At 71.1% G+C, this 115,343-nt stretch carries 98 protein-coding genes, 1 tRNA gene and 3 pseudogenes; 45 read left to right on the forward strand and 57 right to left on the reverse strand.

Translation table 11 applies throughout. The features are described from left to right. Positions 1-248, forward strand: a 248-nt coding sequence (locus FLX07_RS37100; protein WP_208762342.1) for a hypothetical protein, incomplete at its 5' end; no start/stop codon positions are given. Here the strand turns inward: FLX07_RS37100 and FLX07_RS38985 are convergent. From FLX07_RS38985 to FLX07_RS37890, 4 genes and pseudogenes are all read right to left on the reverse strand, one after another. Further along, a pseudogene (locus FLX07_RS38985) lies at positions 206-292 on the reverse strand (integrase core domain-containing protein); the annotation flags it as partial. The gene FLX07_RS37100 and the pseudogene FLX07_RS38985 sit on opposite strands and share 43 nt — an antisense overlap. 107 nt (positions 293-399) lie before the next feature. Continuing rightward, positions 400-606, reverse strand: coding sequence for a hypothetical protein (locus tag FLX07_RS22050; RefSeq protein ID WP_142572931.1), 207 nt, complete (start codon positions 604-606; stop codon positions 400-402). A 254-nt stretch (positions 607-860) separates the two neighbouring features. Next, positions 861-1,049, reverse strand: a complete 189-nt coding sequence (locus tag FLX07_RS22055; protein ID WP_142572933.1) for a hypothetical protein — start codon at positions 1,047-1,049, stop codon at positions 861-863. Beyond that, a pseudogene (locus tag FLX07_RS37890) lies at positions 1,050-1,283 on the reverse strand (DUF6247 family protein); the annotation flags it as partial. It lies immediately after the preceding gene. A gap of 1,005 nt (positions 1,284-2,288) precedes the next feature. Between FLX07_RS37890 and FLX07_RS22065 the strand changes: the two are divergent. Then, positions 2,289-5,564, forward strand: a complete 3,276-nt coding sequence (locus tag FLX07_RS22065) for a S8 family peptidase (RefSeq protein ID WP_142572935.1) — start codon at positions 2,289-2,291, stop codon at positions 5,562-5,564. A gap of 143 nt (positions 5,565-5,707) precedes the next feature. Here the strand turns inward: FLX07_RS22065 and FLX07_RS22070 are convergent, their stop codons facing one another. Next, on the reverse strand, positions 5,708-6,355 hold the full coding sequence (locus FLX07_RS22070; RefSeq protein WP_223853612.1) for a DUF4232 domain-containing protein: 648 nt from the start codon (positions 6,353-6,355) through the stop codon (positions 5,708-5,710). 487 nt (positions 6,356-6,842) lie between these two features. After that, positions 6,843-7,171, reverse strand: a pseudogene (locus tag FLX07_RS37895) (integrase core domain-containing protein); the annotation flags it as partial. A gap of 294 nt (positions 7,172-7,465) precedes the next feature. Here FLX07_RS37895 and FLX07_RS22085 point away from each other — a divergent pair. Then, complete coding sequence (locus FLX07_RS22085) at positions 7,466-8,050, forward strand: hypothetical protein (protein WP_142572941.1); 585 nt, start codon at positions 7,466-7,468, stop codon at positions 8,048-8,050. Between the two features lie 322 nt (positions 8,051-8,372). After that, complete coding sequence (locus tag FLX07_RS22095; RefSeq protein ID WP_142572943.1) at positions 8,373-9,053, forward strand: HAD family hydrolase; 681 nt, start codon at positions 8,373-8,375, stop codon at positions 9,051-9,053. 425 nt (positions 9,054-9,478) lie between these two features. Here FLX07_RS22095 and FLX07_RS22100 read toward each other — a convergent pair whose 3' ends face one another. Together FLX07_RS22100 and FLX07_RS22105 are read right to left on the reverse strand one after the other, a co-directional pair. Next, complete coding sequence (locus FLX07_RS22100; RefSeq protein ID WP_142572945.1) at positions 9,479-9,892, reverse strand: type II toxin-antitoxin system VapC family toxin; 414 nt, start codon at positions 9,890-9,892, stop codon at positions 9,479-9,481. Between the two features lies 1 nt (position 9,893). Continuing rightward, positions 9,894-10,097, reverse strand: coding sequence for a hypothetical protein (locus FLX07_RS22105; RefSeq protein WP_142572948.1), 204 nt, complete (start codon positions 10,095-10,097; stop codon positions 9,894-9,896). Positions 10,098-10,296: 199 nt separating this feature from the next. Here FLX07_RS22105 and FLX07_RS22110 point away from each other — a divergent pair, with 199 nt between their 5' ends. The 3 genes from FLX07_RS22110 to FLX07_RS22120 all read left to right on the forward strand — a co-directional run bounded on the left by FLX07_RS22110 (position 10,297) and on the right by FLX07_RS22120 (position 12,821). Next, positions 10,297-10,860 carry a hypothetical protein gene (locus tag FLX07_RS22110; RefSeq protein WP_142572950.1) on the forward strand — a complete coding sequence of 188 codons (564 nt, stop codon included), beginning with the start codon at positions 10,297-10,299 and terminating at the stop codon, positions 10,858-10,860. 227 nt (positions 10,861-11,087) lie between these two features. Continuing rightward, positions 11,088-11,528, forward strand: a complete 441-nt coding sequence (locus FLX07_RS22115) for a DUF6193 family natural product biosynthesis protein (RefSeq protein ID WP_208762323.1) — start codon at positions 11,088-11,090, stop codon at positions 11,526-11,528. 342 nt (positions 11,529-11,870) lie between these two features. Beyond that, positions 11,871-12,821, forward strand: a complete 951-nt coding sequence (locus tag FLX07_RS22120) for a TolB family protein (protein ID WP_142572952.1) — start codon at positions 11,871-11,873, stop codon at positions 12,819-12,821. 272 nt (positions 12,822-13,093) lie between these two features. Here FLX07_RS22120 and FLX07_RS22125 read toward each other — a convergent pair. From FLX07_RS22125 to FLX07_RS22155, 7 genes are all read right to left on the reverse strand, one after another. Then, a tRNA-Val gene (locus FLX07_RS22125) sits at positions 13,094-13,165 on the reverse strand. 15 nt (positions 13,166-13,180) lie between these two features. After that, positions 13,181-14,137: an ROK family protein gene (locus FLX07_RS22130; protein ID WP_142572955.1), complete on the reverse strand. Its 957-nt coding sequence runs from the start codon at positions 14,135-14,137 to the stop codon at positions 13,181-13,183. Beyond that, complete coding sequence (locus tag FLX07_RS22135) at positions 14,134-14,460, reverse strand: hypothetical protein (RefSeq protein ID WP_142572957.1); 327 nt, start codon at positions 14,458-14,460, stop codon at positions 14,134-14,136. Before FLX07_RS22135 ends, FLX07_RS22130 begins: the two co-directional genes overlap by 4 nt. Positions 14,461-14,531: 71 nt before the next feature. Further along, on the reverse strand, positions 14,532-14,987 hold the full coding sequence (locus FLX07_RS22140) for a peroxiredoxin (protein WP_142572959.1): 456 nt from the start codon (positions 14,985-14,987) through the stop codon (positions 14,532-14,534). Positions 14,988-15,060: 73 nt separating this feature from the next. Next, complete coding sequence (locus tag FLX07_RS22145; protein WP_084370137.1) at positions 15,061-15,489, reverse strand: DUF3052 domain-containing protein; 429 nt, start codon at positions 15,487-15,489, stop codon at positions 15,061-15,063. Positions 15,490-15,630: 141 nt separating this feature from the next. After that, positions 15,631-15,984, reverse strand: a complete 354-nt coding sequence (locus FLX07_RS22150) for a YjbQ family protein (protein ID WP_223853613.1) — start codon at positions 15,982-15,984, stop codon at positions 15,631-15,633. A 64-nt stretch (positions 15,985-16,048) separates the two neighbouring features. After that, positions 16,049-16,243 (reverse strand): DUF1918 domain-containing protein, encoded by a 195-nt coding sequence (locus FLX07_RS22155; protein ID WP_142572963.1) that lies wholly within the window; start codon positions 16,241-16,243, stop codon positions 16,049-16,051. Between the two features lie 563 nt (positions 16,244-16,806). Between FLX07_RS22155 and aceE (FLX07_RS22160) the strand changes: the two genes are divergently transcribed. Both aceE (FLX07_RS22160) and FLX07_RS22165 read left to right on the forward strand, forming a co-directional pair. Continuing rightward, positions 16,807-19,560, forward strand: a complete 2,754-nt coding sequence (aceE, locus tag FLX07_RS22160) for a pyruvate dehydrogenase (acetyl-transferring), homodimeric type (protein WP_142572965.1) — start codon at positions 16,807-16,809, stop codon at positions 19,558-19,560. 161 nt (positions 19,561-19,721) lie between these two features. Then, entirely contained in the window at positions 19,722-21,599 is a 1,878-nt protein-coding gene (locus tag FLX07_RS22165) for a S1 family peptidase (RefSeq protein WP_229689883.1), read from the forward strand. A 314-nt stretch (positions 21,600-21,913) separates the two neighbouring features. On the opposite strand, the gene FLX07_RS22170 is transcribed toward FLX07_RS22165, so the two are convergent. The 4 genes from FLX07_RS22170 to FLX07_RS22185 form a co-directional block, all read right to left on the reverse strand. Beyond that, complete coding sequence (locus FLX07_RS22170) at positions 21,914-22,336, reverse strand: VOC family protein (RefSeq protein WP_142572967.1); 423 nt, start codon at positions 22,334-22,336, stop codon at positions 21,914-21,916. Between the two features lie 257 nt (positions 22,337-22,593). Continuing rightward, entirely contained in the window at positions 22,594-23,307 is a 714-nt protein-coding gene (locus FLX07_RS22175) for a helix-turn-helix transcriptional regulator (RefSeq protein ID WP_142572969.1), read from the reverse strand. Positions 23,308-23,561: 254 nt separating this feature from the next. Beyond that, the gene (locus FLX07_RS22180) at positions 23,562-24,020 is read right to left on the reverse strand and encodes a helix-turn-helix transcriptional regulator (protein WP_142572971.1); all 459 of its coding nucleotides are present in this window, start codon (positions 24,018-24,020) and stop codon (positions 23,562-23,564) included. Positions 24,021-24,089: 69 nt separating this feature from the next. Further along, on the reverse strand, positions 24,090-25,106 hold the full coding sequence (locus FLX07_RS22185) for a PHP domain-containing protein (RefSeq protein WP_208762324.1): 1,017 nt from the start codon (positions 25,104-25,106) through the stop codon (positions 24,090-24,092). 133 nt (positions 25,107-25,239) lie between these two features. Here FLX07_RS22185 and FLX07_RS22190 point away from each other — a divergent pair, with 133 nt between their 5' ends. The 10 genes from FLX07_RS22190 (at position 25,240) to FLX07_RS22235 (ending at position 35,581) form a co-directional block, all read left to right on the forward strand. Then, complete coding sequence (locus FLX07_RS22190) at positions 25,240-25,719, forward strand: hypothetical protein (protein WP_223853602.1); 480 nt, start codon at positions 25,240-25,242, stop codon at positions 25,717-25,719. Between the two features lie 13 nt (positions 25,720-25,732). Further along, on the forward strand, positions 25,733-26,896 hold the full coding sequence (locus FLX07_RS22195; protein ID WP_142572975.1) for a glutathionylspermidine synthase family protein: 1,164 nt from the start codon (positions 25,733-25,735) through the stop codon (positions 26,894-26,896). A 15-nt stretch (positions 26,897-26,911) separates the two neighbouring features. Further along, entirely contained in the window at positions 26,912-27,355 is a 444-nt protein-coding gene (locus FLX07_RS22200; RefSeq protein WP_142572977.1) for a DUF350 domain-containing protein, read from the forward strand. A gap of 181 nt (positions 27,356-27,536) precedes the next feature. Continuing rightward, entirely contained in the window at positions 27,537-29,195 is a 1,659-nt protein-coding gene (locus FLX07_RS22205) for a DUF2079 domain-containing protein (RefSeq protein ID WP_167748355.1), read from the forward strand. Positions 29,196-29,352: 157 nt separating this feature from the next. After that, complete coding sequence (locus FLX07_RS22210) at positions 29,353-30,522, forward strand: PucR family transcriptional regulator (RefSeq protein ID WP_142573270.1); 1,170 nt, start codon at positions 29,353-29,355, stop codon at positions 30,520-30,522. A gap of 117 nt (positions 30,523-30,639) precedes the next feature. After that, a complete protein-coding gene (locus FLX07_RS22215) occupies positions 30,640-31,536 on the forward strand; it encodes an ACP S-malonyltransferase (RefSeq protein ID WP_142572981.1) in 897 nt (298 codons plus the stop codon). Further along, positions 31,533-32,489, forward strand: a complete 957-nt coding sequence (locus tag FLX07_RS22220) for a beta-ketoacyl-ACP synthase III (RefSeq protein WP_142572983.1) — start codon at positions 31,533-31,535, stop codon at positions 32,487-32,489. The genes FLX07_RS22215 and FLX07_RS22220 overlap by 4 nt, the downstream gene beginning before the upstream one ends. A 79-nt stretch (positions 32,490-32,568) precedes the next feature. After that, a complete protein-coding gene (locus FLX07_RS22225; protein WP_142572985.1) occupies positions 32,569-32,808 on the forward strand; it encodes an acyl carrier protein in 240 nt (79 codons plus the stop codon). 104 nt (positions 32,809-32,912) lie between these two features. After that, positions 32,913-34,145, forward strand: coding sequence for a beta-ketoacyl-ACP synthase II (gene fabF, locus FLX07_RS22230; RefSeq protein WP_142572986.1), 1,233 nt, complete (start codon positions 32,913-32,915; stop codon positions 34,143-34,145). 14 nt (positions 34,146-34,159) lie between these two features. Further along, entirely contained in the window at positions 34,160-35,581 is a 1,422-nt protein-coding gene (locus FLX07_RS22235) for an acyl-CoA carboxylase subunit beta (RefSeq protein ID WP_142572988.1), read from the forward strand. A 63-nt stretch (positions 35,582-35,644) separates the two neighbouring features. On the opposite strand, the gene FLX07_RS22240 is transcribed toward FLX07_RS22235, so the two are convergent. Continuing rightward, positions 35,645-36,142, reverse strand: coding sequence for a DUF3145 domain-containing protein (locus FLX07_RS22240; protein ID WP_189105043.1), 498 nt, complete (start codon positions 36,140-36,142; stop codon positions 35,645-35,647). A 191-nt stretch (positions 36,143-36,333) separates the two neighbouring features. Here FLX07_RS22240 and FLX07_RS22245 point away from each other — a divergent pair, with 191 nt between their 5' ends. The 4 genes from FLX07_RS22245 to FLX07_RS22260 are packed head-to-tail and all read left to right on the forward strand — an operon-like array spanning position 36,334 to position 41,212. Further along, the gene (locus tag FLX07_RS22245) at positions 36,334-37,353 is read left to right on the forward strand and encodes a S8 family peptidase (RefSeq protein ID WP_142572990.1); all 1,020 of its coding nucleotides are present in this window, start codon (positions 36,334-36,336) and stop codon (positions 37,351-37,353) included. A gap of 45 nt (positions 37,354-37,398) precedes the next feature. After that, positions 37,399-37,923, forward strand: a complete 525-nt coding sequence (locus tag FLX07_RS22250) for an RNA polymerase sigma factor (RefSeq protein ID WP_142572992.1) — start codon at positions 37,399-37,401, stop codon at positions 37,921-37,923. Further along, positions 37,920-38,378, forward strand: a complete 459-nt coding sequence (locus FLX07_RS22255; RefSeq protein ID WP_142572994.1) for a hypothetical protein — start codon at positions 37,920-37,922, stop codon at positions 38,376-38,378. The genes FLX07_RS22250 and FLX07_RS22255 overlap by 4 nt, the downstream gene beginning before the upstream one ends. Continuing rightward, positions 38,375-41,212, forward strand: a complete 2,838-nt coding sequence (locus FLX07_RS22260; protein WP_142572996.1) for a CHAT domain-containing protein — start codon at positions 38,375-38,377, stop codon at positions 41,210-41,212. Before FLX07_RS22255 ends, FLX07_RS22260 begins: the two co-directional genes overlap by 4 nt. Positions 41,213-41,355: 143 nt before the next feature. Here the strand turns inward: FLX07_RS22260 and FLX07_RS22265 are convergent, their stop codons facing one another. From FLX07_RS22265 to FLX07_RS22295, 7 genes are all read right to left on the reverse strand, one after another. Then, positions 41,356-42,168 (reverse strand): sulfurtransferase, encoded by an 813-nt coding sequence (locus FLX07_RS22265; RefSeq protein WP_142572998.1) that lies wholly within the window; start codon positions 42,166-42,168, stop codon positions 41,356-41,358. A gap of 73 nt (positions 42,169-42,241) precedes the next feature. After that, the gene (locus tag FLX07_RS22270) at positions 42,242-42,826 is read right to left on the reverse strand and encodes an isochorismatase family protein (protein ID WP_142573000.1); all 585 of its coding nucleotides are present in this window, start codon (positions 42,824-42,826) and stop codon (positions 42,242-42,244) included. Between the two features lie 36 nt (positions 42,827-42,862). Continuing rightward, complete coding sequence (locus FLX07_RS22275) at positions 42,863-44,272, reverse strand: MFS transporter (protein WP_208762325.1); 1,410 nt, start codon at positions 44,270-44,272, stop codon at positions 42,863-42,865. A 13-nt stretch (positions 44,273-44,285) separates the two neighbouring features. Beyond that, positions 44,286-44,726, reverse strand: a complete 441-nt coding sequence (locus FLX07_RS22280; protein WP_142573002.1) for a MarR family winged helix-turn-helix transcriptional regulator — start codon at positions 44,724-44,726, stop codon at positions 44,286-44,288. Between the two features lie 151 nt (positions 44,727-44,877). Continuing rightward, the gene (locus FLX07_RS22285) at positions 44,878-46,053 is read right to left on the reverse strand and encodes an alkaline phosphatase family protein (RefSeq protein ID WP_373292601.1); all 1,176 of its coding nucleotides are present in this window, start codon (positions 46,051-46,053) and stop codon (positions 44,878-44,880) included. Between the two features lie 29 nt (positions 46,054-46,082). Further along, positions 46,083-46,676, reverse strand: coding sequence for a DUF5998 family protein (locus FLX07_RS22290; RefSeq protein ID WP_142573004.1), 594 nt, complete (start codon positions 46,674-46,676; stop codon positions 46,083-46,085). A 119-nt stretch (positions 46,677-46,795) separates the two neighbouring features. After that, positions 46,796-49,462 carry a bifunctional acetate--CoA ligase family protein/GNAT family N-acetyltransferase gene (locus tag FLX07_RS22295; RefSeq protein ID WP_142573006.1) on the reverse strand — a complete coding sequence of 889 codons (2,667 nt, stop codon included), beginning with the start codon at positions 49,460-49,462 and terminating at the stop codon, positions 46,796-46,798. Between the two features lie 277 nt (positions 49,463-49,739). On the opposite strand from FLX07_RS22295, the gene FLX07_RS22300 reads away from it, so the two are divergent. Then, positions 49,740-50,633 carry a carbohydrate kinase family protein gene (locus FLX07_RS22300; RefSeq protein WP_142573008.1) on the forward strand — a complete coding sequence of 298 codons (894 nt, stop codon included), beginning with the start codon at positions 49,740-49,742 and terminating at the stop codon, positions 50,631-50,633. A gap of 280 nt (positions 50,634-50,913) precedes the next feature. Here FLX07_RS22300 and FLX07_RS22305 read toward each other — a convergent pair whose 3' ends face one another. The 3 genes from FLX07_RS22305 to FLX07_RS22315 form a co-directional block, all read right to left on the reverse strand. Next, positions 50,914-51,492 (reverse strand): hypothetical protein, encoded by a 579-nt coding sequence (locus tag FLX07_RS22305; protein ID WP_142573010.1) that lies wholly within the window; start codon positions 51,490-51,492, stop codon positions 50,914-50,916. Between the two features lie 240 nt (positions 51,493-51,732). Beyond that, positions 51,733-53,844, reverse strand: coding sequence for a RecQ family ATP-dependent DNA helicase (locus tag FLX07_RS22310; protein WP_142573011.1), 2,112 nt, complete (start codon positions 53,842-53,844; stop codon positions 51,733-51,735). Positions 53,845-53,907: 63 nt separating this feature from the next. Continuing rightward, positions 53,908-54,369, reverse strand: coding sequence for an ester cyclase (locus FLX07_RS22315; protein WP_167748356.1), 462 nt, complete (start codon positions 54,367-54,369; stop codon positions 53,908-53,910). A 179-nt stretch (positions 54,370-54,548) separates the two neighbouring features. On the opposite strand from FLX07_RS22315, the gene FLX07_RS22320 reads away from it, so the two are divergent. Next, entirely contained in the window at positions 54,549-55,124 is a 576-nt protein-coding gene (locus FLX07_RS22320; RefSeq protein ID WP_142573015.1) for a GNAT family N-acetyltransferase, read from the forward strand. A 238-nt stretch (positions 55,125-55,362) separates the two neighbouring features. Continuing rightward, complete coding sequence (locus FLX07_RS22325; RefSeq protein WP_142573017.1) at positions 55,363-57,891, forward strand: DNA gyrase/topoisomerase IV subunit A; 2,529 nt, start codon at positions 55,363-55,365, stop codon at positions 57,889-57,891. A 115-nt stretch (positions 57,892-58,006) separates the two neighbouring features. Here FLX07_RS22325 and FLX07_RS22330 read toward each other — a convergent pair whose 3' ends face one another. Continuing rightward, on the reverse strand, positions 58,007-58,255 hold the full coding sequence (locus tag FLX07_RS22330) for a helix-turn-helix domain-containing protein (RefSeq protein ID WP_223853603.1): 249 nt from the start codon (positions 58,253-58,255) through the stop codon (positions 58,007-58,009). A 24-nt stretch (positions 58,256-58,279) separates the two neighbouring features. On the opposite strand from FLX07_RS22330, the gene FLX07_RS22335 reads away from it, so the two are divergent. Then, on the forward strand, positions 58,280-58,468 hold the full coding sequence (locus FLX07_RS22335; protein WP_208762343.1) for a hypothetical protein: 189 nt from the start codon (positions 58,280-58,282) through the stop codon (positions 58,466-58,468). 4 nt (positions 58,469-58,472) lie between these two features. On the opposite strand, the gene FLX07_RS22340 is transcribed toward FLX07_RS22335, so the two are convergent. Beyond that, a complete protein-coding gene (locus FLX07_RS22340) occupies positions 58,473-58,844 on the reverse strand; it encodes a VOC family protein (RefSeq protein WP_142573019.1) in 372 nt (123 codons plus the stop codon). 136 nt (positions 58,845-58,980) lie between these two features. Between FLX07_RS22340 and FLX07_RS22345 the strand changes: the two genes are divergently transcribed. The 4 genes from FLX07_RS22345 to FLX07_RS22360 all read left to right on the forward strand — a co-directional run bounded on the left by FLX07_RS22345 (position 58,981) and on the right by FLX07_RS22360 (position 61,745). Beyond that, a complete protein-coding gene (locus tag FLX07_RS22345; RefSeq protein WP_142573021.1) occupies positions 58,981-59,481 on the forward strand; it encodes a beta-class carbonic anhydrase in 501 nt (166 codons plus the stop codon). Positions 59,482-59,658: 177 nt separating this feature from the next. After that, positions 59,659-60,669, forward strand: a complete 1,011-nt coding sequence (locus tag FLX07_RS22350) for an SPFH domain-containing protein (RefSeq protein WP_142573023.1) — start codon at positions 59,659-59,661, stop codon at positions 60,667-60,669. Positions 60,670-60,685: 16 nt separating this feature from the next. Then, positions 60,686-61,009, forward strand: coding sequence for a hypothetical protein (locus FLX07_RS22355; protein WP_142573025.1), 324 nt, complete (start codon positions 60,686-60,688; stop codon positions 61,007-61,009). A gap of 241 nt (positions 61,010-61,250) precedes the next feature. After that, positions 61,251-61,745, forward strand: a complete 495-nt coding sequence (locus FLX07_RS22360; RefSeq protein ID WP_142573026.1) for a beta-class carbonic anhydrase — start codon at positions 61,251-61,253, stop codon at positions 61,743-61,745. A 156-nt stretch (positions 61,746-61,901) separates the two neighbouring features. Here FLX07_RS22360 and FLX07_RS22365 read toward each other — a convergent pair whose 3' ends face one another. Then, entirely contained in the window at positions 61,902-63,974 is a 2,073-nt protein-coding gene (locus tag FLX07_RS22365; RefSeq protein ID WP_142573028.1) for a DNA gyrase/topoisomerase IV subunit B, read from the reverse strand. Between the two features lie 246 nt (positions 63,975-64,220). Between FLX07_RS22365 and FLX07_RS22370 the strand changes: the two genes are divergently transcribed. Further along, entirely contained in the window at positions 64,221-64,451 is a 231-nt protein-coding gene (locus tag FLX07_RS22370) for a DUF7455 domain-containing protein (protein WP_142573030.1), read from the forward strand. A gap of 195 nt (positions 64,452-64,646) precedes the next feature. Here FLX07_RS22370 and FLX07_RS22375 read toward each other — a convergent pair whose 3' ends face one another. Then, on the reverse strand, positions 64,647-65,378 hold the full coding sequence (locus FLX07_RS22375) for a GNAT family N-acetyltransferase (RefSeq protein ID WP_142573032.1): 732 nt from the start codon (positions 65,376-65,378) through the stop codon (positions 64,647-64,649). Between the two features lie 37 nt (positions 65,379-65,415). Next, positions 65,416-66,039 carry a GntR family transcriptional regulator gene (locus FLX07_RS22380; RefSeq protein ID WP_142573034.1) on the reverse strand — a complete coding sequence of 208 codons (624 nt, stop codon included), beginning with the start codon at positions 66,037-66,039 and terminating at the stop codon, positions 65,416-65,418. Between the two features lie 62 nt (positions 66,040-66,101). Between FLX07_RS22380 and aceE (FLX07_RS22385) the strand changes: the two genes are divergently transcribed. Both aceE (FLX07_RS22385) and FLX07_RS22390 read left to right on the forward strand, forming a co-directional pair. Further along, positions 66,102-68,558: a pyruvate dehydrogenase (acetyl-transferring), homodimeric type gene (gene aceE, locus FLX07_RS22385; RefSeq protein WP_142573036.1), complete on the forward strand. Its 2,457-nt coding sequence runs from the start codon at positions 66,102-66,104 to the stop codon at positions 68,556-68,558. 74 nt (positions 68,559-68,632) lie between these two features. Then, positions 68,633-69,382 (forward strand): YaaA family protein, encoded by a 750-nt coding sequence (locus tag FLX07_RS22390; protein ID WP_142573038.1) that lies wholly within the window; start codon positions 68,633-68,635, stop codon positions 69,380-69,382. Position 69,383: 1 nt separating this feature from the next. Here FLX07_RS22390 and FLX07_RS22395 read toward each other — a convergent pair whose 3' ends face one another. The 4 genes from FLX07_RS22395 to FLX07_RS22410 form a co-directional block, all read right to left on the reverse strand. Further along, a complete protein-coding gene (locus tag FLX07_RS22395) occupies positions 69,384-70,274 on the reverse strand; it encodes a hypothetical protein (RefSeq protein ID WP_223853604.1) in 891 nt (296 codons plus the stop codon). Between the two features lie 232 nt (positions 70,275-70,506). Continuing rightward, positions 70,507-72,192, reverse strand: coding sequence for an RNA polymerase sigma factor (locus FLX07_RS22400; protein WP_229689884.1), 1,686 nt, complete (start codon positions 72,190-72,192; stop codon positions 70,507-70,509). A gap of 218 nt (positions 72,193-72,410) precedes the next feature. Further along, positions 72,411-74,492 (reverse strand): SpoIIE family protein phosphatase, encoded by a 2,082-nt coding sequence (locus tag FLX07_RS22405; protein WP_142573043.1) that lies wholly within the window; start codon positions 74,490-74,492, stop codon positions 72,411-72,413. Between the two features lie 177 nt (positions 74,493-74,669). Next, positions 74,670-75,236: an HhH-GPD-type base excision DNA repair protein gene (locus tag FLX07_RS22410; protein ID WP_142573045.1), complete on the reverse strand. Its 567-nt coding sequence runs from the start codon at positions 75,234-75,236 to the stop codon at positions 74,670-74,672. A 173-nt stretch (positions 75,237-75,409) separates the two neighbouring features. On the opposite strand from FLX07_RS22410, the gene FLX07_RS22415 reads away from it, so the two are divergent. From FLX07_RS22415 to FLX07_RS22425, 3 genes are all read left to right on the forward strand, one after another. Beyond that, entirely contained in the window at positions 75,410-75,592 is a 183-nt protein-coding gene (locus FLX07_RS22415; RefSeq protein WP_373292602.1) for a hypothetical protein, read from the forward strand. Between the two features lie 214 nt (positions 75,593-75,806). Continuing rightward, on the forward strand, positions 75,807-77,309 hold the full coding sequence (locus FLX07_RS22420) for a hypothetical protein (protein ID WP_142573278.1): 1,503 nt from the start codon (positions 75,807-75,809) through the stop codon (positions 77,307-77,309). 61 nt (positions 77,310-77,370) lie between these two features. Then, on the forward strand, positions 77,371-78,141 hold the full coding sequence (locus tag FLX07_RS22425; protein ID WP_208762326.1) for a LamB/YcsF family protein: 771 nt from the start codon (positions 77,371-77,373) through the stop codon (positions 78,139-78,141). 110 nt (positions 78,142-78,251) lie between these two features. On the opposite strand, the gene FLX07_RS22430 is transcribed toward FLX07_RS22425, so the two are convergent. The 3 genes from FLX07_RS22430 to FLX07_RS22440 form a co-directional block, all read right to left on the reverse strand. Further along, complete coding sequence (locus tag FLX07_RS22430) at positions 78,252-79,955, reverse strand: ABC transporter family substrate-binding protein (protein WP_142573049.1); 1,704 nt, start codon at positions 79,953-79,955, stop codon at positions 78,252-78,254. Positions 79,956-80,053: 98 nt separating this feature from the next. Then, positions 80,054-82,402 (reverse strand): AAA family ATPase, encoded by a 2,349-nt coding sequence (locus FLX07_RS22435; RefSeq protein WP_142573051.1) that lies wholly within the window; start codon positions 82,400-82,402, stop codon positions 80,054-80,056. 123 nt (positions 82,403-82,525) lie between these two features. After that, the gene (locus FLX07_RS22440) at positions 82,526-84,430 is read right to left on the reverse strand and encodes a CHAT domain-containing protein (RefSeq protein ID WP_142573053.1); all 1,905 of its coding nucleotides are present in this window, start codon (positions 84,428-84,430) and stop codon (positions 82,526-82,528) included. A 249-nt stretch (positions 84,431-84,679) separates the two neighbouring features. Between FLX07_RS22440 and FLX07_RS22445 the strand changes: the two genes are divergently transcribed. Together FLX07_RS22445 and FLX07_RS22450 are read left to right on the forward strand one after the other, a co-directional pair. Then, the gene (locus tag FLX07_RS22445) at positions 84,680-86,266 is read left to right on the forward strand and encodes an MFS transporter (protein WP_142573054.1); all 1,587 of its coding nucleotides are present in this window, start codon (positions 84,680-84,682) and stop codon (positions 86,264-86,266) included. 74 nt (positions 86,267-86,340) lie between these two features. Then, complete coding sequence (locus FLX07_RS22450; protein WP_142573057.1) at positions 86,341-87,186, forward strand: DoxX family protein; 846 nt, start codon at positions 86,341-86,343, stop codon at positions 87,184-87,186. Positions 87,187-87,277: 91 nt separating this feature from the next. Here FLX07_RS22450 and FLX07_RS22455 read toward each other — a convergent pair whose 3' ends face one another. Beyond that, positions 87,278-88,660 (reverse strand): sensor histidine kinase, encoded by a 1,383-nt coding sequence (locus FLX07_RS22455; RefSeq protein ID WP_229689886.1) that lies wholly within the window; start codon positions 88,658-88,660, stop codon positions 87,278-87,280. Positions 88,661-88,851: 191 nt separating this feature from the next. On the opposite strand from FLX07_RS22455, the gene FLX07_RS22460 reads away from it, so the two are divergent. Further along, the gene (locus tag FLX07_RS22460) at positions 88,852-89,874 is read left to right on the forward strand and encodes an isopenicillin N synthase family dioxygenase (RefSeq protein ID WP_142573059.1); all 1,023 of its coding nucleotides are present in this window, start codon (positions 88,852-88,854) and stop codon (positions 89,872-89,874) included. Between the two features lie 34 nt (positions 89,875-89,908). After that, complete coding sequence (locus FLX07_RS22465) at positions 89,909-91,039, forward strand: low temperature requirement protein A (RefSeq protein ID WP_142573061.1); 1,131 nt, start codon at positions 89,909-89,911, stop codon at positions 91,037-91,039. A gap of 12 nt (positions 91,040-91,051) precedes the next feature. Here the strand turns inward: FLX07_RS22465 and FLX07_RS22470 are convergent, their stop codons facing one another. The 5 genes from FLX07_RS22470 to FLX07_RS22490 all read right to left on the reverse strand — a co-directional run bounded on the left by FLX07_RS22470 (position 91,052) and on the right by FLX07_RS22490 (position 98,897). Then, a complete protein-coding gene (locus FLX07_RS22470; protein WP_142573063.1) occupies positions 91,052-92,350 on the reverse strand; it encodes a GH1 family beta-glucosidase in 1,299 nt (432 codons plus the stop codon). Continuing rightward, the gene (locus FLX07_RS22475; protein ID WP_142573065.1) at positions 92,347-93,348 is read right to left on the reverse strand and encodes a LacI family DNA-binding transcriptional regulator; all 1,002 of its coding nucleotides are present in this window, start codon (positions 93,346-93,348) and stop codon (positions 92,347-92,349) included. The genes FLX07_RS22470 and FLX07_RS22475 overlap by 4 nt, the downstream gene beginning before the upstream one ends. Then, on the reverse strand, positions 93,345-96,281 hold the full coding sequence (locus FLX07_RS22480; protein ID WP_142573067.1) for a glycoside hydrolase family 3 protein: 2,937 nt from the start codon (positions 96,279-96,281) through the stop codon (positions 93,345-93,347). The genes FLX07_RS22475 and FLX07_RS22480 overlap by 4 nt, the downstream gene beginning before the upstream one ends. 315 nt (positions 96,282-96,596) lie before the next feature. After that, positions 96,597-97,523 (reverse strand): PD40 domain-containing protein, encoded by a 927-nt coding sequence (locus FLX07_RS22485; RefSeq protein ID WP_142573069.1) that lies wholly within the window; start codon positions 97,521-97,523, stop codon positions 96,597-96,599. Between the two features lie 162 nt (positions 97,524-97,685). Further along, on the reverse strand, positions 97,686-98,897 hold the full coding sequence (locus FLX07_RS22490; RefSeq protein ID WP_142573071.1) for an ROK family transcriptional regulator: 1,212 nt from the start codon (positions 98,895-98,897) through the stop codon (positions 97,686-97,688). 418 nt (positions 98,898-99,315) lie between these two features. Between FLX07_RS22490 and FLX07_RS22495 the strand changes: the two genes are divergently transcribed. Then, entirely contained in the window at positions 99,316-99,663 is a 348-nt protein-coding gene (locus tag FLX07_RS22495; protein ID WP_142573073.1) for a hypothetical protein, read from the forward strand. A 72-nt stretch (positions 99,664-99,735) separates the two neighbouring features. On the opposite strand, the gene FLX07_RS22500 is transcribed toward FLX07_RS22495, so the two are convergent. The 4 genes from FLX07_RS22500 to FLX07_RS37110 all read right to left on the reverse strand — a co-directional run bounded on the left by FLX07_RS22500 (position 99,736) and on the right by FLX07_RS37110 (position 105,259). Beyond that, positions 99,736-99,990 carry a hypothetical protein gene (locus FLX07_RS22500; RefSeq protein WP_142573075.1) on the reverse strand — a complete coding sequence of 85 codons (255 nt, stop codon included), beginning with the start codon at positions 99,988-99,990 and terminating at the stop codon, positions 99,736-99,738. A gap of 65 nt (positions 99,991-100,055) precedes the next feature. Next, a complete protein-coding gene (locus FLX07_RS22505; RefSeq protein WP_142573077.1) occupies positions 100,056-101,438 on the reverse strand; it encodes a hypothetical protein in 1,383 nt (460 codons plus the stop codon). 906 nt (positions 101,439-102,344) lie between these two features. Next, positions 102,345-103,736, reverse strand: coding sequence for a serine/threonine-protein kinase (locus tag FLX07_RS37105; protein ID WP_208762327.1), 1,392 nt, complete (start codon positions 103,734-103,736; stop codon positions 102,345-102,347). Between the two features lie 2 nt (positions 103,737-103,738). After that, positions 103,739-105,259 (reverse strand): serine/threonine-protein kinase, encoded by a 1,521-nt coding sequence (locus FLX07_RS37110; protein ID WP_208762328.1) that lies wholly within the window; start codon positions 105,257-105,259, stop codon positions 103,739-103,741. A 178-nt stretch (positions 105,260-105,437) separates the two neighbouring features. Between FLX07_RS37110 and FLX07_RS22520 the strand changes: the two genes are divergently transcribed. Beyond that, entirely contained in the window at positions 105,438-105,815 is a 378-nt protein-coding gene (locus FLX07_RS22520; protein ID WP_142573079.1) for a hypothetical protein, read from the forward strand. A 153-nt stretch (positions 105,816-105,968) separates the two neighbouring features. Here FLX07_RS22520 and FLX07_RS22525 read toward each other — a convergent pair whose 3' ends face one another. From FLX07_RS22525 to FLX07_RS22545, 5 genes are all read right to left on the reverse strand, one after another. Then, complete coding sequence (locus tag FLX07_RS22525; RefSeq protein WP_142573081.1) at positions 105,969-108,899, reverse strand: glycoside hydrolase family 3 protein; 2,931 nt, start codon at positions 108,897-108,899, stop codon at positions 105,969-105,971. 58 nt (positions 108,900-108,957) lie between these two features. Continuing rightward, positions 108,958-109,797 carry a carbohydrate ABC transporter permease gene (locus tag FLX07_RS22530; RefSeq protein ID WP_229689887.1) on the reverse strand — a complete coding sequence of 280 codons (840 nt, stop codon included), beginning with the start codon at positions 109,795-109,797 and terminating at the stop codon, positions 108,958-108,960. Next, positions 109,794-110,711, reverse strand: coding sequence for a carbohydrate ABC transporter permease (locus FLX07_RS22535; protein WP_189105044.1), 918 nt, complete (start codon positions 110,709-110,711; stop codon positions 109,794-109,796). Before FLX07_RS22535 ends, FLX07_RS22530 begins: the two co-directional genes overlap by 4 nt. Positions 110,712-110,944: 233 nt before the next feature. Further along, a complete protein-coding gene (locus tag FLX07_RS22540) occupies positions 110,945-112,261 on the reverse strand; it encodes an ABC transporter substrate-binding protein (RefSeq protein WP_142573085.1) in 1,317 nt (438 codons plus the stop codon). 23 nt (positions 112,262-112,284) lie between these two features. Continuing rightward, positions 112,285-114,549 carry a TIM-barrel domain-containing protein gene (locus FLX07_RS22545; protein ID WP_223853606.1) on the reverse strand — a complete coding sequence of 755 codons (2,265 nt, stop codon included), beginning with the start codon at positions 114,547-114,549 and terminating at the stop codon, positions 112,285-112,287. A 173-nt stretch (positions 114,550-114,722) separates the two neighbouring features. Here FLX07_RS22545 and FLX07_RS22550 point away from each other — a divergent pair, with 173 nt between their 5' ends. Both FLX07_RS22550 and FLX07_RS22555 read left to right on the forward strand, forming a co-directional pair. Then, positions 114,723-114,959: a hypothetical protein gene (locus tag FLX07_RS22550; protein WP_142573089.1), complete on the forward strand. Its 237-nt coding sequence runs from the start codon at positions 114,723-114,725 to the stop codon at positions 114,957-114,959. Between the two features lie 80 nt (positions 114,960-115,039). Next, the gene (locus FLX07_RS22555; RefSeq protein ID WP_142573091.1) at positions 115,040-115,324 is read left to right on the forward strand and encodes a hypothetical protein; all 285 of its coding nucleotides are present in this window, start codon (positions 115,040-115,042) and stop codon (positions 115,322-115,324) included. Positions 115,325-115,343: the final 19 nt, after the last annotated feature.

Consider the following 115,343-nt stretch of genomic DNA (forward strand, 5'->3'; position numbering starts at 1 on the left):
GAGGGCCTCCGGGCGATGTGAATCTTGGTCGACTCACACCACGCCAGAAGGCCCTCACCCTTTTCAAGGTCATCGACAGCGTGTCGCCGATCCTCCACCGCTGTCACCAACGTCCATGGTCAGAACAGCTAGGCCAGGCCGGCGGCCAAGCCTTCATCCGCAGCACTCTCCAGTCCGAGCCCAACATGAGATCAAGAAAATCCTCGAACGGCACCGCATCGTCCAGCAGCTCCCGGCGCAGCGTCTGATGGAACCGCTCGACCTTTCCGATGGTGGTCGGCGAACGTGGCTGTCCAACGCCGACCTGGCCAAACTCGCCCGCGAGCGGGGGGCGGGCGGCCGGGCTGGCGCCGTTGCCGACCGCCGAGCCGGGCACCACGGTGGAGGTGGACCGGACCGTCAGCCGAGCCGCACGGTCAGCCTCGCGGGGCCCATCGTGCTCGCCGCCGAGATCCTGGCGGCGAGCACGTCACCGTCCGGATCGAAGAGCACACGCTCATGTTCTTCGACCCCGACACCCGCGAACTGCTGCGCGTACCAGCACCGCACGGCGGAGGCGGGCAAGGGCATCGCCGACGCGATGAACCGCAAGATCAAAGGAGCCAAGATCCAAGGTTTATGGCACGTTGATGGCACGAAGCCCCGTTTTCCCTGAGGCAGACGGGACTCTTAAAGGGGCGGACCCGCACCGGCGCCCGCCCTGACCTGGGCGTACGGTGTTGCCCACCGCCGTCCGGGCACGTCCATCGCGATGGTCACCCAAGTCGCCCAGTGCTGCCATGCCTGAAAGCAGCCGGACGGTTAGATCCACTGCACACGAACGATGTACACCTCGCGCTGGGGCTCCAATACGAGATAGGTCACCAGCCCGCACTCCCAAACGGCATGACCCGCATGTTGCCGTCGGGCTTGCTTGGCGACTGCGGTCCACCGGCCCAGGGCTCAAGCTCGATCAGGTCCAGTAGGCCGGCCAGATACCGCAAGGCATCGTCTGGCAGGGCCGCGATCTGTTCTTGAGCGACAGGATCGGGCTCGACAATCGAGTACACCTACGGCTCGACCCCGCGCTCCGCCAGCAGCTGGCGCCACGTCTTGTCGCCCGGGGGAATCGGTTGGCCGGCGTCGGCCAGTTCCTGGACATGGGCAGCTCGCTCGTAGAGGTCTCTGCGGCCCTGCGGATCTTTGACGGAGTCGCATGCGATCAGCCACCAGGTGTGGATGAACTCGCTCAACCGACCGAGGTCCAAACTGGCGCGGACCTCAGCCAGGACGACGTCTAGACCTGCGTCGAACCCCTCTCAGTCCTGGGGCACGACCAACGCCCTACGGATGGCACGCAGATTCTTCTCCGGAAGAGGACCTTCGGGGGTGAACTCCTGCGGTTGCGCGCTCACGCCGTCAGTGTACGGACAGGCCCTCGATGCGGCCCAGGCAAACATAGGACTTGAGGGCCGCTATGGGAAGGACGGTCGCTGCACGGTTGCTGATACGACGCAAGGCGTCCTGGAGCCTGCCGGTGTCGGGGTCGGCCTCTCGGACCTCTGCCCGCACCTCCTCGGCATCCTGTGATCGAGCCTGGCTTCTCAGGACCTAGCGGCCCGCGCCCCGGGTCGACTTGCCACCGAATGACGTGGTCACCCTAGCCAGTCGTGACGCGGTGATCAACGGCGTCGCGGCAGCCGCTTGTCCACACACCTTCGGGCTCCTACGCCCTCGTGGATCTGCAATTCAGACGGCCCCGGCGGCATTTACCCGCCGGGGCCGTCATCGTCTGCGGGTACGGAAACCACCCGACTCCCGTTCGTATGGGGAAGATTCACGCACGCCCGTTCCCTGAGACGGCAACCGTCCCACTCTCGCTTCCGGGGAAGAGATTTCCCCAGGCCCGTCCACTGGGCAGGGACCCTCGGCACGCCCGTCCCGGAGGAGGGGCCCGTCCCCGTTGGAGGGGGCCGTCCGGTCGCCGCAACGGTGGGACGTCCCCGGCACCCGCCCCCCACGGCCATTCAGCCGCCTGGGACCTCCCAGCCGTGCGTGCCCGCCACCTCGTCGTCGCAGCGGTCGGCGCCGTACGCCTTTCCGTTATCCGATTTTGGTCGGGCCGAAACATCATTTGTCTCATATGACAGTAAAGTCCACATACTTCACCTCATAACACGACAGATGGCCTCTTCATAGCGAAAAGCCCAGAAGTGCTCCTCTGTGTGCAGACCCCCCAGACGGGCGGAGCTGTCGCCCGGGCATCCGGGGCGGCGTGCCGCCCGTCCCGTTCCCTCCACGGAGTTTCCATGCGACATCGCCGTACTGTTCACGGCGCGCTCGTCCTCATGTTCATGGCCGCGCTCGTCGGCGTGAGCCCGGGTATCGCCGCCGCCGACCCCGCACCGCCTTCAGCATCCGACCCGGCCCTGAGCCCGGCGGACCCGGCGGCACCCGACGCGGGCGACGCGCAGGCCAGGACGCTGACCCTCATCACCGGAGACAGGGTCACCTCGTTCAACGGCCGGATCACGGTCCAGCCCCGCGAAGGCGTGCAGTTCGTCCGCTACGGCGACGGCAAGCATCAGTACGTCATCCCGACCGACGCGGTCCCGCTGCTGAGCGCCGACCGGCTCGACCGCCGGCTGTTCGACGTGGCGGAGCTCTTCGCCGACGACTTCGACCGGATGCCCGAACTGCCGCTGATCGTGTCGGACTCTTCCAGCACGCGCGGCCTGACGGCCACCAGCAAGCTCCCCGCCATCGACGGCTTCTCCGCCAAGGTGAAGACCGGCGACCTCGCCGAGCGCTGGGCGACCCTGAAGAAGTCTCTCACCAGCGGAAAGATCTGGCTGGACGGGCAGCGCGACCTGTCACTCGACGTCAGCGTGCCCCGCACTGGCGCTCCCGTCGCCTGGGCCCAGGGCCTCGACGGCAAGGGCGTGAAGGTCGCGGTGCTGGACAGCGGCATCGACGACACCCACCCCGACCTCGCCGGCAAGGTCGTCGCCCGCAAGAACTTCGTCCAGGCCGAAGAGACGCCCGAAGAAGGCGACCACGACGTCATCGGCCATGGCACCCACGTCGCCTCGACGGTCGCCGGCACGGGCGCGGCCTCCGGCGGCAAGTACAAGGGCGTCGCGCCGGGTGCGACGCTGCTCGACGGCAAGGTCTGCTACAGCTACTTCGGGAACGGCGTCTGCTCCGACTCGGCGATCCTCGCCGGCATGCAGTGGGCGGTCCAGTCCGGCGCGCAGGTGGTCAACATGAGCCTCGGCGCGAAGGACACCCCCGGCATGGACCCGCTGGAGCAGGCGGTCAACGACCTCAGCGCCCAGTACGGCACGCTGTTCGTGGTCGCGGCCGGCAACGTGGGCGCCGAGCAGTCGGTCGACTCCCCGGCCTCCGCCGACGAAGCCCTCGCGGTCGGCGCCGTCACCAAGACCGGCGTGGTGGACAGCTACTCCAGCCGCGGCCCGCGCCTTGACGACTACGGCGTCAAGCCGGAGATCACCGCTCCCGGCACCGCCATCACCGCCGCCCGCAGCTCCTTCGCCGACGTCGGCAACCCCGGCGACCTGTACGTCACCTTCGACGGCACGTCGATGGCCACACCGCACGTCTCTGGCGCCGCGGCCATCCTCACCCAGGCGCACCCCGACTGGGCGGCCCAGCAGCGCAAGTCGGCGCTCATGGGCGGCGCCCGGCCGAACCCCGACTTCGGCGTGTTCGACCAGGGCGCCGGTGAGCTCGACATCGCCCAGGCGCTGAAGCAGCCCATCAGCGCCACGCCGTCCGCGGTCAACGTCGGCTTCCAGAAGTACCCGCAGAGCGACGACGTCCTCGTCCGCACGGTGACGTACCGCAACGCCTCCGACGCCCCGGTCACCCTGAAGCTGGCCATGGACGGCAGCGCGCCGGCCGGGCTGTTCGCGCTCAGTGCCGACTCGGTGACCGTGCCGGCGGGCGGCAGCGCCTCCGTCGACCTGCGCACCACGCTCGGCGCCGCCGGCAGCACGTACGGCGTCTTCTCCGGCCGGATCGTGGCCACCGCCGACGGGAGCAAGGTGCAGACGCCGTACAGCGTCTTCCGTGAGCAGCCGAGCGCGGACCTCACGGTGACCACGCTCGACCGCAGCGGCGCCAAGGCCGCACAGTCGATCACCATGGTCGCCGACTACGCCAGCTACCAGGCGTTCTACATGACCGAGCCGGAGTCGACCTTCCGCCTGCCGATGGGCAAGTACTTCGTCACCACATTGATCATTGGCGACGACGGCACGTCAACGGCGGTCACCGACGCCGCCCTGACCGTCGACAAGGACGAGAACGTCGTCCTGGACGGCCGTAAGGCGCGCCCACTCGACATCACCGTGCCGGATGAGAGCGCGGCCCCCGTATCGGTCTCGGTGGAGGCCGAGCAGCCCGGGACCTTCCGCAGCATGCTGGCCAGCATCTCGGGCGCGCCCGAGTCGATATACACCTCCGACCAGACGTCGGGTCCGGCACCCGAGCTGTCCACCGTGGTGAGCGCCCTGTTCGCCAAGCCGGACGGCAAGGGCGGCTTCACCGACAGCCCGTACATCTACCAGGCCGGCTGGCACCTCACCGGGACGGCCACCACCGGCTTCACCCGCCACATCACCAAGACGGACCTCGCGAAGGTGACGACGGAGTACGCGGCCAACGCGCCCGGCGCCAAGGGATGGCGGAACAACACCCCGGTCGTCCCTGGTGTGTCGTACCCGACCGGGTACGACCTGCCGCCGGTCTCCCCGCCCACAACGCGGACGGAGTATTTCGCGGGTGACGTCTCCTGGCAGTCGACCTTCACCGAGGGCTTCGAAACGGGTAACCCCTGGCCCCAGACGCTGACCCAGGTCACCAAGCAGGCGACCGCCTACAAGCCCGGCTCGTCCACCGAGCGTTGGAACGGCGCCGTGCTCAGCCAGCCGATGACGCCGGCGCTCGCCCCGTACCCGACCGTGGAACGGCGAAGCGACGAGCTGGTGCTCCGGCTCGGCGGCTACGCGGACGCCGCGGGTCACGTCGGCTCCGCGGAGGCGGACTACGGCGGCCAGCACCTGACCGTCCACCGGGACGGCAAGCTGGTCGACGAGCGTGACGACGCGCTGGTCGGCATCGACGTCGACCCCTCGCCCGGCCGGTACCGTGTCGACTACACCGTGTCGGCCCCGTCGCTGCGGCTGTCCACGCGGCGCGAGACCGTGCTGGAGTTCACCTCCGAGCACAACGACTCGAGCGTGACCCCGCCGCTCACCGGGATCGGCTTCGCCCCGAGCCTGGACCTCGGCAACACCGCCAAGGCCCATAGGGCCATGCAGATCCCGATCACGTTCACCCAGCAGGGCGACGCCGGCCCGGTGCGCACCGTCGCGGTCGAGGTGTCGTACGACGACGGAGCCACCTGGCGTGAGGCTTCTGTTTCCCAGCACCACGGCGCGTGGCGCACCAAGGTGAAGAACCCGCCCGGGCCCGGTTACGTGTCCCTGCGCGGGCACGCGGTCGACTCGTCCGGCAACACGGTCAGCATGACCGTGATCAGGGCGTACGAGGTCAAGTAGTCAGGCGGAAGGCCGTGTCCGACACCCCGGACACGGCCTTTCCGTGTCTCCATCTCCTTCCGCCCGGGCACGGGGGGAGCTAAGGCGCATCTGAAGCAAACCGTGGCGCGCATCAGCAGGGTTCAGCGGACCCGAGCGGCCGGTCACCAGGCGACGACGCCCTGATTGCTCGGCTGGATTGTGCCAACCTGGAGCGACTTGAGGGTGATGGCGGACTGCTCCGGGTTCGGGAAGCCCTCCAGGGTCGCCACCACGAGCGGACCGCCCTTCCCGAGTGCGACCTTGATGGTGTTGCCGGTCGGGCAGTCAGCATCCGCCTTATCGCAGATCGTCCACTTGATACCGGCGAACGCGCCCGTCCCCGGGGCCAGGTCGGCCGGCACCGACTCGCCCGGCTCGGCGACGTCCTTCGTCGGCACGGTCACCGCCTCGTCGGCCGCGTTCACCAGCGTGATCACCGGCCAGCCGCCCACATTGCAGGTACGGCTGGACGCGTTCGTCAGTTGGACGAGCGCCATCCGGCTGTCGCCCTCGCGTCGTTGCGGCTGTTCGGTGAGAGTCGCCTTGACGTCGGCGGCCGTACAGGCCGGTACGGCCGCCGATGCGCCGCCGCCAGCCGGGGCCGGCGAAGCGGCAGCCGGAGCGGATGATGCGGCAGCCGGGGCGTCGCTCACGCTCGGCGCGACGTCGGTCGGGGCCGACGTGACCGGCGGCGTGTCCGATGTGGAGCTTGCCGTCGTGGGGGTAGCCGGTGATGAGGTCCCGCAGGCCGAGACACCGGCCAGGGTCATCACCCCCGGTACGGCGAGCAGCAGAACCGCCCTGGCAGGGTTGACGGTCCAGCGGTTCGTACGACGTCGCGACACGATCTTCTTCCCCGACTCTGATTGATGACAACGGATGCCGCGCGCCCGGTCTCCATCGGACACACTTCGGCGAATATTCCGGACAAAGTATGACTCTGACACCGAAATGGTGCACTACGATCAGGGCGAGAATCTAGCGCACCAGTTCGGCGAGGGCCGCACCGGAGCCGCCGGTGCCGACAGCAGGCTGGACCTGGCGCTAGGCACAGCTTCGTCTCGCTGCTGTCGGACTCCGGCGTCCCGATCGAGGACATTTTTCGCCTTGTCGGCCACCGGAACACCGTGGTCACCGAGACCGTCTACCGCAAGCAGATCCGCCCGGTGCTCATGCAGGGCGCGGAGAAGATGGACAGCCGCCATGGACAGGATGCATTAACGCTCTGTCAAGTGCCGGGTTTGATGGGGGCTGTGATCACCCGCTCGTCGTCCGGAGGGGTGGGATGGTGTGTTGATGGTTGGTCTCGTGCTCGACCGGCGGGATGAGGCATAGCTCCCCGTGCAGCCTGCGGTGGTTGTACCAGTCGATGTACTCGGCGACAGCGATCTCGACATCGTCGATGCCTCGCCAGGGCCCTTGTTGCGGATCAGTTCGGCTTTAAACACCGAGTTGAACGCCTCGGCGAGGGCGTTGTCGTAGGAGTCCCCCTTGGACCCGACCGAGGCGACGGCGCCGGCTTCGGCCAGGCGCTGGGTGTAGCGCACAGCGACATATTGCACGCCGCGGTCGGAGTGATGAACCAGTAGCGTGCGGCCCCGCCGCATCACCCACCCACCGGATCATCCCGTCGCCGTCGTCCCACCCGCAGGGAAGCGGGCCAGGGGCCAGGGGTGAAGGTGGAGTCCCCTACTGGAGGAACGACCTTCGCCCCTGGCCCCTGGTCTGCTTGGCTCGTCCTGGGGCGATGGCGCCGGGAAGATCCGGCTTCCACCTCAACCACTTACGGACCTCCTGCCCACGCCGCGATCATCCTGGAGTCGGAGTGCCCCGCCGGAGGCATCATCAGTACCCCTGCCACGGCGTGGAACCATGTGACCGTGGATGGACAGCCCGCATGGTCTGAGTGGCTCGCGTCCCTCGACGGTGATGTGCGAGACAAGGCGATGGTTCTTCGTGACCGGTTCGAGGCCCTGGGGGCACTGGAGCCTGAGGAGTGGGCTCGTGCGGAAGTCAGGGATGGCATAGCGCACCTGGCGAGATTCAGGCTCTTGCGGGGTTTGTGGTCGGAGCACATTGATCCTCAGCGGGATGCGGTGGAGACCTGGATCGCGAACACCCGGAGAGAACTCGCACGCGATTCAGCCGGCCCCTTTTCAGACGCGGGGAAGGCACTGCTTCGCATGGTTGACGAGCTAGGTGTCACACCTGGAGAAGTCGGTGCTCTTGCCAGGCTCGTCGCCTACAAGACGATTTTCGGGGTCTTGTATGGGCTCGACGAGCCGAATCTCGCTGAAGATGACGTGCCCGAAATTCTTCAGGAGCAACTTCCAAGCTGGTTGTTGGTGGAAGTCGTCGGCAAGGATCTGAGGCTGACGGGGCGGGTACTGACTGGACTCCACGAGGACTTGCTGACCATGGATCCCAGCGGGCGGGACGGTCGCGCCGCTACGGACTCCGAATAGCGACGCCGCAGCCTACCTCGCGTGCTCGCAGCTCGTCGTAGTAGGCACGGGCACCGGGTGAAGCGCTCAACGCGGCGAACGCCTGAGCGCCCAGGGCGTCGATGAGCCGGTCGTTGTGCACGAATCGTGCCAGCACAACCTTCTTCTTGCCGGAGGCCCTGGTAATTGGGCTGGTGCCGACATAATTCCTCCGGGATTTGGCGTGGGCATGCACTGGGCCCGGCCCGGAGCCGTCTGTCCTCAGTGCTACCGTGCTCCCGCGATAGGACTCGAACCAGACCCTGCCCGCCGGGAACCACCGTGATCGGATTAGGCTCTCCAGATGATCACTCCGATTGAACTCGTGATTTTTGACTGCGACGGTGTTCTCGTCGACAGCGAACGCATAGCCGTGCGCCTCCACGTAGCCGTCGGCGCTGAGCTGGGCTGGCCGCTGACCGAAGCCGAGGTAATCGAAAGGTTTATCGGCCGGTCGCCCCTCGCCAACGGCGAACAAATCACCGCCCAAGTAGGGCCGAGGCTGGGCACGCTCTGGCAGGAGAGATTCAAGCAACTGCACCACACGGCCGTCGATGCCGAACTCGCCCCGGTCGACGGCATCCTCGAAGCCCTCGACACCCTCACACTTCCTAGCTGTGTCGCATCTGGCGGCAGCCATGACACGATGCGCCACACCCTGGGCCACACCGGGATCTACCCGTACTTCGAAGGCCGCATCTTCAGCGCAAGCGAGGTCCTCCACGGCAAACCGGCCCCCGACCTGTTCCTGCACGCCGCCAAGCAAATGGGCGTCCACCCCTCGGCCTGCGTCGTCGTCGAAGACAGCAAATACGGGGTCCAGGCAGCCCGCGCAGCGGGTATGCGCGCTCTTGGCTACGCCGGTGGACTCACACCCGCGGAATGGCTCGAAGGACCGAACACCACAGTCTTCGATGACATGCGCGAACTCCCGACGCTCCTCGCACAAATCTGCCCCGTAGAGACACCCGATCCCCGGGCATGACCACATCGCGTCACAGGCTCCGCGCGGCCGAGCAACCCAGTCCGTTCCATCCCGCCTGCCATCGACCCACCGCGAAGCGGCAGCGGGCCAGCGACAGAGGTGTAAGCCCGGCTTGACGTGTCCCTGAGCCTGTGCACCTAGGCGCGACTGCGATGGACCGCATCTTCCCGATGGCTGATGAGACATGGTCATTCAGCATGTCACTCACGCCCCGTTTCCATGATCGGAGACGGGACTCTTTCCGCTGGTGGGCGGTACTGGGTTCGAACCAGTAACCCCTCGCTTGTAAGTCAACCCAGGAAAGGGCGGGACCAGCACCACGATCCGCCTGACCTGGGCGTACGGTCCATCGTCGTCCACTGCCGTCCAGGCTCGTGCGCGGCGATTGACACCCAGATAGTCACTCAGAACGGTAGCGTCCGTGATCAGTCGGGCAGCAGCGTGAAGGCCTCGACGTGGCGTGGGCGCACGATTCGGAAGTGCCGCTGGTCGACTGTTGCGACCTCCCTCAGCCTCAGGCGCTCGGCAATCGCGATGACGGCGGCGTCCACCAGCCCCAGAGGAAGATCGACGTACCTCTCGACGAGTTCCGCCATGCGAGGAAGGTCCTCGTCCTCCAGCTCGGCTACATGGAAGCCGCTGCCGCCGAACGACTTCAGGAACGTGACCTCGGCGTGCGGGCCGACACGCGACTCCAGGAGATAGCCGACTTCTCCCATGACCGGGGACGGCACGAGCAGCGGTCCCTCCACCTCGCGAAGCAGCTTGAGACAGGCCTGGTGGTGCTTGTCCTTGGCATTGCCGACAGCCAGAAGCACGCCGGTGTCGCAGAGGAGCACGTCAGCGGCCCATCTCGGAGCGCAGGATCTCCTCATACCGTTCCGCGAGATCCGGTTCAGCCTCGAACGACGCGAAGAACGGAAGGTCACGCTTCGCCGGGGCAGGCTCGTCCAGACGGCCACGGATCAACTCCAGAGCCGGGCGTAGCTCCGACTCCGGCAACTGGTCCACGAGATAGTGCAGTTCCTCGCGCATGGCGCTCATGCCCCCAGTCTAGGTTGGGGGGCTGACGAGGACACGAGCATCGGCGATAACCGGCCTCGCTCCTCAGAGATCGGCGATGGCACCGCGGCGGAGGCCAACACGAGGGGGAGGAGAGCGGCGAATCGTCAGGTCCCGCTGGATGATGGGCCGCCAGGGAATCCAGATGGCTCAATCGCCGGTGTCGAGGGATGCTGTGCCGGTGTCGTCGTTGCTGACTGCGGTGGGATATGAGCGGACGACTGCCCTGTTGCGAGGCAGACGCATCCGAAGAGTCGTCTATTACCCACTGACAGGCGGGGAGGACGGCCACGATGTCGAGGACTGGGACTTCGGGCCCTGGCACCAGCCGACGATGGGCGTCGAGCTGTTCGCCGACGATGGCGCTTGCTTTTCGGCTGTGTGGGGAAGCAGCTTCGACCACTATGGGCTTGAGCTCTTCCCTGGGCCGATGGCCGATCACCTGCGGCGAGTCGGAGAGCCATGCGGGCCGGTCCCCGTGGAAGTGACCGACCATCCGCGCTGGTCGAGCCTGGTCGGCAGGGAACTGACTTGCGTTGACATTATCTGGTCCGAAGATCGTGAGCGCGGCATCCGAGTGCCGGACGCGATCCGGTTGTGCTCACGAGAGAGGGCAGTGTGGATCGCCGCGGGCCGACCGGCGGAATGGCCGCCAGAAGAGGTCTACTACCTCGGTACCGACGACGTAATGGTCATCTTCACCGCCCAGTTCGCGGCCACGGTGGGCATTCCTCCCATCCGCTAACCCCTTCGGCCCAGCGCAACCACACCGCGATCAAGCGACCCCGCTTCAGCGTAAACGCGGCCACGACAAGCGAACGCATCCGCAGTGTCCAGAAGCGCCGAGGCCGACCCACCTTCTTGCTTATAAGGAGCCAAGATCGCTCCCGGCGGTATGTCGACCTGGACACTGCTCCCCGCTGACCGTCTCCGAGCTACGCATGATGGCACGGCATCATGCATGATCTCATAGTGAACACCAGCCGATCGAGCACGGACATTGTGGAAGCCGCTTGGCAGAAAGTTCGGGCTGACGGACGTGTACGCCCCGAGCTGTTGAACGCAGCATACGCCGAGTCGCGCCTACGGCAGTTGTTCCCCTGGACGGGCATGGGAGAACTCCACTTCAGCCGCTGCACAAGTCCTCGATGGACATGGGATATCCCCTATATCGCCTCGATTGCGAACGGCGGCTACATGGTGGAAGGGCCTAGCCGTGACGAGAAGGTGGGGCCTGCGGCAACGCCACCCCAGGCCATTGCGATGGTGGTGGAACGTCTTCCGTACGGTTGTGGCCCTGCTTTCGTCGGCACTCTCGAAGAGCTTGCTGCTCAAGAGCGAGTCGCCGTGAACGGTCTTTCTGCCGAAGAAGCCCCGGTTGACAGGCCGCATCAGCAGTCGAAATATCCCTAGACAGAAACGTCAGGCAACTCATTGGACTAGACAAAGCCGGACGCTCAGATCGCAATACCATACCGCTCTGCATGCGATTCCTGGACCTTGACAACGTATCCGACACCACAAGATGCTTTACATATGTTGTCGCGCGCAGGCGTCACCACGGCAGGTTTACTCGTGCTGGCGCTGGTGGGCGCCTGCGGCGACGACGGCGGGGATCACGCCTACAAGCGGGTCTCTCTCAAGGACTGGGCGTCCTCTACGGCTGCCGCGACGTCCCCACCGTCAGCGTTGCCCTCTCTGCCCGCCACAGTCGCGCGATCGTCAGACCCCGCAGCCGTCCCCACGCCTCTGCCCATGGCGACCTCCTTGGTATCGCCGATGGCGACCTCTTCTCCCCTGCCGGTCACCGGCCCACCGCGATTCTTTGTCACCGCGAGGGCTCCACTTGCACGCTTTCCGAATAAGTCCAAGACGGCAATCTTTACTCCGGTACGGCCCGCCGTGCACGACGCCATAAACGGAGAATTCCTGGCCGCAATCCCGCTGCCGCCAGGAGTGCGCTCCTCCTCGCAAGTGCTAGCCGCAGCACCCGACAACCGCACCTTTGTACTGTCCGGATGGACCGGGCCGAACTCTCCCCTCCGGTTCTTCCGCGTCCACCTCGCCGAGGACGGGTCGCCGAGCGATCCGATACCCGTTCCCGGACTCGAGAGCGACGCGCTGGGCGCCGGACACATCATCGCCCTGAGCCCGGACGCCACCAGGCTGGCCTACGCCGCCTCCATCCCGGGTGGAGTGAAGATCTCTGTTGTCGATCTCTCCACCGGGCAGCGCCGCGACTGGAGCACGCGAGCGTCCGTGGTGACCGGCCTGGCCTGGGCCCCGGATGGTCAGCGGATCGCACTGGTAGTCGGTGGTTGGGGCATCGGCGTCCTCGACCTCGGCTTACAGGGATCCGACCTGTTGGCCGCCACCCGCCTCGTCAAACCGAGCAGCGACCTGTCATTCCTGGAATCTGTGGCCTACGCCCCCGACGGCAGTGCCCTGATCTACTCGGCCGGTCATGCCGTAATGCGCATCCCGGTCGACGGTAGAGAGGAACCGCGGGTTCTCACACGGGTGTCGTTGCCGGCCGACGCGTCACTGACCCTCCGTTTCAGCCTTGATGGAACGGGCCGATACCTGCTCTACGTGCACCGATGGCGGGGCTTTCGAGTCGATCTCGCCGATGGTTCGACCACGTCGATGCCGCTCAAGACCGATGAGCACTCCGGCGAGGGCGACTCCCCGAACGCGGCCTGGTAATGACCCATTCGAGAGTTATCGAGCGGGCGGTCGACTCGGTCGCCAAGGGGCCTTCGCGACCTGGGCCATTACAGCGGGCGCGCCGCGATGATCTACCAGCACCGCACGGCGGAGGCGGACCACGAGATCGCCGACGTCATGAACGGCAAGATCACACAAGTCCTACCGACTAAGGCGACTGGTCACTGAGCAAGATCGATTGCGTTCGCTAATGGCTCGCTAAAGGCACGAGCCCCGTTTTCCCTGATGGGAGACGGGGCTCTTTTCGCAGGTGGGCGGTACTGGGTTCGAACCAGTGACCCCTCGCTTGTAAGGCGAGTGCTCTACCGCTGAGCTAACCGCCCGGACCGGACTACACCTTACGACACCGACCCGCCTCTCAGCACATCGAGTGACCAGTCGGCGCCCGCGTCGTCGTCTCCCGCCGCCTGCCAGCCGAGGAGGGCCGCACCCAGCATGCCCGCCCGGGGGCCCAAGGCGGCCGGGCGCACCGGCGGGGGCTCCCGGAAGGCCAACCGGCCGGCCAGCCGTTCCCGCAGCGGCTCGAACAGGGCCGCGCCGGCCTCCGCCAGGCCGCCGCCGATGACGATCAGGGCCGGGTCGAGCACGAGCACGTACGACGCGAGGGCGATGGCCAGGGCCTCGATCGCCTCGCCGAACACCTCGGCGGCCACCGGGTCTCCCGCGACCGCGCGCTCGACGACCTCTTTCGCGGTCACCGTAGAGCCGGAGCGCTCTGTGAAGCGGCGGGCCACGGCCGAGGCGGAGGCGTAGGTCTCCAGGCAGCCGATCTGCCCGCAGGCACACTTCTCTCCGGCCGGCCAGACGGACGCGTGCCCGATCTCGCCGCCCCAGCCGCGCGCGCCGCCGTACGGCTCGCCGCGGAGCACCACCGCTCCCGCGATGCCGGTGCCGATGGGCAGGAAGAGGAAGTCGGCGACGTCGCGGCCCGCGCCGAAGACGCTCTCGGCGAGGCCGCCCGTGCGGACGTCGTGGCCGAGCCGCGCCGGGACGCCCGGAGGCGTGAACGCCTCGGCGGGCACGTCACGCCAGCCGATGTTGGCCGAGTAGACGGCGGTGGACGCGGTGACGATGCCCGGGACGGCCAGGCCCACCCCGGCGGGCTCGACGCCATACCGGGAGCGACCGAGGTCGGCGATCTCGCCGACATAGGCGCGCACGGCCTGCACCACCGCGTCCGGACCGTGTTCGCGGCCCGTGGGGCGCCCGGCGAGTACGGTGACTTCGCCGCCGCGGGTGACGAGGCCGCCCTTCATGGAGGTGCCCCCCACATCAAGCGCGACGACGTACGTCACGAGCGGCCGAGGACGCGGTCGAGGGCCGCCTCCACCTCCGCGGCGAGGCCGGGCATGCGGGCGGGACCCGGCGAGCAGGCCGTGACGAGCGGCTCGTCGGCGCGGGCGAGCCGCACCTCACCGCAGGAGCGGCACTCGATCTCGCCCAGGCGGCAGATCAGCGCGATCGAGCCGCACGAGGCGCACGTGTCGAGATCGAGGTCGTGCACACGCTGGCAGTCCGGGCAGACGAGGACCTGGGCCTCCCGGCGCACCGCGCGCTTCCATGGACTGGCGCCGCGGACGGGGTCGGTCTGCCGGGCCCCGCACCTGTAGCAGGGCATGGTGGCCTCCAATGGGGCGAGTCGGAGTCGGAGTCGAATATGTCAGTGCCCGCGGGCGGGCAGTGAAACGATCAGATGTCCGCGAGCGCCTTCCGGTACTCGTCGAGATCGCGTGCGGAACCGATCGGGTTGACGACCTTCCAGCGCACGACGCCTTCGCCGTCGATGATGAACGTGCCCCGGAGCGCGAGTCCCCTGTCCTCGTCGAGGACACCGTACGCCCGAGCGACCTCACCATGGGGCCAGAAATCCGACAACAGGGGAAAAGAGAAGCCCTCTTGGTCGGCCCAGGCGCGCTGGCTGAACATCGAGTCGACCGACACCGCCAGCACCTGGACATGCGGAGGCAGGGAGCCGGCGAGCTCGTCGCGGATGGCCGCGAGCTCGCCGTGACAGACGGGGCTGAAGGACAGGGGATAGAAGACGAGCATGACCGTTCTGCCACGCAGGTCGGAGAGGCGCACGGGAACGCCGTGCTGGTCCTTGAGTGCGAAATCCGGAGCCTGCTGCCCGACCTCTATCGCCATGAGCAGTCCCTCCACAGGTGTCCGCCCATCATCCTGCCGTACGGCATCCCCGGGCCGTACGGCAGGGCAATACTCAGCGGCGGGCCTTCGGGGCGACGAGCCTCGTGCCCGACCAGTCCCTGGCGGCGCTCACGCTGCTTGTCTGCGACAGCCCGGCGGTCGCCGCGTCCTCACCGATGTCGCTGGGCTCCACGTGGCCGTCGCGCCCCGCCTTGGGGGTCAGCAGCCAGATCTGGCCTCCGTCGGCGAGCGCCGTCATCGCGTCGCTCAGCGCGTCGAAGAGGTCGCCGTCGCCGTCACGCCACCAGAGCAGCACCACGTCGACGACGTCGTCGTAGTCCTCGTCCACCAGCTCGTTGCCGGTCAGCTCCTCGATGGACTGGCGCAGCGCCTCGTCGCAGTCCTCGTCCCAGCCGACCTCCTGCACCACCTGACCGGCTTTGAGGCCGAGTCGTTCAGCCAGGCCGCGCTCGTCCTGCGCCTGACCCGCGGTCGCGCTCACGTTTATCCCTCCTGCTTGGGTGACCCCGCCCCATGTCTGCGGTTGTCCCGGCTCGTTGAGAGCCATGCTTCGGCACAGTCCACACGCTGTGACCCGTCGTCGTCAACGGTCGCCACGGGGGGTGACCCGCACCGTTATCTCTTAATCGGTCAAAAACGACAAACGAACACGCCTGTCGGGGTTGTCGACGTTGAGGTCGATCAGGGCGACCGACTGCCAGGTCCCCAGCGCCAGCCTGCCCCCGAGAACGGGAACGGTCGCGTACGGCGGGATGAAGGCGGGCATGACATGCGACCTTCCATGCCCCCGGGATCCATGCGCATGCCGCCACCGGTCGTCCGCCGGCAGCAGGTCGCCCAGGGCGGCCAGCAGGTCCTCGTCGCTGCCGGAGCCGAGCTCCAGCAGCGCCACTCCCGCCGTCGCGTGCGGGACGAAGACGTGCAGCAGCCCGTCTCCCCCACACGCACGCACGAAATCGGCGCACTCCTTCGTCATGTCGTGCACGCGCTCGCGTGCGCCGGTCCGCACTTCGATCACCGTCGATTTCACATCCGCGATATTACGATCCGCGTTGAGCTGGAACGACGACAGCGTCCGGACCGGGGAAGACGAGCGCTTCGTGCCCGTCCTCGTACCTCACCAGGAACGGCGGGCCTCCCTCTGGACCGCGGACCTCGACGATCACCCCGTGCTTTTCGTGGTCGCCCACGACGGCACCGTGCACCACCAGCCGGTCCCCTACCGTTGCGTGCATCTCGATCCCCCTCTCTCCAGAGCCTGGTACGGCTATCGCCACCTGGAAAGAGGAGAAACCCTCCTCTGCTCAGAGGAAGGGACAACTCATACCAAAACGTTACACGGCTGGCACGCCGCCCCCGGCCCGCCCGCGCGGCCCCGAGAACGGCGCCGAAGACGTGAAGACACGCGCGGCAGCGGGTTTCTACGAAATGGCGGGACGCTTACGACCGCGACTTCCCGGCGATTCGCCGGGCGTTCCGGGTAGGGCGAGGTCAGGCCGGGTACTGAGGGTTCCGACCAGGCCGGATGCGACGCCGGCGATCTTGCGGCGGCCCCGGCGGAAGATCAAGGATGGATGGCAGGCAAAAATCGTCCTACCATCGGTGGTCTAGGCCAAAGCCTGCCTCGCGGCCAGCGCGGACGGTTCGGTTACCGGGAAGTAGAGATGCACTTTCCGGTGGGACGAGACAGGATGGAAGAAGACCGCAACGCCGCGATGAAGCGCTGACCGCATCGCAACAGGCAACACACACGTGACAGATCCGACGAGACAAAGTCCATCTCGGAAGGCGAGACCCAGTGGCTTCCGGACGCCAGCGTTTTTCGATCATCAGTGACGGCCTACCCAGCCAGTTGCCTGATGTCGATCCGAGCGAGACCAACGAATGGCTCGAATCGCTCGACAACGTCATCAAGACCGAGGGCCGCGCCCGGGCCCGCTACCTGATGCTCCGGCTGCTCGAGCGCGCCCGCGAACACCAGGTCGGCGTGCCCGGCCTGCGCAGCACGGACTACATCAACACCATCCCCCCGGAGCGCGAGCCCTGGTTCCCGGGAGACGAGTACGTCGAGCGCCGCATCCGGGCCTACATCCGCTGGAACGCGGCGGTGATGGTGACCCGTGCCAACGCGCGGACCAACGTCGGCGGCCACATCGCCACGTACGCGTCCGCGGCCTCGCTCTACGAGGTGGGCTTCAACCACTTCTTCCGCGGCAAGGACCACGGGGAGTCGGGCGACCAGATCTTCATCCAGGGCCACGCGGCCCCGGGCATCTACGCCCGTTCCTTCCTTGAGGGCCGTCTGGACGCGACCCAGCTCGACGCGTTCCGGCAGGAGCTGTCCCACGGGATCAAGGGCCTGCCCTCCTACCCGCACCCCCGGCTGATGCCGGACTTCTGGGAGTTCCCCACGGTCTCCATGGGCCTCGGCCCGATCGGCGCGATCTACCAGGCGCGGTTCAACCGCTACCTGCTCAGCCGCAAGATGAAGGACACCAGCCGCAGCCACGTCTGGTGCTTCCTCGGCGACGGTGAGATGGACGAGCCCGAGTCGCTCGGCGCGATCGGCGTCGCCGCCCGCGAGGAGCTCGACAACCTCACCTTCGTCATCAACTGCAACCTGCAGCGGCTCGATGGCCCGGTACGCGGCAACGGCAAGATCATCCAGGAGCTGGAGTCGTACTTCCGCGGCGCCGGCTGGAACGTGATCAAGGTCGTCTGGGGCCGCGACTGGGACCCGCTGCTCGCGGCCGACGTCGACGGCGTGCTGGTCAACCAGATGAACACGACGCCCGACGGTCAGTTCCAGACCTACTCGGTCGAGTCGGGCGCCTACATCCGGGAGAACTTCTTCGGCGGCGACCCGCGTCTGCGCAAGATGGTCGAGCACATGTCCGACGACGACATCCGCAAGCTGTCGCGCGGCGGCCACGACTACCGCAAGGTGTACGCCGCGTTCAAGGCGGCCCGCGAGCACGTCGGCCAGCCGACCGTCATCCTGGCCCAGACGATCAAGGGCTGGACGCTCGGCAAGGACTTCGAGGCGCGCAACGCCACGCACCAGATGAAGAAGATGAGCAAGGCCGAGCTCAAGGAGTTCCGCGACCGGCTCTACCTGCCCATCCCGGACAAGGACCTCGAGGCCGACCTTCCGCCGTACTACCACCCCGGCGAGGACAACGACGAGATCGCCTACATGAAGGAGCGCCGGGCGGCGCTCGGCGGCTACCTGCCCAAGCGGGTCATCCGCGCCAAGCCGCTCAAGCTCCCCGGCGACCCCGTCTACTCCGGCCTGCGCAAGGGTTCGGGCAAGCAGAACGTCGCCACCACCATGGCGTTCGTCCGCCTGCTCAAGGACCTCATGCGGGACAAGGAGATCGGCGCCAGGTTCGTGCCGATCATCCCGGACGAGGCCCGCACGTTCGGCGTGGACGCGATGTTCCCGACCGCGAAGATCTACTCGCCCCACGGGCAGACGTACGAGGCGGTCGACCGCGAGCTGCTGCTGTCGTACAAGGAGTCGACCGAGGGTCAGATCCTGCACGAGGGCATCAGCGAGGCCGGCTCGATGGGCTCGGTGCTCGCGGCCGGCACCTCGTACGCCACCCACGGCGAGCACATGATCCCGGTCTACATCTTCTACTCGATGTTCGGGTTCCAGCGGACCGCCGACCAGATGTGGCAGCTCGGCGACCAGATGGGCCGGGGCTTCCTGCTCGGCGCGACGGCCGGCCGCACCACGCTGAACGGCGAGGGCCTGCAGCACGAGGACGGCCACACCCCGCTGATCGCCTCGACCAACCCCGCCGCCGTCGCGTACGACCCGGCGTGGGCGTTCGAGATCGCGCACATCGTCAAGGACGGTCTGCGGAGGATGTACGGGGAGCACCCCGAGGACGTCTTCTACTACCTGACCGTCTACAACGAGCCCTACCCGCAGCCGGCCGAGCCGGAGAACGTGGACGTGGCGGGCATCCTCAAGGGCCTCTACCTCTACGCCCCGGCGTCGGGCGACGGGCTCAAGGCCAACATCCTGGTGTCCGGCGTGGCCGGCCCGTGGGCGCTGGAGGCACAGCGGATGCTGGCGGAGGACTGGGGCGTGTCGGCCTCGGTCTGGTCGGCGACCTCCTGGAGCGAGCTGCGCAGGGACGCCCTGGCCGTGGAGGAGCACAACCTGCTCAATCCCGACGCCGAGCAGCGCGTGCCGTACGTGACGACCAAGCTGTCGGGGGTGCCGGGGCCGTTCGTGGGCGTCAGCGACTACATGCGCGCCGTCCCGGACCAGATCGCCCAGTGGGTGCCTGGCGACTGGACCTCCCTCGGCACCGACGGCTTCGGTCTGTCCGACACGCGTTCGGCGCTGCGCCGCCACTTCCACGTGGACGCGGCCTCGATCACGCTGGCGGTGCTGACCCAGCTCGTGCGGCGCGGCGAGGTCAAGGCCGAGACGCTGCAGGAGGCCGTCGCCCGCTACCACCTCAAGAACGGGGTGACCGAGGTGTCGGCTCAGCAGACCCCGGAGACCAACGACACCCAGTCGATGGGCGTCTGATCCGCGGATCGTCCGGCGGCCCCCGTCTCGGCGGGGGCCGCCGTCGTCTCCGGCGTCCGCACCGCCCCTGAGCGGCGCGGAAGCGGCCTTGCGGTGCGCTACCGGCCGGTCCCAAGCCACCTCCAAGCAAGAGACAAGACCGTTCCATCACTCTTGCGGCCGTGGATGGAAATCTCAGGAAATACTTCGGCAGACTGACCGGGGGCATGGCCGCGATGGCGGCGTTCTCCCTGCTCGTCGTGGCCGCTCCCGCTTCGGCGGACGCCGGGGACGAGGTCCCCGTCGGCACCCGGCTGGCCGCTCGCACCCACCCGGCCGTGCAGCTCACCAGCATCACCTACTCCGGCGAGGTCGTCGTCCCGAGCAGCCGGGCCAAGGAGGCCGCGTGGGACCAGCTGACCAACGACGCCACCCGGGCCGTGCTCGCCGGCAAGATCCCCTCTGACGAGCGGAGCATCGCCAAGTTCCTCTTCCAGCGCGTGGCGGCCGACGTCGACCGGTATCTCCAGCCCGTCGGCCCGGAGCGCACGGTCAAGGCGCAGGTCGGCGGCATGTGCACGGGCTGGTGGGTGACCCCCGACGGCTACATGGTCACCGGCGCGCACTGCGTCGAGATGAGCAACGAGGAGCTGTCGCAGACCTTCGCGCAGCAGGCGCTGGAGAAGTTCAACAAGCAGGACGCGAAGGACATGATCAACGCCCTGCGGAACTTCGAGGCCGACAAGGAGATGGTCGAGCTCGTCCAGCAGATCTACGTCACCTTCAACAGCACCCACCTGGAGATCCGCGGCCTGCGCAAGAGCCTGTCGGTCCTGCAGAGCCTGCCCGGCGGCGGCGTCGACAAGACGGCCAAGGAGGTCCCGGCCGAGCTGGTGTCGGTCGGCGAGAGCTACCCGGGCAAGGACTTCGCGCTGCTCAAGGTCAACGGCCGGCAGAACCTGCCGACCGTGCCGCTCGGCGACGACGCCGACGTGCAGACCGGCGACACGCTCTACATCAGCGGATTCCCCGGCCTGGTGACCAACACACCGTGGTTCAGCCTCGAGTCGAAGCTCGACCCCGCGCTGACCGAGGGTCCGTACAACGCCAAGCGCACCACGCAGGAAGGCGTGCCGTACATCCAGACGCAGGCGCCCTCCTACCATGGCAACTCCGGGGGTCCCGTCTTCAGCCGTGCGGGCAAGGTCGTCGGCATGCTGATCGCCGGCACCGTGAGCGAGAACGGCGAGGCGTCGGAGAACGAGAGCTTCGTGCTCCCGGTCTCGATCATCAAGGAGAAGCTCAACGAGAAGAACGTCAAGCCCGCCGCGTCGCTGACGACGACGAAGTACAACGAGGCGCTCGACGACTTCTTCCAGCGGCACTACAAGGACGCGCTGCCGAAGTTCCGCGAGGTGCAGGCGCTGTTCCCGAGCCACCCGTACGTCGCGAAGTACATCACCGACTCGCAGCAGGCGATCTCGTCCGGCAAGGACGAGACCCCGCAGCCGGTGTGGCTGTGGGTCGCCATCGGCGCCGGTGGCCTGATCGTGGTCGGCGGCGGCGTCCTGCTGCTGCTCCTCATGCGCAGGCGCAGGAAGACCTCCTCCTCTCGGCAGGGCCAGTCGCCCTCGCCCGCGTACGGCGGGCCGTATCCCGGCGTGAACGGCGGCGGCTACCCGGCGCAGGTGGGCGGCGGCTACGACTGGCAGCCGGTGAACGGCCAGGTGCTCCACGAGCTGCCCGGGCTGCCGCAGGGCTGGCAGCCGCAGAGCCTGCCAACGGCCAATGGCAACCAGCCCGGGCGGGCGGGCGGAGGCTACGAGGCTGCGCGCTCGCACGACCACGATCCCCAGCGGCCGGGCGGGGGCTACGACCCCCAGCGGCCCGACGGCGCGACGCAGTACGTGCGACCCGCTCCCTCGCCCTACGGGCAGCAGCGGTCGCAGGCGGCCGCGGGCCAGGGCCCGGCCGACTCCGGGGCGCCGGACGTCGCCGACCTGGAGCGGGAGATCGCCGAGCTGCGCCGCCAGTTGCAGCACCGGCAGCCGGAGGCGTGACGAGGCCCCGCCACGGCGCCCGTGGTATCGGTCCGCGTGTCTCCACCAGACAGACGAAGCAACCGCGCACGAAACACCGCCACCGGCCTTCCTCGCAGGCACCGCCTCCGCAGGCGTGGCGAAGAGCCGCCGCCGGCCGCCCGTTCGGCACCTCGAACGGGCGGCCGGCGGACCCCACCCGACCGGCGGGGGCGGGGAACGGCCGTCCGAACGCCCTGACGGCCCGGAGGGGAAGGGACCGGAGGAAAGGCGCCGCAGGGGAAGCACGGGAGATCCCGGCGGGCGTCCGGACGGCCTGGGAACGCTCCGGCCGGTCAGGCGCCGGCCGGAGCGAAGATGCCGAAGAGATTGCGGGACGGGTCGTGGAGGTAGGCGAAGTCGGGGCCGCCCGCGTTGCCCACCACCTGGCTCAGCACCTTGCCGCCCAGGGCCTCCACCTGTCGGCAGGTCTCGGCCACATCCCGCACCAGCACGGTGAAGACGGCGTGGCCGGGCATGTCGCCACGGGTGCCGAACACTCCGCCGCGCGCCCCCTCGTCACCGTCGTAGCTGATGAGCCGGTAATCCATGCCCACGGCGGCCGAGCCCGCGTCGGTCCGGAACCGCCAGCCGAACAGGTCGCCGTAGAAGCGCTGGACCCCCTCGGGATCGTCGCTCGCGATCTCGAACCAGGCGACCGTGTTGACGGCGGGAGCAGCCGGGGCTTCCGGGGTGGCCGGGGTGGCGGGAGTGGTCATCGTCGGTCTCTTTCTCTCTTGCCTTCTGTGTCGGTGCTCGCCCTCCTGGGCGACGGCACCGGCTCCTGGGCGACAGCACGGGTTCCTGGGTGACGGCGCTGGTTCCTGGGCGACAGCACGGGCAGACGGCGTGACGAGCGGGGAAGGCGCTCGGCGGACCATGGCCGGTCCGTCCTGTGAGTAGAGCCTCCCGCCCCTAGGCGACACCCTCCTGTCGGCGTTTCCAGAAACTCGCGAACATCTTTTCGAATCGACGATCAGTCGAGCACCGGCGTCCGCGCGATCATGTCCGGCACTCCGGCGTCGAACGCCTCAAGGGGCCGGCCGGGCACCGGATCCTCGGTGAGGACGGCCTCGGCGATCCGGTCGAGCCGGAAGACGCGGACGGCGTCGCGCATCCGGCACCAGGCCACCAGATACCACCACCCGCTGCGCCCGCCGACGAACGCCCCGGGCTCCACCTCCCTTGTCGTCAGCACACCCTGGGCGTCGCTGTAGTGGATGCGCAGGACGACCCCCTTGAGCAGTGACTCCTCGATGACCCGGCCGATCGAGCCGGTGTATCGGGACTCCGGCTTGTCGTCGGTGAGGATCTGCACGCGGGCGGCCAGTTGCCGGGCCCGCTCCCCCTCCGGGCCGGGCATGGCGGCGACGAGCTTGCGCAGCGCGCTGCGCGCCTCGTCGGCGAAGGGCTGCTGTTCTGTGCGGCTGAGGGCGATCGCCACCGCCACGGCCTCGGCGGGGGTGAAGTTGAGCGGGGGCAGGGACATGCTCTTGTCCAGCGCGTACCCTCCCCTGCGCCCGACCTCCGCGTAGATCGGCACGCCGGCCTGCTGCAGCGCTGAGATGTCCCGCTCGATGGTCCGCGAGCTCACTTCGAAGCGCAGGGCGAGCTGACGCGCGGACCGGCAACGCGGGGAGATCGCCCGCAGGTCCTCGACGATCGCATAGAGCCGGTCGGTACGGTTCACGCCGCAGAGGGTAGGCCACCCCACCGACATTTCTCGCTGACGCGTTCGACTCCTACGCATCGAAGCACGTCAGAGCACGCCGGAACACGCCGGAACACGCCGGAACACGCTGGAGCGCGTCGAAGCACGCCGGAGCACATCGGAACGGAAAAGCGACGCCCGGCCACCCGGCTCGCGGATACGCGGGTGCCACGACTACGACTACGACTGCGCCGCGCCGGCTCACGCCGCCCACAGCTCTGCGGGGCGGCGGCTCAGCCGCCGACGGCCTCGGCGAGCTCGGCCAGGCGGTCACGCCCCGGCTCGGGGAAACGCTCGTCCAGGACCTCGGCCCAGGAGATCCGGTCGAGCCGGAAGACGCGCACGTCGTCGCGTAACCGGCACCAGGCGACCAGGTACCAGTGCCCGCCCCTGCCACCCAGGCAGACGCTGGGCTCGACGTCCCTGACGGTGGGCACGCCCTTGCTGTTCACGTATTCCACGCGCAGCACGTGCCGCCCGCGCAGCGCCGTGTCGATGGCGCGCTTCACGGACTCGGGGCCCGCGAGCGCGTACCCGCCCTGGTCGAGCCGGATCGGGACACCGGCCTCCCGGAGCCGCGCGACGTCGCGCACGACGGTGCTCCTGCTGACCCCGAGGCGCGAGGCGAGCTCGCGGGCCGGCAGGCATCCGGCGGACTGCAGCTCCCTCACCAGCGCGTCGCGGCGTTTCATGATTCGACGCTACGTCGATCAGTCCGGCGAAACCCGCCTAACACACCTCACTCGGACGCCACAGCACTATCACCCCAAGTCCGCGCCAGTCCCCCAGGGACGGGTGTTGCGGATGCGCTCGGGCGGTATCCCGCACAGGGCCGCGCGTTCGCACCCGAACCGCTGCCAGTCGAGCTGGCCGGGCGCGTGAGCGTCGGAGTCGATGGCGAAATCGCAGCCCATCTCGTACGCCAGCCGCATCAGGCGCTTGGGCGGGTCGAGCCGATCGGGCCTTGAGTTGATCTCCACCGCGACCCCGAACCTCCGGCACGCCTCGAAGACGATCTCGGCGTCGAACCGGGACTCCGGCCGCCCTCGTCCGCGCACGACCCGGCCGGTGCAGTGCCCGAGGACGTCCACGTGCGGGTCGGCCACCGCCGCGACCATCCGCCGGGTCATGTCGGCGGCCTCCATCCGCAGCTGCGAGTGGACGCTCGCCACCACGACGTCGAGCCGTTCGAGCAGCTCCGGCTCCTGGTCGAGCGAGCCGTCGGCGGTGATGTCCACCTCGATGCCGGTCAGGATCCGGAACGGCGGGCCGCCGTCCCCCGCGTACCGCTCATTGAGCTCGGCGACCACGTCGAGCTGCCGCCGCAGCCGGTCGGCGGACAGCCCGTGCGCGACGGTCAGCCGGGGCGAGTGGTCGGTCAGCGCCAGGTACTCGTGACCGAGCGCGCGGGCGGCGTCGGCCATCTCCTCGATGGACGACCCGCCGTCCGACCAGTCGGAGTGGCTGTGGAAGTCGCCGCGCAGCGCCGACCGCAGCGCCTGCGCGGCCTCGTCGAGGTCGACGTCCTTGGTGTCCTCAAGCCGCCGCAGGTAGGTCGGCACCGCGCCGTCCAGCGCCTCGGTGACGGCCAGGGCCGTGACCTTGCCGATGCCCCGCATGTCGGTCAGGCCACCGGTGCGCGCGAGCCGTACGAGCTCCTCCCGGGGCAGGTCCTCGATCGCGGCGGCGGCGCCGCGGAACGCACGGACGCGGTAGGTCGGCTCGCCGGCCCGCTCCAGCAGGAAGGCGATGCGCTTCAGCGCCTCGACGGGATCCACGTCCCGGACGCTACCCGGCGCACGGCATCTCAGCCGGGCACCGCATAACAGACCGATCAGGAACCCCGTGCCTGCCTGTCCCGTTCGTTCAGCGAGACGATAATGTGTGCCGATCTCTACAGCAGGAGCTCGATTGGCAGAGCCCGGGGAGAGCCCCCCACCGAAGACGACGCCCCCGGACGGCTCCTCCATGCCCCCGCACCCCATGGCCATGGGCACGCCGCCGCCGGGAACGCCGCCGCCGTCGAGCGGTGTCAAGTCCTCCACAGTGATCAAACTCGGCACCCTGGGCGTGCTGTCCGTCCTCGTCGTCGGCTTCTGCGCGGCGCAGGACGACTACGAGGAGATCGGCGCCGACTGCGTGGACACCTCGACGCTCAACCCGGACGGGTCGTACGTGGTCGTCGACGACGACCACTGCGACGACGACGGCGGCACCAGCCACTACTACGGCTCGCACGGCGCCTACCGCTGGTACTACGGCGGCACCCGCAACGGCGGCCGGGTCTACCGCGGGACGACGGTCCGGCCGGCCGACACCCAGATCACGACCCGGTCGGGGCGGGTCGTGCAGCGGGGTGGCTTCGGCTTCCACTCCGGCGGCGGCGGCTGAGCGGGGCCGGCACGTGCGCAGGCTGACCTCGGCGCCCAGGGAGGACTGGGCCGCCCTCATCGAGTCGCAGGGGCTCGCGTTCCACCGCTCCGCACACCCCGAGGGCCTCACCCGGCCCTACTGGGACGAGAGCGTCCACTACGTCTTCACCATGGACGAGATCCTCGCCCTGGAGGAGCAGGTCGAGGAGCTGCACGGGATGTGCCTGGCCGCGGCCGACCACATCGTGGCCTCCGGCCGGTTCGCCGACCTCGGCATCCCGCCGCACTGCCGTGCGGCCGTCGCGGAGTCGTGGCGGCGGCGCGACCCGCACGTCTTCGGCCGGTTCGACCTGCGTTACGACGGCACGGGACCGGCCAAGCTGCTGGAGTACAACGCCGACACGCCGACCAGCCTGGTCGAGAGCTCCGTCGTGCAGTGGTTCTGGCTGAAGGACGTGTATCCCGGAGACGACCAGTGGAACTCGATCCACGAGCGCCTCGTCGGCCGCTGGAAGTCCCTGCCGCTCCAGACGGGCCCGGCCCACTTCGCGTGGACCAGCGCCGACGAGACGGGCGAGGAGGCGATGACCATCGGCTACCTCCAGGAGACCGCGGAGCAGGCCGGGCTGGTCACGGCGGCGATCGCCATGGAGGACATCGGCTGGGACGCGCTGAACCGCCGGTTCGTCGACATGGAGCACCGGGTCGTCCGCACGTTGTGCAAGCTGTATCCCTGGGAGTGGATCGTCGCGGAGCCGTTCGCGCCGCACGCGATCGCGCAGCAGATCTCGATGACGTGGATCGAGCCGCTGTGGAAGATGCTGCTGTCCAACAAGGCTCTGCTGGCGATCCTGTGGGAGCTGTTCCCGGGCCACCCGAACCTGCTGCCCGCCTACCTCGACGGTCCCCGTGAGCTGGCCGGCGGCCCCGGCTACGTACGCAAGCCGCTGCTCGGCCGCGAGGGCGCCTCGATGCGGATCGCCGCGCCGGGCGTCGAGGTGGAGACCGAGGGCGACTACGGCAGGGAGGGCTTCGTCTACCAGGAGTTTCTGCCCTTACCGGACTTCGACGGCTGGCGTCCGGTGCTCGGGGCGTGGGTGGTCGACGAGGAGCCGGCCGGGCTCGGCATCCGGGAGACCTCCGGCCTCGTCACCGACGACACGTCCAGTTTCGTCCCCCACCGCATCCACGGCTGAAAGCGAAGGCCCCCCGTGAACACCACAACCTCCATCGCCGACGTGCTCGCACACGGCGCCCTGGCGATCCTCGCGTACGCCATCCTGGGCGTGCTGCTGCTCGTCGCCGGGTTCTACGTCATCGACCTGGCGACGCCCGGGCGGCTCAGCAAGGTCATCCGTACCGACCGCAATCCCAACGCCACGGTGCTGGCCGCCTCCAGCGTCGCGGGCGTCGGGCTCGTCGTGGCGGCCTCCATCTGGTCGTCCGGCGGCGCGCTGCGCGAGGGACTGCTCGCGACGCTCGTGTTCGGCCTGGTGGGCATCGCCGTGCAGACGCTCGGCATGGTGGCCTTCGACAAGGTCGCCGGCATCTCCGTGCGCGAGCTGGTCCGGGAGACCACGCTGCAGCCCGCCGCCGTCCTCCTCGGCGTGACGCACTTCTTCATCGGCCTCATCACGGCCGTCGCCGTCATCTGACCCGTACGGACGCCGTCCCGCCCGTATGGAGGCCGTACCTCGCCGGTCGAAGACGTGCCGGTGAAAGATTCATCGGCACCCGGGAGGAGGCCCAGGTGGGAGCGTCACATGTCCCATCGAGGCATTTCCGGAGATACGCCTGTATAGACCGTTCCCGCCCAAAGGGCCTACTCTCCTCCTCGTGATCACGGGGACCGCGACGTCCGGGCGACCGGCGGAGGAGCCACCCCGGGAAGGCAGCGACCCCGACGACACCCTGGAGGCAGCCGCCGTGGACGGAACGGCCGTCGCCGAGCCCGGAGACACCGCAGGCGCCCAGGCGGTCGGCGAGGCAGCCGGCGAGGCGGAGTCCGGAGCCCCAGGCGGTGCCACAGCCGCCGTCGAACCGGAGGAACGGCCGGGCGGCGAGGCGGCCCCGCGCCCCGCCGCGCGGTTCCTCAGGTCCCACCGGCACCTGATCGCGGTGTCCGTGCTCTGCGCGTTGTCGTCGGCCCTGAACTGCAGCCTCTCGCTGCTCAGGTTCGCCCACTTCCAGGTGGCCACCTACGACCTGGTCATCTTCGACCAGGCGGTGCGCGGATACTCACACTTCTCGGCGCCCACCGTGCCGCTGCGCGGGGTCACCGGCGGCCTCGGCATGGACTACATCCAGCTCGCCGACCACTTCTCGCCGATCCTGGCCGTGCTGGCGCCCCTCTACTGGCTGCACGACGGGCCCGTGACGCTGCTCGTGGCGCAGGCCGTGCTGTTCGCCCTGGCCATCCCGTTCGTGTGGATGTTCACCCGCCGCGTGCTGGGCACCCCGCACGCCTACCTCGTCTCCATGGCGTACGCCATCTCCTGGCCGATCGCGCAGGCGACGGCGGTGGAGTTCCACGAGGTGGCCTTCGTGCCGCTGCTGAGCGCGATCGCCGTCGAACGGCTGCACGCCGGGAGGCGGCTGCCCGGCCTGCTCGCGGTGCTCGGCCTGCTGCTCACCAAGGAGGACCTGGGCCTCATGGTGGCGGGCATCGGGATCTGGCTGTTCTTCACGGGGCAGCGCAGGCTCGGCGCCGGGCTGGCGTTCACCGGGGTGGCCGTGTTCGAGGTGGTGCGCAAGTTCCTGATCCCCCTGGCGGGCGGCAACCCGGCGTACTACACGCGCTACTCCAAGCTCGGCGAGGACCTGCCGCAGATGCTGTGGAGCGCCGTCACGCGGCCGCACGAGTTCGTGGGCATGCTCTTCGACGACCACTCGAAGTGGGACACCTGGGGTCTGCTGCTGTGGCCGGCGCTGTTCGTGTGCCTGCTGTCCCCGCTGGTCCTGGCGGCGCTGCCGCTGATCCTGGAGCGGCTGCTGGCCGACTCGGACAACTGGTGGTCGACCGGCTGGCACTACGACGCGTTCGTGGTGTTGATCCTGCTGATGGCCGGGGTCGACGGCGCGGCCAGGCTCATCCGGTGGCTGGAGCGGCGCGGGGTGCCGCGCCCCGGGCACGGCCTGCGGCTGGCCTACGCCGCCGCGGTCTTCGCGGTCGCGGTCACCACGGTCCCCTACCGGCCGTTCGACAACCTGATGAGCCCGGACTTCTACCACTCCGACCCGCGTACGGAGGCCAGGGAGCAGGCCATGAGCCTGGTCCCCGACGGCGTGGTGGTGGAGGCGAGCGACGACTTCGGCGCGCGGCTTTCCGGCCGGACGACCGTGCTGTGGTGGGACTACCAGAAGCGCGGCACTCCCTGGATCGTGGCCTCGGTCAACAACGATCTGCGCGGCGTGGTGGACAGCTACCTGACCGAGGGCTACGAGCTGCGCCTCGACCGGGACGACATCGTCGTCCTTCACCGCATCGGCGCCTGAGGCCGCGGGCCGCCCTTCCGACCTGCGGTGACGGCGTCCACACCCCCGTACGGCACGATCACCGCGATGACCTGGCACGCTAGAGGGCGTGAGCGATCGGGGCGGGTGGAACGGCGGACAGGTGCGTACGGACGAGCACAGGGACGACTTCGTCCGGATGGCCGGAGACGATATGCCGATGAGCGACAAGATCAGGGAGGACACGGCCCGGCGGCTCGACCGCGCCATGGGCAGCCTCGGGACGGCCGCGATGGCCCGGATGGAGGAGCGGCTGGCCTGGTATCGCGCGCTGTCGGCGGAGGACAGGTCGTGGGTCGGCCTGGTCGCGCAGGCCGGCATCGCGGCGTTCGTCGAGTGGTTCGGCCACGCGGGCGAGGGGCGGCCGACGCCGAGCATCGAGTTCTTCGGCACCGCGCCGCGCGAGCTCAAGCGCAGCGTGTCGCTCCAGCAGACGGTCGACCTCGTCCGCATCGTCGTCGAAGTCGTCGAGGCCCAGGTCGAGGAGCTGGCCGCGCCCGGCGGCGCGGAGCCGCTGCGGCACGCGATGCTGCGCTACACGCGCGACGTCGCCTTCGCCGCCGCCCAGGTGTACGCCAGGGAGGCCGAGGCGCGCGGCTCGTGGGACGCGCGGCTTGAGGCGCTGATCGTGGACGCGCTGGTGCGCGGCCAGGTCGACGACGGGCTGCACTCGTGGGCCGCCGCGCTCGGCTGGACCTCCACGCCCGTCGTCGTCTTCGCCGGGTACGCCCCGGGCGAGGAGCCGCAGAGCGTCATCGACGGGCTGCGCGACAAGGGGCGGCGCCTCGGCCACGAGCTGCTCGCCGGGGTGCAGGGCGACCGGCTCATCGTCATCGTGGGCGGCGCGGACGGCGTCAAGGACGCGGCGCGCGGCGTGGTGGCGCGCTTCGGCGCGGGGCCCGTCGTGATCGGGCCGGAGGTGCCCGACCTGCACGCGGCGGCCAGGTCGGCCCGCGCCGCCATCGCCGGCCTGCGCGCCGCCGCCGGCTGGCCCGACGCCCCGCGCCCGGTCCTCGCCGAGGACCTGCTCGCCGAGCGCGCGCTGGACGGCGACGAGGACGCCAGGGCCCAGCTGGTGGAGAACGTCTACAAGCCGCTCGCGGGGACCCCGCTGCTCGACACGCTCGCGACGTACCTGGAGCAGGGGACCTCCCTTGAGGCGACGGCCCGGCTGCTGTTCGTCCATCCCAACACCGTGCGATACCGTCTACGTAAGATCACGGAACTGACCGGGTACCAGCCCACGGAGGGGCGGTCCGCATTCACCCTCCAAGTGGGTCTCATACTCGGGCGCCTGTCCGTAACCTGAGCCGGGTGCCTTAATCGGTTCGACACCGAAACTGTAGGGACCCCACAACGCGGCGGCCACAAAGTTCGTTCGGATCTCCATCGGTGTGGTGAACCTCTACAGGGCAGGGTTAAGTACGTGCTCGTCATCGTCGCTCCGGGCCAAGGCGCCCAAACCCCAGGATTTTTCAGTCCGTGGCTCGAGATACCCGAGTTCCGCGAACGGATCTCCGCATGGTCGGAGATCGTGGAGCTCGATCTCGTGGCATACGGGACGACCGTCGGCGCCGACGAGATCCGCGACACCGCCGTGGCCCAGCCCCTGCTTGTGGCGGCCGCCCTGGCGTCGTTCGAGACGCTCGGTGTCCGGCCCGACATGGTGGCGGGGCACAGCGTGGGCGAGTTCGCCGCCGCCGCGATGGCCGGGGTGCTGACCCCCGAGCAGGCCCTCGCCCTGGTGCGCGAGCGCGGCCGGGCGATGGCCAAGGCCGCCGCCGTCACCGAGACCGGCATGAGCGCGGTGCTCGGCGGCGCGGAGGAGGACGTCCTCGCCGTGATCTCCAAGCACGGGCTGACCCCCGCCAACATGAACGGCGCGGGCCAGATCGTCGCGGGCGGCACGCGCGCGCAACTGGAGGCCTTCGCGGCCGAGCCGCCGGACAAGGCGCGGGTGCGCCCCCTGGCGGTCGCCGGAGCCTTCCACACCGTCCACATGGCCCCCGCCGTCGACCATCTGCGCGCCGAGGCCTCGGCCCTCAGCCCCGCGGACCCGTCGGTCACGCTGCTGTCCAACTCCGACGGCGCGGCCGTCGACGCCGGAGGCGAGTTCCTCGACCGCCTGGTCGCTCAGGTGGCCAACCCGGTCCGGTGGGACGCCTGCATGGCGACGATGGCCGATCACGGCGTCACCGTCATGATCGAGCTGCTGCCCGGCGGCACGCTGACAGGCCTGGCCCGGCGGGCCCTGCCCGGCGTGAAGACCGTGGCGCTCAAGACCCCTGCCGACCTGGACACCGCCCGGGAGGTGCTGCAGTGAAGCTCGGCCAAGGCGCCCCCGCGGCGAGGATCCTCGCGTTCGGCGGCTACCAGCCCGCCCAGATCGTGACCAACCACGACCTGGCCGCCCGGCTCGACACCAACGACGAGTGGATCCAGAGCCGCGTCGGCATCAAGGAACGCCGCGTGGCGGGCCCGCAGGAGTCGGAGATCGACCTCGCGGTGCAGGCGGGCGGCAAGGCCCTGGCGGCCAGCGGCCTGTCCAGCGACGACATCGACCTGGTGATCGTGGCGACCTGCACGATCGAGACCCCGATTCCCAACGCCGCCGGCCGCGTCGCCCACCGGCTCGGCATCACCGCCCCCGGCGCCTTCGACCTCAACGCCGCGTGCGCCGGGTTCTGCTACGCGCTGGCCGCCGCCTCCGACGCGGTGCGGTCGGGCTCGGCGACCAACGTGCTGGTCGTCGGCACCGAGAAGCTCAGCCAGTGGGTCGACAGCGAAGACCGGTCGACGGTGGTGATCTTCGCCGACGGCGCGGGCGCCGCGGTCGTGGGCCCCTCCGACCGGCCGGGCATCGGCCCGGTGGCCTGGGGCAGCGCCGGCGACAAGGCCGAGGCGATCATGGTCAAGGACCGCCGGTCCTTCCTCCACCAGGAAGGCCAGACGGTGTTCCGCTGGGCCACCACCGCGCTTCACCCGGTGGCCAAGCTCGCCTGCGAGCGTGCGGGCGTGGACCCCGCCGACCTGGCCGCCTTCGTCCCCCACCAGGCGAACCTGCGCATCGTCGAGGCCATCGCGCGCAAGCTGGGCGCCGACAACGCCGTCGTCGCCAGGGACATCGTGCTCGCCGGCAACACCTCCGCCGCGTCGATCCCGCTCGCGCTCTCGCGCATGATCGAGCGCGGCGAGGTCCAGTCGGGCGGCCTGGCCCTGCTGCTGGGCTTCGGCGCCGGGCTCACCTACGCCTCCCAGGTGATCGAGATCCCCTGAGGAACTTGTACGGCCTGCCGTACAGAGCTGGGGCAACCCAGGAAACCGGAAGACAGTAAATCCAAGGAGTAGTCGCGACATGGCACTGACCGAGCAGGAGATCCTCGCGGGCCTCGGCAAGATCATCAACGAGATCACCGGCATTTCGGCCGACGAGGTCACCCCGGAGAAGAGCTTCGTGGACGACCTGGACATCGACTCGCTCTCCATGGTCGAGATCGCCGTCGCGGCCCAGGACGAGTTCGGCGTCGAGATCCCCGACGACCAGCTCAAGCACCTGAAGACCGTCAAGGACGTCGTCACCTTCATCCAGGCCTGACCTGCCGTACGACGGTCGCGCGGACGTGCCCGCCTCGCTCCGGCGAGGCGACAGGGCGCGTCCGGCCCCCTTTCACGCCCTGATAGCAAGAGGAGTGCAGACAAGTGAGTAAGGACCGGGTACGTGTCGTAGTCACCGGGCTCGGCGCGACGACGCCCCTCGGTGGAGACGTCGCATCGACCTGGTCGGCGCTCCTCGAGGGGCGGTCGGGCATCCGCCCGCTCACCGAGGACTGGGTCGACTCCGTGCCGGTGAAGTTCGCCGGCTTGGCGGCCGTCGATCCGGCCGAGGTCCTGCCGCGGCCCGAGGCCCGCAGGCTCGACCGCAGTGAGCAGTTCGCGCTGATCGCCGCTCGCCAGGCATGGCAGGACGCGGGCGCCCCCGAGGTTCCCGCCGAGCGGCTCGGCGTCTGCGTGTCCAGCGGCATCGGCGGCATCGGCACCACGCTGTCGGCCTACGACACCTTCAAGGAGAAGGGCTGGCAGCGGCTGTCGCCGTTCACCGTCCCAATGCTCATGCCGAACGGCCCGGCGGCATGGGTGGGCCTGGAGCTCGGCGCGATGGCCGGGGTCCACGCCACCGTCTCCGCCTGCGCGTCCGGCGCCGAAGCCATCGGCTACGCCATGGAGATGATCCGCAGCGGCCGGGCCGACGTCGTGGTCGCCGGTGGCACCGAGGCGGCGATCCACCCGCTGAACATCGCGGCCTTCGCCGCGGCGCGGGCCATGTCCACGAGGAACGACGAGCCCGAGCGGGCCTCCCGCCCCTGGGACCGGGGCCGTGACGGCTTCGTCCTCGGCGAGGGCGCCGGCCTGCTCGTGCTGGAGTCGTACGAGCACGCGGTGGCCCGCGGCGCCCGGATCTACGCCCAGGTGGCGGGCCTGGGCATGTCCGCGGACTCCCACCACATCACCCAGCCGGAGCCCGAGGGCCGCGGCGTCATGATGGCGATGACCCAGGCCATGACCGACGCGGACCTGACCGGCCGGGACATCCTCCATGTCAACGCGCACGCGACCTCCACGCCCGCGGGCGACGTCATCGAGGCCCGGGCCATCCAGAAGTCGATCGGATCGCACCCCCTCGTCACGTCGACCAAGTCGATGACCGGGCACCTGCTCGGCGGCGCCGGCGGCATCGAGTCGGTGTTCACGATCAAGGCGCTGGCCGATCGCGTCGTTCCGCCCACCATCAACCTGGACGACCTCGACGAGGGCGTCGAGCTGGACATCGTGCGTGCCAAGCCGCGCGACCTCCCCGGGGGGCAGATCGCGGCGGTGAACAACTCCTTCGGGTTCGGCGGACACAACGTCGCCGTGGCCTTCACGACGGTCTGACTAGGGAGTCTCGAATGACAGTGCTGGACAGCAGGACGGTGGCCGACGCCGCCGGAGCAGCCGCCGTCGACCATCGTGACCCCCTGGTGCGCCTCGGCCACCTGCTGGACGAGGGCTCGATCCGGCCGATCACCCCCGAGGACAAGAGCGGCGTGCGTGCGGTGGCCGGGCGCGTCGAAGGTGTGCCGGTCGTGGCGTTCTGCAGCGATGCCCGGGTCCAGGGCGGCGCGATGGGCGCGGAGGGCTGTGAGCACATCGTCCACGCCTACGACGTGGCCGTGCGCGAGCGGGTGCCGATCATCGGCCTCTGGCACTCCGGCGGCGCCCGGCTCGCCGAGGGCGCGGAGTCCCTGCACGCGGTCGGCCGGGTGTTCGCCGCCATGACCAAGGCGTCGGGCGTGGTCCCCCAGATCTCCGTCGTGGTCGGCCCGGTGGCCGGCGGCGGCGCCTACGGCCCCGCCCTGACCGACATCGTGATCCTCGCCGACAACGGCCGCATCTTCGTCACCGGACCGGACGTCGTGCGCAGCGTGACCGGCGAGGAGACCGACATGGCCTCGCTCGGCGGGCCGGAGCCGCACAGCAAGCGCAGCGGCGTCGTCCACGTCGTCACCAAGGACGAGCCCGAGGCGATGCTGCGGGCCCGTCAGCTCGCCTGCCTGCTCGGCCACCAGGGCCGCGTGCGCGGCGATGTCGACGAGGTCGACTTCGGCACCCTGCTCCCCGACAACCCCCGCCGCGCCTACGACGTGCACCCGCTGGTCAAGGGGCTGCTCGACGAGCCCGGCGTGGAGCTGCACCCCAAGTGGGCGCCGAACATCGTCACCACCCTGGGCCGGCTCGGCGGCCGCACGGTCGGCGTCATCGCCAACAACCCCATGCGGCTCGGCGGCTGCCTCGACTCCACCTCCGCAGAGAAGGCCGCCCGGTTCGTCCGGATGTGTGATGCCTTCGGGGTGCCGCTGGTGGTGCTCGTGGACGTGCCGGGCTACCTCCCCGGAGTCGGCCAGGAGCACGACGGGATCGTACGGCGCGGCGCGAAGCTGCTGCACGCGTTCGCCGAGGCGTCCGTGCCCCGCATCACACTGATCACCCGCAAGGCGTACGGCGGCGCCTACATCGCGATGAACTCCCGCTCGCTCGGCGCGACCCGCGTGTTCGCCTGGCCGGGCATCCAGGTGGCGGTCATGGGCGCGGTCGCCGCGGTGCGCATCCTCAAGCGGCGTGAGCTCGCCGCCGCCCCGGAGGAGGAGCGCTCCGCGCTCGAGGCCCGGCTGGCCGAGGAGCACGAGAAGACGGCGGGCGGCCTGCAGCGCGCCCTCGACCTCGGCGTGATCGACGAGGTGATCGAGCCGGCCAAGACGCGTGGCGCGATCGCCCGGGTGCTCTCCCAGGCCACCCCGGCCCGGGGCGCCCACGGCAACATCCCGCTCTGACGACGCGTGAAAGGCGCCGGTCCCCACTCAGGGGGCTGGCGCCTTCGCGTATGGAGGCGGGCGTCAGACGGCCGCGTGCAGCCAGCGCACCGGCGCGCCCTCGCCCGCGTACCGGAACGACTCCAGCTCCTCGTCCCACTGCTTGCCGAGCAGCCGGTCGAGCTCGTCCTCAAGGACGACCCGGCCCTGGGCGGCCATCAGCATCACGTTGCGTAGCCGGTCCTCGGGGATCAGGATGTCCCCGTTCGCGCCGACGACCGCCGTGAAGGCGCCCAGCGTCGGCGTGTAGGCGTGCCGGGAGCCGTCGACACCCGGCGAGGCGTCTTCGGTTATCTCGAACCGGATGCGCTGCCAGCCCATGAGTGAGGACGTGATCGCCGCGGCCGTGCCGGGACGCCCCTCCCACTCGGCCTGGGCCCGCAAGGTCCCGGGCGCGGCGGGCTGGGCGGTCCACGTCAGGTCGACGGGAACGCCAATAACGCCTGCGACGGCCCACTCGATGTGCGGGCACAGCGCAGGCTGAGCCGAGTGGACGTACAGGACGCCACGAGCAGCAGCCACCGGACCTCCCAATTCGCATGAGGTGCGCCTTCCCCAACGGCCTCATACTTGGAATGATCACGGTTAGATGACTGTAGGAGAGACTACCGTCCGTCGCAGCCTGGCACCAGAGGGGGGTCATACCGATTGCGCTTGGCGACCAACTGAATCGGGAAGGACGCGTTCCGTAACCATCACGGAAAGGCCCCCCGATGCACAGCCGGCTCGTCGAACCCCTTCCGGGACGGCCCGTTCTCATCCGGCCGGACGAACTCCTGACCTCCTCCCCCGCCGCCGTCGCCCGGTGGACCCTGGCCTCCGAGCCCCTTCCGGGCGCCGGCCGCGTCCATCGCGTACGGCTGCCGCCGGGCACCGACGTGATCGACCTGACGGCCACGCTCCGCGACCGGGGGCACGCCGCCTCCCCCAACCACGTCCTTTCCGGCCAGCCGCTGTTCTTCGGCGGGCCCGGCGGGCCGCCCCTGCCCGCGGCGGCGCCGCCGTACGAGCCGGGTGAGCCGGGCGAGGTCACCGTGGCGGTCCTCGACACCGGCGTGGCGCCGCACCCCTGGCTGGCGCGGTGGTACAGCGACGACATCGCCGAGACTCCCGACGCGGACGGCGACGGCGCGCGCGACCGGCAGGCGGGGCACGGCACGTTCGTGGCCGGGCTGATCCTGCGGCACGCGCCCGGCGTACGGCTGCGCGTCCTGCGCCTTCTCGACAGCGACGGCGTCAGCGACGAGGCGGCGCTGCTGCGCGCGCTCCCCGCGCTGCGCGGCGGCCGGACCGACGTGCTGAACCTCTCCTTCGGCGGGCACACCTTCGACGACGCGCCGCCCCTCGGGCTGGCCGAGGCGCTCGCGGGCTTCCCCGCCGTCGTCGCGTGCGCGGGCAACACCGCGTCGTCGCGTCCCTTCTGGCCCGCGGCCCTGCCCGGCGTGGTCGCGGTCGGCGCGCTCGACGGCGACGCCAGGGCCGGCTTCTCCGCGTACGGGCCCTGGGTGGACGTCTGGGCCCCGGGCGTCGGCCTGGTCAGCAGCTTCCTCGATTACGGCGACTTCCACGGCTACGCCACCTGGAGCGGTACCTCGTTCGCCGCCGCCGTCGTCACCGGCGCGCTCGCCCGCCTGTGCCGGGAGGCTTCGCCGGGCCCGGCCGTACGGCGCCTGCTCGACGGCGGCCGGCAGGTGGCGGATATCGGGGTGGTCGTGACGAGCGGAGATCGATAGGGTTCCAGTCACCAAAGGCTTCCCTCCGATCGCGCAGAGTGACAGATGCCGACAGACAACTCCCTCGCCATCATCGACCAGGCCGCCTGGGAGGACCTGGTCGCCCGATTCGACGGCAGGATGTGGGCGGTCGCCCGGGCGTTCGGGCTGAGCGCCGCCGACGCGGCCGACGCCGTGCAGGGCGCATGGCTCCGGCTCGTGGAGAACGCGGGCGCGATCCGCGACCCCGAACGGATCGGCGCGTGGCTCGTCACCACGACCCGCCACGAGGCGGCCCGGCTCAGCCGCAGGGCACGCGGTGAGGTGGTCTCCGACCTGGACGTGCCGGACACGGCGCTGCCCGACCCCACGGCGGCGGTTGTGGACGCCGAATTCGGCAGGCAGGTGTGGCGCAGGCTCGACCTGCTCGGTGAGCCGTGCCGGTCGCTCATCCGCCTCTACGTGCTCCACCCCGAGGCGCGGTACGCCCAGATAGCCGTCCGTCTCAATCTGCCGGTGGGCAGCATCGGTCCCACCCGGGCCCGCTGCATGGCCCGCCTGCGCACCCTGGTGGAGGAGGAGACCTCGTGAGGGAGGAATACCTGCTGGCGGCCCTGCGGATGGGAGCGGGCGCCGATCCGGTGCCGGAAGGCGTGTCGGCCTCCGCCCGGGCGGTCTTCGGCCTGCGGGTGCCCGGAGGAGTGCCCGCCGGGCCGGTCGACGTCTCCGTGCCGCCGGGAGCCCGCTCCTCCTCCGAGGCCGGGGCGGCGCCGGCCGGCCTCCGGCGCTTCAGCGCGGACGGCCTGGTCATCGATGTCGAGACGACCGTCGCCGACGGGCACCTGGAGGTGGCGGGTCAGGTGTCCCCCGCCCCCGGGCAGGACGCCAGGATCGAGGTGCGGACCCCGCACATCGCCAAGGTCCGCGTGCCCTCCGGCAGCGGCCACTTCGCGGTGGCCGGTCTGCCGCCCGGATGGGTCAGCGTCGTCTGCCACCGGCCCGGCCACCCTCCCGTCTTCACCCGCTGGATCCACGCGCGCCCATGACTTCTTCCGGGGACCCGCTGGACGTGGGCCTGCTCGACAGGGCCGAGGCCGCCGTGCGGCTGTCCGCGACCGACCCTCGGCTGGCCCTCGCGGAGGCGAGAGCCGTACTGGACCTGGCCGCGGGCGCGTACGGCGAGGCGGCGTCGGTGGCGCTGCGCGCGACGGCGCTGGCGGCTCGCGAGCTGGGCGACCTCGAACTCGCCGGAGAGCGGCTGGAGGAGGCGATAGCGGCGGCGGGCCATGGGCTCCCGCGCCGGGTGGCGCAGGCCAGGATGTCGCTCGTCACGGTCAGGGCCCAGCTCGGCGACCCCGAGGGCGGGCTGCGCCTCGCCGACCTCGCCGAGCGGGATCTCACGGGAGCGGACCTCGCGAGGCTCGGCGTGCAGCGGTCGGTCGCCCTGATCCTGCTGGGGCGGCACGAGGAGGCCGTACGGCACTGCGACCGGGCGATCGGCCTGCTGGACGACGATCCCCTCTTCCGGGCGGGCGGGCTGCTGAACCGCGGCCTTGCCCACACCTACCTTGAGCAATACGGCGAGGGCGAGGCCGACCTGGCCGAGTGCGCCCGGGTCGCGAGGGCGGCCGGCCTGGACCACGTCGCGATGCTGGCGGAGGGCAACCTGCCGTTCGTGGCCGCCCGGCGCGGCGACATCGCCGCCGCCTTCGCGCGATACCGCGCGGCCGAGGCCGCGCTGTTCGGCTACCCCGAACGGCTCGCCGTGATGCGTACGGACTTCGCCGAGGTGCTGGTGGCCGCACGGCTGCCCGGTGAGGCGCGCACGCTGCTCGAACAGGCCGTCCCCGAACTGGTCGCGGCCGGGGCTCAGGCGGCGCTCCCCGGCGCGCGGCTGCTGCTGGCCCAGGCCGCGCTCCTCGCCGGGGACGCCCCGCTGGCCGAGACGACGGCGCGTACGGCGCTCGCGGAGCTGGACGCGCAGGGCAGGGCGGCCTGGCTGCCGCTGGCCAGGGAGGTCGTCCTACGCGCCCGGCTCGCGGAGACCCCCACCCCGCCGGCCGCGCACGCACGGGACGCGACGGCGCGGACCCAGGCCGGCGGCACACGGGACGCGACGGCGCAGACCCAGGCCGGCGGCACACGGGATGCAACGCCGCAGACCCAAGGCGGCGGCACACGGGATGCGACGCCGCAGACCCAAGGCGGCGACAGGCCGAGCGCGACGGGGGCCGAGCGCCTGGTCACCGACCTGGTCGCCTGCGCCGACGACCTCGCGGCGTGCGGCTGGCCCGGGGCCTCGGCGGCGCTGCGGCTCACCGCCGCGGCGGCGGCCGTGCGGCTGGGCGCGATCACGCCCGCCCTCCCGCAACTCGATCGCGTCGCCGCCACCGCCACCCGCCCGCTCGTGCGGTGGCACGCGGTGGCGATGCGGCACCGGTTGGACGGGGACCTCGATCGGGCCCTGGCGGCCGCGGCACGGGGCATCGACGCCGTGCACGCGCCGGGCGGCGGCGCCCAGAGTGACGACGCCCAGAGTGACGGCGCCGGTCCGCGCGACCGGGACCCGGATCGGGACCCGGCTCGGAACGCGGCTGGGGACGCGGATCGGGACCCGGATCGGGACCCGACTCGGGACGCGGAACTGCGGGTGCACGCGGCGCGGCCGGCCGAGGATCTCGCCGCGTTCGGCCTGGAGATCGCCCTCGACCGGGCCCGGCGGACGGGCGACGCGCGGACGGTGCTCGTGTGGGCCGAGCGATGGCGGGCGGTCGTGCGCGGCGCCGCGGCTCCCACGTCAGCGCTTCACGGTGTGCCGCCCGCCGGATCCGGGCTCCTCGTGGAGCTCGTACGGCGCGGCGACGACCTGTTCGCCGTCACCGCCGGTTCGAAGGGATGCGTGCTGCGGGCCCTCGGCTCCTACCAGGCGGCGGTGGAGGCGACCGTGCGGATCCGGTACGGCCTGCGCCGCCGCGCTCTGCAAGACGCCCTGCGCGATGCCCCGCGCGACGCCCGGCACGACGCCCTGCGCGACGCCCGGCACGACGCGGGCGATCTTCCCGGGGCTGCGGACGCGGGCGATCTTCCCGGGGCGGCGGACGAGGGGATCGCCCGTGAGCTGTCCGCGCTCGACCACGCCCTCCTGTCCGGTCCCGGCACCCTCACGTCAGCGGGGGGCCGGCCCGGCGGGCCGGTGACGATCGTGCCCACCGGAGCGTTGTGCACGCTCCCCTGGCCGCTGCTTCCCTCGCTGCGCGGCCGGCCCGTGTCGGTGGCGGCCGACGCCGCCGCGTGGCTCGCCCCGCGCCCGCGCCCGGCCGGTGTCCCTCTGGTGCTGTCACTCGCGGGACCGGGGCTCGACCACGCCGCGGCCGAGGCCGACATGGTGGCCGCCGCGCACGCGCGGTCGCGGCGCGTCGCGGCCACCAGGGCGGAGGCGCTCGGCGCGCTGGAGCGGGCCGACGTGCTCCACATCGCGGCCCACGGGATGTTCAGCCCGCGTGGGCCCATGCTGTCGCAGATCATGCTCGACGACGGGCCGCTCATGGCCTATGACCTGCTGGCCGCGCGGCGGGTCCCCCGTCTCGTGGTGCTGTCGGCCTGCGACGCCGGGATGGCCCACGCCCCGGTGGACGGCGCGGCGCTGGGCCTCGCCGGGGCCTTCCTCGACGGCGCCGCCCGCAACGGGGACGCCGCGTGCGTGGTGGCCGGCGTGGTGCCGGTGCGCGACGACGAGGCGCTGACGCTCATGACGGTTTTCCACACGCTGCTCGCCGAGGGGCGCTCCCCCGCCGAGGCGCTGGCCCAGGCGTCGGAGAAGACGGCCGTGCCGGGCTTCGTCTGCTTCGGCGCCGGCGACGAGCCCCTCGTCGCCGTTTGACGCGCCGCGCCCTCACCGACGGCGCTGCCTGCCGCCCTCCGCATCCCGCCGCCCCCCGTATCCCGCTGCCGCGCTCCGCATCCCGCTGCCGCCTTCCGCATCCCGGTCGGGGGGCGCCCACGGTCGCGCCACTCCCTATCCCGTCAGCCGGTCGCGACCGGCCTTCCGGGGTCGGCGACCCAGTTGGACCACGAGCCGGCGTACAGGGCGGCCGACAGCCCGGCGATCTCCAGCGCGAGCACCTCGTGGGCGGCCGTGACCCCCGATCCGCAGTACGCGCCGACGGGCAGGCCCTCGACCGCCCCGAGGCTGTTGAAGCGCTCGCGGAGGAACTCCCTGTTGTGGAATCGCCCGCCGGGCTCGACGTTCCCGGTGGTGGGGGCGCTGACCGCGCCCGGGATGTGCCCGGCGACCGGGTCGATGGGCTCCACCTCACCCCGGTAGCGCTCGGCCGCCCTGGCGTCGAGCAGCACGCCGTCGGACGCCAGCGCGGCGGCCTGATCGGCGTCGAGTACCGGCATCCCTCCCGGCCGCGCGGTGAAGTCGCCCGGCGGGACGGGGCTCTCGTCCTTGGCCAGCGGCAACCCCGCCCGGGTCCAGGCCCGCAGCCCGCCGTCGAGCACACGCACGTCGCCGTGGCCGAAGTAACGCAGCGTCCACCAGGCCCTGGCCGCCGCCGTCGAGTCGGCCTCGTCGTAGACGACCACCGGCCGGCCGTCGGACACCCCGAGGCGGCGCATCGCCTCCTGGAACGCCTCCGGCGCGGGCAGCGGGTGCCGTCCGGCGGGCCCGGCCGGGGCGGCGAGATCGGTGTTCAGGTCGCAGAAGACCGCGCCGGGGATGTGGCCCTCGCGGTACGCCTCGACGCCGGGCGGCCCGCCCAGTCGCCAGCGGACGTCGAGAATCGCGGCGTCGCCGATCGCGGCGAGCTCCTCAGAAGTGATCAGCGGGCTCATGCCATCCCCTCGCCTCGGACCCCTGTCGGACGGTGCCCAGCCATTGTGTCAAGCCGGCGGAGCTCCCCGCGCCTCAGGACGCGGTCGTGGCGAGCAGGTCGAGGATCTCGGCGGTGGCGCCGGTTTCGCCGAGGCGCGGGAAGGTCTTCTCGACGCTGTGGCGATGGGCCTCGGGATCGAGGTCGGTCATGGCGTCGGTCGCCAGGGTGACGTGGTAGCCGTGCTCGTGGGCGGCGCGGGCGGTGGACTCGACCCCGATGCTCGTGGCCACCCCGGTCACCACGATCTGGGTGACGCCGCGGCGACGCAGGTGCAGGTCGAGGTCGGTGCCGTAGAAGGCCGACCAGTTGCGCTTGGTGACGACGATGTCCCCGGGACGTCCGGCCAGCTCGTCGGCGATCTCGTCCCAGCCGTCGGGCCAGGCGCGCCCGGCACGCGACAGCTCGGTCCGTCCGGGAACGGCGTCGGAGCCGTCGGCCGCGGCGGTGACGCGGACGAGGACGACCGGCAGGTCGCGCGCGCGGAAGGCCTCGGCCAGCCGCACCGTCCGGGCGAGCACGTCCCCGGTGGAGTAGGGGCTGCCGGGGGCGGCGAGCACGCCCTTCTGCAGGTCGACGACCACGAGTGCGGTCCTGGGGTCGAGCGTGGTCACGGGCATGGCGATCTCCCTTTCTGATGTGCGGACAGGGGGTGGTCAGGTGGTGGGGACCCGGCCGACGCGGCGAAGCGACCGGTCGATGAGGACGCCGGCCAGCAGCAGCACCGAGACGCCCAGCAGGAGCAGGCTCAGGTGGTGCAGCCCGAACGTGGTGGCGCCGTGCCGGTAGAACGTCGCGTCGGCGGCCGAGGCGCCCAGCGCGCCGAGATAGCCGAAGGTGCGCAGCAGCCCGGCGGAGGAACCCATGCGGGCCGGGTCGGCCTGCGCGTACAGCGCGTTCTGGTTGGCCAGCCCGTTGAGGCCCTGCGCGACGCCGACGAACGCGCCGATCAGCGCCAGCAGCCACATCGGGCTGCCGGAGCCGGCCGCCGACAGCACGGCGCAGCCGGCGATCTGCGCCGCGGCGCCGACGACGAGCTTGCCGCGCACCTCGGCGCGGCGGCCGGTGAGGGCGGTCACGGCGATGGCCATCGCCGACATGGGCAGGAGCAGCAGCCCGGCGGCCGAGGGGGTGAGCGACCGGCTGTCCTGCAGCCACTGCGGGAACCCGTACATGAAGGCGTAGGAGGTCGTGTAGGCCAGCCACTGCCTGCCGTACGTGGCGAGCAACGGCAGATTGCCGCCCAGCACCCGCAGGTCGAGGAACGGCTGCGCCACCCGCAGTTCCCGTACGGCGAAGCAGGTCCCGGCGACGGCGGTGACCACCAGCAGCCACCAGAGCCCCCAGGCCGGGTTCATCAGGAACGTCATGAACGCCGTGAGCGTGCCGGCGAACAACGCCATGCCGATCACGTCCAGCCCCCCGCCGGGCCGGACGGCCGCAGTGGAGGTCGCGGCGCGGCGGGGCAGTCGCCGCACCCCGAGGACGAGGCAGGCGGCCGAGAGCGGCACGTTGACGGCGAAGATGAGATGCCAGCCGCCCGCTCCGATGAGCAGGCCGCCCAGGGTCGGCCCGATGACCGCGATGACCTGGTTGGAGATCGACAGCGCCGCCAGGATGCCGCTGGGACTTCGCATGCCGGTGCGGTCGGCCTCGGCCCGCAGCAGGAACATCGAGGCGGGGTAGGCGGCGGAGGTGCCGATCCCGAGCAGGACCCGGGACACGATCAGGACGCCTAGGCTGGGCGCCAGCACGCCCAGCAGACCGGCGACGCCGACCAGCGTCGTGCCGGTCAGGTACAGCGGCCGCGGGCCGAAGGTGTCGACCAGCCGTCCGATGACCGGCTGCCCGACCGCGGTGGCCAGGTACAGCCCCGTCACCAGCCACGCGGTGTGCGCGGGCGAGGCGTGGAACCAGCGGCCGATCGGCACGAGTGCCACCGCCAGCATCGAGGAGTTGATCGGGTTCAGGATCGAGCCCAGGATCATCGGGGCGATCAGCCGGCGGTCGAAGCCGCCGGCCTCCGATCGGCGCCCGGCCCGGGAGGCGGCCGGAACCCGCGTCACGCCCGGACCCTGATCACGACTGGGCCACGGCGTCCAGCAGCGCCATCGCCTCGGTGATCGTGCGCAGCTGCGCTTCGGTGCAGTGTTCCTGCAGCGCCCGTGCCAGCCATGCCTCGCGCGCCCTCCGGTCGTCGAGGCGGCGCTCGCGCCCCGGCTCGGTCAGCGTGACGAGCTGACGCCGGCCGTCCTCGGGATCGCGGTGGCGTTCCACCAGCCCGGCCCGTTCCAGTGCCTGGACGATCGCCGCCATGGACTGCGGCCTGACCCGCTCGGCCGCGGCCAGCTCACTGGCCGACGCCGGGCCGTGCTTGGCCAGCCGCACCAGCACGGAGGCCTGGCCGGAGCTGAGGTCTCCCTCCGCGTCCAGCTCTCTCAGCCTGCGGACGAGCCTGCTGACCGCCACCCAGGTGTCGCCGGCCGCCTGCGCCGCCGCCTCCGAGACGGCATCGCTCATGGCACACCTCCCCAAAAAAGACAGCTCAGACTGTACACCTGGAACTGAGCAGTTCGAGCTGCCGGTCAGCGGGCATGCCTGTCGGCGACGCGATCTCAGGAAAGTGCCGGCGACGGACCCAAGCGGTGCCGGCGACGAGTCCGAGCGAGCGTCAGCGGCGGATCTCCACCAGCGGGACGTTCTGCTCGGCGGGGGTCAGCGAGCCGTGGTAGCCGATCATCGAGGACTCCACCGGCTCCCCGGCCGAGGCCACGATCACGCACTCGCCGTACGGCACGGCCACCACGTCGCCGACGCGGCCGAGCCACTCGCGGCGGACGCTACGGCCGAACCAGCCCGCGGAGACGGCCTCCTCGCGCGTGACCACCCAGGCCCGCCCGCGCAGGGCCTCCCGCCAGGTCTCCAGCACCGCGGAAGCCGCGCCGGGAGAGGTGTAGACGTGGCGGGCGCGGGGCTCGCCGCCCAGCATGAGCACGCCCTCCCGCAGGTCGGGGCGGCGGTCCACGTCCACCTTGTCGACGGCGTTGATCATGCCGTGGTCGGCCGTGACGTACAGGACCGCACCCGGCGGCAGCGCCCCGGCGATGCGCTCGGCCATGCGGTCGACCACGGCGAGCTGTTCGAGCCACTCGCCGCCGCCCCACCCGCTGAAGTGCCCCACGCGGTCGATGTCGCCGTAGTAGACGGTGACGAACGTGGCCTCGCGCAGCGCCTGCCGCACGGCCTCGACCCGCTCGCCGGGGCTCTCCGCCGCCCGGTAGCGCATGCCCCGGTAGACGGCGCGGGTCAGTCCCGTGCCGTCGAACGCGGCGGGCGCCACGTAGACCGGCTCGACCCCCGCCGCCGCCATGCGTTCGTAGACGGTCGGCGCGGGCTGCCACACATCCGGGTCGATCGACAGGCCGGGGGCGGTCCAGCGCAGGCAGTTGAACAGCCGCCCCTCCCCCGGGACGGCCATCTGGATGCCGACCATGCCGTGCTCCCCGGGAGGGGCGCCGGTGCCCAGGGTGGCCAGGCTGGTGGGGGTCGAGGAGGGGAAGCCGGCCGTGAGCGTCCCCCGGACGTGGGCCGACAGGAACGGCGCGGCGCCGGGGTGCGCGGCCAGGAGCTCGGCTCCGAGGCCGTCCACGAGGAACAGGCACACCCGCGGGGCCGGTTCCAGCGCCAGCGTGTTGTCGCCCGGCAACCCAAGAGAGGCGAGCATCGAGCCCGGCAGGTCGGCCAGCGAGGCCGTGCCGTACGCGGGCACGTACGGCACGGGCACGGCGGCCGGCGACGCCCCGGGCGGCTCCCCGGGCAGAGCCTCCGAGGGCTGGGGATCGATCACGTCACCTCCCGGCGGTTCGATGGGGACGGTCAGGCCGTCGCCGCCTTGGCCGTGGCCTCCGACAGCGCCTTCGCGAACGCCAGCACGTGGGTGACGGCCTCGGGACCGTCGGCCGCCTCGCTGACCCGCAGGGACAGGTCGTCGGCCGTGATCGCGCCGGTGTAGCCGTGATCGGCCTCGCAGTTCTCGTCGCCGCAGGTCGCCGGTTCGAGATCGACATGGGAGATCGCGCCCCACCCGATCGTCAGTGTGACCTCCGTCGGGGGGACGCCCGGCGCGTACGCCGCGGGGTCGGGCACGACCCTGGTCACGGCGACCGACTGGATGCGGCTGAGTCTCACCGCCTCGGTGGTCGTGGAGGCGTGGGAGGCGGGCATGCCCTCGGCGGGCGGGTGCTCGTCGGTGTGGCAGACCAGCAGCCGGGTTGGCGAAAGAACCAGGACCGTGACGTGCCTGCGCACCTCCATCGCCGGGTCGAACGTGGCCTCGTGATGCACGACGTACGCAGTGACCGGCTCGTTGCCGAGCGCGGAGTCGACGGCGTCGGCCACCAGATCCGGGTAGTAGCCGCTGCGATCTATGGCCTCGCGCAAGCCCGCGGCGGAGACTCGGGTTTCCCTCATGGGTCCATCCTGCCCTGTAAGGGACACCTGTTTCACACCCCGACGGGACGGGTTTTCCGCCCACGGCGTGATGCCGGGCCGATCAGCTCCGGTGGCGCCCATCAGCTCAAGCGGCCCGATCAGCTCAGGCGGCGGGGCCCGACGTCGGGACGCAGCGCGGTGACGGGCCGCAGGACGGCCCGCGCGCCCAGCACGGCCACTCCCGACGCGCTCACCAGGACCTGGTCGAGTTCCATCCTGGCGACCTCGGGCAGGGCGTCTGCCAGCAGCCCCACCCGCACCAGCAGTTCCTCCAGCGCCTCCACGGCCACCGCCTGGTAGCCGTACTCCCCGAAAAGCAGCGGCGCGGCGCGGACCGACCGCACCAGCTCCGCCGCGTCCTCGGCGGTGAGCGGTGCGAGGCGGTAGGCCTGGTCGCCGAGCAGCCGGGCGGTCACCTCGCCGAGGCCGAACGTGACGACCCCGCCGAAGTAGCGGTCCTGGGTCACGCCGACGACGGTGGGCACCGAGGGCTGCGGCGCCATCCGCTGCACCGCGAGCGGCGTGGCGGGCCCGTGAAGCGCGGCGAGGTCGGCGTACGCCTGCCGGACCCCGGCGGGCTCGGTGAGGCCGACGCGGACGGTGCCGGCGCGACGGGCGTCCTCCGGGTCGGCCGACTTGACCACCACGGGCCAGCCGATCCGCTCGGCCGCGGCGACGGCCTCCCCGGCGCCGGCGGCGAGGTGCGCCGGCCACACCTCGATGCCGTAGCAGGCCAGCAGCGCGGTCGCGTCGATCTCCCGCTCCTCGCCGGCCGCCCCCTCGCCTGCCACCTCACCGGCCGCCGCCCCTTCACCACGCAGGGCGGCGGCGACGATCTCCCGCGCCGCGGCGGTGTCGATCCCCTCGACGGACGGGACCGTGCCCGGCGGCTGCCTGCGCCAGTGGGCGTACCGCACGACGTGGGCCAGCGCGCGGACCGCCTCCTCGGGTGCGGGGTACGACGGGATCGACCCGCGCTGAGGGGAGTCGTCGCCGGGGCCGCCCCCCACGCGCAGGTCGGCCGGCATGCCCAGCGCGCCCTGGAAGGTGGCCAGCACCGGCTTGCCCGACTCCCTGGCGACCTCCAGCAACGCCTCGGCCACCTCACGGCAGTCGCCGGGGATCGGCGGCATGTAGATCGCGACAACGGCGTCCACCTCGGGCAGAACGCCCCGCAGGGCCTCGGCGAACTCGGCCGCGCCGGCGGGGGCGCCGAGGTTCACCGGGGGGCTCGGCTGCAGGCCGGCGCCGGCGCACGCCTCCTCCGCGAGCAGCGTGAGCGCGTCGGAGTTGCCGACCACGCCCACCCGCGGCCCGGCCGGCAGCGGCTGGTGCGCCAGGAGCTGGGCGACGTCGAAAAGCTGGACCAGGTCGTCCACCCGGATGACCCCGGCCTGGGCGAACAGCGAGCTCAGCGCGGTGTCGGGCAGCGCGAGCACGGGCGCGCGGTGCCCGCCCGGGACGCCCCGCGACTTGACCACCACGATCGGCTTGGACCGCGAGATCCGCCGGGCCAGCCGGGTGAACTTGCGCGGGTTCCCGATGGACTCCAGGTAGAGCAGGATCACGTCGGTCGCCGGGTCCTCCTCCCAGTATTGGAGGAGATCGTTGCCGGACACGTCGGCCCGGTTGCCGGCCGAGACGAACGTCGAGATGCCCATGCCGCGCTGCGCCACCCGCTGCAGCAGCGCCGTGCCGAGCGCGCCCGACTGGCTGAAGAACCCGACCCTCCCCCGCCCCGGCAGGGTCGCCGCGAGCGTCGCGTTGAGCCGTACGGCGGGATCGGTGTTGGCGATGCCCAGGCAGTTGGGCCCCACCACCCGCATGCCGTACGCCCGGGCGATGCGGACCAGCTCCTCCTGGCGGGCCCGGCCCTCCTGCCCGGTCTCGCCGAACCCGGAGGAGACCACGACCAGGCCCTTCACCCCCTTCTCCGCGCACTCCACGACCAGATCGAGCACGCCCTCGGCGGGGACCGCCAGCACGGCGAGGTCCACCTCGCCGTCGATGGCCGACACGCTGCGGTAGGCCCGCACGCCGGCCACGGCCCGTACGTGCCGGTGGACGGGGTAGACGGGGCCGGTGAAGTCGGCGGCGAGCAGGTTGCGCAGGACCGTCTGGCCGATGCCGCCCGGCTCGCGGCTCGCGCCGATGACCGCGACCGACTCCGGCGTCAGCAGGCGGGCGATCGAGCGCGCCTCGGCGCGGTGCTCGCGGGCGAGCCGGACCTCCAGCGCGGTCTCGGTGCTGGACAGGTCGAGCGTCATGCGCACGACGCCGTCCTCGAACTGGCTCTGCGCCGTGTATCCGGCCTGGCGGAACAGGCCCGTCATCCGGTGGTTGCCCGGCAGCACGTCGGCGATGAAGGTCTTGATCCCGCGCTCGCGCGCGGCGGCCCGCAGGTGCTCCATCAGCACCGCGGCCACACCCCTGCCCTGGTGGGCGTCCTCGACCAGGAAGGCCACCTCGGCGTGGTGGCGTGGCTGCACCCGGTCGTACCGTACGACCGCGACCATCTCGGTGCCGATCGTGGCGATGAGGGCGACCCGGTTGTCGTAGTCGACGTTGGTGAACCAGACCACGTCCTTGTCGGTCAGGCGCGGCCGTGGCCCGAAGTACCGGAAGTAGATGGACTCCGCGGACAGGCGCGAGTAGAACGAGCGCAGCATGCCGGCGTCGTCCGGCCTGATCGGGCGGACGTGCGCCGTGCCGCCGTCGGACAGCACGACGTCCGCCTCCCAGTGGGCGGGGTACTGAGGGTGCACACAATCGAGGCTAGCGGTGTCCGGCTTGGCCCGTATTGAGAGATTTCTTATAACTGGAGGACCCGCGTCCCAGATCCGCTTATAGGGGATCTACCAGCCCTGACGTGGCAAGTTGGGCAACGCTTGTGCATCGACTGTGCCCGTCTGTCCGCTCTCCACCCCACGACGCCCCTGGAAACTGTTAGGTTTCTGGACGTCAGCCTCACAGCACGGAGAGGACGCCGCCCCTCCTTGGGATTGGCTCACCTCCACAAGCAGTTGGCAAGGTGGTGACAGCATGACGCGGGTCGTCGTGGTGGGCGATCTCATGACGGACGCGGTCGCCCGCGCTCGGTTCCCTCTTGCCAGAGCGAGCGACACCCCGGCCATCGTGACCATGCACGGTGGCGGCTCCGGCGCCAACATCGCCTCCTGGCTCGCCGTCGAGGGCTCGGAGGTCGCCTTCATCGGCCGCCGAGGCGCCGACATCACGGGCCGCAACCGCGACATGGAGCTCATGGGATACGGCGTGGACGCCCGGCTCGTCATGGACCCCGAGCGGCCGACCGGCACCTGCGTCGTGCTCGTCACCCACAAGGGCGAGCGGACCATGCTGTCCGACCCCGGCGCCAACGCCGCGCTGTCGCCCGAGGACCTGCCGCGCGACCTGTTCAGCTCCGGCGGCCACGTGCACATGTCGGGCTACACGCTGATCAACGATGGATCGCGCGACGCCGGCCTCGCCGCGCTCGACATGGCCAGGCGCGCCGGCATGTCGATCTCCGTGGACTGCGCCTCCTCCGCCCCGCTGGAGCGGACCGGCGCCGAGCCGTTCCTCGAATGGACCGACGGCGCGAAGCTGCTGTTCGCCAACGCCGACCAGGCCAAGGTGCTGACCGGCAGGGACGACGCCGCGGCGGCGGCCAAGGTGCTGACCGCCTGGTTCCCTCAGGTCGTCATCAAGCTCAACGCCGAGGGCTCGCTCTGGTACTCCAACAACCGTCCCGACCCGGTCCGGTCGCCCGGCGAGGTCGTCGACCGGGTGGTGGACGGCACCGGCGCCGGTGACGCCTTCACCGCCGGTTTCCTGCCCGTGTGGCTGGACGGCAAGCCGGCCGCCGAGGCGCTGGCGGCGGGCAACGCCCTCGCCGCCAAGTGCATCTCCAATCTCGGCGCCCGCCCGCGTCTCTGAGCCGGGCATTCTGAACGACCCGCTCAGAACAACCCGGCTCAGAACAAGGCGGCTCAGAACAACCTGACTCAGAACACCGCGGCTCAGAACACCGCGGCTCAGAACAACGCGGCTCAGCGGACACGGCTCACGACAACCCTGTTCAGCGCGACCGGGCTCAGCGGGCACGGTTCCCTTGGGCACTGTTCAGTTGAGCACGGTTCAGTTGCGCACGGTTCAGTTGAGTGCACGGTTCAGTTGAGTGCACTGTTCAGTTGGGCACGGTGCAAGTGGGCGCTGTTCAGCGCAAGACCGGCGCGTGCGCGACCGGCTGCTCGGGCCGCAGGCGCAGCAGCGGCACGAAGGCCAGCAGGAGCAGCGCGGCTCCCAGCGGAATCAGGTCCTTGCTCACGAGCGGAAGCACGGCCTGCACAAGCACCAGCGCCGCGCTCCACCACGGCACCCGCCGCCCCACGGCGAGCCGGGCCACCAGCGCGACCATGCCGACGTAGAACAGCAACGGCACGACGGTGTACACGACCGGCTCGACCCACGGGATCGCCTTGACGGCCTCGAAGCGCGGCCCCATCGCGCCATGGTCGGCGGACAGGAAGCCGACCACGATGTCGATCGTGAACTGCGCGGCCAGCGCCAGCGCCCCGGCGAGGCCGGCGGCGTACCCCGCCGTGGCCGTCACGCCGCCGCCGGCCATCGTCCGGAGCCGCCCGAAGATCCGCACGAAGAGGACCAACGCGGCCAGAAAAAACAGGTGTCCCACAGTCCAGGCCAGACCGGGCCCCCGGCTGCCGTCGAATCCGTCCATGATCCGAGCGACGCCGTACGCGCCGACCAGGACCGGAGCCGCAACAAGTGATCTCATGGCGACGAGTCTGCCGATCACGCGCGGTCCCGGGATGGGGTGATTACCCTGGCCTCACCCTGACCCGTCCCCGAGCCGGGCCTCAGCTCGCCGCCCCCACGTGTCAGGGGCGCCCGCGTGTCAGGGGCGCCCGCGTGCCAGAAGCGCGCGTGCCAGAAGCGCGCGTGCCAGAAGCGCGCATGTCGGAGGCGCCGTGTGCCGGGGGCGCCGGTCCGCCGCGGGGCCGGGCGGGGGAGGCGGTCAGCTGGTGACGGCCAGGGCCAGGGGCAGCACGGCGGGCGCCCCGGCGTGCCGGACCTGGGCGGCGGCCAGCGCCATCGTCCACCCGCTGTCCACCCGGTCGTCCACCAGCAGCACCGGCCCGCCCGCCGCCGCGATCCTCTCGGCGACGTCACGCGGCGTCGCGAGCGTCCCCCGGATGGCCGTCACCCGCTGGGCGCTGTTGTGCCTGGCGGCGGGCGATCCGTCGCGGTAGCCGAGGGCCCCGAGATACTCCAGCCGGCCGACCTGGGCGAGCCGCTCGGCGAGCGAGCCGACCAGCGCCGGCCGTGTGCCCGACGGCACCGCGACCACGGCGACCGGCCGCCGCTCCCACCCCCAGGTCTTCAGCACCTCGACCACGGCCGCGAACACGTCGTCGGGGACCGGCCCGTCGCCCGCCGCGAACAGGTCGCGCAGCCGGGTGCCCCAGCCGATGTCGGTCAGGCGGCCGAGCGCGCGGCCCGGCTCGGCGGACAGCTCCGCCCTGATCCGCCCCTTCAGGTCCGGCAGGCCGGTGGGCCACTGGCGGCGCGGCTCGATCTCGACGCCGGGACGCGCGAGCCGCTGCCGCGCGGCCTGGACGGCCTCGTCCGGCACCTCGGCGGAACGGTGAGCGCCGGTGCAGTTGTCACACCGGCCACACGGCGTCGCCGAATCGTCGTCGAGGTGGCGGCGCAGGTACTGCTCCCGGCACTCGGTGGTCGTGATGTAGCCGAGCATCGCCTCCTGCTCCGCCCGGCGCTCCGCGGCAACCCGGGCGTAACGCTCGGTGTCGTAGCTCCACGGCTCGCCGGTGGCCTCCCAGCCGCCCTTGACCCGGCGTACGGCGCCGTCCACGTCGAGCACCTTGAGCATCATCTCCAGCCGGCTCCGGCTGAGGTCGACTCTCGTCTCCAGTGCGGCGGTGGACAGCACTCCCCCCTCGGACAGCGCCTCCAGCGTCGTCCTGACCACGCCCTCCGGCGGGAAGGCGAGCGAGGCGAAGTAGGCCCAGATCTCCCGGTCCTCGGAGCCGGGCAGCAGAATGACCTCGGCCCGCTCCACGCCACGTCCGGCGCGGCCCACCTGCTGGTAGTACGCCACGGGCGAGGCGGGCGCGCCCACGTGGACGACGAAGCCCAGGTCGGGCTTGTCGAAGCCCATCCCCAGCGCGGAGGTCGCCACCAGGGCCTTGACCCGGTTGCCCAGCAGGTCCTCCTCGGCCGCCAGCCGGTCGGCCGGCTCGGTCTGCCCGGTGTACGCGACGACGGTGTGGCCCTGCTCGCGCAGGTAAGCGGCGATCTCCTGCGCCGCCGCGACGGTCAGCGTGTAGACGATGCCGGAGCCCGGCAGCTCGTGCAGCGTCCTGGCCAGCCAGGCGAGCCGCTGGTCCGCGCCGCCCAGCCGTGCGACGCTCAGATGAAGGCTGTCGCGCTCCAGCGGTCCTCGCAGGACGAACACCTCCCCGCCGGGCAGTTCGTCCCACTCCTGCGTGACGGCGAGCTGCTCGGCGACGTCGCGGGTGACCCGGGCGTTCGCCGTGGCGGTCGTGGCCAGCACGGGGATGCCCGGCGGCAGCTCGGCCAGCAAGGTGCGGAGCCGGCGGTAGTCGGGCCGGAAGTCATGACCCCAGTCGGAGATGCAGTGGGCCTCGTCGATCACGAGAAGACCCGCGCTGCCGGCCAGCTCGGGCAGCACGTTGTCGCGGAAGTCGGGATTGTTCAGCCGCTCGGGACTGACCAGCAGCACGTCGACCGCGCCCTCGGCGACCTGGCCGTAGACCTTCTCCCACACCTCGGGGTTGGCCGAGTTGATCGTCTCGGCGTGGATGCCGGCCCGCTCGGCCGCGGCGATCTGGTTGCGCATCAGCGCCAGGAGCGGGGAGACGATGACCGTGGGCCCCTCACCGAGCTCGCGCAGCAGCGCGGTCGCGATGAAGTAGACGGCCGACTTCCCCCAGCCGGTGCGCTGCACCACCAGCGCCCGCCTGCGGTCCATGACCAGGGCTTTGATGGCGGCCCACTGGTCGTCGCGCAGCCGGGCGTGATCGCCGGCGAGCGCCCTCAGCCGGGCCTCGGCCTCTTCCCGCAGCGTCACCTCTTCTTCACTCACCCGCCCATTGCTACCAGGTCCGGCCGACCGTTTCCGCCGCGACCGGGAGAGGCGGGCGGGAAACTAGCCGCGGTCTACGGGCGCGCCGCTTCCGGCGCCCTCGTCCCCGAAGCACAGGGGCAACCGCAGGCCGAGCTGCGCGTAGATCTCGAGCTGGTCGTAGTAGAAGCGCTGACTCTGGATGAGGCCGTCCTCCAGATGCCAGAACCAGGAGACGCGCACGTTGATGCCCCGGCCGGTCGGGGCGAGGATGTCGCCCCCGGCGACCAGGTAGGGCCCGGTGTGCGTGCCCGCCGCCGTCATCTCCGTCGCGACCGCGTCCGCGAGGGTGATCGTCTCCCAGAGGGTGAAGCGCAGATCGGGAAAGCCGTCCCACATCTGCAGCATGTAGGAAGCGATCTCCCCGTGCTCCCCCGCCTCCATCTCCGGTCCGATCACCACCGCGCCCGGCGCGTAGCACCGCAACACCGCGTCCAGATCGTGCGCGTTCATCGCAATGAGCATCCGGTTCACGATGTCGTACACCCCGGAAGCACCTCCCTTTCCCGGGAGGAGAGTACCGAAGAGCGACTTTGATCGGACAAATAGGTCATACATACCGATTCGCCTCACCGGTGGCGCCGATGGAAGCGCGCGCGTGGTGAGGCGCCGGCGGCCACGGCCGGACCGACCCGGACGGGCGTCGTGGTTGGATGAATTCCGCTATGAACGTGACCACCTGGTATCTCGAACAGATCAGCCCCGCCGACCTGCGTCCGGGACGGCCGCCCGCGCTCCCCGCGCAGGTCGTCCGCGCCGAGGTTCCCACCCCGGAGTTCAGCCGTTTCCTCTACACCGCGGTGGGCGGCGACTGGCAGTGGACCAACCGGCTGCCGTGGACCTGGAAGCAGTGGAGGGACTGGCTCGACCGGCCGGGCGTCGAGACCTGGGTGGCCTGGGTGCGCGGCACCCCAGCCGGATATGCCGAACTGGTGGCCCAGGACGGTGGCACGGTCGAGATCGTCAACTTCGGCCTGCTGCCGTACGCGATCGGGCAGGGTCTCGGCGGGTGGCTGCTGGGCGAGGCCGCGGCCCGCGCCTGGGACCTCGCCGAGCGCTGGCCCGGGCGGGAGGCCACCCGGCGGGTCTGGGTGCACACCTGCTCCCTCGACGGGCCGGCCGCGCTCGCCAACTACAAGGCCCGGGGCTTCCGGCTCTACGACGAGAAGCTGAACGCGCCCGGTGACGAGGACGAGGGCGAGACGCCCGGCCCCTGGCCCGGCGCCGGCCCCCGCGACTGACCGTCCCGGCGCCGCAGGGGCTGTCCCGCCGGGGAAGCCGGAACCGCGGGCGCGGGCCCGGCAGTATGGTAGTGAGTCGCGAACGGGGTGAACTCTCGGCAGAATGTTCGATGTCCACCACCGATGTCCACCACTGATGCCCACCGGCTGACGTTCACCACCGACGTTCACCACCACGTTCGCCCTCCCCGGTCCCGACGGCCGGGGTCCGGCTCCTCGACACGCAGGAAACCACGACATGGCCCGACGCACGACGACACCCCCGCCGGACGAGGACTTCGAGGAGCGGATCGTCGACATCGACGTGTCCGCGGAGATGCGGACGAGCTTCCTTGAGTACGCCTACTCGGTGATCTACCAGCGCGCGCTGCCCGACGCGCGCGACGGACTCAAGCCCGTCCAGCGCCGCATCCTCTACTCCATGAGCGAGATGGGCCTGCGGCCCGACCGCGGGCACGTCAAGTCCTCCCGCGTCGTCGGCGAGGTGATGGGCAAGCTCCACCCGCACGGCGACTCCGCCATCTACGATGCGCTCGTGCGGCTCGCACAGCCGTTCTCGATGCGCCTGCCGTTGGTGGACGGGCACGGCAACTTCGGCTCTCCCGACGACCTGCCCGCCGCGATGCGGTACACCGAGGCCCGCCTCGCCCCCGCCGCCATGCTCATGGTGCAGTCGATCGACGAGGACACCGTCGACTTCAAGCCCAACTACGACGGCCAGGAGACCGAGCCGTCGGTCGTGCCGTCGGCGTTCCCCAACCTGCTGGTCAACGGCGCCTCCGGCATCGCGGTCGGCATGGCCACCAACATGGCCCCCCACAACCTCGGCGAGGTCATCGCGGCGGCCCGCTACCTGATCAGGAAGCCGGACGCGACGCTCGACGAGCTCATGCGCTTCGTCCCGGGCCCCGACCTGCCGACGGGCGGCACGATCATCGGCCTGAGCGGCGTCAGGGACGCGTACGAGACCGGCCGCGGCACCTTCAAGATGCGGGCCAAGGTGACGATCGACCAGGTCACACCGCGCCGCAAGGGCATCGTCGTCACCGAGCTGCCGTTCAACGTGGGCCCCGAGCGGGTGATCACCAAGATAAAAGAGCTGGTGAACGCGAAGAGGCTCACCGGCATCGCCGATCTCAAGGACCTGACCGACCGGCACAAGGGCCTGCGTCTGGTCATCGAGGTCAAGAACGGCTTCAACCCGGAGGCCGTGCTGGAGGAGCTCTACCGGCTGACGCCGATGGAGGAGACCTTCGGCATCAACAACGTCGCACTCGTCGACGGCCAGCCGCGCACGCTCGGCCTGCGCGAGCTGCTGTCGGTCTACGTGGACCACCGGCTCGACGTCGTGCGCAGGCGGTCGCGCTTCCGGCTGCGCAAGCGCGAGGAACGGCTCCATCTCGTCGACGGCCTCATCATCGCGCTGCTCAACATCGACCAGGTCATCCAGGTGATTCGCGGCTCCGACGACTCGGCGCAGGCCCGCGCGCGGCTCAGGGAGACCTTCGAGCTGAGCGAGACCCAGGCGAACTACATCCTCGACACCCCGCTGCGCCGCCTCACCCGCTACGACAAGCTGGAGCTCGACCGGGAGAAGGAGCAGCTCCAGGCCGACATCGCCGAGCTGAACGAGATCCTCGGCTCGGAGGACCGGCTGCGCAAGGTCGTGTCGTCCGAGCTTGCCGAGGTGGCCAAGACGTACGGCACGCCGCGCCGCACGGTCCTGCTCGAATCGTCGGAGGCGGCCAGGGCCGCCGTCGTGCCGCTGGAGGTGCCCGACGATCCCTGCCTGGTGCTGATGTCGTCCACCGGCCTGCTCGCCCGTACGACCGACGCCTCGCCGATCTCCGGCGAGGGTGATCGCGTGGCGCACGACGTGCTGGTCTCCGTGGTCCGCTCGACCGTACGCGGCGAGGTGGGCGTGGTGACGTCGATGGGCCGGATGATCCGGGTCTCGGTGCTCGACCTGCCCGCCCTGCCGCCCTCGGCCAACCCGCCCTCGCTCGCGGGCGGGCATCCGGTGTCGGAGTACGTCGCCCTCGAACCGGACGAGAGGGTCGCCGGGCTGGGCTCACTCGACCCGGACGGGCCGGGGCTCGCGATCGGCACCAGCCAGGGCGTGGTCAAGCGGGTCGTGCCCGAATATCCCGTCAACCGCGACGAGTTCGAGGTGATCGGGCTGCGGGACGGCGACGTGGTGGTCGGCGCCGTCGAGCTGACCTCCGTCGACCACGACCTCGTGTTCATCACCAGCGACGCGCAACTCCTGCGTTTCCCCGCCTCCGTCGTACGGCCGCAGGGACGTCCGGCGGGCGGCATGGCCGGCGTGCGCCTCGACGGCGACGCGAAGGTGGTCTTCTTCGGTGTGGTCGATCCCATGCGGGAGGCGCGTGTGGTGACGATCGCCGGCTCCTCCACCGCACTGCCCGGCACCCAGATGGGTGCGGGCAAGGTCTCCGACTACGCCGACTTCCCGCCGAAGGGGCGGGCGACCGGCGGCGTGCGCGCCCAGCGCTTCCTGAAGGGCGAGGACGTCCTGCTGCACGCCTACGCCGGCCCCGCGCCGGTCAAGGCGGTCTCCTCGACCGGCAAGCCGGTGCCACTGCCCGAGGAGCTCGGCCGCCGCGACGGCTCGGGGGTGCGCCTCGTGCACGCCCTCGCCGCGATCGGCGGCGCGCTCGGCGCGGACGGCGACGAGGAGGCGGGCGCGACGGAGGGCGGCATGGCCACCACGGGCGACACCGGAGGCGAAGAGCCACCCATGTGACACCCGGCGGCGAGAGCCGCCCAAGCCACGCGGGCGTCGAAGAGCCACCTCCTTCGAAACAGGCGGCGCGGAGCCGGACTCACAGCTCCGCGCCGCCCGCCTGCCCCCGTGGCGTTCAGGTGGCGGCGGGGCCCTCGTGGGATGAGGGGCGGTACGCCTGGGGCGTGATCCCAACGACCCGCTTGAACCGCTCCCTGAACGCGGTCGGCGACCCGAAACCGGCCTGTACGGCGATGCGCTCGATGCCGTGGCCGGTGTTCTCCAGCAGATACTGCGCCCGCCGGACCCGGGCCCGCAGCAGCCACTGCAGCGGCGTGGTGCCGGTCTGCTGACGGAAGCGCCTGCTGAACGTCCGCTCGCTCATTTCGCCACGGCGAGCAGCCTCGGCGTGCTGCGCGACGCGTGGGTGATCGCGTCCGTCCTGCTCAGCGCCGCCGCCGCCGAACTGGGGTCCCTGGCGGTCCTCCTGGCCAATCTGGCCACCGTGCACCTGCCGCCCGTCTCCTCGCTCGTCGGCCCCCTGCACGGCTGCGCGTACCTGGTCGTCGTCGTGGCCGCCGCCGGCTCCGTGGGCTGAGGCGTCAGCTCTCAGTGACCAGACAGAACGGGTGCCCGGCCGGGTCGAGGAAGACCGTCCAGTCGCGTCCCTCGTCGGGCTGGTGCTCGTGCCTGACGGCTCCCAGGGCGAGCACCTGGTTCTCCGCCTCGGCCATGTCGCCCACGGTCAGGTCGAGGTGGAACTGCTGCGGGTGTTCGGCGGACGGCCAGACCGGGGGCACGTATTCGGCGACCCGCTGGAAGGCGAGGCGAGTCCGGTCGTCGCCGGCGAGCGTGACCCAGTCCTCCTCCTCATCGGCGACCTTCCAGCCGAGCAGCCCGGCGTAGAAGTCCGCCAGAGCCTTCGGCTCCGGACAGTCGAGCACGACCGAATGCAGGCGCGCGACACCGCTCATGGTGACCTCTCTCCGTTCAGGTTCAACACCAGTGAAGACCCTATACCGGTGTTACATGTGATGCCACCCGCCGGGAGTGCACAAAAGCCAGCCCCCCGCGATGACCTCCTGGAGGGCATCGGGCAACATCTGTAACATGACCGGAGCTTTCGACGATCTGCTGGACGCCAACGAGAAGTACGCGAGCACGTTCACCCACTCCGGCCTCAGTGGCCGGGCGGCGCGTGGGCTCGCGGTGGTGACGTGCATGGACTCCCGCATCGACCCGCTCGGGCTGCTCGGCCTGACGGCGGGCGACGCGAAGATCCTGCGCAACGCGGGGGCGCGGGTGACGGACGACGTCCTGCGGACCCTCGTCCTCGCCGTCTACCTGCTCGGCGTCGACCGCGTGCTGGTGATGCCGCACACCGACTGCCGGATGTCCAAGTCGACCGACGAGGACGTGCACAACCTCATCGCCGCCGATTACGGCGTCGACACCCGCAGCCTCGAATTCCAGACCGTGCCCGACCAGCGCGCCGCGCTGCGGCACGACATCACCCGCATCACCTCCAGCCCCTACCTGCCCGACGACCTCGTCGTGGGCGGCGCGCTGTACGACGTGCACACGGGACGGCTCCAGTCCGTCGAGCTGTGACCCCACCCCCGTACGGCAGGCCGTCCGGTCTGCCGTACGGGGCCGGGCGGGGCGCCTTCTCCGGCCGCCGGAAATCCCGGAACCGGGGCACCCGGCTGCTACGTTGTCGTGCCGAGGACAACGCGATCTTTTCCCCGGCACCACAACCGGTCCCGAGGCGCCCCCCAAGGAGCCCGCATGCCCAGCCGCACCCCCTCCGCCTCCGGCGGCACCTCACGCCGCTCCTTCCGCGGCATCGCCATCCTGGTGATCCTGGCGCTCATCGTCGCCGGGGCGCCCACCCTGCTCGGCGCGTTCAGCGGGTTCGAACGCACCAGCGGCGGCGAGGTGGCGGTCGTCCGCGACGGCGGCCCGCTCGACGACAACAAGGTCCGGCAGGTGATCGACTCCGGTTCCGGCGTGACCTGGATCGGCTGGTGGTCCCAGATACACCGCTACCCCGCCCAGCAGCGGTTCTACACGATCACCTCCGACGCCGGACACGGCGAGAGGTCCGGTGTCGACGTGGTCAACGTGCCGAGCGGCGACGGCGTCAACATGGGCATCGAGGGCACGCTCTACTTCGGCCTCAACCTCGACCACCAGACGCTGAAGTCGTTCGACGACAAGTTCGGCACGCGCAAGTTCCGCAGCACCAACGGCGGGACCTACTACCCCTGGGAGGGCGACGAGGGCTGGTCCGCCTTCCTCGACCAGATCGTCCGGCCGGTGATCGACAACGACCTGCGCACCCAGATCAACAACTTCCGGTGCGCGCAACTGGTCTCCTCCTGCGCGCTCGTGCAGAACAACAGCGCCGGCCAGCAGACCGGGGGCGTGCCGCAGCAGGGCAACAACGCCAACATCGCCAAGATCCAGGGCGCGGTGAACACGAGCCTGGCCGAGGACCTCAAGTCGACCCTCGGCGCCGACTATCTCACCGGCATCCACTTCAACCTTTCGCGGGTCACCCTGCCCAGCGAGGTCCAGGAGGCGGTCAACCAGGCGCAGGCCGCGTTCGCGAAGGTCACAGAGGCGCAGGCGAAGGTCGCCCAGGCGCGCGCGGAGGCGGACGCCAACAAGGCCCGGCAGGACGGCTACACCAAGTGCCCCACGTGCGCGGAGATCGAGAAGCTCAAGGCACTGCCCCAGGGCATCACGGTGTACGCGCCGGGCAATACTGGAGGCGTCGCTCTGCCCACCAAGTAGGGAGCCGGGACCCCCGATGCGCCTGCTCGCCCTTCCGGTGACGCTCATCGTCATCGCTGTGCTCGTGTATCTGCTCGTGACGCTCACTCGCGCCGGGAAACCGGCGGCCCGGCGCGAGGCGGCCGGCTCGCCCCGCTGGGAGGCCGGCACGGTCATGGAGAACGGGTGGACCATGATCGTCGTACGCAAGGTCGCGCCCGGCCCCAACGGGCCGTTGGAGCTGACCAGGCAGACGGTCAGGTCCATCCGCGACGACGATCCGGACTGGGACGAACGCTACCGGGAGGGCATGCTTGAGGCCCGCAACCGGGTCAGCACCCTGGAGATCGAGTCCGGCTGACCGAGACGACTCCTCCCCACCGCTCGGTGAGCAGCTCCCGCATCCAGGCGACGTCCTCAGCGGTGAGCGGCCGCACGGTCGCATGGCTCTTCCGGTCGTGATCGAGAGATGCCGTGGGATCCATGGTCACAGATGACCGTCCGGCACCTTCGAATCACAGGTAGTCATTATTCCTATTGACTTGGTAGGGATAAGCGGCAAGGGTGAGACCAGCGACTCACGCGACCAGAAGGGACACCTCATGAGCGTCACCGACGAACTGCTCACCAATGCCGAGCGGTACGCCGCGGGCTTCGAGAAGGGACACCTGCCGCTGCCCCCGGCGCGCGGGGTGGCCGTCCTCGCCTGCATGGACGCCCGGCTGAACGTGTATGGTCTGCTCGGGCTGACCGAGGGCGACGCTCACGTCATCCGCAACGCCGGCGGCGTGGTGACCGCGGACGAGCGGCGCAGCCTCGCCATCAGCCAGCGTCTGCTCGGCACGCGGGAGATCATCCTCATCCACCACACGGACTGCGGCATGCTGACCTTCACCGACGACGACTTCCGCCGGGGCATCGAGGCCGAGGTCGGGATCAAGCCCGACTGGGCCGCCGAGGCGTTCTCCGACCTCGACGCGGACGTCATCCAGTCGATCAACAGGATCACGGCCGACCCGTTCATCCCCCACAAGGACTCGGTGCGGGGGTTCGTCTACGAGGTCGAGACCGGGCGGCTGCGCGAGGTCAAGCCCTGACGCGGCCTGCGCCCGTCACACGCCACGTAGCCCGGAAAAGTCGGAAAACCACCGCCTGATCGGGGCGAGGACCAACGGCCCGCGACGCTGAGCTCGGGACGCCGAACTCGCGACGCCGAGCTCAAGACCGCCGAGCCGGTGCGCGGCCGGCACCGGTCAGGCGTCGATGTGGTCGCGGTCCACCTCGGCGGCGCTGCCGATGATGAACTCGCGGCGCGGACCCACGTCGCTGCCCATGAGGAGGTTGAAGATGTGCTCGGCATCCTCCACGTCCTCGATCCGCACGCGGCGCAGGACACGGTGACGGGGGTCCATGGTCGTCTCGGCGAGCTGGTCGGCGTCCATCTCACCAAGACCCTTGTAACGCTGCACGGGGTCCTTCCAGCGCTTGCCGCGCCGCTCCAGGTCACGCATGACCTTGTGCAGCTCGGCGTCGCTGTAGGTGTAGATGTACTTGTCCTGGCCACGCCCGGGATTGGTGACCTCGATGCGGTGCAGCGGCGGCACCGCGGCGAACACCCGCCCGGCCTCGACCATCGGCTTCATGTAGCGGTGGAAGAGAGTGAGCAGCAGGCAGCGGATGTGCGCGCCGTCCACATCCGCGTCGGCCATCAGGATGATCTTGCCGTAGCGGGCCGACTCGATGTCGAACGAGCGGCCGGACCCGGCGCCGACCACCTGGATGATCGCCGCGCACTCGGCGTTCTTGAGCATGTCGGCGACCGACGCCTTCTGCACGTTCAGGATCTTGCCCCGGATCGGCAGCAGAGCCTGGAACTCCGAGTCGCGGGCGAGCTTGGCCGTGCCCAGGGCGGAGTCGCCCTCGACGATGAACAGCTCGCTGCGGTCGACGTCGTCGCTGCGGCAGTCGACCAGCTTGGCGGGCAGCGCCGAGTTCTCCAGGGCGGACTTGCGCCGCTGGTTGTCCCGGTGCTCCCGGGCGGCGATGCGGGCCTTGGCCGCGGCGACGACCTTCTCCAGCACCGCGCGCAGCTGCTGCTTCTGCCCCCGCTTGGGGGTGGCGAACAGCGCCTTGAGCTCACGGGCGACCACGTGGGCGACGATGCGGCTGGCCGCGGAGGTGCCGAGCACCTCCTTGGTCTGTCCCTCGAACTGCGGCTCGGGCACCCGCACGGTGACGACCGCGGTCAGCCCTTCGAGGATGTCCTCCTTGGTCACCGGCTCGTCGCCGTTCTTCAGCAGCCGGGTCTCCCTGAGCTGCTCGTTGACCGTGCGGACCACCGCCCGCTCGAAGCCCGCGACGTGGGTGCCGCCCTTCGGCGTGGCGATCACGTTCACGAACGAGCGTACGGTCGTCTCGTAGCCCTTCCCCCAGCGGATCGCGACGTCGACGGTGAGCTCCCGCTCGACTTCGGTCGGCGTCATGTGCCCCTGCTCGTCGAGCACGGGGACCGTCTCGTGGAAGTGGCCCTCCCCCTGCAGCCGCAGCACGTCGCACACGGCCTCGTCCCGGGAGAGGAACTCGGTGAACTCGCTGATGCCGCCGTCGAAGCGGAACGTCTCCTCGACCGGCTCCTCGCCGCGGACGTCGCGCACCACGAGCGTGAGCCCTGGCACCAGGAAGGCCGTCTGGCGCAGCCGCACGTGGATCTCGTCGAGCGAGACCTCCGCCTCGGGCAGGAAGATCTGCCGGTCGGCCCAGAAGCGCACGCGGGTGCCGGTGGTGTTGCGCGGGGCCGGGCCGCCGTCGCGCAGGCCGGACTTCTTGCGGAACTTGGCGGCCGGGCCGTCGCCGTCGAACACGCCGGGCACGCCCCGGCGGAAGCTGATCTGGTGGACCTTGCCGTCGCGGTCGACCTCAACGTCGACGCGGGAGGACAGCGCGTTGACCACCGAGGCGCCGACACCGTGCAGACCGCCGGAGGCGCCGTAGGAGCCGCCGCCGAACTTGCCGCCCGCGTGGAGCTTCGTGTAGACGAGCTCGATGCCGGCCAGGCCGCTCTTGGGCTCGATGTCGACGGGAATGCCGCGCCCGTTGTCACGCACCTCGATCGAGCCGTCCGCGTGCAGCTCGACCTCGATCCGGGTGCAGTAGCCTCCGAGCGCCTCGTCGACCGCGTTGTCCACGATCTCCCACAGGCAGTGCATGAGCCCGCGCGTGTCCGTGGAGCCGATGTACATCCCCGGGCGCTTGCGGACGGCCTCCAGGCCTTCCAGCACAGAGAGATGACGGGCGGTGTATCCCGTCTCCGCGCGAACCGCAGTCACACCCAACTCCTACTTATCAATCGAACACGCGTACGCAGCTTAACGCCACCTAATGTTTGTACGCGCACCAGCTTGCCAGGCGCAGCACAATGACTGGCACTTTCAATGTGATCCCCGTCACTTTCCCGATCATTCTGCTCTCGGCGTAGTCGGAGCATGATTGGGAAGGCCCGTATCCGGTTAGATGTTGTGCCAAGTGACTGACGCCAACGTCCCCACAGCGTGGGGCGACCCGAAAGGCGATACGTGACTGGAGCTCTCGCCCCCATCAAGCCGCTGACGGCCCTGGACCGGTGCGACCGGTGCGGTGCTCAGGCCTACATCCGCGCGACCCTGCCCGTGGGTGGGGAGTTGCTGTTCTGCGCCCACCATGGGCGTCAGCACGTGACTGTGCTGCGCGACAAAGGTGCTGAGATCCAGGACGAGTCGGCCCGACTCAGTGAATCCCCCGCGTCCGCCCCTGAAGGCGAGCGCTGACCCTATAGACGGCGTGCCGGAGCGTCAGACGATGATGTCGGCTCCGCGCGCCGTCGCCATATAAGCCGCCGGCACACGCCATCGGCACGAGCCGCCGGCACAAGCCGTTGACCCGGGTGTCGGCCCGGGCCGCCCGCTTGGCGCGACCGCCGTTCCCCGTTTCCCCCGGGGTCCGCGGCGGGCAGCGCCGGCGGGTCAGGACCGCACCCGGTAGTGGTAGCGGCCGGCGACGGTGAACCCCTCGCGCTCGTAGAGCGCGAGGGCACCGGTGTTGGCCTGTGTCACCACCAGATACGCATCGTCGGCGCCACACCGCCGCCCCCAGGCGAGCAGGGTGCGCAGAACGCCCGTGCCCAGCCCGCGCCGCCTGGCGTGCGGCTCGACCGCCATGCAGTAGACCCCGAGCCATCGCCCCTGCGGCACACTCCTTCCGACCGCCCCCTCGTCGAGGAGGGCGTATCCGGCGGGCACCCCGCCGAGGATGCGCTCAGCCCACGTCCGCGCCGGAACCTCCCCGGTCTCGCGGTGGCGCCCGCCGTCCACGCCCCACCAGGTGCGCAGCCACCGTTCCGACGGCCTGTCCTCCACCGCCGCACCGGCGGCGGGCTCAACACCGGTGAGCGGCCTGGTCATCACCAGAGTGGGATCCACGAGCTCGTAGCCGCGGCGGCCGAGTTCGTCGTCGAGCCCGGGCGAGGCGCCCATGCCGACCGAGAACACGCAGGGCTGTCCGATGCCCGCGTAGAAGCGCTCGGCCCGGTCGACCGCCTCCGGCAGGTCCGCGCGCTCTCCCAGCGGCAGCACCGAGTTGGCCCGCTTCGTCACGCCGCCCGCGTGCCGGTAGGTCCAGCCGCCGTCCCCGGCCCGTCCAGGCGCCGGCCATGCCGCATCGACAAGCAGGTCGAACTGCGCGATTTCCTCGTTCACCGGTTCCTCGTACCCCTCGCCACGATCGCCAGAAGGGCTAGATCCTTCCCTCGGGTTCGCCCGGAGCGTAGCCGAGCAGGTGCTCGCGGAGCAGGACGCCCACCCCCGGATCGTCCCGCTCGAACGCCTCCACGAGAGGTTCGTGGCCGGCGGCGCTCTCGTGCGGCATCCGGAACAGGCGGATCGACAGGTGCGTCCACACCTCGATGCCGAGCGACTCCCACACCGACAGCAGCACGTCGTTGCCCGAGGCTTTGACGATCTCCCGGTGGAAGGCGACGCCGTGCCGCACCTGATCGTGCAGGGCACCGGCCGCCGCCGCCTCGTGCAGACGGCCGAGGTGGGTACGCAACGCCTCCACGCGGGGCCTGCCCAGCCGGACGGCCGTCTCCTCCAGGCCCGCCCGCACCTGGTACACCTCGCGGAGATCGCTCCGGGTGAGCCTGCGGACCCGCGCGCCCTTGTTGGGCGCGGATTCGATGAGCCTGAGCGCCTCCAGCTCGCGCAGCGCCTCGCGCACCGGGGCCTGGCTGACACCCAGCTCGGCCGCCATCCGCCGCTCGACGATACGATCGCCAGGCTTCCATCGGCCGTTGCTCAGGTCGTCGAGCACGGTTTGCCGGATCTGGTCGCGAAGCGGTGATCGCACGACGGGTTCCACGGGACCGATGATAGGGCGGACCAGACATCCTATGATCGATCATTAGGGTGTTTAATGGATTCATGGAAGAAGACCTCGACCCGCAGGAGACCGCCGAATGGCTCGAATCCCTCGAGGCGGTCCGCCGTGCAGCCGGCCCCGAACGGGCCGACTACCTGCTGAAGCGGCTGGCGACGACCACCCGCTACATCAACACCGTCCCGACCTCCGAGGAGCCCGGATACCCCGGTGACCTGGAGCTGGAGGAACGCATCGCGGCGTACGACCGGTGGAACGCCGCAGCGATGATAACCCGGGGCAGCCGGCTGGGGCTCGGCGGCCACCTGGCGACCTACGCCTCGGCCGCCTGGCTGTATGAGGTGGGCTTCAACCACTTCTTCCACGCCGGTCGCGACCAGGTCTACTTCCAGGGCCACGCCTCCCCCGGCATCTACGCCCGAGCCTTTCTTGAGGGCAGGCTGAGCGAACCTCAGCTCGACCTGTTCAGGCGCGAGCCCGAGGGCGGGCTGCCGTCGTACCCCCATCCGCGGTCCATGCCGGACTTCTGGCAGTTCCCCACCGTCTCCATGGGCATCGGCCCGCTCAACGCGGTCTACCAGGCCAGGTTCAACCGCTACCTGCACAACCGCGGCATCAAGGACACCTCGCAGAGCCACGTATGGGCTTTCCTCGGCGACGGCGAGATGGACGAGCCGGAGTCCACGGCCGCCCTCACCCTGGCCGCCCGCGAGGGGCTCGACAACCTCACGTTCGTGATCAACTGCAATCTGCAGCGGCTCGACGGGCCGGTGCGCGGCAACACCCGCATCGTGCAGGAGCTTGAGAGCGTCTTCAGGGGCTCGGGCTGGCACGTGGTCAAGGCGCTGTGGGGCCGGGAGTGGGACGAGCTGCTCGGCTCGGACGAACTGGTGGCCCGGCTGGGCGAGGTGCCGGACGGGCAGTTCCAGACGTTCGCCGCCTCGACGGGCTCCTACATCAGGGAGCGGTTGTTCCAGGGCCTGGACGTGCCCTACTCCGACGAGCACCTGCGGCGCGTCGTCGGCGGGTCCCGGGCGGGCCACGAACCGCGGAAGGTGTACGCGGCCTACCGCAAGGCCATGGACAACCGCGGCGCGCCCACGGTGATCCTCGTGCAGACCGTGAAGGGCTGGACCCTCGGTGCGGGGATCGAGGCGCGCAACGCCAACCACCAGATGAAGAAGCTCACCAAGGACGAGTTCCGCGCGCTGCGCGACCGGCTCGGCCTGCCGGTGCCGGACAAGGCGCTCGACGGCGACCTGCCGCCCTACGTGCATCCCGGCCCGGACTCGCCCGAGGCGCGGTACGCCGCCGAGCGTCGCCGCGAACTGGGCGGGCCCCTCCCCCGCCGCTCGGTCTCCCCCCGCCCCCTGCCCACGCCGGACGAGGCGCCGTTCCGGGCCCTGGAGAAGGGCTCGAAGCAGCCGGTGGCCACGACCATGGCCTTCGTCCGTCTGGCCAAGGACCTGATGAAGGAGCCGGAGACGGGACGCCGCTGGGTGCCGATCGTGCCCGACGAGGCCAGGACGTTCGGCATGGAGTCGCTGTTCCCCACCGCCAAGATCTACTCGCCGCTGGGCCAGCGCTACGAGTCCGTCGACAGGGACCTGCTGTTGGCGTACAAGGAGGCGACCGACGGGCAGATCCTGCTGGAAGGGATCACCGAGGCCGGATCGATGGCGTCGTTCACGGCCGCGGCCTCCAGCTACGCCACCCACGGCGAACCCATGATCCCCTTCTACATCTTCTACTCGATGTTCGGCTGGCAGCGCACCGGCGACCAGATGTGGGCGCTGGCCGACCAGCTCGGCCGCGGGTTCCTCATCGGCGCCACCGCCGGCCGGACCACGATGACCGGGGAGGGCCTGCAGCACGCTGACGGTCACTCTCAGCTCCTCGCCTCGGCCAATCCCGCGTGCCTGGCCTACGACCCCGCCTTCGCCTACGAGGTGGGGACGATCGTGCGTGAGGGACTGCGGCGCATGTACGGCCCGGCCGCCGAGGACGTGTTCTACTACCTGACCGTCTACAACGAGCCGATGCCCCAGCCGGCGATGCCGGAGGGGGTCGAGGAGGGCATCCTCCGGGGGATCTACCGGTTCTCCGACGGAGGCGGCCAGGCCCACCTGCTGGCCAGCGGCACCGCGATCCACTGGGCGCTGGAGGCGCAGCGGCTGCTCCGGGAGGAGTACGGCCTGGGCGTGGACGTGTGGTCGGTCACCTCGTGGAGCGAGCTGCGCCGCGACGCCATGACCGCGACGGGCGTGCCGTACATCCGGCAGGCCCTGGCCGGGACCTCGGGGCCGGTGATCGCGGTCAGCGACTGGATGCGCGCGGTGCCGGACCAGATCAGCCCGTGGATCGACCGGCCGTGGACCTCGCTCGGCACCGACGGATTCGGGCTGTCGGGCACCCGCGAGGCGGTCCGCAGGCACTTCGGCGTGGATCCGCGCTCGATCACGGAGGCCGTGCTCAAGGCGGTGGAGACCGGCCGGGACTGAGCCCGGCCATCGCCTTCGGGCTGCGCCCCGATCGGGGGAAACTCTCCGGTCGGGGCGCAGTAGGCTGCGGAACCGTGCTCATCCTGCTTCCGCCCTCGGAGGGGAAGGCCGAGCGGGGCACCTCTGCCGTCCGCCGGCTCAGCTTCCCCGAACTCGCCTCCCCGCGCGAGAAGGTCCTCGACGCCCTCGTCTCGCTCTGCCGCACGCCCGAGGCCCGCGACGTGCTCGGCCTGTCGGAGGGGCAGACCGGCGAGATCGAGCGCAACCTGGCGCTCCCCACGGCGCGCACACTGCCCGTCGCCGCCCTCTACACGGGCGTGCTGTACGACAATCTGGGCCTCGCCGCCCTTGCCCCCGAGGCCCGGCGGCGGGCCGACCGGAGGATCGTCGTGTTCTCGGCGCTGTGGGGCCTGCTGCGCCCGTCCGACCGGGTGCCGCCCTACCGGCTGTCCATGGGCGTACGGCTGCCGCCGATGGGCGGCCTGGCCGCGTTCTGGCGGCCGTCGATCGGCGCGGTACTCGACGCGACGAAGGGGCTCGTGGTGGACATGCGGTCCGCGACGTACGCCGCCGCCTGGCAGCCCGGCGAACGCGGCGTGGCCGTGCGGGTGCTGCGGGAGGCCGCCGGGAAGCGGACCGTCGTCAGCCACATGGCGAAGGCCACCCGGGGCGTGGTGGCCCGCACGCTCGTCGAGACCTCCGACCGGCCCCGCACGGCCGGTGACCTGGCCGACCTGCTGACCGGCCGGGGACATCGGGTGGAACTGGCGGCGCCGACCGGCCGCGGAAAGCCGCGGACCCTCGACGTGATCGTGGACGAGTGAGTCAGAGATTCAGCCGGGCGCAGGCCCGGCGATACTGCTGCGCCGGATCGCCGAGATGCGACCAGGGCAGCCTGCTGAAGCGGCCGCCCGTCCTGGCGAGATGCCCGCGCGCCGGACGCCGGAGGTCGGACAGGTAGAAGGCGGCGCCGAAGACGTTGTGCGCCTCGACCGAGCGCGGGTGCGCCCCGCCGATGCGCCGCTCGGCCCAGTGGCCGGCGGCCGAGACGATGTCGCGCTGCGCCTCGAAGGAGAACCAGCCGCCCCGGGACATGGGGGTGCGCCCGGCGGCGACGATCTCGAAGTGGGCCATCGGCACGAGTGCCGGGAGCGGGCTGCCCTCCGGGGCGTGCGCGGCGGCGGAACGGGCGAAGCCCAGCATCTCCTGGGCGGAGCCGCCCCAGCCGGGCGACAGGGTGATCAGGCGGGCCAGCGCCCCCGAGTACAGCGCCGGCCACCGGCGGGAGCATTCGTACCAGACCGCGTCCTTGTCGGGGCGCGGCCGGTCCAGCCCGATGGCCAGCCACATCAGGCACTCCCACGGCACCGGGTCGCCCGGCGCGAGCCCCGCCGCCGCCAGCAGCGGCTGCCTGGCCTGGTCCATCGCCGACCGGTAGGCGTGCAGCCGGTCCGCCTGCACCGCCCTGGCCCGCACGTCGGGCCTCAGCTCCCAGGCCTCCTCCAGCCGTGTACGGCCGAGCCACAGCCAGAGGTCGGGATTGCCCTGGTCGTGGGCGAGCAGCGCCTCGATCGACCGGCTCGCCCCGACAGCGGTCCGCGACAGCGCCTCCACCCGCAGCGACCGCGTCTCCGGGTCGCCCCTGCTGTCCGCGAGGACGGCCGACGCCGGTCTGAGGTCACCTCGGGAAGCGGCCTCGACCGCATCGTCAAGCATGGTGTCCGCCCACGGGCGGTCCGGGATCACGTGTGGCCCCCGAGCACGCGCCCGATCCACTTCGATCACTCCCATGAGGCGCGAGCCTAGGAGCGTCAGCGTGCCCGTGGCGCTTCCACGAGGTTACGAGGGCGTTAAGTCGTTTCCCTCAGATCTTTCGCCTGCTGCGGGACGCTCCTACGTCAACGTCCCCCGGCCGTGGTGCGTGGCCGGGGGACGATCGACTCGTGCGTCAGTCCAGGTAGTCGCGCAGCACCTGCGAACGGGAGGGGTGGCGCAGCTTCGACATGGTCTTGGACTCGATCTGGCGGATCCGCTCGCGGGTCACGCCGTAGACCTTCCCGATCTCGTCGAGGGTCTTCGGCTGACCGTCGGTGAGGCCGAACCGCATCGACACCACGCCCGCCTCCCGCTCCGACAGCGTGTCGAGAACGGAGTGCAGCTGCTCCTGCAGCAACGTGAAGCTGACGGCGTCGGCCGGGACGATGGCCTCGGAGTCCTCGATGAGGTCGCCGAACTCGCTGTCGCCCTCCTCGCCCAGCGGGGTGTGCAGAGAGATCGGCTCGCGGCCGTACTTCTGCACCTCGATGACCTTCTCAGGGGTCATATCGAGCTCGCGGGCCAGCTCTTCCGGCGTGGGCTCGCGGCCGAGGTCCTGCAGCATCTGCCGCTGGACGCGGGCCAGCTTGTTGATCACCTCGACCATGTGGACCGGGATGCGGATGGTCCGCGCCTGGTCGGCCATGGCCCGGGTGATCGCCTGCCGGATCCACCAGGTGGCGTACGTGGAGAACTTGTAGCCCTTGGTGTAGTCGAACTTCTCGACCGCACGGATCAGGCCCAGGTTCCCCTCCTGGATCAGGTCCAGGAACAGCATGCCGCGGCCGGTGTACCGCTTGGCCAGCGAGACCACGAGACGGAGGTTGGCCTCCAGCAGGTGGTTCTTGGCGCGGTGGCCGTCCTCGGCGATCCACTCCAGCTCGGCGCGGACGTCGACGGGCAGGCCGTCGGCCTCCTGGGCGAGCTGCTCCTCGGCGAACAGGCCGGCCTCGATCCGCTTGGCGAGCTCGACCTCCTGCTCGGCGTTGAGCAGCGGAACCTTGCCGATCTGCTTGAGGTAGTCCTTCACCGGATCGGCGGTGGCGCCGGCCGCCGCGACCTGGGCGACGGGCGCGTCGTCATCGTCGTCGGTGAGGATCAGCACCTCGTCCTCGGACTGGGCGAGCGCCTCGGCCTTGGGCTCTTCGCCTTCGGCCTCTCCCTCGGTCTCGGTCTCTTCGGTCTCCGCCTCGGCCTCGATCTCGACGTCCTCGACCTCGATGTCGAAGTCCTCGATCTCGACGTCACCTTCGAGCTCGATGTCCTCGTCGTCCTCGGCGAGGTCGGCGGACTTCGGCTTGGTGTCGGCCTTGGCCGCCTTGGCCTCGGGACCCGTGGTGGGGGCCTCCGGCTTGGCGGGTGCGGCCTTCTTCGGCGGAGCGGGCTTGGCCGGAGCCTTGGCGGCGGCCGGCTTGCCGGCGGGCGCCGCGGGCTTGGCCGGGGCGGGCTTCTTCGGCGCCGGTTTGGCGACCGGCGCGGAGTCGGTCACCACGGCGGTTACGGTTTCCGGCTGCGACTCCTTGGCCGCTGCGGATTTGGTGGTCTTCTTGACGGGCGCGGTGGTGCGGCGCTTGGCTTGACCTCGAGAACGCTTGGGAGCCGCGGAGTCGGCGGCCGTCACCACAACGGTCACACCCTCCTTGCTGAGGCTGCGCAGGAATCCAGCGGCTTGCGACATCGGGATGTCCGCTTCCTCGAAGGCCTTGCGGACATCCTCGGACTCGAGGAAACCCTGCGAGCGCCCACGCTCGAGGAGCTGCTGAATCACTGGCTCGTTCAGCTCCGACGGCTTCGAGCGAGTCGAACTTGCAGGCGACACGAACACCTCTCGAACGAACGCATGGCGAGAATGGACCCAGGTGCTTCTTCTTTTCCGGTGGTGAGGTCGCGCAGACCGCGACATGCCATTGTGGCACGCCGCGGTACGTGATACGGCCGCGTCCCGCCGGTTGCTCCTCCACCCTAGGCCGACCGAGACACTAGTGCGTACGGAAGGAGGTCACCGATACCCGAAAGCAACCGTTATGACTGTTTCATTCAGTCACTCTTCGTGGCCGGTGGGACGTGGATCGCGAGTACCGTCACATCATCATCCTGTTCATACCCGGACAGCATGTGGTCCACCAGGAAATCAAGCAGCATATTCGGGCTGCTCAGGACCTCCGGGGGCGCTTCGGCCACGACGGACGAAAGCTCCCTGAGTCCGGCGTCCAGCCCGCGCTTGCGGTTCTCCACCAGACCGTCCGAGTACAGAACGGCGGTGTGACCCGGCGGCACGCAGAACCGGAACTGCTTGCGGCTCGTGGCCCAGCCGAGCGGAGTGCCCGGCTCGGTCTCGTGCAGCAGACCGACGCCCTGCGGCGAGACCAGCAGCGGCGGCGGGTGACCGGCCAGGGCCAGCGTGCCCTCCCCGGTCCCGGGCTCGACGACCATGTACGCCAGGGTGGTGACCTGCTCCTCCTCCTCGGTCGCCTCGAAGACGCGATCGAGCCCCGTCAGCACCGCGGCCGGGGGCGGGTTGGTCAGCGCGAGCGCGCGCATGGCGTTGCGGATCCGGCCCATGCCGGCGGCCGCCTTGACGCCCTTGCCCATGACGTCGCCCACCACGGCCGCCACCCGGCCGTCCTGCAGGACGAACGCGTCGTACCAGTCGCCGCCCACCTGCACGTGACGTGAGCCGGAGCGGAAGCGGTAGGCCAGCATGAGGCCCCGCACCACCGGCAGGCGCTCGGGCAGCAGGCTGCGCTGCAGCGTCTCGGCCGTCTTGTGCTCGCGCTCGAACAGCGTGGCCCGCTCGACCGCGAGGGCGCACTGCCCGGCCAGCGCCTCCAGGAAGACCCCGTCCTCCTGTGAGATCTTCTGGGTCCGCGTGAACGAGAACCGCAGCGCGCCGAGCGCCCGCCCGGCCGCCAGCAGCGGCAGGCCCACCCAGGCCCGCTCGTCCGTCTGCGTGAGAAAGCCGGAGATCTGCGCCTCCTCGGCGCCGGCGTCCTCGAGCTGGGCCCGCAGACTGTCGGGCGACTCGGCGAAGAGCGGGCGGCGGCTGTTGACCGCCATCGTCATCACGTTGGGCTGCGAGAGATCGATCTCCTCGCCCCGGGTGTCCGGGGTGCCGCCGCTGCTGATCAGCTTCAGCGTCGCCCGGTCGAGGTCGAGCAGGGCCACGGACGAGTGGTCGGCGGCGAGGGCCGTACGGCCGACGTCGATGATGACCTGCACCACCTGCTCGACGGTGAGCGCCTCGGCGAGCTGGGCGGTCGCGCCCTGGAGGCGGGCGGTGCGCAGCGCGGCGGCGCCGAGCTGGTCGGTGAGGCGGCCGCGCATCTCCTCGGCCTCACGCTGCGGCGTGACGTCGGTGTTCGCCCCGACCCACTCCACCACGCGGCCGTGCCTGATGATGGGCACGGCCCGGACCTCGAAGTGCCGATAGCCGCTGGCCCGGGTGCGCACCCGGTAGCTCCACTCGAACATCGTCCGGCCGCGCAGCGCCTCACGCCACGCCTCCTCGGTGCCGGGACGGTCGTCGGGGTGCACGGCGTCCAGCCAGCCGTGCGCGAGGTACTCCTCCAGGCCCTGGCCGGTGATGGCCCGCCACTGGGGCGCGTCCTCGGCCACCGAGCCGCTGGGCGAGCTGATCCACACGAGCTGCTGCTGCGATTCCACCAGCGAGCGGTAGCGCTCCTCGCTGCGCTCCAGCACTTCCTCGTTCAGCTGCCGTTCGGTCACGTCCACCCCGAACAGCGCGGTTCCGACGACGCCGTCGTCGTCGCGCATCGGGAAGAACGACACCGTCCAGTGGCGGCTGTCGCCGTTGTCCGCGCGGGTCCTGATCCGCTGGTCGGTGACCGGCAGTGCCTCGCCGGCGATACGGCGCAGCGCCGCCTCGATCAGGGTGGTCAGGTCGGCCGGCAGCAGCTCGGCCGGTCGGCGGTCAAGATGCAGCTCGACAGGATGGCCGGTCAGCTCGGTAAAGGTGGAGTTGACCCGGACGAAACGCCCATCCGGGTTAAAAAACGCGAAGGCAAACGGCGCCTCCGACATCAGGCCTCTGAAGAGGTCGGAGTCTGATATGTCCAAACCGGGCTCCCGGGGCCGGGGCACGGAGGTTTCGGCGCTCATGGTCGGCACCTCCGTCGCGTGCCAGCGTCTCCCACGAGGCACATCTCCATAACTGTGATTGGTAGCGCAGATCTGCCCTACATCATGGGCGATCGGCATACACGGACGGAAGCCCCGCCCGCCATGCGGTCAACGCATCCTGTCAAAAGACCGGCGTCTCGCGCAGGAGGATCCGGCCTACTTTTTGGCCGCCCGCTTCGCCTCCTGCTTGGTCGCGCGAACCAGTTGCAGGCTCTCGCCGTCCACGACGTCGGCCACCGACCGGTGCACCCCCTCCTCGCCGTACGGCCCGGCTGCCTCACGCCAGCCATCCGGGCGCACGCCACACTGCTTGCCCAGCAGGGCCAGGAAGATCTGGGCCTTCTGCCGGCCGAATCCGGGGAGGGCCAGCAACCGGCGCAGCAGCTCGGCACCGTCGCGGACATCCTTCCATACCTTCTCGGCCGAGCCGTCGTAATGATCGATGAGATAGGTCGCGAGCGCCTGGACGCGGGCCGCCATCGCCTTCGGATAGCGGTGGACGGCGGGCGCCGCCGCGAGCAGGGCCGCGAACTGGTCAGGATCATAGGTGGCGATCTCACGCGCGTCCAGGTCGCGGCCGAGCCGGTCGGCGATCGCACGGGGCCCCGCGAATGCCCGCTCGAGCGGCACCTGCTGGTCGAGCAGCATGCCGATGAGCAGTGCGAGGGGGCTGCGGCCGAGCAGCTCGTCGGCCTCGGAATCCTGGGCGAGCCGGATGCGCATGAATTCAGCTTCCCACGCGGCGGCCCGCGAAGGGTTGACACCGCCGGGGAAAGAGGTGAAATAAGGGGCGGCAGGTCCCCATTCAGCGAGGAATGCAGTCCATGCCCGTACTCGCAGCACGAATCAGTGGCGGCCCATCATCGGAGCCGGGTCTTCGTGAACCGGTGGAACTCGTGACCCACCGATTGGCCGCGGAATTCCTGACCGTCCCCCCGTCCACAATCGCCCGCTGCGTCGCCGACGCCTGGGCCTGCGGTCAGCACCTGGGGCTCGACGTCACTGCGGAGATCGTCGAGCGGGTCGCCCGGGAGCGCCTCCTGGGTATGGTGAACTCGGCGCCGCCTTCCCGGAGGTGAGGCGCCGTCCGGCGGCCGCTCCGGCCCGCACCCGTACGGCGGGGAAGGCTGGAGCGGCAGATAACGGGGTAGTCACCGGGCCGTGTTCCTGATGCCCTTGGCGGCGGGAATGCGAGAAGGTGTTCACCGTGAGCGAGCGGAGCGAGATCTCGTGAGTCGCCGGCGCCGACGTGACCCCCGGGAGACCCGGCCGCCGGACGACGTGTTCGCGGAGATGCTGCTGGCGGCCAGGGAGCTGCTCGCCGTGCGCAGCCCGCTCGACGCCGAGCTCATGGTCTCCGACATGCTCGGCGCGTGGTGGGGCAGGCGGCTGCGCGGCGGCGACGTCGAGCAGATCCTCGGCGAGGGCCTGGTGGACTACGCGGCCAAGGCCGGCACGCCGGCCGCGCTCACCCTGCTCATCTCCGTCGCCTACCTCGGCACCGCCCGCCAGGCGGCCAAGGCGGAGGGCGCGGCGCTCGCGCTGATGGAGTCGGACGTCGCCCGGCCCCGCTGGGCCGACCGCGTCGGCGCCGTCAAGCCCACCGGCTGCTACGTCTCCAGGGACGTGTACGGCGACCAGGACACCGTGGTGTGCACGTTCGCCTACAACGGCGAGGACAGGCACGCGCTGGTCGTGGTCGTCGACTACAACATGGGCGGCATGGCCCGTGACGCCTGGGTGTCGTCACATGTCGACAAGCTGCTGGAGCAGGCCAGGCTGGAGGCCGCGGGCAACGCGCTCCTGCGGTTCGAGGAGCTGGAGCCGCAGCAGGCGCGGGCGCTGCTCGAATTCGCGATGAAGGCGGCCCGGGCCGCCGCGCACGGCCGCACCGGCCCGAAGCTCGTGAGCGACAGCTACAGCGCCTATCACGCGTTCGCGCGGGCACGCGTCAAGGCGCTGCCGCCCGGGCGGATGCGGCCCGCGCCCGCGCACGCCGAGGCCCCCTACAGCCGCGACCGCCGGGCGATGCTGGCCGCCGAGTTCCTCGCCTCGGACACGGCGGAGAACCTGTCGGACCCCTCGGCCGCGTCCCGGTGCGCCGACCACATCATCGACTACGGCTGCGACCAGGACTTCGGCCGGCCGATGCGGGTGAGCCCGACCAAGTGCGAGACGCTCCTGCTCGACTGGCTGCCGCGCAAGGTCCTGCTCACCCCGGCCGAGCAGGACGCGATGCCGCACGTGCTGTCGGCGTGGGTGCGTTTCGCCGGCCCCCGGATCGGGCTGCCCGAGGAGGCCGTGCGGGCGACGCTCGACGCGGTCTGGGAGGCGACGGCCCGCTTCACCGAGGCCTACCGGGACCCGACCGCCTTCGGGCTGGACCGCTCTCTCGTGGAACGGCTGCTGCCCGACGGCGACCTGTCGGCGCTGGCCCGGCGCGCGTTCGCGTTCCCCCTGCTGCAGGGCATGCGCGGCTCGACCAGCCTCGACCTGCTGAACCCGGCGGACGAGGCCGACCGGCGCATCCTGCTGGAGATCGACCACACCGACGAGATCGGCCGTACGGACCTGGAGGAGCACCTCGCCTGGCACGAGGAGATCGCGAGCCGGCTGTGGGTGGGCGACCCGCCGCAGCTGTGGGAGGCCGCCCAGCGCCTGATCGACCTGGGGCACGACCGGCACGACGTGCTCCACGTCCTCATCGAGATCGCCGAGCGGATCGGCGACCATCCGGACGAGTTAGCCGCCGCGCTGGACGACATCGCCGACATCCCGGACGAACCTCCCGCCTGACGCCCGGAACTCCTCCCCCTGCGGCAGGATGGACACCGCGCAGAGCTGGGAGACACGGCAGATGAACAACGTGATGGACCTGAACGCCGATCTCGGAGAGGGATACGGGATCTGGCGGCTGGGCGACGACGTGGCCCTGCTCGACCTGGTCACGAGCGCCAACGTGGCCTGCGGCTTCCACGCGGGCGACCCGCTGATCATCCGCCGCACCTGCGCGGCGGCGGCGGACCGCGGCGTGGCGATCGGCGCGCAGGTCTCCTACCGCGACCTGGCCGGCTTCGGCCGCCGGGAGATGGAGGTGGACCCGGAGGAGCTATGCTCCGACGTCCTCTACCAGCTCGCCGCCCTTGATGGCATGGCCAGATCGATGGGCGGGCGGGTGGCGTACGTGAAGCCGCACGGCGCCCTCTACAACCGCGCCTGCCGGGACGAGGAGCAGGCCGGGGCCGTGGTGGCGGCCGTCATGGCCTTCGCCCCCGCCGCCGCGGCGCTGCCGATCCTCACGCTGCCCGGGTCGGCCCTCTCGCGGGTGGCCGCCCGGCACGGCGTTCCGACGGTGGCCGAGTGCTTCGCCGACCGCGCGTACACGCCGGAGGGGACGCTGGTCCCCCGGCGGAGGCCGGGGGCGGTGCTCCACGACCCGGACGAGATCGCGGCCCGCGCCGTGCGCATGGCCACGGAGGGCGTGGTGACGACGATCGAGGGCGGCGAGGTACGCGTCGGCGCCCGGTCCGTCTGCGTGCACGGGGACACGCCCGACGCGGTACGGATCGCCGCCGCGGTCCGCAAGGCGCTCGTGGAGGCGGGTGTGACGGTGCAGCCGTTCACGTGACCGTCAGGACCACGGGCAGGACCACGGGCAGGACCACGGGCAGGACCACGGGCGAGCGCGCGGCGCCGGTCCCCGCACGGGCGCCCCGGCGGCGGCCCGCCGGCCGCCGTTCAGGAGGCGTAGCCGATGTCCTCGTACCTGAGGTCGAAGAACCCGTTGGCCCCGATGTTGGTCAGCGCGGACCGCACGGCCACGCCCTGCGGGCACTGGTAGAGCGGCAACACGTTGACCTTCTTCCACACCAGCCGGTCGGCGTCGTTCAGCAGGCCGGGCACCTTGTCGGGGTCGAGCGTGCTGCCGGCGCGGTACATGGCGTCGTCGATCTGCTTGCTTCCGCTGCGCCCGATGTTGGAGTACCACTCGATGTCGTCGCCCCGGCCGCCGTTCTCGCCGTCCGCGTAGATGTCGAAGGCGCTCGACACCGGGAACGGCGTGCTCGGATAGGCGAAGGCGGTGATGTCGAAGTCACCGGGGATGAGGTGCTTGCCGAAGAAGTCGTCGAAGGACACCTTGCGCACGTCGACCCGGACGCCCACCCGGTCGAGCATCTGCCGTGCGACGTCGGCCTCGACGCCGCTCATGACGATGCCGTCGGGGACGACGAAGCGCAGCGTGAGTGGTTTGCCGTTCTTCACGCGGGTCTTGCCCGACAGCTTCCAGCCCGCCTGGTCGAGCAGCCGCCCGGCCAGCTTCGGGTCGTACCTGCCGATCTCCCCGGCGTTGGCGTGGTAGCCGTACTGGCTGTTCATGAGGAAGTGGTTGTCCAGCGTCACGGTCGGCCAGCCGAGACCCTTGAGGTCCACCTGCATGAGGCCCCGGCGGTCGAGCGCCGCCGCGACGGCCTCGCGCACACGCGCGTCGGCCAGGACAGGGCTCTCCCCGTTGAGCGTGAGCTGCCGATACTGGGTGCCGGCCGCCTGCCGGATCACGGCGTCCCAGGCCTCCCTGACCCTCGCGTAGTCGTCGGGGGACGGGCCCACCTCGAAGACGTCCACATCTCCCTTGGTGAACGCGTGGACCATCTGGTCGGGACGCACGGTCCGGAACACGATGGTGTCCAGCTTGGCCCGGTTGCCCCACCAGGCGGGGTTGCGCGAGAGCGTGACCGTCCTGCCCTTGACGTCGAGGTTCTCCACGCGGAACGGCCCCGCGGTCACCGGGATGCGGTTGATCCAATCGGCGTTGAACGCCGCCGCGGTCGCGTCGGTGGTGCTGGGATACAGCGGCGTGAACAGGGACTGCCACTCGTTGAACGGCTGGGCGAAGGTGACCACCACCTCGCGGTCGCTCGCCCCCCTGGCCACGCTCTGAATGTTCTCGTACGCGATGGTCGAGTCGACCCGGTAGTCCCGGTCGCGGCCGCTCATGGCCTTCCACTGCGCCGCGAAGTCCGTCCAGGTGATCGGCCTGCCGTCCGACCACTTCGCCTTGGGGTTGATGGAGTAGGTGATGACCTGCCGGGGGGAGGTCGCGGTGATCCTGGCGTTGGTCACGTAGTCGGTGTCGAGGGTCAGCCGCCCCCGCTCATCGGATCGGAACGTGCGGGGCATCAGCGCGTCCGTCACCACCTTGACGGCGGTGCTGTCGCCGTCGACGTGGTTGCGGTTCCACTGCGCCGGGAAGTCGGTGAGCCCCCACCGGAGCGTGCCGCCGTCCTTGACCTTGTCGCGGGCCAGCGGGTTGACGTCGTACGCCTTGACCGGGGAGGGGGCGAGCCCGCTGTCCGGTTCACCGGGCCCCCGCTGCACGCCGCAGGCACCGGCGGCCCACAGAGCGGCCAGTGTGGCCAGGGCAACCGGCCATCGTGCTCTCACGCGCTTCTCCGATCCTCCGGCTACCATACGCAGTCGATTAGTAGCAGGAAGTGACGGCCTGCGGCCATCGGGACACGCGTCCGGGGTTTCCTACGACATCAGGACAACTCGTCTACCGCGCTGCGGACGTCCTCGCTCATGATCGTCGTCAGCTCGGCGGCGTTCGCCGACCCCTGCTCGGCGATCCGGACGTCGCGCCGCAGCGCGGCCCGCTCGTACAGCGACCGCGCGAAACGGCCGTTGCCCAGCCCGTCGATGAGCCTCTCGCGGCAGACCCAGTCGAAGACGTCGGCGAGGTCGCGGGCGGCGGAGGCGTCGAACCTGTCGCCGCTCCTCGCGGCCAGCAACTGCGCGATCTCGGTCAGCTCCGACGGCCGGTAGGAAGGGAACGACACGCGCTGGTTGAACCGGGAGGCCAGGCCCGGGTTGGTCGACAGGAAGGCGTCCATCTCGCGCTCGTAACCGGCCAGGATGACGACCACGCGGTCGCGGTCGTCCTCGGCGCGCTTCAGCAAGGTCTGCACCGCCTCGGCCCCGAAGGCGTCGCCCCCCGAGTAGCCGGTGTTGACCAGGCTGTAGGCCTCGTCGATGAACAGCACTCCGCCGAGCGCCCGGTCGACCAGCTCGTTCGTCTTGATCGCGGTGGCGCCGAGATGCTGGCCGACCAGGTCGGCCCGCGACGCCTCGACCACGTCGGGCCGGGCCAGCAGGCCCAGCGCGGAGAAGATCCGGCCGAGGATGCGCGCGACGGTCGTCTTGCCGGTGCCCGGAGGGCCGACGAACACGAAGTGCCGCATCTGCGACTGGACCGGCAGGCCCTGCTCCTGGCGCATCCTGGCCACTTTGAGCTGGGCGGTGATCGCGTGGACCTGCCGCTTGACCGGTTCGAGGCCGGCCATCCTGTCGAGGTCCGCGAGCGCCTCGTCCAGGGTCGGGGTGACCTGGTAGCCGCGGTATCGCGCGGTGATCTCGTTGAACGCCTTGGTCACGTCGTCGGCGGCGACGGTGACCAGGTCCTCGCCGCGCGGCGACCCGCCCGCGCTCACCACGCGGACGTCACGGGCCTGCGCCGCCGCCTCGGCGAGGCTGCGGGCGAAGCGGGCGTTGCCGAGGTCGTCGACGAGCCCGCGGCGCTCCACGTCCTCGAACAGCCGGCGCAGCACGGGACGGGCCTCGGCGGCGAGCCGGTCTCCCCGGCGCTGCTGCAGCGCCTCGGTGATCTCCAGCAGTTCCGGGGGGCTGTAGCTGGGGAAACGCACCCGGGTGGCGAATCGGCTCGACAGCCCCGGGTTGGACGCGAGGAAGTCGTTCGTCTCCCGCTCGTATCCGGCCAGGATGACGATGAGCCGGTCACGGTCGTCCTCGGCCCGCTTGAGCAGCGTCTGCACGGCCTCCGCGCCGAACCGGTCGGGCTGTCCGTCGCCCGAGTTGATGAGGCTGTACGCCTCGTCCACGAACAGGACGCCGCCGAGCGCGCGGTCGATCAGTTCGTTGGTCTTGATCGCCGTGGCCCCCAGGTACTCCCCCACGAGGTCGGCCCGCTGCGCCTCGACCACGAACGGCGTCTCCAGCAGCCCGAACGCGTAGAAGATCTTGGCGAGCGACCGGGCGACGCTGGTCTTGCCGGTTCCGGGAGGGCCGACGAACACGAAGTGGCGCATCGGCCGCTCGTTGGCGTAACCCGCCTCCCTGCGCAGCCGGGCCGCCTCGATCGACGCGGCGATGGCGCGCACCTGTTCCTTGACCGGTTCCAGGCCGATCATGGACTCCAGCTCCGCGAGCGCCTGCTCGACCGTGATGGGCGGCGGAGCGGCGGTCTCGGCCGCGGCGGGCTGGTGGCCGCCCGCCCTCCCGCGCACCTGCACCTGGGTCTGCGCGCCCGCCGCCTCCCGCTCCGCCTCCGCGCGCACCTTGCGGGCCAGCACCAGGCGGTAGAGGAGCACGGCGGCGGCGACGCCGTACGCGCTCCACAGGGCGGCGGACGGCGACAGCGGCGACAGCGACAGCGCGACGACCCCGGCGGGCGCGAGGGACATCAGCGTCGTCAGCCACGGCGGGACCCACCGGATCAGGTGGGCCGCGCCGCCGGTCAGCGCGCCCAGCAGCATCAGCAGGCCGGGCATGATCGACTGCCCGCCGAACGCGCCCATGAACAACGGGAGCAGCAGACCCCATCCGGCGAGCACGAGCACGGTCGCGGCGGCGCGCGGGTAGCTGAGCGCCAGCGCGAGGAAGCACAGCGCCAGGAACGTGTAGATGAACGTGGGCGCCAGCGACCAGTTGAGCGCGGCCGCCACTCCCATGGTGGCGACGAGCAGCACCACGAACAGCGCGCGCCGCGCGAATGGCGGAAGATGGAAATAACGGAAACGCACCTGTTCGAACAGATCACGGGCCGCAGTCCGGCTTAAGAGGCTCGCCGCCCGTGCCCTGTCGGAGTCCCGCATCGACGCCTCCCCGCTTCGACCCCGGTTATACCGCACGTGCGAACGGAATGGGTGGACCCATGCGGCGCGGTGACGACGCACGTCGCCGGAACGGGCCGCCCGCCCGAGGTACGCGGTACGCGGCTACCGGGTGCGGGCCTGGTGGCGTCCGGGGTATTCGCGCATCAGAACCTGCCGCGGCGTGACCCGCAGCACGTCGTCGTCCGGCACGGCGACGCCCCGTACCTCTGCCCAGAATCGCGGATCCCCCACGAAGAGGACCACGCGCGGATCGCGCCGCACCGCCTCCCACGCCTCGTCGCCCGCGATGAGGCGGAAGTCGCCCGCCGGGGTCACCGAGGTCACGGCGCTCACCGCGAGCGCGCGGGGGCCGTCCGTCCCGGTGCAGGCGAGGACCACGTTCCTGGAGTAGGCCGCGGCGTGCCGCACCTCCTCGCTGAGACCCGCCGAGGGGGTCAGGTCGCCGGGGATCCACCTGCCGCGCGACTCCGACGGCACGAGCGAGGCGCGCCACGGGCCCGGCCCGCCGCGCCACCAGGCCCGGGTGGCGCGTACCGCGAAGGCGGCCGCCCCAAGCGCCAGCGCGCCCCAGGCACAGCGCCACAGGGCCACGACGGCCGGGTCCGGTCCCGCGAGGGCCGTCGCCAGACCCGCGCCCGCGGCGCAGAGGGCGGCGACGGCCGGAGCGGTGAGCGCCGCGGCCAGCCACCGGTCCTGCGGCCGCGGCGCGCCCGTCGCCCGCGCCCGCAGCAGCACCGCCGGGACGGCCAGGCACGCGACGGCGGCGAGGGGCACGCCGGCCGCGTTGGGCACCAGCATGAGCGCCGCGGTCGCCTGCCACGCGCGGGCCGCGACGATCCAGAACGCGACGGCGATGTCGCGCGTCGCCGCCCGGTCGGCGGCGCCCGGGGCGAGCGGCACCGACGGCACGCGGGACACCCAGGGCACGACAGATGGCGGGGGCGGCGCGGGTGGCACGGGTGGCGCGGGTGGCGATGGCGCGGGTGGCACGGGCAGCGCGGCGGCGAACCGCCGAAGCGCGGCGAGCGGCCGTCCCCGCCACGTCTCGGCCAGGAGCCTGACGGCGAGCGCCGCGGCGGGGTTCAGGAGCACCAAACCGATCGCCCCCGCCCAGACCTCGCCCACCTCCTGCAGCGCCCCCGGCCTCGGCTCCGGCAGCGTGGCCAGTCCCGCCACGTACGCCGCCGGGGCGAGCAGCCCGAGCGCGACCGACATGGCGAGCCGCAGGTCGCGCCGGAGCATGCCGGGAACGTAGGCCCAGGCGCCCACGCGCGCGGCCTGCCGGACGCAGACCACGAGGACGGCCGCGAGCGCCAGCGCGCCGCCGATCCGCACCTCCCCGTGCATGCCGGGGACAAGGCCCAGGCCGGCCAGCACGACGGCCGCGCAGACCGCGGCCGCCGCGACCGCGAGGATCACGCGCACCTGTCGCGACCAGGTCTCCAGGGCGCGCCGCGCCCGGCCGGTCTCGCGCGGGTCGGCCTCCCAGGCGGGGTCGTGGTGGTCGCGCGGCCGCCGCCAGCGCAGCAGCGTGAGGCCGAGGTTCACCCACGCCGCCGGGTGGTCCCGGCGCCTGCGCAGCGCCGCGCCGTATGCCAGGGCCGCCCCGTCGTGGTCGCCGCGCAGCAGTGCGAGGTCACCGCACAGCACGTGCGGGTCGGGCTCGTCGGGAGCGAACCGGACGGCGCGCCGGGCCTCCGCCCACGCCTCCCGCCACCGTCCGGGGATCCGTCGCAGCGCGCTCGCGAGCCGCAGCCGCGCCGCCCAGGAGCCGGGCGCGAGCCGCACGGCCTCCCGCGCCGCCGCGACCGCCTCGGTGTCGCGGCCGAGACGCTCCAGGGCCGCGCCGGCCAGGCGATGCCCCCATTCGTCCTGCGGATCGCGGCCGATCGCCTGGCGCGCCGCCTCCAGCGCCGCCTCCGGCTGGTCGTGCGACAGCCGGGCCACCGCGACGGCGCACCAGGCGCGGGGGTCGAGGCGGTCGAGCGGGGGCGGCACCGGGGACATATGACTTCCGTCGATATCGCTCCCCACGACCGCATGATCCGTTGCGTTCGGCCGCTTGCCTAGACGCGGGACATATACCTATGGCTCTCTAGAGAGGCGGATCGCCCCACTTGATCACCTGCGGAGATAGGGATCTGGCGATTTGTTCCCGACATCGCCCGAAGGGCTGAGAGATCCGCTTCGCATGGCCTAAGCTGCCACGCATGTTCCAGCGGGCCGGGATCTTGGGGCAGGAGCACTGAACGGACTATGATCATGGTTTCGGTCGAGTCCGCCGCCGTCCGCACCGCAGACGCCCAGCGGGATCACCGCGCGAGCCGGTGGTCGGTGCTCGTGCTCCTGTGTTTCAGCCTGCTTCTGATCGCGGTCGACGCGACCGTGCTGCACATCGCCGTCCCGGCGCTCACCGCGGCCCTGGAGCCGTCGTCCGTGCAGCTCCTATGGATCATCGACAGCTACTCGCTGGTCGTCGCGCCGCTGCTGGTGACGTTCGGCACGCTGGGCGACAGGTACGGCAGGCGGCCCTTCGTGCTGGGCGGCTACGTGGTGTTCGGCCTGGCCTCGCTGTCGGCCGCGTTCGCCGTGACCCCGCTCGCGCTCATCGTCTCGCGGGCCTTCCTCGGCGTCGGCGGCGCGATGATCATGCCGGCGACGCTCTCGATCATCCGGCAGGTGTTCACCGACCGGCGGGAGCGGGCGATCGCGCTCGGCGTGTGGAGCGCCGTCGCCGCCGCGGGAGCGGCCGTCGGGCCGCTGATCGGCGGAGTCCTCGTCGAGCACCTGTGGTGGGGCGCGGTCTTCCTCATCAACGTGCCGCTGCTGCTGGTCGCGCTGCCGCTCGCCGTACGGATCCTGCCCGCGTCGCGGCGTGCCGACCATCCGTGGGACGCGCTGAGCGCGGTGCTGTCCACCCTGGGCATCCTGGCCGTCGCGTTCGGTCTGAAGGAGGCGGGGTCGGGGCACAGCCTGGGCCGCGGGCTCTCGCTGGCCGTGCTCCTGGGCGGCGTCGCGCTGCTCGTCTGGTTCGTGCGGCGGCAGCGGCGGCTGCCGTTCCCTCTGCTCGACGTCGGGCTGTTCGCCCAGCGCGGCTTCGCGACCGGCGTCGGCTGCGTGTTGCTGGCCATCTTCGCGCTGGTCGGGCTGGAGCTGATGCTCGCGCAGTATCTCCAGCTCGTGCTGGGGCTGTCTCCTCTGGAGGCCGCCGTGCGGATGCTGCCGCTCATGGTCGCGGCCATCGCGGGCGGCCTGGCCGCCGCCCACGTGCTGGGGCACGTCGGGCTGCGCGCGACGGTCGGCGGCGGTCTGGCCCTGACCGCGCTGTCCCTCACCCCGGTGCTGGCCTGGGGCACCGAGCCGCATCCGGTGATGCTGGCGGTCTGCTTCGTGGGGATCGGCTTCGGCGTCGAGGTCGCCCTGCTGGCGGCGTCGGACACGATCATGGCCACCGTGCCGGAGTCGCGGGCCGGCGGCGCCGCCGCGATCGAGGAGACGGCCTACGAGCTGGGGGCGGGTCTCGGCATCGCCGTCCTCGGGACGATCACCACGATCGTCTACGCCCCCTCCCTCACGACCGTCCCGGGGGTCCCGGCCGGGCTCATGGCACAGGCGCGTGAGTCGCTGGCCGCGGCCGCGCACGTGGCCGGCGAGACCGGCGCGTCCGGAGCCGAGCTGCTGGACGCCGCCCGCATGGCATTCGTCACGGCCCTGCACTCCACGATCGTCGTCAGCGTGGCCCTGCTCGCGCTCACCGCGCTGGCCGTGGCCCTGCTGCTTCCCCGTCACGGTTCCACCCCCGCGAGCGCCGACGCCGAAGAGCCCGGCGGCGTACGGACCTGAGCCGGCCGGCGCATGAGGGCGGCGCAGGCGGGGAAGTGTCCGGGCAAGTCACCCCCCACCCAGAGTGAGAAGCCGTGAAGAGAACCCTGCACGACTTAGCCTCGCTGGCCGCCCGCATGGGCGTCGGCGGGATCTTCTTCGCCAACGGCTGGCAGAAGCTCGAAGCCGGCCTCAACGCCACCGCCGACCAGTTCACCGCGCTCCAGGCCCCGCTGCCCCACGTATGGGCACCGGTGACCATGCTGACCGAACTGGTGGGCGGCGCGCTGCTGATCGCGGGCCTCGCCGTGCCGGTCATCGGGCTGCTGCTGTTCGCCGAGGCCCTCGCGGTGTTCGTGGTCACGGCCGGGGACAGCGGCCTGCCGCTGACCGGAGGCGACATCGAACTGATCGTGGCCCTCGGGGCCGCCTCCGTGCTGCTGGCCGTCACCGGCGCGGGCCGGATCTCGGTCGACCACATGGTGGTCATAAAACGGCGCGAGGCCGAAGCGGCCGGGGAGTTCGCCGCCGAGGCGGAGGCCGACGCGGTCATCGCGGCGCTGCGCCCCCCACGGCCCGGCGAACCGGGCTCGGGCGAATCCCCGGCCCGGCCCGCCCCGCCCGGGCCCCCTTCGGGCGAGCGGCAGTCGAGGCCCACCCCCTCCACCGGATCGCCCGGATCGCCTGGCTCACCCGGAACACCCCGAGCGCCCGGCTCACCTGGAGCGCCCCGAGCGCCCGAATCGCCCGGAGCGCCGGAGCCGCGCCCGGCAGGCGGCGGGGATGCGGGCCACACCGCCGCCGGGACGGCCGTGGACCGGCCCGGCGAGGAGGCTCCGGCCACGACGGTGGTGCGCAAGGCCACGCCCCGGCAGCGGCGTACGCGGCGGGAGGACGACACGACCACGGAGAGCCGGGCCGAGGCGCCCCCCGCCCGCTGAGCGGGAGACCATGCCGTGCGGGCCAAGCCGACCCAGACCGGGCCAGACCGGATCGGGCCGCGCCGGGTCGGGTCTTGTGGCGGAGGAGGGGTCAGGGCTCCCGGGAGAGCGGCAGGCACACGAGGAAGCGCGCGCCGCGCGAGCTGTCGATGATCGTCAGGCTGCCGCCGTGACTTTCGGCGATCTGCCGGGCGATGGGCAGGCCCAGGCCCGCGCCCCCGATGTTCCTGCTGCGGGCCGCGTCGAGCCGGGTGAACCTCTGGAAGACGAACTCCCGCTGGTCATGCGCGATCCCCGCGCCGTCGTCGAGCACTTCGAGCACGGCCAGGCCGAAACGGAACCGGGGGTCGCCGTCGGGCGGGTCCTCGCGCCGCACCTCCAGATGCACGGTGGTGACGGCGTGCCTCTCGGCGTTGTCGAGCAGGTTGGCGATCAGGCGGCCCAGCCGGATGCGGTCCCCCCGGACGATCACACCGGGATACAGCCGCGAGACGACCTTCCTGACCGGGCGGCGGACGTCCAGTTCCGCCGCCACGAGCCGGCCGAGGTCCAGCGATTCGCGCTCGCAGGGCGCGCCCGCGTCGAGACGGGCCAGCGTCAGCAGGTCGGAGGCGATCGCCTGGAGCCGTTCGAGGCTCTTCAGCACGGCGGGCCCGATCTCCCGCAGGTCGGACTCCTGCGGGGCGAGCAGCGCGTCCTCCACCTGCGCGCGGATCGCGGTGATCGGGCTGCGCAGCTCGTGGGACGCGTCGGAGGTGAAGCGCCGCTGCTGTTCGAGCGTCTCCTCCAGCCGGTCCAGCGTGTAGTTGACGCTCTGTGCGAGGTCGTGGATCTCCCCCTTGGCCTGGGGGACCGGCACCCGTCGCCCGAGGTCCGAGGCGTTGATCTCGTCGAGCTCGGCTCTGATGGCCCGCACCGGCACGAGCGCCCGGTTCACACTGCGCCGCGTGCCGTACGCGATGGCGCCCGTGACGAGCGCCGATCCCACGACCAGACCGGCCAGCAGGGCCGGCGGGGCGTCGAATCCCTGAACCGGCGCGGCGCTGTAGACGGTCCAGTCTCCGCCGTCGTCGTAGACCTGCTGCGCGACCACGATGTGGCACCGGCCGGCGCCGAAGACACCGCCGCAGACCTCCCGCGTGGCCTTGCGGAGCGGCGCCGGGGGACGGAAGGTCGCCATGGCCGGCTTTCCGGCGACGGCCGGTGTCGCCGCGCGCACCCTGCCCTGCGGGTCCACGACCTGGATGAGCCGGTTCCGTCCTTCGGGGGGCAGCACGCTCCGCACCTGGTCGTGGTCCACGAGGTAGGCGACCCGGCCGCCGGCGGCCGTCACCTCCTGCAGCAGGGTCTCCCGGGCCGCCACGTGCAGGGACCACAGCAGAACGGCCGAGAACGCGATGCACAGCAGGGCGACCACCGTGCCGGTGAACAGCGCGATGCGACTCCTGACCGACCAACGATCCCCGAAACCCACGTGATCGCCCACTTACGATGCGCCCCTACTGACCGTGCGTAAGAAATCTACTCTTCAGGGCGTTATTAACCGGTAACGAGACAAACTGGACGAGATGGTACTGACGGACAGAAATGCCGACCCGCGCAAGACGACCGGCAAGCAGGTAAAGGAGCCTTCCCGACCGGCCTCCCGGATGGTGGGATGTGGGTATGAACGCCGCCGGACCACTGCCGGTGATCGACGTGGCCGCCCTCACCGGCTCCGGGACCGGCCCCGGAGCAGGCCGGGAGCGCGCCGAGGTCGCGCGCCGGATCGAGGCCGCCTGCCTGGACAGCGGTTTCTTCTACATCAGCGGCCACGGGGTGCCCGAGGCGTTGATCGCGGAGCTGAGGGACGCCGCAGCGCGCTTCTTCCGGTTGCCCGAGGAGCACAGGTCGCGCATCTCCATGGAGCGGGGCGGGCGGGCCTGGCGCGGATATTTCCCTGTGGGCGGCGAGCTCACCTCCGGCCGGCCCGACCTCAAGGAGGGCGTCTATTTCGGCGCCGAGCTCGACGCCGACGATCCCCGGCCGCTGCACGGACGCAACCTCTTCCCCGAGGAGGTGCCCGAACTGCGCCCGGCCGTGCTGACGTACATGGACGCCCTCACCCACGTGGGGCAGGCGGTCATGCGGGGCGTGGCGCTGAGCCTGGGACTCGACGAGGACTACTTCGCCGCCGGCTACACGGCCACGCCCACGACCCTGTTCCGGATCTTCCACTATCCGCCCCCGCCGTACGCCGAGCCGGACGAGTGGGGGGTCGGCGAGCACACCGACTACGGCCTGCTGACGCTGCTGCTGCAGGACGACAATCCCGGCCTCCAGGTGCACACCGCCCGCGGCTGGATCGAGGCGCCGCCCATCCCGGGCACGCTGGTCTGCAACATCGGCGACATGCTCGACAAGCTGACCGGCGGCCTGTATCGGTCGACGCCGCACCGCGTGCGCAACTGCACGGGCCGCGGCAGGCTGTCCTTCCCCTTCTTCTTCGACCCGGGCTGGGACTGCGAGGTGCCGCCGCTGCCCTCCCTGCCCGCCCGCGAGGGGGGCCGCGCCCGCTGGGACGGCCTCGACCTGCGGGCCTTCTCCGGCACATACGGCGACTATCTGACTGCGAAGGTCGCCAAGGTGTTCCCGGGGCTCGGCGGCCAGGTGCTGCCGCCGGCCCGCGGAGCGCGTGAAAACGTGTAATCAAGAAAGCAGCCAGACCGGCACAATATTCGCCATGCATCTCCCCCGCTGGTTCGCCGAGCGCGTCGAACCGACCGCTCCGGACGCCGAACTGCGCGTCTCCACGATCGAGCTCTTCTTCGACCTCGTCTTCGTCTTCACGATCACCCAGCTCACGTCGTTGCTGGTGGGCGATTTCACCCGGCAGGACGGGGAAGGATTCGCCGGCCAGGGCACCGTGCAGGCCGTCCTGATCTTCGGTCTGCTCTGGTGGATGTACTCCGGCTACGCCTGGCTCACCAACACCGTGCCGCCGGAGCGCGCGGCCCGGCGGGTGCTCATCCTGTGCGGCATGGCCGGATTCCTGATCATGGCCCTGGCCGTCCCGCGCACCTTCTCGGGCAGCGGCGTGACGTTCGCCGTCGGCTACCTCGTCATCGTGCTCGTCCACGGCGGGCTCTACCTGCAGGCGACGGCCGCGATCGCGCGGGTCGTGCCGTTCAACCTGGCCGCGACCGCGCTCGTCTTCGCCGCGGCCTTCACCGACGCGCCATGGAACTACGCGCTGTGGACTGCGGCCCTCGTGCTCATCTGGATGAGCCCGATCTTCATCGGGCAGAAGGGCTTTCCCCTGCACGCCGCGCACATCGTCGAGCGGCACGGCCTGCTGGTGATCATCGTGCTGGGCGAGTCGATCGTGGCGATCGGCATCGGGGCGACCGACGGCCACCCCGGCGCGGCGCTGATCGTGGCGGCCCTGCTGGGCCTCGCCCTCACGGCGTCACTGTGGTGGGTGTACTTCGGACGCGGCGAGAGCGGGCCCGAGCACGCGCTGATGCGGGCCGAGGTCGTCCAGCGGACGCGGCTCATCCTGGGCGCGTACTTCTATGCCCACATCCCGATCCTGCTGGGGGTCGTCGCGACGGCGGCCGGGATCAAGAAGGCCGTCGGCCACGACCATCTCGGTCTCGGCCCCGCCGTCGCGCTGGCCGGGGGCACCGCGATGTTCCTGCTCGGCGACCTGTGGTTCCGCCGGGTGCTCGGGGTGGGACGGACCGCCGTACGGGTCGCCGCGGCGCTGCTGGCCGCGGCGACCGTCCCGATCGGCCTGTGGTCGTCGGCCGCCCACCTCGGCGCGCTGGTCGTCCTGCTGGTCGTGATGATCTGCGTGGAGACCGCCCTGTAGGGACGGGCCGCCTCAGTCCGCCAGGCCGTTCCGGGCGATCACGTCGCGATACCAGCGGGCGCTGTCGCGCGGCGTGCGTTCCAGCGTGTCGTAGTCGACCCGGACGAGCCCGAACCGCTTGTTGTATCCCCGGGCCCACTCGAAGTTGTCCATCAGCGACCACACGAAGTAGCCGCGCAGGTCGGCGCCCCGGTCCATGGCCGACCGGGCGGCGCGGAAGTGGGCGTCGAGATAGGAGATCCGGCCGGGGTCGGACACCCCGTCGGGAACGGCCGCCCCGTTCTCCGTGATCATCAAAGGGATGCCGGGGTAGTCGCGCGTCAGCCGTAGGAGCAGGTCCTCCAGCCCGGCCGGGTTGATCTCCCAGTCCATCTCGGTGACCTCGCCGTGCGGGTCCTCCCAGGCGATGCCCGCGCTGCCGGGATACTCCAGATGCCCCTCCGACGAGGGGTCGGCCACGACCCGGTTGACCGTGTAGTAGTTGACGCCGAGCACGTCGATCGGCTGCGCGATCGTCGGCAGGTCGTCCAGGTTGACCTTGGTGAAACGTTCCAGGTGGGCGAGGACGTCCGCGGGATACTCGCCGCGCAGCACGGGATCGAGGAAGAGCCGGTTCGCCAGCCCGTCGATCAGGCGGGCCGGCTCGGGGTCGCCGAGGACCGGCGTCAGGTTCAGTGTCAGCGAGACCGACTCCGCGCCCCCTGCCCGCAGCGCCTGCACGGCCAGGCCGTGCCCGAGCATCAGGTGGTGGGCGGCGGTGAACGCGGCGGCCGGGTCGGTCACCCCGGGCGCGTGCCGGCCGGATCCGTGCCCGACGAACGCCGACACCCAGGGCTCGTTGAGCGTCGTCCAGACCTTGACGCGGTCACCCAGGCGCCGGTGCACGGCGGCGGCGTAGTCGGCGAACCGGAAGGCCGTCTCACGGTTGGTCCAGCCGCCCGTGTCCTGCAGCGTCTGCGGGAGGTCCCAGTGGTAGAGCGTCGCGACGGGCGTGATGCCCTTGGCGAGCAGGGCGTCGACGAGCCGGTCGTAGAAGCTCAGGTCGGCGAGGCGCGGCCAGGCCACCGAGAACCGGTAGGCCTTCAGCCCCAGCCACGCCATGATCTCGACGTCCTCGAGATAGCGGTTGTAGTGGTCGCAGGCCACGTCGCCGGTGTGGCCGTCGGCGATCATGCCGGGTGTGTGGGAGAAGGTGTCCCAGATCGAGGGGACGCGGCCGTCGGCGTGGACCGCTCCCTCGATCTGGTACGACGCGGTCGCGGCCCCCCACAGGAAGCCGTCAGGAAATGATGTCTCGGGAAATGAGGTCATCGTGAACTTTCGCGAATCGTCAATCGAGGTTCGAGGAGCGTCGACTCGGGGACGGCCTGGCCCTCCAGCTTGGCCATGAGCAGCCGGACCGCCTGCCTGCCGACGTCCTCGGCGGGAATGAGTACGGAGGTCAGCGCGGGGCTGGCCCGCTCGGCGATGTCGTCCGGGCAGATCGCCACCACCGAGACGTCCTCGGGCACCCGCCTGCCGAGAATCCGCAACGCCCCCAGCACGTGGCCGGTGGCCGCTTCATTGTGCACGACGAGCCCGGACAGCCCCGGCCGCTCGTCGAGCAGCAGCTTCACGGCGGCGTGGATCTCGTCGAAGGACTCCTCGCAGGGCCGCGCGTCGGCCTCGATCCCGTGCCGTCGGGCCGCTTCCACGTAACCCGCCATCGTCCGCTCGGCGAACCCGGTGCCGCGCTCGTAGACCACGCGCGGCGCGCCCAGCAGCGCGATCTCGCGATGCCCGAGATCGGCCAGGTGGTCGGCGCACAGCGCCCCGGCGCGGGCGAAGTCGAGGTCGACGCAGGTCAGCCCTTCGGGGTCGGCAGGGAAACCTATCAGCACGCTCGGCTCGGCGAGCTTGCGCAGCAGCGGCACCCGGGGGTCGTGGATCTCCACGTCCATCAGCAACAACCCGTCGACCAGCGCGCTGGCCGCCACCCGGTGCAGCCCGTCCGGCCCCTCGTCGGCCGTCATGAGGAGCACGTCATGGTCGTACTTGCGGGCCGTGGTGACGACCGAGGTCGCGAACTGCATGAGGACCGGCAGGTTCATGCCGGCCCGCAGCGGCAGCACCAGCGCGATGACCTTCGCGCGCTTGCTCGCCAGAGCGCGGGCACCGGCGTTGGGGTGATAACCGAGGACCCGCACGCTGTCCAGGACCCGCTGCCGGGTGGTCGCCGATATCGCCCGCTTGCCGCTCAGCACGTACGAGACCGTGGACACGGCGACCCCCGCGTGCTTGGCGACGTCGGCGATCGTCACGGTCCTCACCGGGAGAACCCCGGGACGAAGCCCAGCGCGCCCACCGTGACCCCCTCGCTCTCGTACACCACATAAAGATCGCGCACTCCGACGGCTCCCGCCAGCGGAGTGCTCACCTCGACGAAATCGTGCCTGGTCGCCGTGGGCGGGACGCTGACCGCGCCCGCGACCTCGCCGGTGAGGGGGTCGTCGAGCCGCAGCGTGACCACCCCGCCCTCCTCGCTCGACACCGCGAGCACGCACGCGGGCGGGCCCCCGTCGGCGAGATCCCCGCCGAAGTCCCGTTCGCCGAAGTCCCCTCCGATGTCCCCTCCCCTGAAATCCCCTCCGATGTCCCCTCCCCTGAAATCCCCTCCGCCGAAGTCCCCTCCGCCGAAGTCACAGTCGCGGAAGGCGATCCACGATCCGGGCGACGTGGAGCGGACCGCGTCGCCGGAGTCGAGAGCGGCGTCGCACAGCACCACACCGTCGTACTCGTCGTGATCGGCCACGTCCAGTGGCCCCGAGGTCAGATCGCGCGGCGGGATGCGCTCACCCCGCACCCGGAACGGCGCGCACAGCCGGATGTCCCCCGCCGAGGCGCCCACCTGCGCCTTGTGCGCGGCCTCCTCGACCACGAACCTGCCGCGCGTCACGTCCCAGAAGGCCAGGTCGGCGACCGGCACGTCCACCGACACCGTACGGCTCTCGCCCGGCGCGAGCCGCACCTTCACGAAACCGCGCAGCTGGCGAAGCGGCTGCTTCACCCGGGAGCGCCGCTGGCGGGTGTAGAACTGCACGACCTCCTCCCCCTCGCGCTCGCCCGCGTTCGTCACGGTCACCCGGAGGGTCAGCGTGTCGTCCTTGGCGAGGTCGGCCGACGACAGCTCCAGATCGGAGTAGACGAAGCGGGTGTAGCTCAGGCCGTGCCCGAACGGATAGAGCGGCCGGCCACGGTAGTAGAGGTAGGTGGCGTCGGAGGCGATGATGTCGTAGTCGAGCAGGTCGGGCAGTTCCGCGGCCGAGCGGTACCACGTCTGGGTGAGGCGGCCGCCCGGGTCGTCGTCACCGAGCAGCACGCCGGCGAGCGCGTGGCCGTACTCCTGGCCGCCGTGGGCCGACCAGACGACGGCGGGCAGGTGCTCCTGCGCCCAGGTCACCGCGAACGGGTAGCCGCTGGAGACCACGAGCACGGTGGCCGGGTTGGCCGCGTGGACGGCCTTCAGCAGGGCCTCCTGCCGCTCGGGCAGCGCCAGCGTCGCGCGGTCCTCGGTCTCGCGGCCGTTCACCAGCGGGTGGTCGCCCAGCACGACGACCGCGACGTCCGCGCGCGCCGCGACCTGCGCGGCGCGGGCCGCGCCGCTCTCGACAGGTTCCACCGACAGCACGGACGCGGCGTCGGGGTCGTCGGTCGTGCGGACGACGCCGTCGGCCACGGTGACGTAGCGGCCGGAGGAGATGTTGCGGAGCACCACGCCCCTCAGCCGCTCCTCGATCCGGAAGGTCTGGCGCACCTCCCAGCCGTTCGGTCCCGGCTGGTCGTTGGCCAGCACGCCGTCCTCGCCCGCCGACACGTGCCGCCCGTTCGCGCAGGACCGGAACGCGAACGCCCCGCCGCCCCAGTCGAACACGTCGAAGCAGGAGCGTTCGCCCCCCACGTACAGCGGACCGCCGGCGGGGTCGGCGGACGCGCCGACGTACCCGCCCTCGGTGCGCAGCGCCACCCGGTCGGCGCCCTCGCAGAAGACGGTCTCGCACCGCTCGGCGAGCCCCGCCAGGGCCGTGACCTGATAGGGCAGCGTGCCGCTGTACCAGTCCTCGAACAACGCGTCGGCCAGCGGGCCGATCACCGCGACCGTACGCGGGGCGGCCAGCGGAAGCAGGCCGTCGTTCTTCAGCAGGGTGATCGACTGACGGGCCGCCTCCCGCGCGAGCCGCCGGTGCTCGGGGCTGTTGACGACGTCGTGGGTGATGTCGTCGTACGGCGTGGCGGGGTCGAACTCGCCGAGCCGCACCCGGATCGACAGCGCGTGCCGGGCGGCGGCGTCAATGTCGGCCTCGGTCAGCAGACCGCGGCCCAGCGCGGTCCTGACGTGGCCCAGAGTGGCGGCGGTGTCCGCGTCGTCCTGGGTGAAGCTGTCGAGCCCGGCCTTGATCGCATGCGCGTACGCCTCGGGCAGGTCCTTGTGGTAGCCCTGCGGCCCGGCGAGGTTGCCCGGCGCGTACGCGTCGCTGACCACGAGGATGTCGTCGGGCGCCCACGTGCGCAGGTGGCTGCCGATCAGCGGTGACAGGTGGGCAGGCCGGCCGTTGACGAGGTTGTACGACGGCATGACGGCGACCGCGGCCCCCGACTCGACGGCCGGCCGGAACGCCTTCAGCTCGTACTCGTGCAGCGCCCGCGGCGGCAGGACGCTGGAGGTCACGCACCGGTCGGTCTCGTTGTTGTAGCCGAGGAAGTGCTTCAGCGTGGGCGCCGTCTTCAGCACGGCATGGCCGCCGCGCAGGCCACGAGCGTAGGCCGTGCCCATCACCCCCGTCAGCCAGGGGTCCTCGGAGTAGCCCTCCTCGTTGCGGCCCCAGCGCGGGTCGCGCAGCGGGTTGACCACCGGCGCCCAGACGTTGCGGCCCACGCTCTGCGGATCCTTGTGGTGGAAGGCCATGACCTCGTCGCCGGTCGCCTCCCCCACCTGACGCACCAGGTCCGGGTTCCAGGTGCTCGCCAGCCCGACGGCCTGGGGGAACACGGTGGCCGGGCCGTGCCAGGCCAGACCGTGCAGGGCCTCGGTGCCGGTGCGGAAGACCCGCAGGCCGAGTCGTTCCACCGGCGCCTGGTACTGGTGCAGCAGGCCGATCTTCTCGTCGAGCGTGAGCCTGCCGAGCAGGTCGTCCACCCGTTGGGCGGGAGACAGCGCGGGATTCCGGAATGCCGGGTCCTGGTCGTGTCTCTCCGGTTCGTTCATCTGGAGACTCACCCTTCGCGTCGAAGCGCTTCGATGACCTGCCGAAAAGACGCCCCATGAGGGCGTCGCGAGGATCCGCATGTTCGGTTGGAGAAGCGCCACATCGAAGCGCTTCGAAAGGGTTGCCGCGAGTTTCTGGCGTGTAAATCCGGGCTTATCCGGAAGAGTGCCCTCATCCTCGGCTCAGGTCAAGACCCTCGCCGGTTTCACCTCGTTGTCACGTGAAGGCCCACTCCGGCCGACCACGAGAGCGGGCGCGGGCCGGGAGTTCCGGCCGGTCCGCGCTCGCCCTCGGATGCCTCGGGAGTCCCCCAGTCAGCGGACGATCTGCAGCAGCGCCTGCCGCCTGGCCGCGGCGGGCTCGGTCAGGCGCTGCACCTGCCTGCCGTTCTTGTCGAGCACGACCAGGGTGTTGGCGGCGCGCCCGGCGACCCGGACGACCAGGCGGCCGTCGCGCAGGTAGAAGGCGCCGATGAGCGAGCCCTTCACCGGGATGGCGGCCTTCTTTCCTGTGGCCACGTCGACCACGGCCGGGCGGAAGCCCCCCGGCCAGGAGCCGTCGCCGCCCGGCGCGTTCCTCGACAGCGGCGCCACGACGACCTTCGTGCCGTCGGGCGACAGGCTCTGCACGTGGTTGGCGAGGCCGACGCCCTTCACCTTGACCGCCTTGCCGGTCCTCACATCGAGGCGGTACACACCCTCGGTCGTCCCCGCGTACCCGGCGAGGTAGCGGCCGTCGGCCGACCACGCCAGGTGGCAGACCCCGAGAGTGGTGCCCGCCTTCCTGCCGCCCCGGCCGTCCGTGCCGACGACCGAGACCGACCCGGCGTCCGAGTTGCCCTTCTTCACGTACGCCACCCGGCGGGAGTCGGGCGACCAGACCGGGGTGGCGCACGGGAACCCGGCCGCGGCGCCCCTGGCCACGGTCGCGGCGGTGCTGCCGCTCCCGACCCGGACGTAGCCGCGGTCGGTGATCCAGGCGAGTTTCCTGCCGTCCGGGGACGCGGAGAACTGGCCCGTCATCGGCATGACGCCGAGCTTCGTGAAGCCCTTGCCGGGCTCGTACCGGCTGATCGGGAAGCCCTTGCCGTAGGAGAGGTAGACGGCGACCCCGATGAGAGGCTTCGGCCGGGCGTAGGTCCCGGCGGGAGCGGCGGCGGCCGCGGGGGCGGCCAGTGCTGCAGTAAGCGCGGCAGCAAGCGCGGTGGAGAGCACAGCGGCGGACAGCGGGCGAGTGTTCATCGTGTTCCAATTCGTCGACAGTCAGTTGTTCGACGCCTCGCGCCCCGGCCGGGTTCGCGGCCCCTCGATATCGGTACGCCTGCCGCCGGCCCGAGGCCGGGTGCTTCCGGTGCCAGTGCGCCCAAGCCAGGCCCCAGGCGCTCGGACGGCGGGATGGGACGGTCAGCGCTGCGGGGGCAGGCGGCCCGAGTCGACCGAGTCGAGCACCCGCGCGGCGGCCCCGAGCGCGGCCGCGCCGTACCCGAGCGTGGACACCTCCAGCCGGCAGCCTCCCCCACCGGGGGCGAGCACCCTGCCGTACATCTCCTCCTCCGCGCACGCGACGAGCCAGGGCGCGAGCGGCACGTAGTAGCCCCCGAGGATCACGACCTCCGGGTTGAGCAGGTTGGCCACGGCGGCCATCCCCCTGCCGAGGTGGCGTCCCACGTCCTCCAGGAGCGTGAGGATGTCCCGCTCGCCGTTGCGGGCGCGCCGTACGACCTCGTCGATCTCGAGTTCGAGCTCGGACGGCGAGGCGTCGGGCGCCGTGTGAGTGAGGATCGCACCCACCCCGGCGACGGCCTCCAGGCAGCCGCGCCGGCCGCACCGGCAGGTGGGCCCGGCGGGATCGAGCTCGATGTGGCCGATCTCACCGCTGTAGCCCTGCCCGCCCCGCCTGAGCCGGCCGTCCATGACGATGCCCGCACCCACGCCGACCTCGCCGGTCACGTAGACGAGGTTGGCGGCGTTGCGATGGGGCCCGAAGCGGTGCTCCGCCAGGGCGGCGAGGTTGGCGTCGTTGTCCACCAGCACGGGGAAGCCGGGGTCGCGCAGCGCCTTGGCGAGGTCACCCGCCAGGTCCGCGTCGCGCCAGCCCAGGTTGGGGGCGACCCGCACGATCCCGTGGACGTCGACCAGACCGGGCACGGCCACGGTCAGGCCGAGCACCTGCCTGGCCTCCTTGCCCATACGGCTGACGACCCGCCGGGCGAGGGCCGCCATGGCCACGACCGCCTGGCCCGCGCTCGAGGTCCCGCCGGGGAAGGACCGCCGCCAGTTCAGGAGCTCCTCGCCCTTGAGGTCCACCGCGACCGCCGTGATGTAGTCGACGTTGACCTCGATGCCGATCGCGGCGTACGGCGAGCCGTCCAGGACGAGCATGGTGGCGGGCCGGCCGACGCGGTGCTCGGTCAGGCCGGTCTCACGCAGCAGGCGCCGGTCGATGAGGTCGGCGACCAGGCTGGACACGGTGGCCTTGTTGAGGCCGGTCGAGGCGGCGATGTCGGCACGTGAGCAGGGCGCGTTCTCCCGGACGAAGCGCAGCACGACGGCGAGATTGGTCGCCCGTACGTCGGTGAAGTCGGCCGGCTGTGGCCCGTTGTGCGATGTGATCAATGTCCGCCCCGTTCCCCACTCGGGCTCATCATGCCGCAACTGCAGCAATTCGACATGACAACGGCGGCCGGGATCGTAGCACGCACGGACCCTCGGGCAGCGCCATGCCCGGCTTGGCGATGACCACCGGTCCCGGCGCCTCCCGGCTGACCTGGTGGCACTCGCCCCTCCGACATTTGTTTGGCTACATAACTAACTAAAACACTACCGTGCAGCGTCATGCGAATCCAGTGGGCAAGCACCCGGCGAGATGGGCGTGCACCGGCGGATTCTCAGTCGGCGTGGGGAAGGCCGGGCGCCGCGGCCGCACGCCGCGCGACGGAAGGGCCACAGGGCGCAGACCCGAACGCCGCAAACACAGCCCCGAAGCAACCGGAGTGCAAACGGGAATCAACCGCCACAGGTGATTCTGAGCACCGTGAAGAGGGACATGTCGCACTACCTCGGCGAGTTGCTCGTGTGGGAGATCGAGGACTATCTCCGCGCCCGCTCGACTCGGCCGCAGCGAGCCCGGGTGGCCCGCATTCGGGTGCCCGACCGGCCGGCGGCCGAGATGATCGCCGCCGATCTGGAGGCGGGCGGCAGTTTCCACGCCGCTGCGAGGCGTGCCACGGCGCTGGGCATGACCCTGCCGGACGACCTGTTCGGCGTGGTGACCAGGGACGAGCACCCCGAGGTGTTCGATGCCGTGCCGGGCACCACGCTGCCGCCGAAGCGCGAGGGCGATGGATTCCTCGTCATCCGGCTGGTCGCGTTCGAGTCCTGACGGGCAGCATGAGGGCCTCCCGGGGATGTGGATCCCGCTCGGAGGCCCTCACAACCGTCAAGATGGCCCGCGCTAGCGGGCAGCGGCGCCCGTGACCTCCCTGTCGACAATCCTGGTGGCACCGGATTCCCGGGCGCAGTGCGCGCAGCAGAACCAGCGGCCGTTGAGCTCGGAGCCGTGGCCCACGATGCGGCACCCACAGTGCTCGCACACGGGCGCCATCCTGCTGATAGCGCACTCGAAGCTGTCGAAGACGTGCACCACCCCCTGGGTGTGCACCTCGAAGGCCATGTCGTAATCGTTGCCGCAGACCTCACAGGTAGCCATGGTTTCCCCCCGTCGACTCGACGTCGAGGGGGGAAATACCCGCGCAAACCTGCACGAACACCGGCTCACAGAGCGTCGAGCAGGGCCTTGGCGACGGACTTGGCCCCGGTGACCGCCTCCTTCGGGTCCATGAGCACGGAGTCGGGCGCGTTGATCGGGGTGTTCTCCGGGCGGTCGCTGCCGGACAGCAGCACCCATATGACGTTCTTGCCGTCCAGCGCGTAGATCTCGTACCGGTTGCCCTGGGCCGTGTCGGTGCGCTGCCGGATCGCCTGGCCGAACGCGTCCTGGCCGAAGCCGGTCAGCTTCTCGACCTTGCCCCACCGGATGCCGCCGATCTCGCTACTCGCCGTGAACTTGGTCTTCGATCGCTGGTCGATGAGGTAGTAACGGGCGGATTCCGCGTCCCAGAAGGTGTGGACGGCGATGCGCAGGTTGCGCCACCGGACCTTGCCTCCGCCGAGCGGCAGTTTCTCGTTCCACCACTGGCACTGGGTGACGTTCGACTGGCCTTCCTTGCTCCGCACCGCCGCGCCCTCGGTGTCCGGCACCAGGGTGGCGGCCAGCGTCTTGAGGCTCACGCAGGCCCGGGGCAGGGGGATCCGGGTGGGCGAGGGCGACGGCGACGGGCTCGGCTTGGGACGCGCGTGGTAGGGCAGCGGCTGTCCGGCACGCCAGGCGGTCACGGACTTCGCGAGCTGCCCGAGCAGGCCCTTCACCTCCCGCAGGGCGTTCTCCTCGGTGATCGACTGCGTGCTCTCCGTCGACAGGAGGTCGGCCTCCTTCTTCTTCTGGCTCGCCTCGTACTTCACCTGGAAGACCACGTCGCCCACCCGGCCGACTCCCTGGCCGAAGGAGTACCAGTACTGCTTTCCCTCCCGCGTCCATTGGTACTGCGCGGCCGCCGTGTCTCCGATGCCCTGGTACTCCTGCACCGCCGAGTAGTAGTGCTCGGTGTCCGAGTGGCCCGCGCCGTACTTGTACTGGCTGAGCTCACCCTTGTACTGGATCTTCGCCGCCTCCACGGCCGTGGTCGTCCCGAGCGCCTCGTACTTGGACACGTTGACCGTGATCTCGCGGCTGCGGGTGACGTCCTTGTACGAGATGTTCCGGTTGGCCCAGCGGCACTGCCACCGGACGTAGCTCACGAGGGTGTCGCTGCGGTTGTCGTTGGTCGAGGAGTCGATCTCGGCCCGCGGTACGAGACGCTCGGCCTCGTCCGGGTCGAGCATCGAGCACACGTCGGCGGTCGCCGCCACCGGCGCGGCCGACGCCGACTTCTCGGCCGCCGTCGCCGCCGTCGCCGTCGGGCTCGCTTTACTGGGCGCTCCCGTCTGGCGCACCGTCATGAACGCGAACGTTCCCCCGGCCACCACCAGCACGGCGACCACCGCCACCACCGGAAGCACCCACCCCCGCCGCGCCGGGACGGAGGGCTGGGTCGGCATCTGCCACAGTTCGGGCGGAGGCGGCGTCGCCGCCTGCCAGCCCTGCCCCTGCTGCCCGGACGGCGGGCCGCCCTGTCCTCCCTGTGACGGATAGGGATAGGGATTCGACTGAGGCGACTGCGGCGGCTGCCCGGCCGGAGGCCCCGGCGGCCCCGGCGGCCCCGGCTGCGGCCGGCCCTGGCCGACCGGAGCGCCGGGGTATCCACCGGGCTGCGGAACGCCACCGGGCGCGGCACCCGGATACGCGCCCGGCTGCGGGCCGGGCTGAGGACCGGGCTGAGGACCGGAGTACGAACCGGGATACGGACCCGGCTGGCCACCGGGGTACGCACCCGGCTGCGACTGCGAACCAGCGGAATACCCGCCTGGCGGCTGAGACCCGGCGGGATACCCGCCCGGCGGCGGCTGCGAGCCGGGCGGCTGGCCGTACGCGGGGGGCTGCGGACCTGGATACGGGCCGGGCTGGGAACCAGCGGGGTACGCGCCGGGCGACTGGGAACCGGGCGGCTGGCCGTACGCGGGCGGCTGGGAACCGGCGGGGTACCCGCCGGGCGGCGGCTGCGGGCCGGGATACGGACCGGGCTGTGGCTGGGAACCAGCGGGATACGCGCCGGGCTGCGAACCGGGCGGGGAGTCGGCGGGATACGCGCCCGGCTGCGGCGGACCTGGCTGGGAACCGGGGTACGCACCCGGCTGCGCACCGGCGGGGTACCCGCCCGGCGGGGAACCGGGCGGCGGGCCGTACGCGGGCGGGTAGGGCGAAACTCCCGGGCCGGGATGGCCCTGCGGCGGGTACGGCGGCATGCCCTGCGGGGGGCCGTCGTCCGGGGGAGGCGTCTGTCCGGGCTCGACGGGGGCGTCGTCACCGCTGGTCATGGGGGTCTCCTACAGATGCAGAGCGGGAGGTCACCCGAGCCCGATGCCGACGAGTTCGGCGGCGCGCTCGGCCGTGCGCCGGTCGGCCGGGGTGACCGAGGGGTCACCGGCGCGCCGGTAGGCGACCTCGACGATGAGATTGCTGAGGCGGAACCAGACCGTGGCCCCGGTGGTTCCGGCAGTGGAGTCGGCGGAGTCGGCGGAGTCACAGGTGAAGGCCTCGTCGGCGATCCCGGCCCGGTCGCGCGCGGCGGCGCCCCGCGCGGCGCGCTCCGCCGCGAGGTCGCGGGAGGCCGCCGCCTCCCCCTCCCCTTCGGACGGCAACCGGTAGGCGACCGTGATCGCCCCATCGTGGCCGGTGGTGTGCTCCTTCCACTCGCATCGCCCCTCGGCTGCGGGTTCCCCACGCGGTGTGGCCCCGAGGAGGTCATGGATCTGCGCCTTGGTCAGGCTGCGGCAGGCGTCGGGGACGGCGGCGAACCGCCCCGAGCCGCCCTGTTTCCCGGACACGAGCAGCCAGGCGCCCAGTCCCGCCGCGAGGCCGACAACGACCACCAGGGCCGCCACGGCGACGAAGCGCCACATTCCGGCGGACCGGTCCGCGGGGACGGGAGCGGGCGGCGCGGCAGCGGCCTGCAGTGCCTGCCGTACGACGTCGGGGGGCGGACGCCGCGCCGGTTCCTTGTCGAGCAGGGCGAGCACGATCCATGCGAGCACCCGCGAGGCCCGGGTCATCGGCCGGGGCTCGTGGAGCAGGACGGCGGCGACGAGCGCGGCGGCCATGTTCCGGTGGAAGGGCGGCTCCCCCTCGACGGCGGTGTAGAGCGTGGCCCCGAGGGACCACAGGTCGGAGGGCGGGCCGTCCGGCTCGTCGCGAAACCGTTCGGGGGCCATGTAGTTGGGCGAGCCCGCCGAGCTCTGCCAGGAGTGCCCGGCGCCGCCCAGCGGCGCGGCGATCCCGAAGTCGGTGAGCAGGGCGCGGCCGTCCGGCCCGATGAGGACGTTGGCCGGTTTGACGTCGCGGTGCACGATGCCCCGGGCGTGGGCCGCCTCCAACGCGTCGAGCACGGCCAGCCCGATCTCGGCCACGCGCTCGGAGGCGAGCGGTCCGTCCTCCCTGATGATCTTGTCGAGGGAGCGGCCCGGCACCAGGTCCATGACGATCCACGGCTGCCCGGCGTGCCCGACGACGTCGTGGACCGTCACGATGGACGGGTGGGTGAGCCGTCCGGCGGCCCGGGCCTCGTCGACGGCTCTGCCGAGGAAGTCGGCGCGCTGCCGGTCGTCCAGGTCCGGCGGGACGTGCAGCTGCTTGATCGCCACCTCCCTGTGCAGCAGCTCGTCGCGGGCGCGCCAGACCGTGCCGCCGCCGCCCTCACCGAGCGGCTCGGCGAGGCGGTACCGCCCGGCGAGCAGGTCCACGGCTAGGCCAGCCCCCTCAGGCCCTCGGCCGCCGACGCCGCCGCCGCGATCGCCCCGTCCCGCAGGGCGGCCGGTGAGCTCACGTCGAGGTCGGCGTACCGGAGCCGTACGACGAGATCGCCGAGCCTGAAGTACACGTCGGTGGCCTGTGCCCTGCCCTCCGGCGTGGTGAGGTCGACGGCGAACGCCTCGTCGGCCACGTCCGGCGTGTCCCGTCCGGCCGTCTCGATGACCTGGGTCCTCTGGTCGAGGCCGATCTCGTACCAGAGCCAGCTCACGTCGTTCGGCCCCGACGCGTACTGCCTGCGCAGCCCTTCCATCAGCGTGGTCGCCGAGGCCGTGTCGAGCCCCCACGGCGCGGGGGTGTCGGAGTCGGTCTCGGCGCTCAGCTCGACGCCGCTGCCCTTCACGGTCCACTGGCAGCTCGTCTTCCCCGGCCCCGGCCGGGTCTGCGCCGAAGCGCCCACGATCCGCCGCACCTCGCCGGCCGGGAGCGCCCGGCACAGGTCCACGGCGCCGTCGAAGGTGGGCGAGACCCGGCGTACGGGATCGTGTGGCGGCTCGCCCGCCCTGACGGAGAGCACGACGGCGGCCACGGCGACCGCGACGCCTGCCACGGCGGCGGCCCCGGCCGCGTACCACCACCGGTGGCGCCGCTTCGGCGACTCGATGCGCAGGCCGTGCCGGGGATCGAGGTCCGGAGTGCCGCCGTCGGCCACCTGCCGCAGCAGCGTGAGCGTGGTCGGCGCGTCGGGGCGGGCGGCCGGATCGCGCGCCGTCATCCACGTCAGCACCGGGCCGAGCGGTCCCGCGAGCACCGGCGGACGGGGAGCCCGGGTGAGGGTCGCCCGGATCACCTCCGAATGCGAGCCCTGGTAGGGGGCGACGCCCTCGACGGCCGTGTAGAGGGTGGCGCCGAGCGACCACAGGTCGGCGGCCGGGCCGCCGGGATCGCCCGCGAGCCGTTCCGGCGCGATGAAGCCCGGTGAGCCGACCATCAGGCCCGCCTCGGTGATCGACGCCTGGTCGGCGGGGCGGGCGATGCCGAAGTCGGTGAGGAGCACCCGGCCGTCCGAGGAGAGGAAGACGTTGCCCGGCTTCACGTCCCGGTGCTGCACGCCCCCGGCATGCGTGGCCGACAGCGCGTCGAGCAGGCGGGCGCCGAGGTCCGCCACCTGCCGGTACGGCAGCGGCCCGTACGCGGAGATCTGCCGGGCGAGATCGTGGCCGTGCAGCAGTTCCATGACGATCCACGGCCTGCCGTCCTGGAGGAGCACGTCGTGGAGGGCGACGATCCCGGGATGCCGGACGCGCGCCGTGACCTCTGCCTCGCGCATGACCCTGGCGATCAGTTCGGCCCGCTCGCGCTCGCCGAGGCCGTCCGGGAGGCGGAGTTCCTTGATCGCCACCTCGCGGTCGAGCACGGAGTCTCTGGCCAGCCACACCGTGCCCATGCCGCCGGAGCCCAGCGGGCGCAGCAGGTGGTATCGCGAGGCCAGCGTCCCCCTGAGCGATTCGGCCATATCGGGGAGAATAGCGAAAGCGTGATCGATACGCCCGCCGGGTGCGGAACCCGCCTCACCGCCCGGCAAAGAACCGGTTACCGGTACGGCGCGGATCACCGTGAGCCGGGAGAGACGCGGCACATCGGGGTATCCAACTCGTCGGGCCACGTCGTCAGAGGGAGCGGAGCCGGCGGAGATGGTGTGTCATGCAGCGCGCGACGCGCTCCCCCGTGTGGCCGGGCTCACCGCCGCGGCCGTGTTCGCGATCGCGGCCTCGGTGCTCCCCTGGTCCGCGGCATCCGCGATCGCGGCGCCGATCCCCCACGGCTGGGGATCGGGCGGCGGGCAGGGCGGCGACATCAACGCCAACCGGTCCAGCATCAACGTGGGCAGCGGCAGGAACGTCAGGAACTACCTGGCGTTCGGCAGTCTGAAGAACGGCGCCGGTCTGCAGCAGGCCACCATCAGCGTGAGCGGCGCCAGTAACTCCCAGGGCAGTTTCTGCAGGCGGCGGCCCCGCGCCTGCAACGTCCGCCAGAGCACGTGGACTCCCCCCGGCACGAACACGGAGTGATGAACGCGCCACCGGCCGCCCCTGGCGCATGACGCCCGACGCGTCACGCCCGGTCGGAGCCGATCAGTCCGCCCGCCCCGCTTGTCGCCCGCGCAGGCGGAACGCCCCGCGCACGTGCGCGCGCGGGGCGTCCGTCGTTCTCGGCGGGGAGCCTCAGCTCAGGGCGAAGTCCTTGATCCGGACGTCGCCGGTGAAGACCAGGTACACGTCCTTCACGCCGTTCGCGCCGGACACGGGAGCGGTCGCGGCGGCCCAGTTGTAGATCCCGCCGGTCGCGGCGACCGGGATCGCGGCCACCTTCGCGCCGGTCGGCGAGCCGAGGCGCACCTCGATGGTCCCGCCGCCCGTGGCGGCCACCCCGGCCGTCACCGTGCGGGGCTTGCGGAGCTGGACGTCCTTGAACGCGATCCAGCCGCCGTTCGCGCCCGCCACCGCGTCGCCGCGCACCTTGGTCTCGTCGACCAGGTGGATGCCCGAGTAGTCGTCGAAGTCGACCGCCCGGGTGGTCTTCGACAGGTCGCGGTGCGGGATGTTCTCGCCCTTGACGTTGATCGTCGCCCGCTGGCGGATGTTCGCCGAGGACGACCCGACGAGCAGGTCGTGGGTCGCGTTCTCGACGGTCCACTTGTTCCGCGTGACGTCCCAGAGCGCCAGGTCGCTCTTCTTGACGGTGAAGGCGATCGTCCTCGTCTGACCCGGCGCCAGCGTCACCCGCTGGAACGCGCGAAGCTGCTTGACCGGCTGCTTCACCCGCGACTTGTGCTGGTGGGTGTAGAGCTGCACGACCTCGTCGCCGGCCCGGGAGCCGGTGTTGGTCACCTTGACCGAGACCTCGTACGCGTCGCCCTTCGGCACCGCCTTGAGGCCCTGGTAGGAGAACGACGTGTACGACAGGCCGTACCCGAACGGGTAGAGCGGCCTGCCCTGGTAGTACAGGTACGTCCGGTCCTTCTTGACGATGTCGTAGTCGAGGATGCCCGGCAGCTCGGCGGCCGACCGGTACCACGTCTGGGTGAGCCGCCCGGCCGGGTTGACGTCGCCGTACAGCACGTCGGCGAGGGCGTGCCCGGTCTCGGCGCCCGCGTGGGTGGTCCACAGGATGCCGGGGATGTTGTCCTGCTCCCAGTTGATCGTGGTCGGGTAGCTGTTCTCCAGCACCACCACCGTGTTCGGGTTGGCCGCCTTCACGGCCTTGACCAGCGCCTCCTGGCCCTCGGCGAGGTTCATGTCGGTGCGGTCGTGGTCCTCGCGGCCGTTGATGAACGGCATGCTGCCGACCACGACGACCGCCACATCGGCGGCCCTGGCCGTGGCGACGGCGTCGTCCACGCCGCGGGAGACGACCTCCTTGGCGTAGTGCGTGGCCTGGTCGGCCGTGGTCAGGCTGAGCGTGCCGTCGGCCGCCGCCTTGACGTACGTGTCCGGCCCGAACCAGTCGAAGGCCGTCTCGTAACCGGCGTACCGCAGCAGGGAGGTGCCGTCGGACTGCGGCTCCAGCGTGAACTGCTCCTGCACGAACCAGCCGGATGGCTGGTCGGCCGTGTTGGCCAGGGTGGACCAGTTGGCCCGGCTGACGTATTTGCCGTTGGCCACGCTGCGCAGCGTCAGCACGCCCTGACCCCAGTCGAACGCGTCGAACGTGGAGGTGGCGCCGACCGTGGTGTCGCTCTCCTTGAGGTCGCCGCCGGACGCGGGAGCGCTGATGTACCTCCCGGTGGCGACGTCCTTCAGCGCGATGCGGTCGACGCCCTCGGAGGAGGCCACCGACGCGGCCCGCTCCTTGATTCCGTCGAGTGGGGTCACCTTGTACGGCAGGCTGCCCGAATACCAGTCGGTGTAGAGCACATCGGCCAGCGGGCCGACCACGGCGACCTTCTTGCCGGGCTTCAGCGGCAGCGCACCGCCGGAGTTCTTGAGCAGCACCATCGCCTTGGCCGCGGTCTCGCGGGCCAGCTTCTGGTTCGCCGGGCTGTTGACCACATCCTTGGTGATCTTCGCGTACGGCCCGCCGTCGGGGTCGAACTCGCCGAGCCGGAAGCGGATGCCGAGCTGGTGCCGGACCGCGTCGTCCACGTCCGCCTGCGTGAGCAGCCCCTTCGACAGCGCCTCCTTGACGGCCGCGGCCGTCGGAGCGCCGTTGGCGTCGTCCACCGTGAAGCTGTCGAGCCCCGCCTTGATCAGCGCGGCGTCGGCCTCGGCCTGGGTGGCGTAGTACTTCTCGGAGTTGACCAGGTTGTTCGGGGCGCCGGCGTCGGTGACGTTGAACAGCGCCCGGCCGGTCCACGAGCGGACCACGTCGTCCAGGTCGGGGTTGACCGTGTTCGGCCGGCCGTTGACGAGGTTGTACGACGCCATCACACCGGTCGCCGCGTCGGCCGCGATGGCCGGTTTGAAGGCCGCCTCGTCGTACTCGTGCTTCACCCGCGGCGGCAGCTCCGACGACGAGGTGTCGCGGGTGACCTCGTTGTTGTTGGCCAGGTAGTGCTTCAGCGTGGGCGCCGTCTTCAGGTGGTCGGGATCGTCGCCCTCCAGGCCCGAGCCGTACGCCGTGGAGATGGCGCCGGTCAGCGTCGGGTCCTCCGAGTAGCCCTCCTCGTTGCGCCCCCAGCGGGGGTCGCGCAGCAGGTTGACCACGGGCGCCCAGAGGTTGAGCCCCCACACGGTGGGGTTCTCGGCGTGGTAGCCGCGGGCCTCGTCGCCGACGGCGGAGCCGACCCGCTTGATCAGCGCCGTGTCCCAGGTGCTGGCCAGGCCGACCGCCTGGGGGAAGACGGTGCCCTTGGCGGTGACCACGGCGCCGTTGTTGGTGTAGTCGGTCGACCAGGCGACGCCGTGCAGCGCCTCGGTGCCCGTCTTGAACAGCTTGATGCCGAGGCGGTCGATCGCGGGGGCGTACTGGTGCAGCATCGCGACCTTCTCGTCCGGTGTGAGCCGGCCGAGCAGGTCGTCGACGCGCTGGGCGAGCGGCAGCGACGGATCGCGGAACGGATAGTCGTCGGCCGCCCTCGCGGGGCCGGCGCCCAGGCTCAGTGCCAGAGCCAGGGCCGCCGACGCGGACAGCATCGCCGAACGGCGATGGGACATTGCGCCTCCAGGTCAGGTAGTGACGCGTTATTCGGGGGGTGTTACTCGTTCGGGGGTGTTACTTGATCGCGCCGACCGTGACGCCACGGGTCAGCGTGCGCTGGAAGATCAGGAAGAAGGCCACGGCGGGGATGATGCCGAGCAGCGCGGACGCGCTGGACATGGTGGCGTCCATCATCTTCTCGCCCTGCAGGACGCCCAGGGCGACCGGCACGGTCTGGTTGTCGTTGGAGATGAGGAAGACCATCGGCAGGAAGAACTCGTTCCACGTCCAGATGAAGAAGAAGATGAGCAGCACCGAGAGGGTCGGGCGGCTGATGGGCACGACGATGCCCCACAGCATCCGCCGCCTGCTCGCGCCGTCGATCTCGGCCGCCTCCAGGATTCCCCGGGGGAACTGCCCGAGCACCGACGAGAGCAGGTAGGTCCCGAAGGCCGCCTGGATCACCGTGAAGATCAGGATGACGGCGAGCTTCGAGTCGTACAGCCCCACCTCCTTCGACAGGTAGTAGAGCGGGTAGACCAGCGCCTCCTGCGGCAGCGTGTTGGCGACCAGGAACAGCACGAGGATCCACAGCCGGCCGCGGACCCTGCCGATGCCCAGCGCGTACGCGTTGAGCAGCGACAGCACCACCGCGGCGACCGCGACGACGCCGCTGATCAGGAGGCTGTTCCAGAGCTTCAGGCCGAAGTCGACGCGATCCCAGAAGGCGACGATCCCGTCGAGGTAGAACCCGTGGGGCAGGCTCAGCGGGCCGCCCGCGGAGTATTCGGCCGGGGACTTGAACGCGTTGAGCGTGACGATGACGAAGGGGAAGAGCATCACGACCGCGAGCACGGCCAGTGCCGCGAGCACGGCCCATCGTCCCGGCTGGCGGAAGGTGCGATCGGCGTTCACGAGTCACTCTCCTGGTCACGCTCCTGGCCGCCCTCCTGGACTCGCAGGAAGAGGAAGGTCACCACGACGATGATCAGGGCGAGCACGGTCGCGATCGCCGAGCCGTACCCGACGTTGGCCTTCTGGAAGAAGTTCAAGTAGGAGAAGTACGACGGCACCATCGTCGCGGAGCCGGGTCCTCCCCTGGTGAGCACGAAGATCGGCCCGAACACCTTGAGCGCCGCGATCGTGCAGGTCAGCAAAACCACGAAGATCTCCGGCCGGATCTGCGGAATCGTGATGTGCCAGAACCTGCGCCACCACGAGGCGCCGTCGATCTCGGCCGCCTCGTACAGCGACGGGTCGACCCGCTGGAGCCCGGCCATGAAGATGACGACCGGGTAGCCGAGCTGGAACCACACCATGATCGCCATGACCGTCGCCAGCGCGATGTCGGGGTCGCCGAGCCAGTTGACCTCGATACCGAAGATCTGGTTCACCGCGCCGTACGACGGGTGGAGCATCCAGCCCCACACCACGCCGGCCACCGCGACGGGCAGCACCTGCGGCAGGTAGAACGCCGCACGCAGGGCCGAGGCCGTACGCCCGCCGAACCGCTTGGCGATGTAGTCGAACAGCGCGGCGGCGAGGACCAGGCCGATGATCGTGGGCACCACGGCCATCGCGATGATCAGTGCGACGTTGTGCTCGAAGGACGCCCAGAAGCGCTCGTCCTTGAACAGCTTGGTGTAGTTGTCGAGCCCGATCCAGGTGGGGGTGCCGACGCCGGACCAGCGGGTGAAGCTCGTCGCCACGTTCATCAGGAACGGGACGACGATGATCGCGAGGAACAGCACCAGGCTCGGAACCAGGTAGAGCCAGTAGCCACCCCTCCCGCGCGGGCGGGCCGCGCCGGCGCCGGGCGCGGGATCCACCCGGCGCAAGGATCTCTTCCCCGGCACCGTCTCCGCATGCCCGTAGGGCGAATCGGCCGGGGCGTGCCCGTCGCCTGCTCCGGTTGCCGCAGTCGGGGCCGGTGAGAAGCCGTCCTCTTCAGGGGACGGAGGAGTCACGTGCAGACCTTTCCAGAAGGAAGGGGTCCGGCGGCGAAGACCGGTCAGGTAGCCCCGCCGCCGGGGTCGGAGGGAAAGGCGGTCCCGTGCCGGGACTAGCCGCCGATGTCGGCCAGGTTGTCGTCGTACGGCTGGGCGATCTCGTCCAGGACCTCTTCGGGCTTCTTGTTGCCGTTGATCAGCTCCTGGACGCCGGCGACGAGCACGTCGTAGTAGCCGGGAGCCGGCCAGTCAGGGTAGAAGGCCAGCCCGTCCTGCGTCGAGAGCTTGTTGAAGTTCTCGATGAGCTCCTTGTTCTGCTCGTCGTTGATCGCGGCGGGGTCGGCCGCGACGGGGATGCCGCCGGAGTTGCCGAGCAGGTTCTGGGTCTCCTTCTTCATCGTGATGTCGATGAAGTCGTAGGCGAGGTCCTTGTTCTCGGACTTCTCCGGCACGACCCAGATGTTGCCGCTGGAGCCCGGGGCGAACTGGCCCGGCCACAGGAAGGAGCCCCATTTGAAGTCCTTGATCTCCTCCTGCATGCGGCCGAACCACCAGCTTCCCGACACCATGATCGGGAACTTGCCGCCGATGAACGCCACGCCCATGTCCTCGGCCTTCATGCCGGCCGAGTTCTTGGCGATGTAGCCCTTCTTCACCCAGTCGGAGAAGGTCTGGGCGGCGTAGGTGAACTGGGGGCCGTGGAAGTCGACCTTGCCCTTGTAGAGCTCGAAGGAGTCGATCCAGGCGCGGTCGGCCTTGTTCAGGGCAAGCAGGTAGAACAACTGCTGGGCGGGATACTCGGCGCCCGCCATCGCGATCGGGGTGGTGCCCTTCTTCGCGAACGTGTCGAGCGCGGCGGTGAACTCGTCGAACGTGGTGGGCACCTCGACGCCCGCCTTATCGAACATGTCCTTGTTGTAGTAGACCATCACGTACTCGCCGTAGTTCGGCACGCCGAACCACTTGCCCGAGCCCATGATGCCCCGCTCGTCATACTTCGCGGTGGTCTGCAGCGACGGGCTGAGCAGCTTGTCCCAGCCGCGCTTGGTCGCCTGCTCGCTCAGGTCGGTGAGCAGGCCCTGCTTGGACAGCTGACCGGCCGTCGCGTTGCCCTTGTTGTACTCCATGATGTCGGGCGCCTCGTCGGAGTTGAGGACCATCGACGCCGTCTTCTGGATCTGCTCGAAGCCCTTCTCCTCGAACTTCACCTTGACGCCGGGGTGGCTCGCCTCGAACTCCTTCATCGCCTGGGCCCAGGCGGTGCCCATGGCGCTGTTGCCGGTCTCGTAGTGCCAGAGGGTGAGGGTCTTGCCCACGGCGGAGCCACCGCTGCCGCTATCGGATTCGTCAGAGGATCCACCGCACGCGCTGAGCGCCAGCGCGGCCGCGGCCAGTGCCGCCACCGCCGCGCTCCTGCCTACTGCGAACATGGTCTTTCTCCAGGGGGGTGTGTCTAGTTGATGACGACCGGGACGCCGGGGCCCACGAACTCGACGCCGTCGATCTGCTTGGGGCCCTCGGCGGTGACGACCAGCCTGTCGCCGTCCCGCACCGCCGTGACCGTCGTGTCCCCGTCCAGGTCCCTGATCGTCGTACGGCTCTCGCCCTCCGGCGGGCCGAAGGCGAGCAGCGAGACCCGGGGGTCGTCGGCCACCGTGACGCCCGGCTCGGCGACCGGGATCAGCGAGCCGTGCCGTACGAACAGCGGGATCTGGTCGAGCGGCGGCGACACCGTGACGTAACGCCCGCCGTCGACGGCCTCCCCCGTCCAGTAGTCCACCCACACCCCCGAGGGCAGGTAGACCTTCCGGGTGCCGTCGGCGGAGGTCATCGGGGCGACGAGCAGGTCGGTGCCGAGAAGATACTCCAGGTCCGCCTGCCAGGCCACCGGGTCGTCCGGGTGGTCGACGCACAGGGCGCGCAGCATCGGCGCACCCGTCTCGGCCGCGGTGACGGCCGCCGAATAGATGTACGGCATGAGCCGGTAGCGCAACCGCAGGGCCTCGACGGCGGCCTGCTCGGCGTGCGGCGGGAACTCCCAGGGCTCCCGGGTGGTCGTGCCATGGAACCTCACGAGCGGGGACAGCGCGGCGAACTGCGACCAGCGGATGTAGAGGTCCGGGCTGGGCGTCCCGCTGAAGCCGCCCGCGTCGTGGCTCCAGAACGGGATGCCGGACAGGCCGTGCGAGAGGCCGCCCCTGATCGTGCTGCCCATCGCGGGGTAGGTCGTGTCGGAGTCGCCGCTCCACTGGGCCGAGTGGCGCTGACCGCCGAGGTAGGACGAGCGGGCCCAGACCAGGCCGTGCCCGTTCACCTCGCGGGTCACGTCCGCGACGATGTCGTTGAACAGCAGCGCGTAGACGTTGTGCAGCTCTGTGCCGGTCATGCCGTTGAATGCCACGGCGTCGGCGGGGACGCCCTCGGCGAAGTCGGTCTTGAACGCCGCCACGCCCTCGCGCAGGCGGTCGCGCAGCAGGCCCTTGAACCACTCCACCGCCTCCGGATTGGTGAAGTCCACGATGCCGCAGGCGGGGTAGGAGCCGTGCCAGGTGTCGGCGACGTACGTCTCGCCGTCGGGCCGCCTGAGGAAGTAGCCCTTCCGCGCCGCCTCGGCGAAGGCCGGGCTGAGGTGCGAGATGTAGGAGTTCATCCAGAGGCAGACCTTGAAGCCCTGGTCCTTGAGCGTGGCGAGCATGCCCGCCGGGTCGGGGAACGTCTCGGGGTCCCACTGGAGGTCCGACCAGTGCCCGTCCGCCTGCCAGTAGCAGTCGAGGTGGAGCACGTCGCAGGGGATGCCCCGCTCCCTGATCTTCGTGGCGCGCTGCAGCACGCGCTCCTGGCTGTCACGGAAGAAGCCCGAGGAGATCCAGGTGCCGAACGCCCACTTCGGCGGCAGCTCCGGCCGGGAGGTCAGCCCGTCGAACCGGTCGAGGATCTCGGCGGGGGTCGGTCCCGCGATCACGTAGTAGTCGACGAGGTCGTCGGGCACGATGATCTGCACGGCGCTATGCGTGGACTGGCACATGTCGAATTCGACGGGCGTGCCGCTGTCGACGCAGATGCCGTATCCCCTGCTGGACAGGTAGAAGGGCACGTTCTTGTACGCGCGCTGCGACTCGGCCCCGAAGGCGTCGAAGTTCCACATGAGCGGGCGCTGGCCGCGTTTGTCGAGCGGAGTGAACGACTCGCCGAAGCCGCCGAACGCCTCGTCCGCCGGGGCCACGAACGTGTCGTGGTAGGCGACGGGGGCGCCGTCCACCGTGGAGCGGCCGAACGGCAGCGTGCGCAGCCGGCCGCTGATGTCGGGGTGGCCGGGGTCCTGCTCCACCAGCGTGCGGCCGGCCCGGTCGGTGAAGCGCAGGTTCCACGGGTTCAGCCGCACCTCGGCCCGCAGCGACCCGGCGTCGACGATCACGCGGCTGTGGCTCGCCTCCACGACGGCCTCGCCGTACTCGCCGGGGGTGACCATCGAGATCGCGCGGGCGGATCGGGTGCGCGCGTCGGGGTCCTCCGACAGACGCACCCGGATCACCCCCTCGCCAGCGACCGTGATCTGCACGACGAGCGTCTCCTCCGCCGAGGTGGAGCCCTTGAGCGTCACGCCCTTCCCGTCGGAGGCCACCACCTCGGCGCTGGTCAGCGCGGACAGGCCCTCCTCCCCCGGCTCGCGCACCGGAAGCTCGGGAGGATCCGCCACGAAGAACTCGCGCGCGATCAATGGGGGACGATACGGCATTGCGGCACTCCATCGGCTCATCCGGCGATTTGGAGTTAGTTTGCCGTCCATCCCAACAAAGGTCAATGGCTCGGAGTCGCTTCAGACTGTCCGAGTTGTTCCGATTTGTGTCTGTCTGGGGTAACGTGACGGCAATCCCCGGCTAGGTAGGTGACATGGACAGGTTCGTACACGTGATGCCGCTCGACGACGTGATCGGCCACGAGGGCAGCCCGGAGTGTGTCTGCGGCCCGGGCGGCCAGCCCGTCACCGCCGCCGACCTCGGCGAGCCGGTCCCGCACACGGAGAGCGCGACCGTAGCGCTCGGCTGGTCCCACCCCGCCGTCGGCGTGATCTACCAGCACCACGCGCTCAGCCCCTGCCACGAATGGGAAGCCATTCCCGAGCCCTGAGGGCTTTTAATAGCCGCCAATAGCCGCCATTTCAATCAACACTCCGTAATCGACCGACAGCGTTCAGTAACGTCCCCGCCATGCCTGGTATTGCGCACGAGATGCCGATCGAGCTCATCCGCAACCGGCCGGAGACCGCGCTGGAGCTGCTGCGCTGCGTGAAGAGGATCGAGCTGCCGCCCTTCGCCGCCGCGCGCGTGGAGTCGGCCGACAGCACCCAGCCCTCGCCGATCGAGTTCCGCGCCGACTCGGTGGTGGTCGTCCGGGACGAGACCGGAACCGCGGTGATGGCCGTGATCGTGGAGGCCAGCAGGGCCGGGACGCCGGGAAGCGGTTCAGCTGGCCGGTTTATGTCACGACGTTGAGGTCACAGCACAAGTGCGA

This window comes from Microbispora bryophytorum, from assembly GCF_006874465.1.
Classification (GTDB): domain Bacteria; phylum Actinomycetota; class Actinomycetes; order Streptosporangiales; family Streptosporangiaceae; genus Microbispora; species Microbispora bryophytorum.

Coding starts and splice junctions, on each gene's coding strand:
- FLX07_RS22460 (WP_142573059.1), top strand. CDS start 88,852: ATGAACGCCGCCGGACCACTGCCGGTGATCGACGTGGCCGCCCTCACC.
- FLX07_RS22445 (WP_142573054.1), top strand. CDS start 84,680: ATGATCATGGTTTCGGTCGAGTCCGCCGCCGTCCGCACCGCAGACGCC.
- FLX07_RS22425 (WP_208762326.1), top strand. CDS start 77,371: ATGAACAACGTGATGGACCTGAACGCCGATCTCGGAGAGGGATACGGG.
- FLX07_RS22300 (WP_142573008.1), top strand. CDS start 49,740: ATGACGCGGGTCGTCGTGGTGGGCGATCTCATGACGGACGCGGTCGCC.
- FLX07_RS22440 (WP_142573053.1), bottom strand. CDS start 84,430: ATGTCCCCGGTGCCGCCCCCGCTCGACCGCCTCGACCCCCGCGCCTGG.
- FLX07_RS22470 (WP_142573063.1), bottom strand. CDS start 92,350: ATGACCTCATTTCCCGAGACATCATTTCCTGACGGCTTCCTGTGGGGG.
- FLX07_RS22235 (WP_142572988.1), top strand. CDS start 34,160: ATGACAGTGCTGGACAGCAGGACGGTGGCCGACGCCGCCGGAGCAGCC.
- FLX07_RS22325 (WP_142573017.1), top strand. CDS start 55,363: ATGGCCCGACGCACGACGACACCCCCGCCGGACGAGGACTTCGAGGAG.
- FLX07_RS22395 (WP_223853604.1), bottom strand. CDS start 70,274: ATGCTTGACGATGCGGTCGAGGCCGCTTCCCGAGGTGACCTCAGACCG.
- FLX07_RS22265 (WP_142572998.1), bottom strand. CDS start 42,168: ATGAGCCCGCTGATCACTTCTGAGGAGCTCGCCGCGATCGGCGACGCC.
- FLX07_RS22520 (WP_142573079.1), top strand. CDS start 105,438: ATGGTGTGTCATGCAGCGCGCGACGCGCTCCCCCGTGTGGCCGGGCTC.
- FLX07_RS22525 (WP_142573081.1), bottom strand. CDS start 108,899: ATGTCCCATCGCCGTTCGGCGATGCTGTCCGCGTCGGCGGCCCTGGCT.
- FLX07_RS22410 (WP_142573045.1), bottom strand. CDS start 75,236: ATGCGCATCCGGCTCGCCCAGGATTCCGAGGCCGACGAGCTGCTCGGC.
- FLX07_RS22345 (WP_142573021.1), top strand. CDS start 58,981: ATGACCGGAGCTTTCGACGATCTGCTGGACGCCAACGAGAAGTACGCG.
- FLX07_RS22555 (WP_142573091.1), top strand. CDS start 115,040: ATGCCTGGTATTGCGCACGAGATGCCGATCGAGCTCATCCGCAACCGG.
- FLX07_RS22180 (WP_142572971.1), bottom strand. CDS start 24,020: ATGAAACGCCGCGACGCGCTGGTGAGGGAGCTGCAGTCCGCCGGATGC.
- FLX07_RS22480 (WP_142573067.1), bottom strand. CDS start 96,281: ATGAACGAACCGGAGAGACACGACCAGGACCCGGCATTCCGGAATCCC.
- FLX07_RS22270 (WP_142573000.1), bottom strand. CDS start 42,826: ATGCCCGTGACCACGCTCGACCCCAGGACCGCACTCGTGGTCGTCGAC.
- FLX07_RS22320 (WP_142573015.1), top strand. CDS start 54,549: ATGAACGTGACCACCTGGTATCTCGAACAGATCAGCCCCGCCGACCTG.
- FLX07_RS22500 (WP_142573075.1), bottom strand. CDS start 99,990: ATGGCTACCTGTGAGGTCTGCGGCAACGATTACGACATGGCCTTCGAG.
- FLX07_RS22260 (WP_142572996.1), top strand. CDS start 38,375: ATGACTTCTTCCGGGGACCCGCTGGACGTGGGCCTGCTCGACAGGGCC.
- FLX07_RS22140 (WP_142572959.1), bottom strand. CDS start 14,987: ATGGCGATAGAGGTCGGGCAGCAGGCTCCGGATTTCGCACTCAAGGAC.
- FLX07_RS22245 (WP_142572990.1), top strand. CDS start 36,334: ATGCACAGCCGGCTCGTCGAACCCCTTCCGGGACGGCCCGTTCTCATC.
- FLX07_RS22280 (WP_142573002.1), bottom strand. CDS start 44,726: ATGAGCGATGCCGTCTCGGAGGCGGCGGCGCAGGCGGCCGGCGACACC.
- FLX07_RS22120 (WP_142572952.1), top strand. CDS start 11,871: ATGGCGACCTCCTTGGTATCGCCGATGGCGACCTCTTCTCCCCTGCCG.
- FLX07_RS22360 (WP_142573026.1), top strand. CDS start 61,251: ATGAGCGTCACCGACGAACTGCTCACCAATGCCGAGCGGTACGCCGCG.
- FLX07_RS22070 (WP_223853612.1), bottom strand. CDS start 6,355: ATGACCCTGGCCGGTGTCTCGGCCTGCGGGACCTCATCACCGGCTACC.
- FLX07_RS22550 (WP_142573089.1), top strand. CDS start 114,723: ATGGACAGGTTCGTACACGTGATGCCGCTCGACGACGTGATCGGCCAC.
- FLX07_RS22485 (WP_142573069.1), bottom strand. CDS start 97,523: ATGAACACTCGCCCGCTGTCCGCCGCTGTGCTCTCCACCGCGCTTGCT.
- FLX07_RS22420 (WP_142573278.1), top strand. CDS start 75,807: ATGCTGCTGGCGGCCAGGGAGCTGCTCGCCGTGCGCAGCCCGCTCGAC.
- FLX07_RS22465 (WP_142573061.1), top strand. CDS start 89,909: ATGCATCTCCCCCGCTGGTTCGCCGAGCGCGTCGAACCGACCGCTCCG.
- FLX07_RS22105 (WP_142572948.1), bottom strand. CDS start 10,097: ATGAGCGCCATGCGCGAGGAACTGCACTATCTCGTGGACCAGTTGCCG.
- FLX07_RS22210 (WP_142573270.1), top strand. CDS start 29,353: ATGGCCGGAGACGATATGCCGATGAGCGACAAGATCAGGGAGGACACG.
- FLX07_RS22170 (WP_142572967.1), bottom strand. CDS start 22,336: ATGACCACTCCCGCCACCCCGGCCACCCCGGAAGCCCCGGCTGCTCCC.
- FLX07_RS22225 (WP_142572985.1), top strand. CDS start 32,569: ATGGCACTGACCGAGCAGGAGATCCTCGCGGGCCTCGGCAAGATCATC.
- FLX07_RS22155 (WP_142572963.1), bottom strand. CDS start 16,243: ATGCACGCAACGGTAGGGGACCGGCTGGTGGTGCACGGTGCCGTCGTG.
- FLX07_RS22330 (WP_223853603.1), bottom strand. CDS start 58,255: ATGAGCGAGCGGACGTTCAGCAGGCGCTTCCGTCAGCAGACCGGCACC.
- FLX07_RS22405 (WP_142573043.1), bottom strand. CDS start 74,492: ATGAGCGCCGAAACCTCCGTGCCCCGGCCCCGGGAGCCCGGTTTGGAC.
- aceE (WP_142573036.1), top strand. CDS start 66,102: ATGGAAGAAGACCTCGACCCGCAGGAGACCGCCGAATGGCTCGAATCC.
- FLX07_RS22095 (WP_142572943.1), top strand. CDS start 8,373: ATGATCACTCCGATTGAACTCGTGATTTTTGACTGCGACGGTGTTCTC.
- FLX07_RS22505 (WP_142573077.1), bottom strand. CDS start 101,438: ATGCCGACCCAGCCCTCCGTCCCGGCGCGGCGGGGGTGGGTGCTTCCG.
- FLX07_RS22065 (WP_142572935.1), top strand. CDS start 2,289: ATGCGACATCGCCGTACTGTTCACGGCGCGCTCGTCCTCATGTTCATG.
- FLX07_RS22250 (WP_142572992.1), top strand. CDS start 37,399: ATGCCGACAGACAACTCCCTCGCCATCATCGACCAGGCCGCCTGGGAG.
- FLX07_RS22305 (WP_142573010.1), bottom strand. CDS start 51,492: ATGAGATCACTTGTTGCGGCTCCGGTCCTGGTCGGCGCGTACGGCGTC.
- FLX07_RS37110 (WP_208762328.1), bottom strand. CDS start 105,259: ATGGCCGAATCGCTCAGGGGGACGCTGGCCTCGCGATACCACCTGCTG.
- FLX07_RS22355 (WP_142573025.1), top strand. CDS start 60,686: ATGCGCCTGCTCGCCCTTCCGGTGACGCTCATCGTCATCGCTGTGCTC.
- FLX07_RS22435 (WP_142573051.1), bottom strand. CDS start 82,402: ATGCGGGACTCCGACAGGGCACGGGCGGCGAGCCTCTTAAGCCGGACT.
- FLX07_RS22290 (WP_142573004.1), bottom strand. CDS start 46,676: ATGAGGGAAACCCGAGTCTCCGCCGCGGGCTTGCGCGAGGCCATAGAT.
- FLX07_RS22340 (WP_142573019.1), bottom strand. CDS start 58,844: ATGAGCGGTGTCGCGCGCCTGCATTCGGTCGTGCTCGACTGTCCGGAG.
- FLX07_RS22135 (WP_142572957.1), bottom strand. CDS start 14,460: ATGCCCTGCTACAGGTGCGGGGCCCGGCAGACCGACCCCGTCCGCGGC.
- FLX07_RS22540 (WP_142573085.1), bottom strand. CDS start 112,261: ATGTTCGCAGTAGGCAGGAGCGCGGCGGTGGCGGCACTGGCCGCGGCC.
- FLX07_RS22150 (WP_223853613.1), bottom strand. CDS start 15,984: ATGACGAAGGAGTGCGCCGATTTCGTGCGTGCGTGTGGGGGAGACGGG.
- FLX07_RS22350 (WP_142573023.1), top strand. CDS start 59,659: ATGCCCAGCCGCACCCCCTCCGCCTCCGGCGGCACCTCACGCCGCTCC.